This is a genomic window from Cryptosporangium sp. NPDC051539 (assembly GCF_044454545.1).
Classification (GTDB): Bacteria; Actinomycetota; Actinomycetes; order Mycobacteriales; family Cryptosporangiaceae; genus Cryptosporangium.
The window spans coordinates 592,937-704,492 of record NZ_JBITDV010000003.1 but is presented as its reverse complement, the minus strand read 5'-3'; the positions used below and the strand labels follow the sequence as shown (position 1 = coordinate 704,492).

General features: G+C 71.9%; 107 protein-coding genes and 1 pseudogene (2 of these 108 cut by a window edge). 55 read left to right on the top strand and 53 right to left on the bottom strand.

Annotation, left to right across the window (positions count from 1 at the left end):
* The 5 genes in view from ACIBZJ_RS13520 to ACIBZJ_RS13500 are tightly spaced (each overlapping or abutting the next) and all read left to right on the top strand, a layout consistent with a single transcriptional unit that may run on beyond the window.
* Positions 1-237, top strand: the 3' portion of a protein-coding gene (locus ACIBZJ_RS13520; protein WP_395929022.1) for a non-heme iron oxygenase ferredoxin subunit. The gene continues 93 nt to the left of window position 1, outside the view; the window shows 237 of its 330 coding nt (coding positions 94-330); the start codon falls outside the window, past its left edge; it ends in the stop codon at positions 235-237.
* Positions 234-1,001, top strand: a complete 768-nt coding sequence (sufC, locus tag ACIBZJ_RS13515) for a Fe-S cluster assembly ATPase SufC (protein WP_395929020.1) — start codon at positions 234-236, stop codon at positions 999-1,001. Before ACIBZJ_RS13520 ends, sufC begins: the two co-directional genes overlap by 4 nt.
* Positions 998-2,272, top strand: a complete 1,275-nt coding sequence (locus ACIBZJ_RS13510; RefSeq protein WP_395929018.1) for a cysteine desulfurase — start codon at positions 998-1,000, stop codon at positions 2,270-2,272. The genes sufC and ACIBZJ_RS13510 overlap by 4 nt, the downstream gene beginning before the upstream one ends.
* On the top strand, positions 2,269-2,733 hold the full coding sequence (sufU, locus tag ACIBZJ_RS13505) for a Fe-S cluster assembly sulfur transfer protein SufU (protein WP_395929016.1): 465 nt from the start codon (positions 2,269-2,271) through the stop codon (positions 2,731-2,733). Before ACIBZJ_RS13510 ends, sufU begins: the two co-directional genes overlap by 4 nt.
* On the top strand, positions 2,730-3,083 hold the full coding sequence (locus ACIBZJ_RS13500; protein ID WP_395929014.1) for a metal-sulfur cluster assembly factor: 354 nt from the start codon (positions 2,730-2,732) through the stop codon (positions 3,081-3,083). Before sufU ends, ACIBZJ_RS13500 begins: the two co-directional genes overlap by 4 nt.
* Here the strand turns inward: ACIBZJ_RS13500 and ACIBZJ_RS13495 are convergent.
* Complete coding sequence (locus ACIBZJ_RS13495; RefSeq protein WP_395929012.1) at positions 3,057-4,262, bottom strand: MFS transporter; 1,206 nt, start codon at positions 4,260-4,262, stop codon at positions 3,057-3,059. The genes ACIBZJ_RS13500 and ACIBZJ_RS13495 overlap by 27 nt on opposite strands.
* A gap of 15 nt (positions 4,263-4,277) precedes the next feature.
* Positions 4,278-4,586 carry a hypothetical protein gene (locus ACIBZJ_RS13490; RefSeq protein WP_395929010.1) on the bottom strand — a complete coding sequence of 103 codons (309 nt, stop codon included), beginning with the start codon at positions 4,584-4,586 and terminating at the stop codon, positions 4,278-4,280.
* Between the two features lie 144 nt (positions 4,587-4,730).
* Between ACIBZJ_RS13490 and ACIBZJ_RS13485 the strand changes: the two genes are divergently transcribed.
* The 3 genes from ACIBZJ_RS13485 (at position 4,731) to ACIBZJ_RS13475 (ending at position 8,023) form a co-directional block, all read left to right on the top strand.
* Entirely contained in the window at positions 4,731-6,644 is a 1,914-nt protein-coding gene (locus tag ACIBZJ_RS13485; protein WP_395929008.1) for a histidine kinase, read from the top strand.
* Positions 6,625-7,263 (top strand): response regulator, encoded by a 639-nt coding sequence (locus ACIBZJ_RS13480; protein WP_395929006.1) that lies wholly within the window; start codon positions 6,625-6,627, stop codon positions 7,261-7,263. Before ACIBZJ_RS13485 ends, ACIBZJ_RS13480 begins: the two co-directional genes overlap by 20 nt.
* A gap of 79 nt (positions 7,264-7,342) precedes the next feature.
* Positions 7,343-8,023, top strand: coding sequence for an acVLRF1 family peptidyl-tRNA hydrolase (locus ACIBZJ_RS13475; protein WP_395929004.1), 681 nt, complete (start codon positions 7,343-7,345; stop codon positions 8,021-8,023).
* Here the strand turns inward: ACIBZJ_RS13475 and ACIBZJ_RS13470 are convergent.
* A complete protein-coding gene (locus ACIBZJ_RS13470) occupies positions 8,010-8,894 on the bottom strand; it encodes a neutral zinc metallopeptidase (RefSeq protein WP_395929002.1) in 885 nt (294 codons plus the stop codon). The two genes, ACIBZJ_RS13475 and ACIBZJ_RS13470, sit on opposite strands and share 14 nt — an antisense overlap.
* Positions 8,895-9,070: 176 nt before the next feature.
* On the opposite strand from ACIBZJ_RS13470, the gene ACIBZJ_RS13465 reads away from it, so the two are divergent.
* The gene (locus ACIBZJ_RS13465) at positions 9,071-10,672 is read left to right on the top strand and encodes an ABC-F family ATP-binding cassette domain-containing protein (protein WP_395929000.1); all 1,602 of its coding nucleotides are present in this window, start codon (positions 9,071-9,073) and stop codon (positions 10,670-10,672) included.
* A gap of 57 nt (positions 10,673-10,729) precedes the next feature.
* Here ACIBZJ_RS13465 and ACIBZJ_RS13460 read toward each other — a convergent pair whose 3' ends face one another.
* Positions 10,730-11,338 carry a hypothetical protein gene (locus tag ACIBZJ_RS13460; protein WP_395928998.1) on the bottom strand — a complete coding sequence of 203 codons (609 nt, stop codon included), beginning with the start codon at positions 11,336-11,338 and terminating at the stop codon, positions 10,730-10,732.
* A gap of 1,558 nt (positions 11,339-12,896) precedes the next feature.
* Positions 12,897-15,410: a hypothetical protein gene (locus tag ACIBZJ_RS13455; protein ID WP_395928996.1), complete on the bottom strand. Its 2,514-nt coding sequence runs from the start codon at positions 15,408-15,410 to the stop codon at positions 12,897-12,899.
* 176 nt (positions 15,411-15,586) lie between these two features.
* Between ACIBZJ_RS13455 and ACIBZJ_RS13450 the strand changes: the two genes are divergently transcribed.
* A complete protein-coding gene (locus ACIBZJ_RS13450) occupies positions 15,587-16,168 on the top strand; it encodes an enoyl-CoA hydratase/isomerase family protein (RefSeq protein WP_395928994.1) in 582 nt (193 codons plus the stop codon).
* Between the two features lie 118 nt (positions 16,169-16,286).
* On the opposite strand, the gene ACIBZJ_RS13445 is transcribed toward ACIBZJ_RS13450, so the two are convergent.
* Positions 16,287-17,060: an exodeoxyribonuclease III gene (locus tag ACIBZJ_RS13445; protein WP_395928991.1), complete on the bottom strand. Its 774-nt coding sequence runs from the start codon at positions 17,058-17,060 to the stop codon at positions 16,287-16,289.
* 72 nt (positions 17,061-17,132) lie between these two features.
* Here ACIBZJ_RS13445 and ACIBZJ_RS13440 point away from each other — a divergent pair, with 72 nt between their 5' ends.
* On the top strand, positions 17,133-18,995 hold the full coding sequence (locus tag ACIBZJ_RS13440) for an ABC transporter ATP-binding protein (protein ID WP_395928988.1): 1,863 nt from the start codon (positions 17,133-17,135) through the stop codon (positions 18,993-18,995).
* Positions 18,996-19,059: 64 nt separating this feature from the next.
* Here ACIBZJ_RS13440 and ACIBZJ_RS13435 read toward each other — a convergent pair whose 3' ends face one another.
* The 3 genes from ACIBZJ_RS13435 to ACIBZJ_RS13425 form a co-directional block, all read right to left on the bottom strand.
* Positions 19,060-21,396: a bifunctional polysaccharide deacetylase/glycosyltransferase family 2 protein gene (locus tag ACIBZJ_RS13435; RefSeq protein ID WP_395928986.1), complete on the bottom strand. Its 2,337-nt coding sequence runs from the start codon at positions 21,394-21,396 to the stop codon at positions 19,060-19,062.
* Between the two features lie 99 nt (positions 21,397-21,495).
* Entirely contained in the window at positions 21,496-21,732 is a 237-nt protein-coding gene (locus ACIBZJ_RS13430) for a hypothetical protein (RefSeq protein WP_395928983.1), read from the bottom strand.
* 216 nt (positions 21,733-21,948) lie between these two features.
* Complete coding sequence (locus tag ACIBZJ_RS13425; protein WP_395928981.1) at positions 21,949-23,259, bottom strand: peptidoglycan-binding protein; 1,311 nt, start codon at positions 23,257-23,259, stop codon at positions 21,949-21,951.
* Positions 23,260-23,476: 217 nt separating this feature from the next.
* Between ACIBZJ_RS13425 and ACIBZJ_RS13420 the strand changes: the two genes are divergently transcribed.
* On the top strand, positions 23,477-24,196 hold the full coding sequence (locus ACIBZJ_RS13420; protein ID WP_395928979.1) for a methyltransferase: 720 nt from the start codon (positions 23,477-23,479) through the stop codon (positions 24,194-24,196).
* On the opposite strand, the gene ACIBZJ_RS13415 is transcribed toward ACIBZJ_RS13420, so the two are convergent.
* From ACIBZJ_RS13415 to ACIBZJ_RS13395, 5 genes are all read right to left on the bottom strand, one after another.
* A complete protein-coding gene (locus ACIBZJ_RS13415; RefSeq protein WP_395928977.1) occupies positions 24,193-24,765 on the bottom strand; it encodes a helix-turn-helix domain-containing protein in 573 nt (190 codons plus the stop codon). The genes ACIBZJ_RS13420 and ACIBZJ_RS13415 overlap by 4 nt on opposite strands.
* A gap of 99 nt (positions 24,766-24,864) precedes the next feature.
* A complete protein-coding gene (locus ACIBZJ_RS13410) occupies positions 24,865-27,669 on the bottom strand; it encodes an aconitate hydratase (RefSeq protein WP_395929118.1) in 2,805 nt (934 codons plus the stop codon).
* A 197-nt stretch (positions 27,670-27,866) separates the two neighbouring features.
* A complete protein-coding gene (locus tag ACIBZJ_RS13405) occupies positions 27,867-28,553 on the bottom strand; it encodes a toll/interleukin-1 receptor domain-containing protein (protein ID WP_395928975.1) in 687 nt (228 codons plus the stop codon).
* A gap of 214 nt (positions 28,554-28,767) precedes the next feature.
* A complete protein-coding gene (locus ACIBZJ_RS13400) occupies positions 28,768-29,157 on the bottom strand; it encodes a hypothetical protein (protein ID WP_395928973.1) in 390 nt (129 codons plus the stop codon).
* An 81-nt stretch (positions 29,158-29,238) separates the two neighbouring features.
* Entirely contained in the window at positions 29,239-30,705 is a 1,467-nt protein-coding gene (locus ACIBZJ_RS13395; protein ID WP_395928971.1) for an aminopeptidase P family protein, read from the bottom strand.
* A 91-nt stretch (positions 30,706-30,796) separates the two neighbouring features.
* Between ACIBZJ_RS13395 and asnB the strand changes: the two genes are divergently transcribed.
* The gene (gene asnB, locus ACIBZJ_RS13390; protein ID WP_395928969.1) at positions 30,797-32,728 is read left to right on the top strand and encodes an asparagine synthase (glutamine-hydrolyzing); all 1,932 of its coding nucleotides are present in this window, start codon (positions 30,797-30,799) and stop codon (positions 32,726-32,728) included.
* A 53-nt stretch (positions 32,729-32,781) separates the two neighbouring features.
* Here the strand turns inward: asnB and ACIBZJ_RS13385 are convergent, their stop codons facing one another.
* Together ACIBZJ_RS13385 and ACIBZJ_RS13380 are read right to left on the bottom strand one after the other, a co-directional pair.
* Positions 32,782-33,588 carry an MBL fold metallo-hydrolase gene (locus ACIBZJ_RS13385; RefSeq protein WP_395928967.1) on the bottom strand — a complete coding sequence of 269 codons (807 nt, stop codon included), beginning with the start codon at positions 33,586-33,588 and terminating at the stop codon, positions 32,782-32,784.
* Positions 33,585-33,971 (bottom strand): thioesterase family protein, encoded by a 387-nt coding sequence (locus tag ACIBZJ_RS13380; protein ID WP_395928965.1) that lies wholly within the window; start codon positions 33,969-33,971, stop codon positions 33,585-33,587. Before ACIBZJ_RS13380 ends, ACIBZJ_RS13385 begins: the two co-directional genes overlap by 4 nt.
* Before the next feature lie 166 nt (positions 33,972-34,137).
* Between ACIBZJ_RS13380 and ACIBZJ_RS13375 the strand changes: the two genes are divergently transcribed.
* Positions 34,138-34,914, top strand: a complete 777-nt coding sequence (locus ACIBZJ_RS13375) for an SIR2 family NAD-dependent protein deacylase (RefSeq protein WP_395928963.1) — start codon at positions 34,138-34,140, stop codon at positions 34,912-34,914.
* Between the two features lie 24 nt (positions 34,915-34,938).
* On the top strand, positions 34,939-36,033 hold the full coding sequence (locus ACIBZJ_RS13370) for a phosphatase PAP2 family protein (protein WP_395928961.1): 1,095 nt from the start codon (positions 34,939-34,941) through the stop codon (positions 36,031-36,033).
* On the opposite strand, the gene ACIBZJ_RS13365 is transcribed toward ACIBZJ_RS13370, so the two are convergent.
* From ACIBZJ_RS13365 to ACIBZJ_RS13355, 3 genes are read right to left on the bottom strand one after another with little or no spacing between them, the layout of a single operon-like run.
* Entirely contained in the window at positions 35,961-37,469 is a 1,509-nt protein-coding gene (locus tag ACIBZJ_RS13365; RefSeq protein ID WP_395928959.1) for a PH domain-containing protein, read from the bottom strand. The genes ACIBZJ_RS13370 and ACIBZJ_RS13365 overlap by 73 nt on opposite strands.
* Positions 37,466-37,960: a PH domain-containing protein gene (locus ACIBZJ_RS13360; protein WP_395928957.1), complete on the bottom strand. Its 495-nt coding sequence runs from the start codon at positions 37,958-37,960 to the stop codon at positions 37,466-37,468. The genes ACIBZJ_RS13365 and ACIBZJ_RS13360 overlap by 4 nt, the downstream gene beginning before the upstream one ends.
* A 40-nt stretch (positions 37,961-38,000) precedes the next feature.
* Positions 38,001-38,198: a hypothetical protein gene (locus tag ACIBZJ_RS13355; protein ID WP_395928955.1), complete on the bottom strand. Its 198-nt coding sequence runs from the start codon at positions 38,196-38,198 to the stop codon at positions 38,001-38,003.
* Between the two features lie 231 nt (positions 38,199-38,429).
* Between ACIBZJ_RS13355 and ACIBZJ_RS13350 the strand changes: the two genes are divergently transcribed.
* The 6 genes from ACIBZJ_RS13350 (at position 38,430) to ACIBZJ_RS13325 (ending at position 44,272) form a co-directional block, all read left to right on the top strand.
* Positions 38,430-39,620 carry an AAA family ATPase gene (locus ACIBZJ_RS13350; protein ID WP_395928953.1) on the top strand — a complete coding sequence of 397 codons (1,191 nt, stop codon included), beginning with the start codon at positions 38,430-38,432 and terminating at the stop codon, positions 39,618-39,620.
* Positions 39,617-40,627 carry a DUF58 domain-containing protein gene (locus tag ACIBZJ_RS13345; protein WP_395928951.1) on the top strand — a complete coding sequence of 337 codons (1,011 nt, stop codon included), beginning with the start codon at positions 39,617-39,619 and terminating at the stop codon, positions 40,625-40,627. The genes ACIBZJ_RS13350 and ACIBZJ_RS13345 overlap by 4 nt, the downstream gene beginning before the upstream one ends.
* On the top strand, positions 40,624-41,574 hold the full coding sequence (locus ACIBZJ_RS13340; RefSeq protein WP_395928949.1) for a VWA domain-containing protein: 951 nt from the start codon (positions 40,624-40,626) through the stop codon (positions 41,572-41,574). Before ACIBZJ_RS13345 ends, ACIBZJ_RS13340 begins: the two co-directional genes overlap by 4 nt.
* 48 nt (positions 41,575-41,622) lie before the next feature.
* Positions 41,623-42,327 (top strand): 3-oxoacyl-ACP reductase FabG, encoded by a 705-nt coding sequence (fabG, locus tag ACIBZJ_RS13335; RefSeq protein WP_395928947.1) that lies wholly within the window; start codon positions 41,623-41,625, stop codon positions 42,325-42,327.
* 24 nt (positions 42,328-42,351) lie between these two features.
* Entirely contained in the window at positions 42,352-43,122 is a 771-nt protein-coding gene (gene fabI, locus ACIBZJ_RS13330) for an enoyl-ACP reductase FabI (RefSeq protein ID WP_395928945.1), read from the top strand.
* Positions 43,123-43,294: 172 nt separating this feature from the next.
* On the top strand, positions 43,295-44,272 hold the full coding sequence (locus ACIBZJ_RS13325) for a ferrochelatase (protein ID WP_395929116.1): 978 nt from the start codon (positions 43,295-43,297) through the stop codon (positions 44,270-44,272).
* On the opposite strand, the gene ACIBZJ_RS13320 is transcribed toward ACIBZJ_RS13325, so the two are convergent.
* Entirely contained in the window at positions 44,253-45,059 is an 807-nt protein-coding gene (locus ACIBZJ_RS13320) for a hypothetical protein (RefSeq protein ID WP_395928943.1), read from the bottom strand. The two genes, ACIBZJ_RS13325 and ACIBZJ_RS13320, sit on opposite strands and share 20 nt — an antisense overlap.
* Positions 45,060-45,176: 117 nt before the next feature.
* Here ACIBZJ_RS13320 and ACIBZJ_RS13315 point away from each other — a divergent pair, with 117 nt between their 5' ends.
* The 4 genes from ACIBZJ_RS13315 to ACIBZJ_RS13300 all read left to right on the top strand — a co-directional run bounded on the left by ACIBZJ_RS13315 (position 45,177) and on the right by ACIBZJ_RS13300 (position 47,872).
* Entirely contained in the window at positions 45,177-45,323 is a 147-nt protein-coding gene (locus ACIBZJ_RS13315; protein WP_170324076.1) for a GPGG-motif small membrane protein, read from the top strand.
* Between the two features lie 180 nt (positions 45,324-45,503).
* Positions 45,504-46,334 carry a DUF3097 domain-containing protein gene (locus ACIBZJ_RS13310; protein ID WP_395928941.1) on the top strand — a complete coding sequence of 277 codons (831 nt, stop codon included), beginning with the start codon at positions 45,504-45,506 and terminating at the stop codon, positions 46,332-46,334.
* 111 nt (positions 46,335-46,445) lie between these two features.
* A complete protein-coding gene (locus tag ACIBZJ_RS13305; RefSeq protein WP_395929113.1) occupies positions 46,446-46,826 on the top strand; it encodes an NfeD family protein in 381 nt (126 codons plus the stop codon).
* Complete coding sequence (locus ACIBZJ_RS13300; RefSeq protein WP_395928939.1) at positions 46,826-47,872, top strand: SPFH domain-containing protein; 1,047 nt, start codon at positions 46,826-46,828, stop codon at positions 47,870-47,872. The genes ACIBZJ_RS13305 and ACIBZJ_RS13300 overlap by 1 nt, the downstream gene beginning before the upstream one ends.
* 93 nt (positions 47,873-47,965) lie before the next feature.
* Here ACIBZJ_RS13300 and ACIBZJ_RS13295 read toward each other — a convergent pair whose 3' ends face one another.
* From ACIBZJ_RS13295 to ACIBZJ_RS13285, 3 genes are read right to left on the bottom strand one after another with little or no spacing between them, the layout of a single operon-like run.
* Positions 47,966-48,622, bottom strand: a complete 657-nt coding sequence (locus ACIBZJ_RS13295; RefSeq protein WP_395928937.1) for a response regulator — start codon at positions 48,620-48,622, stop codon at positions 47,966-47,968.
* Positions 48,619-49,788, bottom strand: coding sequence for a sensor histidine kinase (locus ACIBZJ_RS13290; RefSeq protein ID WP_395928935.1), 1,170 nt, complete (start codon positions 49,786-49,788; stop codon positions 48,619-48,621). Before ACIBZJ_RS13290 ends, ACIBZJ_RS13295 begins: the two co-directional genes overlap by 4 nt.
* A gap of 14 nt (positions 49,789-49,802) precedes the next feature.
* Positions 49,803-50,417 (bottom strand): hypothetical protein, encoded by a 615-nt coding sequence (locus ACIBZJ_RS13285; protein ID WP_395928933.1) that lies wholly within the window; start codon positions 50,415-50,417, stop codon positions 49,803-49,805.
* Between ACIBZJ_RS13285 and ACIBZJ_RS13280 the strand changes: the two genes are divergently transcribed.
* Positions 50,407-51,204, top strand: coding sequence for a TrmH family RNA methyltransferase (locus tag ACIBZJ_RS13280; RefSeq protein ID WP_395928931.1), 798 nt, complete (start codon positions 50,407-50,409; stop codon positions 51,202-51,204). The two genes, ACIBZJ_RS13285 and ACIBZJ_RS13280, sit on opposite strands and share 11 nt — an antisense overlap.
* Before the next feature lie 15 nt (positions 51,205-51,219).
* Here the strand turns inward: ACIBZJ_RS13280 and ACIBZJ_RS13275 are convergent, their stop codons facing one another.
* The 3 genes from ACIBZJ_RS13275 to ACIBZJ_RS13265 form a co-directional block, all read right to left on the bottom strand.
* The gene (locus tag ACIBZJ_RS13275) at positions 51,220-53,145 is read right to left on the bottom strand and encodes an acyl-CoA dehydrogenase family protein (protein WP_395928929.1); all 1,926 of its coding nucleotides are present in this window, start codon (positions 53,143-53,145) and stop codon (positions 51,220-51,222) included.
* A 115-nt stretch (positions 53,146-53,260) separates the two neighbouring features.
* On the bottom strand, positions 53,261-54,148 hold the full coding sequence (locus tag ACIBZJ_RS13270; RefSeq protein ID WP_395928927.1) for an RNA polymerase sigma factor SigF: 888 nt from the start codon (positions 54,146-54,148) through the stop codon (positions 53,261-53,263).
* A gap of 43 nt (positions 54,149-54,191) precedes the next feature.
* Positions 54,192-54,662 (bottom strand): ATP-binding protein, encoded by a 471-nt coding sequence (locus ACIBZJ_RS13265; protein WP_395928925.1) that lies wholly within the window; start codon positions 54,660-54,662, stop codon positions 54,192-54,194.
* Positions 54,663-54,959: 297 nt separating this feature from the next.
* Here ACIBZJ_RS13265 and ACIBZJ_RS13260 point away from each other — a divergent pair, with 297 nt between their 5' ends.
* On the top strand, positions 54,960-55,391 hold the full coding sequence (locus tag ACIBZJ_RS13260) for a phage holin family protein (RefSeq protein WP_395928923.1): 432 nt from the start codon (positions 54,960-54,962) through the stop codon (positions 55,389-55,391).
* Positions 55,367-55,660: a DUF3618 domain-containing protein gene (locus tag ACIBZJ_RS13255; RefSeq protein ID WP_395928922.1), complete on the top strand. Its 294-nt coding sequence runs from the start codon at positions 55,367-55,369 to the stop codon at positions 55,658-55,660. Before ACIBZJ_RS13260 ends, ACIBZJ_RS13255 begins: the two co-directional genes overlap by 25 nt.
* A 47-nt stretch (positions 55,661-55,707) precedes the next feature.
* Here ACIBZJ_RS13255 and ACIBZJ_RS13250 read toward each other — a convergent pair whose 3' ends face one another.
* The 3 genes from ACIBZJ_RS13250 to ACIBZJ_RS13240 all read right to left on the bottom strand — a co-directional run bounded on the left by ACIBZJ_RS13250 (position 55,708) and on the right by ACIBZJ_RS13240 (position 57,702).
* Complete coding sequence (locus ACIBZJ_RS13250) at positions 55,708-56,112, bottom strand: ChaB family protein (RefSeq protein ID WP_395928920.1); 405 nt, start codon at positions 56,110-56,112, stop codon at positions 55,708-55,710.
* Positions 56,113-56,186: 74 nt separating this feature from the next.
* Positions 56,187-56,609 carry an STAS domain-containing protein gene (locus ACIBZJ_RS13245; RefSeq protein ID WP_395928918.1) on the bottom strand — a complete coding sequence of 141 codons (423 nt, stop codon included), beginning with the start codon at positions 56,607-56,609 and terminating at the stop codon, positions 56,187-56,189.
* 94 nt (positions 56,610-56,703) lie between these two features.
* Positions 56,704-57,702 carry a Ku protein gene (locus tag ACIBZJ_RS13240; RefSeq protein WP_395928916.1) on the bottom strand — a complete coding sequence of 333 codons (999 nt, stop codon included), beginning with the start codon at positions 57,700-57,702 and terminating at the stop codon, positions 56,704-56,706.
* 80 nt (positions 57,703-57,782) lie between these two features.
* Between ACIBZJ_RS13240 and ligD the strand changes: the two genes are divergently transcribed.
* Together ligD and ACIBZJ_RS13230 are read left to right on the top strand one after the other, a co-directional pair.
* Entirely contained in the window at positions 57,783-58,727 is a 945-nt protein-coding gene (gene ligD / locus ACIBZJ_RS13235) for a non-homologous end-joining DNA ligase (RefSeq protein ID WP_395928914.1), read from the top strand.
* 246 nt (positions 58,728-58,973) lie between these two features.
* On the top strand, positions 58,974-60,218 hold the full coding sequence (locus ACIBZJ_RS13230; RefSeq protein WP_395928912.1) for a SpoIIE family protein phosphatase: 1,245 nt from the start codon (positions 58,974-58,976) through the stop codon (positions 60,216-60,218).
* A 66-nt stretch (positions 60,219-60,284) separates the two neighbouring features.
* Here the strand turns inward: ACIBZJ_RS13230 and ACIBZJ_RS13225 are convergent, their stop codons facing one another.
* From ACIBZJ_RS13225 to ACIBZJ_RS13215, 3 genes are all read right to left on the bottom strand, one after another.
* The gene (locus ACIBZJ_RS13225; protein WP_395928910.1) at positions 60,285-60,704 is read right to left on the bottom strand and encodes an STAS domain-containing protein; all 420 of its coding nucleotides are present in this window, start codon (positions 60,702-60,704) and stop codon (positions 60,285-60,287) included.
* Between the two features lie 169 nt (positions 60,705-60,873).
* The gene (locus tag ACIBZJ_RS13220; RefSeq protein WP_395928908.1) at positions 60,874-61,674 is read right to left on the bottom strand and encodes a site-2 protease family protein; all 801 of its coding nucleotides are present in this window, start codon (positions 61,672-61,674) and stop codon (positions 60,874-60,876) included.
* A gap of 89 nt (positions 61,675-61,763) precedes the next feature.
* A complete protein-coding gene (locus ACIBZJ_RS13215; RefSeq protein WP_395928906.1) occupies positions 61,764-63,290 on the bottom strand; it encodes an MFS transporter in 1,527 nt (508 codons plus the stop codon).
* Positions 63,291-63,413: 123 nt separating this feature from the next.
* On the opposite strand from ACIBZJ_RS13215, the gene ACIBZJ_RS13210 reads away from it, so the two are divergent.
* A complete protein-coding gene (locus ACIBZJ_RS13210) occupies positions 63,414-64,967 on the top strand; it encodes an ATP-dependent DNA ligase (RefSeq protein WP_395928904.1) in 1,554 nt (517 codons plus the stop codon).
* A 133-nt stretch (positions 64,968-65,100) separates the two neighbouring features.
* On the opposite strand, the gene ACIBZJ_RS13205 is transcribed toward ACIBZJ_RS13210, so the two are convergent.
* Both ACIBZJ_RS13205 and ACIBZJ_RS13200 read right to left on the bottom strand, forming a co-directional pair.
* Positions 65,101-66,525 carry a hypothetical protein gene (locus ACIBZJ_RS13205; protein ID WP_395928902.1) on the bottom strand — a complete coding sequence of 475 codons (1,425 nt, stop codon included), beginning with the start codon at positions 66,523-66,525 and terminating at the stop codon, positions 65,101-65,103.
* An 8-nt stretch (positions 66,526-66,533) separates the two neighbouring features.
* Positions 66,534-66,719, bottom strand: a complete 186-nt coding sequence (locus ACIBZJ_RS13200) for a hypothetical protein (protein ID WP_395928900.1) — start codon at positions 66,717-66,719, stop codon at positions 66,534-66,536.
* A gap of 85 nt (positions 66,720-66,804) precedes the next feature.
* Between ACIBZJ_RS13200 and ACIBZJ_RS13195 the strand changes: the two genes are divergently transcribed.
* Positions 66,805-67,491, top strand: a complete 687-nt coding sequence (locus ACIBZJ_RS13195; protein WP_395928898.1) for a hypothetical protein — start codon at positions 66,805-66,807, stop codon at positions 67,489-67,491.
* On the opposite strand, the gene ACIBZJ_RS13190 is transcribed toward ACIBZJ_RS13195, so the two are convergent.
* Positions 67,488-67,700, bottom strand: a complete 213-nt coding sequence (locus ACIBZJ_RS13190) for a hypothetical protein (RefSeq protein ID WP_395928896.1) — start codon at positions 67,698-67,700, stop codon at positions 67,488-67,490. The genes ACIBZJ_RS13195 and ACIBZJ_RS13190 overlap by 4 nt on opposite strands.
* 557 nt (positions 67,701-68,257) lie before the next feature.
* On the opposite strand from ACIBZJ_RS13190, the gene ACIBZJ_RS13185 reads away from it, so the two are divergent.
* Positions 68,258-69,352, top strand: a complete 1,095-nt coding sequence (locus tag ACIBZJ_RS13185) for an LLM class flavin-dependent oxidoreductase (protein WP_395928894.1) — start codon at positions 68,258-68,260, stop codon at positions 69,350-69,352.
* Positions 69,349-69,957, top strand: coding sequence for an FMN reductase (locus ACIBZJ_RS13180; RefSeq protein WP_395928892.1), 609 nt, complete (start codon positions 69,349-69,351; stop codon positions 69,955-69,957). Before ACIBZJ_RS13185 ends, ACIBZJ_RS13180 begins: the two co-directional genes overlap by 4 nt.
* Here ACIBZJ_RS13180 and ACIBZJ_RS13175 read toward each other — a convergent pair.
* From ACIBZJ_RS13175 to ACIBZJ_RS13165, 3 genes are all read right to left on the bottom strand, one after another.
* Entirely contained in the window at positions 69,945-71,987 is a 2,043-nt protein-coding gene (locus ACIBZJ_RS13175) for an ATP-binding protein (protein ID WP_395928890.1), read from the bottom strand. The genes ACIBZJ_RS13180 and ACIBZJ_RS13175 overlap by 13 nt on opposite strands.
* A 69-nt stretch (positions 71,988-72,056) precedes the next feature.
* Positions 72,057-73,319 carry a cation:proton antiporter gene (locus ACIBZJ_RS13170; protein WP_395928888.1) on the bottom strand — a complete coding sequence of 421 codons (1,263 nt, stop codon included), beginning with the start codon at positions 73,317-73,319 and terminating at the stop codon, positions 72,057-72,059.
* Positions 73,320-73,435: 116 nt separating this feature from the next.
* Positions 73,436-73,927 carry a cation:proton antiporter regulatory subunit gene (locus tag ACIBZJ_RS13165; protein ID WP_395928886.1) on the bottom strand — a complete coding sequence of 164 codons (492 nt, stop codon included), beginning with the start codon at positions 73,925-73,927 and terminating at the stop codon, positions 73,436-73,438.
* A 131-nt stretch (positions 73,928-74,058) separates the two neighbouring features.
* On the opposite strand from ACIBZJ_RS13165, the gene ACIBZJ_RS13160 reads away from it, so the two are divergent.
* Both ACIBZJ_RS13160 and ACIBZJ_RS13155 read left to right on the top strand, forming a co-directional pair.
* A complete protein-coding gene (locus ACIBZJ_RS13160) occupies positions 74,059-74,616 on the top strand; it encodes a methylated-DNA--[protein]-cysteine S-methyltransferase (protein ID WP_395928884.1) in 558 nt (185 codons plus the stop codon).
* A gap of 33 nt (positions 74,617-74,649) precedes the next feature.
* The gene (locus ACIBZJ_RS13155) at positions 74,650-76,458 is read left to right on the top strand and encodes an ATP-binding protein (RefSeq protein ID WP_395928882.1); all 1,809 of its coding nucleotides are present in this window, start codon (positions 74,650-74,652) and stop codon (positions 76,456-76,458) included.
* Here the strand turns inward: ACIBZJ_RS13155 and ACIBZJ_RS13150 are convergent.
* The gene (locus ACIBZJ_RS13150) at positions 76,455-77,267 is read right to left on the bottom strand and encodes a serine hydrolase (protein WP_395928880.1); all 813 of its coding nucleotides are present in this window, start codon (positions 77,265-77,267) and stop codon (positions 76,455-76,457) included. The genes ACIBZJ_RS13155 and ACIBZJ_RS13150 overlap by 4 nt on opposite strands.
* Before the next feature lie 126 nt (positions 77,268-77,393).
* Between ACIBZJ_RS13150 and ACIBZJ_RS13145 the strand changes: the two are divergent.
* Positions 77,394-78,766 (top strand): annotated as a pseudogene (locus tag ACIBZJ_RS13145) (NADP-dependent succinic semialdehyde dehydrogenase).
* Here ACIBZJ_RS13145 and ACIBZJ_RS13140 read toward each other — a convergent pair.
* On the bottom strand, positions 78,763-79,947 hold the full coding sequence (locus tag ACIBZJ_RS13140; RefSeq protein WP_395928878.1) for a hypothetical protein: 1,185 nt from the start codon (positions 79,945-79,947) through the stop codon (positions 78,763-78,765). The pseudogene ACIBZJ_RS13145 and the gene ACIBZJ_RS13140 overlap by 4 nt on opposite strands.
* A gap of 100 nt (positions 79,948-80,047) precedes the next feature.
* Between ACIBZJ_RS13140 and ACIBZJ_RS13135 the strand changes: the two genes are divergently transcribed.
* From ACIBZJ_RS13135 to nagA, 8 genes are all read left to right on the top strand, one after another.
* Complete coding sequence (locus tag ACIBZJ_RS13135; RefSeq protein ID WP_395928876.1) at positions 80,048-80,830, top strand: GntR family transcriptional regulator; 783 nt, start codon at positions 80,048-80,050, stop codon at positions 80,828-80,830.
* Positions 80,827-82,305: a glycoside hydrolase family 3 protein gene (locus ACIBZJ_RS13130; protein ID WP_395928874.1), complete on the top strand. Its 1,479-nt coding sequence runs from the start codon at positions 80,827-80,829 to the stop codon at positions 82,303-82,305. The genes ACIBZJ_RS13135 and ACIBZJ_RS13130 overlap by 4 nt, the downstream gene beginning before the upstream one ends.
* Positions 82,306-82,416: 111 nt before the next feature.
* Positions 82,417-83,715, top strand: coding sequence for an extracellular solute-binding protein (locus ACIBZJ_RS13125; RefSeq protein WP_395928872.1), 1,299 nt, complete (start codon positions 82,417-82,419; stop codon positions 83,713-83,715).
* Between the two features lie 90 nt (positions 83,716-83,805).
* The gene (locus tag ACIBZJ_RS13120) at positions 83,806-84,759 is read left to right on the top strand and encodes a carbohydrate ABC transporter permease (RefSeq protein ID WP_395928870.1); all 954 of its coding nucleotides are present in this window, start codon (positions 83,806-83,808) and stop codon (positions 84,757-84,759) included.
* Positions 84,756-85,580, top strand: coding sequence for a carbohydrate ABC transporter permease (locus tag ACIBZJ_RS13115; RefSeq protein WP_395928868.1), 825 nt, complete (start codon positions 84,756-84,758; stop codon positions 85,578-85,580). Before ACIBZJ_RS13120 ends, ACIBZJ_RS13115 begins: the two co-directional genes overlap by 4 nt.
* Positions 85,577-86,590 carry an SIS domain-containing protein gene (locus ACIBZJ_RS13110; protein ID WP_395928866.1) on the top strand — a complete coding sequence of 338 codons (1,014 nt, stop codon included), beginning with the start codon at positions 85,577-85,579 and terminating at the stop codon, positions 86,588-86,590. The genes ACIBZJ_RS13115 and ACIBZJ_RS13110 overlap by 4 nt, the downstream gene beginning before the upstream one ends.
* Positions 86,587-87,450, top strand: a complete 864-nt coding sequence (locus ACIBZJ_RS13105) for an N-acetylmuramic acid 6-phosphate etherase (RefSeq protein WP_395928864.1) — start codon at positions 86,587-86,589, stop codon at positions 87,448-87,450. Before ACIBZJ_RS13110 ends, ACIBZJ_RS13105 begins: the two co-directional genes overlap by 4 nt.
* A complete protein-coding gene (nagA, locus tag ACIBZJ_RS13100) occupies positions 87,450-88,565 on the top strand; it encodes an N-acetylglucosamine-6-phosphate deacetylase (RefSeq protein WP_395928862.1) in 1,116 nt (371 codons plus the stop codon). The genes ACIBZJ_RS13105 and nagA overlap by 1 nt, the downstream gene beginning before the upstream one ends.
* Positions 88,566-88,583: 18 nt before the next feature.
* Here the strand turns inward: nagA and ACIBZJ_RS13095 are convergent, their stop codons facing one another.
* The 8 genes from ACIBZJ_RS13095 to ACIBZJ_RS13060 all read right to left on the bottom strand — a co-directional run bounded on the left by ACIBZJ_RS13095 (position 88,584) and on the right by ACIBZJ_RS13060 (position 97,946).
* The gene (locus ACIBZJ_RS13095; protein WP_395928860.1) at positions 88,584-90,077 is read right to left on the bottom strand and encodes an ATP-binding protein; all 1,494 of its coding nucleotides are present in this window, start codon (positions 90,075-90,077) and stop codon (positions 88,584-88,586) included.
* A gap of 39 nt (positions 90,078-90,116) precedes the next feature.
* The gene (locus ACIBZJ_RS13090) at positions 90,117-91,784 is read right to left on the bottom strand and encodes an FAD-dependent oxidoreductase (protein WP_395928858.1); all 1,668 of its coding nucleotides are present in this window, start codon (positions 91,782-91,784) and stop codon (positions 90,117-90,119) included.
* Positions 91,785-91,859: 75 nt separating this feature from the next.
* Entirely contained in the window at positions 91,860-92,357 is a 498-nt protein-coding gene (locus ACIBZJ_RS13085) for an NUDIX domain-containing protein (protein ID WP_395928856.1), read from the bottom strand.
* Between the two features lie 18 nt (positions 92,358-92,375).
* The gene (locus tag ACIBZJ_RS13080) at positions 92,376-92,675 is read right to left on the bottom strand and encodes a hypothetical protein (RefSeq protein WP_395928854.1); all 300 of its coding nucleotides are present in this window, start codon (positions 92,673-92,675) and stop codon (positions 92,376-92,378) included.
* Positions 92,676-93,343: 668 nt separating this feature from the next.
* Positions 93,344-96,106 carry an ATP-binding protein gene (locus ACIBZJ_RS13075; RefSeq protein WP_395928852.1) on the bottom strand — a complete coding sequence of 921 codons (2,763 nt, stop codon included), beginning with the start codon at positions 96,104-96,106 and terminating at the stop codon, positions 93,344-93,346.
* Between the two features lie 52 nt (positions 96,107-96,158).
* Positions 96,159-96,581, bottom strand: coding sequence for a hypothetical protein (locus tag ACIBZJ_RS13070; RefSeq protein ID WP_395928850.1), 423 nt, complete (start codon positions 96,579-96,581; stop codon positions 96,159-96,161).
* The gene (locus ACIBZJ_RS13065; protein ID WP_395928848.1) at positions 96,574-96,930 is read right to left on the bottom strand and encodes a hypothetical protein; all 357 of its coding nucleotides are present in this window, start codon (positions 96,928-96,930) and stop codon (positions 96,574-96,576) included. The genes ACIBZJ_RS13070 and ACIBZJ_RS13065 overlap by 8 nt, the downstream gene beginning before the upstream one ends.
* A 71-nt stretch (positions 96,931-97,001) precedes the next feature.
* The gene (locus ACIBZJ_RS13060) at positions 97,002-97,946 is read right to left on the bottom strand and encodes a hypothetical protein (RefSeq protein WP_395928846.1); all 945 of its coding nucleotides are present in this window, start codon (positions 97,944-97,946) and stop codon (positions 97,002-97,004) included.
* 217 nt (positions 97,947-98,163) lie between these two features.
* On the opposite strand from ACIBZJ_RS13060, the gene ACIBZJ_RS13055 reads away from it, so the two are divergent.
* From ACIBZJ_RS13055 to ACIBZJ_RS13025, 7 genes are all read left to right on the top strand, one after another.
* Positions 98,164-99,015 (top strand): LLM class flavin-dependent oxidoreductase, encoded by an 852-nt coding sequence (locus ACIBZJ_RS13055; RefSeq protein WP_395928844.1) that lies wholly within the window; start codon positions 98,164-98,166, stop codon positions 99,013-99,015.
* Positions 99,016-99,063: 48 nt separating this feature from the next.
* Complete coding sequence (locus tag ACIBZJ_RS13050; protein WP_395928842.1) at positions 99,064-99,198, top strand: hypothetical protein; 135 nt, start codon at positions 99,064-99,066, stop codon at positions 99,196-99,198.
* A 176-nt stretch (positions 99,199-99,374) separates the two neighbouring features.
* Positions 99,375-100,334, top strand: coding sequence for an aldo/keto reductase (locus tag ACIBZJ_RS13045; RefSeq protein WP_395928840.1), 960 nt, complete (start codon positions 99,375-99,377; stop codon positions 100,332-100,334).
* 175 nt (positions 100,335-100,509) lie between these two features.
* Entirely contained in the window at positions 100,510-100,788 is a 279-nt protein-coding gene (locus ACIBZJ_RS13040) for a hypothetical protein (RefSeq protein ID WP_395928838.1), read from the top strand.
* Between the two features lie 49 nt (positions 100,789-100,837).
* Positions 100,838-101,092, top strand: coding sequence for a hypothetical protein (locus ACIBZJ_RS13035; protein ID WP_395928836.1), 255 nt, complete (start codon positions 100,838-100,840; stop codon positions 101,090-101,092).
* 152 nt (positions 101,093-101,244) lie between these two features.
* Positions 101,245-102,066 carry a hypothetical protein gene (locus tag ACIBZJ_RS13030; RefSeq protein WP_395928834.1) on the top strand — a complete coding sequence of 274 codons (822 nt, stop codon included), beginning with the start codon at positions 101,245-101,247 and terminating at the stop codon, positions 102,064-102,066.
* Between the two features lie 80 nt (positions 102,067-102,146).
* Complete coding sequence (locus tag ACIBZJ_RS13025; RefSeq protein WP_395928832.1) at positions 102,147-103,637, top strand: serine hydrolase; 1,491 nt, start codon at positions 102,147-102,149, stop codon at positions 103,635-103,637.
* Here the strand turns inward: ACIBZJ_RS13025 and ACIBZJ_RS13020 are convergent.
* From ACIBZJ_RS13020 to ACIBZJ_RS13005, 4 genes are read right to left on the bottom strand one after another with little or no spacing between them, the layout of a single operon-like run.
* Positions 103,585-105,522, bottom strand: coding sequence for a glycoside hydrolase family 127 protein (locus tag ACIBZJ_RS13020; protein WP_395928830.1), 1,938 nt, complete (start codon positions 105,520-105,522; stop codon positions 103,585-103,587). The genes ACIBZJ_RS13025 and ACIBZJ_RS13020 overlap by 53 nt on opposite strands.
* A gap of 11 nt (positions 105,523-105,533) precedes the next feature.
* On the bottom strand, positions 105,534-106,340 hold the full coding sequence (locus ACIBZJ_RS13015) for a carbohydrate ABC transporter permease (RefSeq protein ID WP_395928828.1): 807 nt from the start codon (positions 106,338-106,340) through the stop codon (positions 105,534-105,536).
* Positions 106,337-107,257 (bottom strand): carbohydrate ABC transporter permease, encoded by a 921-nt coding sequence (locus ACIBZJ_RS13010; protein WP_395928826.1) that lies wholly within the window; start codon positions 107,255-107,257, stop codon positions 106,337-106,339. The genes ACIBZJ_RS13015 and ACIBZJ_RS13010 overlap by 4 nt, the downstream gene beginning before the upstream one ends.
* Before the next feature lie 2 nt (positions 107,258-107,259).
* Positions 107,260-108,558, bottom strand: coding sequence for an ABC transporter substrate-binding protein (locus ACIBZJ_RS13005; RefSeq protein ID WP_395928823.1), 1,299 nt, complete (start codon positions 108,556-108,558; stop codon positions 107,260-107,262).
* 166 nt (positions 108,559-108,724) lie between these two features.
* Between ACIBZJ_RS13005 and ACIBZJ_RS13000 the strand changes: the two genes are divergently transcribed.
* Complete coding sequence (locus ACIBZJ_RS13000; protein ID WP_395929111.1) at positions 108,725-109,747, top strand: LacI family DNA-binding transcriptional regulator; 1,023 nt, start codon at positions 108,725-108,727, stop codon at positions 109,745-109,747.
* A 10-nt stretch (positions 109,748-109,757) separates the two neighbouring features.
* On the opposite strand, the gene ACIBZJ_RS12995 is transcribed toward ACIBZJ_RS13000, so the two are convergent.
* A complete protein-coding gene (locus tag ACIBZJ_RS12995; RefSeq protein ID WP_395928821.1) occupies positions 109,758-110,504 on the bottom strand; it encodes a site-specific integrase in 747 nt (248 codons plus the stop codon).
* Between the two features lie 187 nt (positions 110,505-110,691).
* On the opposite strand from ACIBZJ_RS12995, the gene ACIBZJ_RS12990 reads away from it, so the two are divergent.
* Together ACIBZJ_RS12990 and ACIBZJ_RS12985 are read left to right on the top strand one after the other, a co-directional pair.
* The gene (locus ACIBZJ_RS12990) at positions 110,692-111,009 is read left to right on the top strand and encodes an STAS domain-containing protein (protein ID WP_395928819.1); all 318 of its coding nucleotides are present in this window, start codon (positions 110,692-110,694) and stop codon (positions 111,007-111,009) included.
* Positions 111,010-111,087: 78 nt separating this feature from the next.
* Positions 111,088-111,556 carry the start of a magnesium and cobalt transport protein CorA gene (locus ACIBZJ_RS12985; RefSeq protein ID WP_395928817.1) on the top strand. Its footprint extends 629 nt past the window's final position, so only the first 469 of its 1,098 coding nucleotides appear in the window; the start codon lies at positions 111,088-111,090; the stop codon falls past the right edge of the window.

Genomic DNA, 111,556 nt, shown 5'->3' with positions numbered 1-111,556 from the left:
ACCGACGGTGAGTACTTCGCGATCAAAGACGTCTGCTCGCACGCCGACGTCCCGCTCTCCGAGGGCGACGTGGAGGACTGCGCGATCGAGTGCTGGCTGCACGGCTCGCGGTTCGACCTGCGGTCGGGCAAGCCGACCGGCCTGCCGGCGACCAGACCGGTGCCCGTCTACCCGGTGCGGGTCGACGGCGACGACGTACTCGTATCTCTGACCACGAACCAGGAGTACCCCCAGTGAGCACGCTCGAGATCCGCGACCTCCACGTCAGTGTCCAGACGGGCGATGAGAGCAAAGAGATCCTGCGCGGGGTCGACCTCACCGTGAAGTCGGGGGAGACGCACGCGATCATGGGGCCGAACGGCTCCGGCAAGTCGACCCTCGCGTACTCGATCGCCGGTCACCCGAAGTACACCGTGACCAGCGGCAGCGTCCTGCTCGACGGCGAGGACGTCCTGGCGATGGCCGTCGACGAGCGGGCCCGCGCTGGACTGTTCCTCGCGATGCAGTACCCGGTCGAGGTGCCCGGCGTCTCGGTGTCGAACTTCCTGCGTACCGCGGCGACCGCGGTCCGCGGCGAGGCGCCGAAGCTGCGGCTTTGGGTCAAGGAAGTCAAGAGCGCGATGGAGACGCTGGGCGTCGACCAGTCGTTCGCCGAGCGCAACGTCAACGAGGGCTTCTCCGGCGGTGAGAAGAAGCGGCACGAGATCCTCCAGCTCGAGCTGCTCAAGCCGAAGATCGCGATCCTCGACGAGACCGACTCCGGCCTCGACATCGACGCGCTCAAGTCGGTCTCCGAGGGCGTCAACCGTGCCCGGGCCGCCGGTGACATCGGCACGCTGCTGATCACGCACTACACCCGGATCCTGCGCTACATCCGGCCGGACTTCGTGCACGTGTTCGTCGGCGGCCGGATCGTCGAAGAGGGCGGCCCGGAGCTGGCCGACGAGCTGGAGGAGTCGGGCTACGAGCGCTTCATCGCGGCCGGGGCGGCCACCTCATGAGCTATGACGTCGAGCTGATCCGCAAGGACTTCCCGATTCTGACCCGCCGCCTGCACGACGAGGACGGCGCCGAGGGTGTCCCGGTCATCTACCTCGACTCCGCGAACACGTCGCAGAAGCCGCAGATCGTCATCGACACGATGTCCGAGCACTTCGCGCGGCACAACGCGAACGTGGCCCGGGCCGTGCACACGCTCGGCTCCGAGTCGACGCTCGCCTACGAGGCGGCCCGCGACGCGGTGGCCGGCCTGATCCACGCGCCGAGCCGCAACGAGGTCATCTTCACGAAGAACTCGTCCGAGGCTCTGAACCTGGTGGCGTACTCGCTGGGGAACTCGGCCGGGCGCCCTTCCGACTCGGAGTTCCCGCTGGTGGGGCCGGGTGACGAGATCGTCATCTCGGAGATGGAGCACCACTCGAACATCGTCCCGTGGCAGCTGCTCTGCCAGCGCACGGGTGCGACCCTGCGGTGGTTCCGCATCACCGACGACGGCCGGCTGGACCTCTCCGAACTCGGCACGCTGATCAACGAGCGGACGCGGTTCGTCTCGTTCGTCCACCAGTCGAACATCCTGGGCACGCAGAATCCGGTCGAGCCGATCGTGTCGCGGGCGCGTCAGGTCGGCGCGCTGGTGATGCTGGACGCGTCCCAGTCGGTGCCGCACATGCCGGTGAACGTGGCCGACCTGGGCGTCGACTTCATCGCGTTCACCGGGCACAAGATGGTCGGCCCGACCGGCATCGGGGTGCTCTGGGGCCGGTCGGACCTGCTGAACTCGATGCCGCCGTTCCTCGGCGGCGGCGAAATGATCGAGACCGTCTCGATGGACGGCTCGACCTACGCCGAGGTGCCGCACCGGTTCGAGGCCGGCACGCCCCCGATCGCCGAGGCCATCGGGCTCGGCGCGGCGGCCCGCTACCTGCTCGACCTGGGGCTGGAGAACATCCAGGCGCACGAGCACCGGCTGGTCGAGTACGCGCTGCCCCGGCTGCACACCGTGCCGGGGCTCACGATCGTCGGACCCGACACCACCGAGATGCGGGGCGGCACGATCTCGTTCTCGCTCGGGGCGATCCACCCGCACGACATCGGGCAGTACCTGGACGAGCTGGGCATCGCGGTCCGGGTCGGGCACCACTGCGCGCGCCCGACCTGTGTGCGGTTCGGGGTTCCGGCGACGACCCGCGCGTCTTTTTACCTCTATACGACCGAAGCGGAAATCGACGCGCTCGTCGACGGGTTGCATCAGGTTGTGAGGTTCTTCGGATGAGTGGACTGTTCGGCGACGCCATGTACCAGGAGATCATCCTGGATCACTACAAACACCCGCACGGCAAGGGTCTTCGTGACCCGTTCGAGGCGCAGGTGCACCACGTCAACCCGACCTGCGGCGACGAGGTGACGCTGCGCGTGCACCTGGCCGGTGACAACGTGGCAGACGTCTCGTACGACGGGGCCGGCTGCTCGATCAGCCAGGCGTCGGCGTCGGTGCTGCACGAGCTGCTCGTCGGGCAGTCGGTGGCCGACTCGTTCAAGACCGTCGACACGTTCGTCGAGCTGTTGCAGTCGCGCGGCCAGGTCGAGCCGGACGAGGACGTGCTGGAGGACGCGATCGCGTTCGCCGGCGTCGCGAAGTACCCGGCCCGGGTGAAGTGCGCCCTGCTGGCGTGGATGGCATTCAAGGACGCGACGGCTCAGGCCGTCGCTGACTCGGAGAGGACAACGGCATGACGGAACCGGTAGCGCCGGGCGGTGCCGCCCTGGACATCGCCAAGATCGACGACGTCGAAGAGGCCATGCGTGACGTGGTCGACCCCGAGCTCGGCATCAACGTGGTCGACCTCGGCCTGGTCTACGGCATTCACGTCGACGACACGAACATCGCGACGATCGACATGACGCTGACCTCGGCGGCCTGTCCGTTGACCGACGTCATCGAAGACCAGACCCGGGCCGCGCTGGTGAGCGGTGGCCTGGTCGAGGACTTCCGGGTGAACTGGGTCTGGATGCCGCCGTGGGGCCCCGACAAGATCACCGACGACGGCCGTGAGCAGCTACGCGCTCTGGGGTTCAACGTCTGATCCGAGTCGCCGCCGGGCCAGGACCAGCAGCCCGGCGGCGGGCGCCAGCGCGAGAGACCCCGCGACGAGCGCGGCCCGCAGCGACCACCACGTCCCGATCGCGCCGAGCGCCGGGCCGCCCGCCACCTGACCGGTCGCGTCGAACATGTCGCGGGCCGAGAGCACGGTGGCCCGCACGCCCGGGTCCGTACGCTCCACCAGCCACGCGCTCAGCACCGGCGCGAACGCCGTCCGCGCCGCCGCCAGCGCCAGCGCGGCCCCGATCGCGATCCACACGTTCGTGACGAGCCCGAACACGATCGTCGTGACGAACAGGACGCCGACGACCCCGAGCAGCAGCGTCATCGTGTCGCCGGTGCGGGTCGAGACGATCTGCGTCACGACCAGGCCGAGCAGCGTCGCGGCCACCCCGAGCACGCTGAACCAGGTCGCGGCTTCCGGGCCCGGAAGCCGGAAGTTCGCCAGCAGGTGCGCACCCCAGAGCCGGTCGACCGCCTCACTCCACCCCCCGACCAGCGCGACCACCCCGAACACGACCAGGAACGCCGGCCGGACCCGGATCAGCCCCCAGGCGGCCCGCACGGTCTCGCCGGCGCCGGCCTCCGCGCCGGTCGCCGGGCGCCCGCGCTCGGACATCACGAACGGCAGCGCGGCTGCCGCCGCGATCAGCACGCCACCCCCGAGCAGCAGCGGCAGGTTCAGCCGGACGCCCGCGACCAGCCCGCTCACCGCGGTGCCCACGAGCGTCCCGACCAGGCCGGCCTGCGAACCGCGCAGGTACACCCGGGTGAGGTCCGCCGTTCCCACCTCGCCGGCGATCCAGGCTTCCAGCGCCCCGCTGACCAGCGCGTATCCCAGCGCGCCGACGACCTGCGCGGCCAGGATGCCGTAGAACACCGGCAGCAGCCCCTCGACCACACACCCGGCTCCGAGCACGGCGACCCCGGCCACCACGCACGCCCGAGCGCTCCCGATGTCGGCGAGCACCCCGGTCGGCAGCTGGAACCCGAAGTACGCAGCCTCGAGCGCGGTGCCGACCAGCACCAGCTGCAGTGGGTTCAGTCCGGCGGCGTCCACCCGGTAGACGACGACCGTCGTGTACACGAGCCCGGACACCGCCGCCATCGCGAACTGGATCCCCAGGAACACCCGATACGACGGCACAGCGTCAGAAGACACCCGCCGCCAAACGATTTACCGGGCGGCGAGGTCCACCGGGGCGGTCCGCCGGCTCTCGCGCCGCTGCCGCAGCCACGCGCCCAGCGCCACCAGCCCGAACCCGGCTCCGTAGATCACCGCGTTCACCACCAGGTAGGGCCACGGCGTGGCGCCGCTCCGGTCGAACGCCGCGTCCGACCCGCGCACCCACTGCAGCGTCAGCGACGTCGACTGGAACGTGAAGACGAACGAGTGCACCGCCAGGTAGGCGACGAACGCGGCCGTCCGCGAGGAGAGAAAGAACCCGAGCGGCAACGGCAGCAGGACGAGCAGGATCAGTTCCATGAGTCGTTCCTTCCGATGAGGTGACACCAGCGTCGGCCCGGGGCCGACGCGGGACATCCCGGCCGGCACGGCTCGTGCCTGCGGATCCGACCTGCGTGCTGGCACTGATGCGCCGACCCGGCCCGACCAGGCACGATGACCGGCATGGTGGCTCGAATCCCGGTGCCCCGGGCCGCGCTGCCGCCGGTGCTGGTGTTCGCGGCCGGTGCCGCGCTGCAACTGGTCTACGTTCGCACCGGGCTCGGCGACGCGGTTGCGGTGACGTCCGTGGCGCTTCTCGTCCTGGCCGTCCCGGTCGTGTTCGGTGTGCTGCTCGGCGCCCGGGTGCCGGGCAACCCGGTCGGGCCCGCGCTGGCCTGGGTCGGCGCCGCACCGTGCGCCACGTTCGCGGTCGAGGACTGGGGCGCGTCCCCGTGGCCCGGTTCCGGCGTCGTCGGCGTCCTCTCGCCCGGCGTCTGGGTCTGGAACCTGGCCGGGTTCGTGGCGCTCTGCCTGGTGTTCCCGAACGGGCTGCTGCCCGGATGGCGCCGGGTCGCCGGGCTGGCGGGCGTGGCCGGGCTCGTCGTCAACGCGACCGGCGCCGTCGCCGCCGGCACCACCTCGGTTCCGGTCCTCGCCGCCGCGGTGCCGGTCGGCTTCGGTAGCTGCCTCGCCGCGCTCGGCGCCGCCGTGGTGTCGCTGGTCGTGCGGTACCGGCGGGGCGACGAGGTCACCCGGTGGCAGCTCCGTTGGCTCGTCCTCGGCGCCGGCACGGTTCCGGTGCTGCTCGCGGCCGGCTGGGTGGCGCAGTCGTTCGGGGCGTCTCCGGCGCTCGCCTACACCGGGTTCCTGCTCGCGATGCTGCTGGCGGTCCCGGCCGCGGTGCTCGTCGCGGTGCTCGCCCACGACCTGTTCGACGTCGACCGGCTGCTCGGCCAATCGCTGTCCTGGCTGGTCACGACCGTGCTCTCGGCCGCGATCTTCGCCGGGGCCGTGGCGCTGGCCGGTGTGCTCGGCGCCGACAGCAGGCTGGGCGTCACCGGGGCGGCGTTCGTGACCGCGCTGGCACTCCAGCCGCTGCACCGGCGGCTGGCCGAGTCGATCGGCCGGATCGTCGACCGCGACCGTTACGTGCTCACCGCCCGGCTCCGCGCGTTCGTCGGCGAGGTGCGCGACGGCACCACGTCACCGGACCGGACCGAGGACGTGCTCCGCGGGGTTCTCGGCGATCCCGGCCTGCGTCTGCTGCTCCGACGCCCCGGTGAGGGCCAGGCGTACGTCGACATCGCCGGGAGTCCGGCCGACCCGCCGGAGGAGCACACGATCCCGCTGCGCTCCGGCGGTGCCGACGTCGGGCTCTTGGCGCTCGGCACGGCGTCGGCCCGGCGGTTGCGCCGCGCCCGCGAGGCCGCGGTCGAGGCGCGTCTCCCGATCGAGGTGGTCCGCCTCCAACTGCATCTGGCGGACGCGTTGCGCGAGGTCAGCGCGAGCAGGCAGCGGCTGCTGACCGCCACCGCCCAGGAGCGCCGCAAGCTCGAGCGGGACCTGCACGACGGGGCCCAGCAGCGCATCGTCGCGGTCGGGATGCGGTTGCGGTCGCTGCAGCGGACCGTCGGGCCGGAGGCGGTCCGTGAACTCGACACCGCGGTCGAATCGCTGGAGGCCACGATCGCCGAGCTCCGGCGGCTGGCCCAGGGTGTGCGGCCGAGCCTGCTCGACGACGGGCTGCCGGTGGCGTTGCAGGCGCTGGTCGGCGACAGCCCGATCCCGGTCGAACTCGCGGTGGACGACGTGCGGGTGTCCGACCCGGTCGCGACCTCGGTCTACTACCTGGTCGCCGAGGCCTACGCGAACGCGCTCAAGCACGCCGGCGCCGGCCGGATCCTGATCGCGGTCACCTCGGCCGGGGAGATCCTGCGCGTGGAAGTGTCCGACGACGGGGTCGGCGGGGCCGGCACCGAACTACCGTCCGTCCGTGACCGGATCGCCGCGGTCGGCGGTTCGCTGGCGGTGCACAGCCCACCCGGCGGTGGCACGACCGTAACCGTGGAGATCGCTCATGCGTGTGCTGGTCGCTGACGACTCGGTGCTGTTCCGGGAGGGCCTGGTCCGGTTGCTCACCGAGGCCGGCCACGACGTCGTCGCCCAGGTCGGGGACGCCGACGCGCTCGTCCGCGAGGTCGACGCGCAGACGCCCGACCTCGCGGTGATCGACGTCCGGATGCCGCCGACGATGACCGACGACGGGGCGCGCGCCGCCCGCCGGTTGCGGGAGGATCATCCGAGCCTCCCGATGATGCTGCTGTCCCAGCACGTCGAGACCCGGCATTCGGTAGCGCTGGTCGCCGGGGGCGGGTTCGGCTACCTCCTCAAGGACCGCGTACTCCGGGTCGACGACTTCCTGGACGCCGTGCGCCGGGTCGCGTCGGGGGGATCGGCGCTCGATCCGGAGGTCGTGGGGGCGCTGCTCGCGCCGCCGGGCCGGTGGCGCGCGCTGACCGCCCGGGAGAACGAGGTGCTCGCGCTCGTGGCCGAGGGTCAGTCGAACGCGGCGATCGCCGGGCGGCTGCGACTGGCCGAGCGGACCGTCGAGTCGCACATGCGCAGCATCTTCGGCAAGCTCGCGATCGCCGACACCGGCGAGCACCACCGCCGGGTGCTGGCCGTGCTCGCCTATCTCGCGGCGCGCCGCCGATAGCCCCGGTCGGGCCCGCGCGGCCCCGCCGCCGGGCGCGCGCTGCGCTCGTTCGCCGGCCGGCTGACTAGGCTGCTCGGCCATGGGGAGACAGCCGGCGGCCGGCGGAGGTCGCTGGGTCGAGATCCCGCCGGAGCGCCTCGAACGCTGGTTCGCCGGTTTCGCCGACCGGCACGGCGGGATCGGCGGCGTCGAGCGCGACCCGGACCTGCGGTTTCTCTCCGTCCTCGGCGTCGACGGGGCGCTCGCTGAGTGCCACCCCGCGTTCCCACCCCTGGCCGGCGACGGTGACCCGCTCCCGGCGCTCGTCGCGCACGCGGCCCGCGCTCGTCGCGTCGGCGTGTTGCTCGTGCGGCTTGGCGGGTACGCGGCCGGCATCTTCGACGGCGCGACGCTCGTCGCGTCCAAAGTCGATTCCCGGCTGGTGCACGGCCGCAACAAGGCCGGTGGACAGTCCGCGCAGCGGTTCGCCCGCCGTCGCGAGGGCCAGGCCCGGCAGCTGACCGACGCCGCCGCGGCGGTGGCCGAACGGATCCTGCTCCCGGAGGTGAAGACCCTCGACGCGGTCGTCCTCGGCGGCGACCGCGCGGCGGTGGAGGCCGCGCTGGCCGCCCCGCCGCTGGCGCCGCTGCGGGCCCTCGCCGTGGATCGGTTCCTCACGGTGCCCGATCCACGGCTCGCGGTGCTGCAGGCCGCCCCGGACGCTTTCCGCGCCACCCGCATCCGCGTGGTGGACGCGGGTGACCGGCTTACGCGCGGTTGAGCGTGTCGCAGCTCTTCGGGTCGCCGCTCGACTGACCGGTGTTGAACCACTGCTCCCGCTGCGCCGCCGAACCGTGGGTCCACGTCTCCGGGTTCACCCCGCCACCCGACTGCTGCTGGATCCGGTCGTCACCCACGGCGCCGGCCGCCTGGATCGCGGACTTGACGTCCTCGGCCGAGACGCTCTTCACCAGGCTCTCCGCGCCACCGCTGGCGTTCTTCGTCCAGACGCCCGCGTAGCAGTCGGCCTGCAGTTCCAGCGCGATCGAGTACTGGTTCTCCTTCGACGGGTTCTGCTGCTGCAGCTTCCGGATCTCGCCCTCGAACCCGGACAGGTACTGGATGTGGTGCCCGAACTCGTGCGCGAGCACGTACGCCTGCGCGAACTCGCCCGGCGCGCCGAACCGCTGCGCGAGCTCGTCGTAGAACCCCAGATCGATGTAGATCCGCTGGTCACCGGGGCAGTAGAACGGCCCGACGGCCGAGGAGGCCTGCCCGCAGGCGGTGTTCACGGCCTGGGTGAAGAACCGTAGCTTGGGGTCGGTGTACTTGGCGCCGATCGCCTCGGTGCCCTGGGTGCTCCAGTAGTCGCGGAGGTCGTCGAACACCGCGACCTGGCGGCACTCGACGTTGTCGAACCGCTGCGCGTTGCTCGTGGCGCAGGTCTGCGCCAGGCCCGCCGTGCTGCTCGGTGCCGGTGAGGCCGAGTCGTTGCCGAGCGTGTTGTATCCCAGCAGCGCTAACACCACGGTGACGATGACTCCTAGCGCGCCGCCACCGATGACCATCGGGCCGCCGCCGAAGCCGCCCCCACCGCCCCGCGCATCCTCGACCTGGGAAAGATCCAGGTTGGCGTCGTCATCGAAGTCCATCGCTCGCACTCCCGTTCCGGGCCAGGGGTCGCCGGTCCGATACCCCGCGGGCGACGGCGTCAACCTAGCGGGCCCAAAACCTCCTCGGAACCGGCGGGTAGACTGGCGGGGTGAACTCGTAGACCGACCCTCGCCCTGAAGACCTGTTCGGCCCGTCCGTCTGCGAGGAAATTCCCTTGATCACCGTTTCCGGGCTTGAGCTGCGCGCAGGTGCGCGCATCCTGCTCTCCGACACCACGCTGCGCGTTCAGCCCGGCGACCGTATCGGCCTGGTCGGCCGCAACGGCGCCGGGAAGACGACCACGCTGAAGGTGCTGGCCGGTGAAGGTCTGCCGTACGCCGGGCACGTCGAGCGCCGCGGCGAGGTCGGCTACCTCCCGCAAGACCCCCGCACCGGCGACCTCGACGTCACCGCCCGCGACCGGGTGCTCTCCGCCCGCGGGCTCGACATCCTGCTGCACGACATGGACAAGGCGCAGGTCGCGATGGCCGAGGCCGTCACCGATGCCGACCGCGACAAGCTCGTCCGCCGCTACGGCCGCCTGGAAGACCAGTTCGCGGCGCTCGGTGGCTACGCCGCCGAGAGCGACGCGGCGCGCATTTGCGCGAACCTCGGCCTTCCCGACCGCGTCCTCGGCCAGCCGCTGCGCACGCTGTCCGGCGGTCAGCGCCGCCGTGTCGAGCTGGCCCGCATTCTTTTTTCGGACGCCGAGACGCTGCTGCTCGACGAGCCCACCAACCACCTGGACGCCGACTCGATCACCTGGCTGCGTGACTACCTCAAGGGGCACAAGAGCGGGCTGATCGTGATCTCGCACGACGGCGATCTGCTCGAGGCCGTCGTCAACAAGGTCTGGTACCTGGACGCGAACCGGGCCGAGGTCGACCAGTACAACCTGGGGTGGAAGGCGTACCACGCGCAGCGCGAGGCCGACGAGCGCCGCCGCAAGCGCGAGCGGGCAAACGCCGAGAAGAAGGCCGGCGCGCTGATGTCGCAGGCCGACAAGATGCGGGCCAAGGCCACCAAGGCGACGGCCGCACAGAACATGGCCAAACGAGCCGAGAAGCTGCTGGCCGGGCTGGCTGACGAGCGGGTGTCGGACAAGGTCGCCAAGGTGCGGTTCCCGACTCCCGCGCCCTGCGGGCGCACCCCGCTGACCGCGTCGGGCTTGTCGAAGAGCTACGGCTCGCTGGAGATCTTCACCGACGTCGACCTGGCGGTCGACCGGGGCACCCGGGTCGTGGTGCTGGGCCTCAACGGTGCCGGCAAGACGACGCTGCTGCGCCTGCTCTCGGGCATGGAGCAGCCGGACACCGGTGCCGTGGAACCGGGGCACGGGCTGAAGATGGGCTACTACGCGCAGGAGCACGAGACGCTCGACACCGAGCGCTCGGTGCTGGAGAACATGCGGTCGGCGTCGCCCGACAGCTCCGACGGGGAGATCCGGCGGCTGCTCGGCGCGTTCTTGTTCTCCGGTGACGACGTCGACAAGCCGGCCGGCGTGCTCTCCGGCGGCGAGAAGACGCGGCTGGCGCTGGCCGGGCTGGTGAGCTCGGCGGCGAACGTCCTGCTGCTCGACGAGCCGACGAACAACCTCGACCCGGCGAGCCGCATCCAGGTGCTGGACGCGCTGACCACGTACACCGGCGCGGTCGTCCTGGTGACGCACGACCCGGGCGCGGTCGAGGCGCTCAAGCCGGAGAAGGTCATCCTGTTGCCGGACGGGGTCGAAGACAACTGGTCGGACGACCTGATGGAGCTCGTGTCCCTGGCCTGAGCCGGACGCGACCGAGGGCCTGGGCCGGGGGCGGTGAGCCTGGCGGGCTGCCTGGGACTACCGGGCGGTTGCGGCTGTGGTGGTGGTGTCGTTGCCCCCGCCGCCCGCCGCATCGGTGGGGCTGGAGGCCGTGGTGGGCGCGTCCGTGGTCGGTGCGTCCGAGGTCGGAGCCGCGGTGGTGGGAGCGGTGGTGGTCGGGGCGTCCGTGGTGGGTGCGGCGGTGGTCGGTGCGGCGGCGACCGGTGCCGTCGCGGCTGCGCTCGGCTTGGCGCTTGCGGTCGGCTTGGCGGTCGCACCCGCCTTGATGGCGGCGGTCGCGGACGGTGACGCCGCGGTGGTGCGGCCGCCGGCCTCGTTCCCGCCCGTTCCGCCTGCGGCGTTCGAGGTGGACGCCTTCGGGCTGGGCGCGGTGGACGTCTGCGTCTCGGCGACGGCCTTCCCGTCGGGGAACAGCGTGTCCAGACCGACCGAGCCGCCGGTGAAGAGGCTGAACGCTAATAATCCGATGTAGAGCAGGCAGCCCGCGGACACGATGCCGGCGATGCCCCGGATGTACCGCCGGCGGCGTCCGGTCGTGTCGACGAAGACTGGAACCGGTGAGGGCGAGAGGGTGTCGCCGATCGGTTCGAGACTCTGCGTGATATCGGAGGGTGCGACGCTGTTCACGCTTTGACAGTAGTGACTCTTTCGTCCCGTGCTTATCTCACGCTGAGTTACCTCTATAGCGGGGCCAATGCGGACAGAGCACTGCGTCATTTAGGTGCGAGTCCGGACAAACCCGAGATGGAACAACGGTTCCGACTATCAGGTAACTCACAGTAATCAGGTGTCGGGTTTGCGACATTGGCTACTGAGGGTGACTGTGCAAATGCGAATGGTGAGTTTTTGGGGTTTGGGCAGGTCGGGGGATCGGGAGTGTCCAGTGGGGACTCCGTTGTGCGGGCCTGAGCGATCTGTGATGGTCTCGTCGCTTTCGGTGAAGCAGGAGCGTTCTGGACGCGGGCGTGGGGAGGCCCGGGTGGTCGGTCGCGTCGCTCGGCGAGGTTCTGTCCACGCGACGGGCCGACGCGAGGTCGGCGGGTCGGCGGGTCCGCAGGTCGCCGGGTCGGGCGGGTCGCCCGGCCCCGACTCGGTTTCTCGGATCGCAGGTGCCGACAGGGTCGGTGGGGTCGGCGGGGTAGCTGGGGTCGCAGGTCAGGGTCGCCGTGCTCTCTCGGGTCGCCGGGTCGCCCGGCTCGACGGCTCTCTCAGGTCGCAGGTGCCGACAGGATCGTCGAAGGTTGCGGGGATCGCCGGATCAGCGGAATCGCCGCGTCAGTGAGATCGCGAGGTGGCGAGGTGGCTGGGATCGCACGGGTCGCCGGGGGTTGCCGGGGGTTGCCGGGGGTTGCCGGGGGTTGCCGGGGGTTGCCGGGGGTTGCCGGGGGTTGCCGGGGGTTGCCGGGGGTTGCCGGGGGCGAGGTCGCCGACGCGGCGAGGTTCTGCGGGATTGCCGGGTCGCCGGGTTGCCTAGGTGGGCAGGGTCAGCGGGTCGGCTGGGATCTCTCGGGTTGTCGGGGTCGCGGGGTTACCGGGGCCGGGTCCTCGGGGTGGTCAGGATCCGCGAGGGCGCTGGATTCGGCGGGGTCGCCAGGGCGGAGTGGCCCGGCTAGTGCGGCTCGCGGGCCGCTGGCTCGCGGGGTTGCGGGGTGGGGCTGCCCCGCTCGGCGAGGTCGCCAGGTCGGGGGTTGGGGCGGGATCGGCGGGTCGGCCGGGGTCTCTTGGGTTACCGGGTCGCGGGGTTGCCGGGGGGCTGGGTCGCCAGGCTCGGTGGGGTCGCGGAGCCCGGCGGGGGTGAAGTCGGCCGAGCTGCCGAGCTGCCGAGCTGCCCGGGTGACCAGGTCGGCGGGGGCGGCGAGGCGGGGTGCCCGGTGTGGACCGGGGCGGTGGCCGCGGGTGGGGGCGACGGGCGTCGCTCGCGTCCTGGGAGACACGGTCGGGCTCTGGCTGCTGTGCGGGCTCAGGGGCCGGAGGGGGGTCAGGCGAGGCGGTCGGGTGTTACGGGCCGGATGAGCGCCTGTGCGCGCCACCGGGGGCGTCCGGGAAGGCCCGGGAAGGGTCGGGCTCCGGTGGGGCGAGCGGCCTGGGGACGTGGGCCCGCCGGGTTGAGAGTGGTGAGGCTTTCGCGACAGCTGAGGTCCGGGTTCCGAGGAGCCCGCCCCGGGGGCGACGTGGCCGCCCCCGGTCACCCCTGGCGGCGTCCGCCGCCCTGGTTGTTGCCGCCCGGGTCGGGACTCGCGTCCGGGCTCGCCGAGCCGGGATCCTGGTCGTCGGTCGGGTCCGGGGAGTCGCTGGCCCTGGTCCGGGTCGGCCGCGTGTCGGGCTCGTCCTGGGTCGGATCGACCACCGGCGGCGCCGGCTTGGTCTGCGGGGCAGTCGGAGTGGTCGAGCGGCGGCTGGTCGTCGGCTTCGAGGCCTGGGTGGCCGCGGCCGACGGGCTCTTGCTCGGGACCGTCGACTTGGTCGCCGCCGGGGTCGGGCTCGTCGTCGGGTCGTCCTTGTCGCCGACGATCGCGCCGCGCATGACTTCCGGACCGGCGGTGAGGCTGACGATGATCCCGATCAGGAACAGCAGCGCGATGATGCCGACGATCCGGAACGCGATCTTGAGCAGCTTGCTCCGGCGGCCGCTGCTGTCGACGAACACCGGGCGGCCCATGTCGTCCGGACGCTCGAACATCTGGGTCGCCTGGTCGTCGCCACCCTGAGGGAGGCCCGGGATCCGGGGCAGGTCTTCCGGCCGTCGGATGATCTGGGTCGACGCCTCGTCGAGCGGCGGGCCGCCGACGCGGGTCGCGCTGTTGTCGGGGACACCGGACGCCGGGCGCGCGATGAACATCTCGGTGCGCTCGTTGTCGGGGTCGCGGAGGGCCCGATCCAGCGGTGACCGGTCCAGCGGCGCGCGGTCGGTCTGTTTGGGCAGGACCATAGTCGATTCGGAGTCCAGCGGGGGCGGGGGGACCGGCCCGCGCCTCGGGACGTCGCCGGGGAGCGCGTTCGGCACCGTGCGGGCGGCGGGGTCCACCGGCGGTTCGCCGGGGCGGCCCAGGGGCGGCAGGCCGAGTTCCTCCGGACGGACCCGTCGGGTCTCCATGCCCTCTTCGTCCGCGTACCCGTCGGAGTACCCGCCCCGAGGGTAAGCGCGGTCGTCGCGCCCGGGCCCGCGCTCGTCGCGAGGTGCGCGGTCGTCTCGGGGTGCGCGGTCGTCCCGAGGCGCGCGGTCGTCGCGCCCGGGTGCGCGGTCGTCTCGGGGTGCGCGGTCGTCGCGTGAGGGGCGGCCGCCGCGGTCGTCGTAGGCGGCCCGCTGGTCGTACTCACCGCGGCGCCGCTCGTCCCGCCCGCCGGAGTCACGTCCCCGGTCGTCACGTCCCCGGTCGTCCCGCCCGGCGGGATCCCGGCGAGCGGAAGTGCGGCCGCGGTCGTCACGCCCGATGGGCTCCCGCCCGGACGCGTCGCGCCCGGACGAGTCGCGCCCGAGGGGGTCTCGGCCGGAGGCGTCCCGCCCTGCGGCGTCCGGGCCGCGGTCGTCCCATGCTCGGCCGTCTCGGCCGTGGTGGTCGGGTCCGCCGGGGTTGCGGCGGTCATCGCGGGCGCCCGGGTCGCGGCGGTCGTCGTACCCGCGGGGGTCGTCGGGCCCCGGACCGCTCGCGGCGCCGCGTCGGTCGTCGTACCCGCCGTCGTCCGCGCGCCCGCCGGCGCCCCGCCCGTCGTCGTACCCACGAAGGTCGTCCGGGGCGCGTCCGCCTCCACGCAGATCGTCTGCGGCGCGTCCGGCTCCGCGAAGGTCGTCGGCGACGCGTCCGGCTCCGCGGAGGTCGTCGGTGGCGCGTCCGGCTCCTCGGGGGTCGTCCGCGGCGCGGCGCAGGTCGTCCGGGGCCCTTCCGGCTCCACGCGGGTCGTCCGGTGTGCGGCCGGCTAACCGCGGGTCGTCCGGTGTGCGGCCGGTGGCGCGCCGGTCGTCGTAGCCGGCGGCGGCCGGGTCGCGGCGGTCGTCGTATCCCCGCGGGTCGTTCGTGGGGCGCCCGCCGGCGCGGCGGTCGTCGTAGCCGTCGTCGTCCGGTCCGCGGCCGTAGCCGCCGCGGTAGTCGTCGATGCGCTCGGTGCGGTCGTCGCCCCGGTCGTAGTCGCCGTAGGCCGCCCGCTGGTCGTAATCGCTGCGATCGGGCCGCCGCCCCCGCTCGTCGAGCCCTCCGCGCTCTGCCACGCCTCCGCGGTCCGCGAGCCCTCCGCGGTCCGCGACGCCTCCGCGGTCCGCGAGCCCTCCGCGGTCCGCGAGCCCTCCGCGGTCCGCGGGCCCGCGCTCTGCGACGCCTCCTCGGTCCGCAGCGCCGCCGCGGGCCGCGAGGACGGTCGGTTCGCCGTGGCCCGCGTAGTCGTCGCGGGGCCGGTCGTCGTAGGCGCGGTCGTCGTAGGCCCGGCCGTCCGGCGGGGTGCTGGCGACGTGCGGGTACGCGTCCTCCCGGCGGCCGGCGCCGTAGGCGTCGTCGTAGCCTCCGGACGCGCCCCGCGGCTCCGGGGACGAGCGCGGCGCGGGCGGACGAGCAGGCTCCGGAGCGGCACGCCGACCGCGGTCGCGATAGCCGTCAGCCTCGGGCAACGCGGCCCGGCGGTAGCCGCCCGCCTCAGAGTCCGCACCGCGTGGAGGGTCGTACGTCCCTCCGCGCGGGCGGGCATCGTCATACGGGTAGCCGGGAGCCATGGCTTTCAGAGTAAGGCGTCCCACGAACCGTTCACGATCTGGAGCCGGGACTCCCACCCGTTCGGCCCTATTACTACCGACATTTGTTAGGCCCTGACGGTGCGTAATCTCGACGAGAACGGGAGTAAACGGAAGGGGATGGTGTGTCCGAGGTGCTCACGGTAACGATCGGCTCGATGCGATCGTTCGACACGCTCGCGCAACTCGGCCGCGAGCTCACCGGCGACGTCAGGGTACTGGTGGTCGAGGTTTCGAACTGGACGACCGACCTCAGAACGCTCACCGACGAGACGCTCGTCGACTACCAGAAGTCGGTCGCCCGTCTCCAGCGGGCCGATCTGATCGTCGTGACCACCGCCCGGGGCACCCTCACCGGGCTGGCCGCCGAACTGGCGCTGATCGGCGACCTCCGGCTCTTCGCCGCCGACACCGAACTCGCGCTCACTGCCGTCCACGACGGGCTCGTCCCGGTGCTCGGCACCACCCAGCGACTGACCGATCTGGTCGGCCCCGCGAGGGCGACCGAACTCCTGCTCACCGGCCGTCCGATCGGGGCCCCGGAAGCCGAACGCCTCGGCCTGGCCACCACCGTGGTCGGGCTCGGCGAGCTCGATCCCGCGCCGCTGGCCGAGGCGCTGCGCCACACCGACCGGGACGCGCTGACCGAGATCAAGGCGCTCATGAGCGCCGTCCGGCACCACGACCCGCTCACCGCCGAACGTGAGGCCTTCCTCCGCCTCACCGCCGGCGACACCTGATCGCCCGCCGCCGGCGACACCTGATCGCCCGCCGCCGGCGACACCTGATCGCCCGCCGCCGGCGACACCTGACCCCTCGCCACGCCCTCGCCGCCGGCGACACCTGACCCCTCGACGCCTAGTCGGCGGTATCCACGACCACCGGCGCGTGGTCCGACGGTCCCTTGCCCTTCCGCGCGTTCCGGTCCACGTAGGCGTCGCTCACGGTGGCGGCCAGGGCGGCGTCCGCATAAAAGAGATCGATGCGCATGCCCTTGTTGTTGGGGAACGCACCGGCGCGGTAGTCCCAGTACGTGAACGGATAGTCGTACTTCAGCGGTCGCGGGAACACGTCCACCAGACCGATCGCGCGGAGCGAGGCCAGCGCCTCCCGCTCGGCCGGCGTGACGTGGGTGGCGCCGACGAAGGCGGCGGGGTCGAAGACGTCGTCGTCGGTCGGCGCGACGTTGAAGTCGCCGGTCACGACGAACGGACCCGATCCGAGCTCGGCCTGCACCGTCGTGCGCAGGGCGGCCAGCCACTCGAGTTTGTACGCGTAGTGCGGGTTGTCGGGCTCCCGGCCGTTCGGCACGTACACCGACCAGATCCGCACCCCGCCGCAGGTCGCCCCGACCGCGCGCGGTTCCGGTCCGGGGAAACCGGGCTGGTCGACCAGCCCCCGGGTGACGTTCTCCAGCCCCACCCGCGACAGCAGCGCGACGCCGTTCCACCGCCCGTCGCCGTGCGCGGCGGTCTCGTACCCGAGTGCGGCGACCGCGTCCGCCGGGAACGCCGCCGTGGTGGTCTTGATCTCCTGCAGCGCGACGACGTCCGGCTTGGTGTTCTCCAGCCAGTCGAGCAGCCGGGGGAGCCGCGCGGTCACACTGTTCACGTTCCAGGTCGCCAGGCGCACGGATCCCATCCTGCCAGCGCCGGGAATCCGCGGGCAGGATTACAGCGTTGCAGCGCCACGGAGGTGCCCACTATGACCCAGCCCATGGCCGCGATGCAGATGATGCGGTCGCTGCGCCGCGAACCCGGCGACCAGCGGAAGCTGCCGCCGGGGACGTGGAAGCGGATCTTCGCGTTCGCGAAGCCCTACCGGCGCGACATCGTGGTGTTCCTGACCGCGACCGTCGTGTCGTCGGTCATCGCGGTCGTCACGCCGCTGCTGGCCGGCCGGGTCGTCGACGCGATCACCCGTGGTGGCCCCCGGAGTGCGGTGGTCACGGTGGCGCTGGTGATCGCCGGGCTGGCCGTGGTCGACACCGTCCTCTCGATGGTCGGCCGCTGGTTCTCGTCCCGGATCGGCGAGGGCATCATCCTGTCGCTGCGCAGCCGGGTGTTCGGGCACGTCCAGCGGATGCCGGTCGCGTTCTTCAGCCGCACCCAGACCGGCGCACTGATCAGCCGCCTCAACAACGACGTGATCGGCGCCCAGCGCGCGTTCACGTCCACGCTGTCGGGGGTCGTGTCCAACGTCATCGCGCTGATCCTGACGCTCGCGGTCATGCTCACGCTGTCGTGGCAGATCACGGTCGCCGCGCTGGTGCTGCTGCCGATCTTCGTGCTCCCGGCCCGCCGGGTCGGCCGCCGCCTCGCGTCGATCACCCGCGAGGCCGCCGAGCTCAACGCGTCGATGAACACGACGATGACCGAGCGCTTCAACGTCGCCGGGGCGATGCTCGTGAAGCTGTTCGGCCGGCCCGAGGAGGAGGAAGCGGCGTTCACGAAACGGGCGGCCCGGGTCCGGGACGTCGGCGTGCTGAGCGCCGTCTACTCGCGAGCGTTCTTCGCCGCGCTGACGCTGGTCGCGGCGCTGGCGACGGCGCTGGTCTACGGCGTCGGCGGGTGGCTCGCGCTGACCGGCGGCCTGTCCGCCGGTACGGTCGTGAGCCTGGCGCTGCTGCTCACCCGCCTCTACGGGCCGCTGACCGCGTTGTCCAACGTCCAGCTCGACGTCGCGAGCGCGCTGGTGAGCTTCGACCGGGTCTTCGAAGTCCTGGACCTCCAGCCGATGATCACGCCCGGCGAACAGACCATCCCCGCGACCGCGAAGTCGGTCGAGTTCCGGAACGTCTCGTTCAGCTACCCGGCCGCCGACGAGGTCTCGCTCGCCTCGCTGGAGGAGGTCGCGGTTCTCGACACCGCGCCCCGCACCGAGGTGCTCCACGGCATCGACTTCGAGGCCCGCCCGGGTCAGCTGGTCGCGCTGGTCGGCCCCTCCGGGGCCGGGAAGACCACGATCTCCCAGCTCGTTCCCCGCCTCTACGACGTGGACGCCGGGGCCGTGCTCGTCGGCGGTGTCGACGTGCGGCAGGCCACGTTCGCGTCGCTGCGGGACGCGGTCGGGGTCGTCACGCAGGAGGCGCACCTGTTCCACGACACGATCCGGGCCAACCTGCTGTTCGTGCGGCCGGACGCGACCGAGGAGCAGATGTGGTCGTCGCTGGCCCGTGCGCGGATCGAGCCGCTGGTCCGGTCGCTGCCGGACGGGCTCGACACGGTGGTGGGGGAGCGGGGGCACCGGCTCTCCGGCGGCGAGAAGCAGCGGCTCGCGATCGCGCGGCTGCTGCTCAAGGCGCCGGGCGTCGTCATCCTGGACGAGGCGACCGCGCACCTGGACTCCGACTCCGAGCTAGCCGTCCAGCGTGCGCTGGACGAGGCCCTCGACGGCCGGACCGCGCTGGTGATCGCCCACCGCCTGTCCACGGTCCGCAACGCCGACGTCATCCTGGTCGTCGAGGAGGGCCGCATCGTCGAGCGGGGCACGCACGAGTCGCTGCTGGCCGCCGACGGCCTCTACGCGAACCTCTACCGCACCCAGTTCGCACCGGCCGCGGTCTGACACCCGCCGCGGTCTGACACCCGCCGCGGTCTGACACCCGTCGCGGTCTGGCACCGGCCGGGGTCTAACGCGGCGCGGTGCTGACCTCGCCGGTCCGGCGCAGCTTCTGCCAGCGGAGGCGGGCGCCGGTCAGCGCGGTCGCCACCGACTGGATGAGCACCACGTACATCAGCTGGCGGTACACGATCTGCTGGAGCGGGAACGCCCAGAGCGGCCGCAGCGGTTCGCGATCGAGCCGGAACGCGATCGCCGCGATGATCAGCTGGGCGGCGAGCATCCCGACCCACCCCGCGACGGTCAGGGCCGCGTCGTAGTAGAGCAGCCCGTAGATCAGGAACACGTCGATCAGCGGCGCCAGCAGCGGCAGCACGACCCCGAACAGCGCCAGGAACGGCAGCCCGACGCGTCCGAACCGGCCCGACGCCCCGCGGTCGAAGAACGCGCCGCGGTGCTTCCACATCGCCTGCATCGTCCCGTACGTCCACCGGTACCGCTGGGTCGCGAGCTGGCCGATCGTCGCCGGGGTCTCGGTCCAGGCCCGTGCGGTGTCCTGGTACACGACCCGCCAGTCGGCCCGGCTGAGCGCCATCGTCAGGTCGGTGTCCTCGGCGAGTGTGTCGTCGCTGACGCCGCCGACCTCGTCGAGCGCCTCGCGCCGGAACGCGCCGATCGCGCCGGGCACGGTCGGCATGCACCGCATGATCTCGTAGGCCCGCCGGTCGACCGCGAACCCGGTCACGTACTCGATGTGCTGCCAGCGGCCGAGCAGGCTCCCGCGGTTGCCGACCTTCACGTTGCCGGCCACCGCGCCCACGGTCGGATCGGCGAACGGCTGGACCAGCGCGGCGACGGAGCCCGGCTCGAACAGCGTGTCGCCGTCGACCATGATCACCAGCGGCCGGTCGCCGGCCGCGGTCCCGATGTTGAGCGCACGGGCCTTTCCACCGTTCGCCACCCGGATCACCCGGACGTGGTCGAGCCCGAGTGAGGCCACCAGGTCCGACGTCCCGTCGGTCGATCCGTCGTCGACCACCACGACCTCCACCGGGACCGGGCTGCCGTCCGAGGCCCGGCCGACGTAGTCGCTCGCGACCAGCGACCGGACCGCGGCCACGATGCCCGCGCTCTCGTTGTAGGCCGGGACGACGACCGTCACCGGCAGCGTCACCGGCGGACGGGTGTTCCGCTTGCGCTCCCGCCGCCGCTTCGCCAGGTGCCGTCCGGTGAGCACGAGCATCAGCAGCAGCCGGGCGATCGTCAGGCCGCCGACGACGATCAGCAGGTAGGCGCACCAGAGCACGAACTGGTGGGCCAGCCAGATGCCGTACAGGACCGCGCGTCCCCGCCAGAGCTCGCTGCCGGTCGCGGCCCGGTGGACGGTCGCGGTGCTCCCGTCCCCGAAGTCGATCCCCCGGCTGAGTGTCGTGAAGGTGTAGCCGAGCTTCTTCATCGCGGGGATGTAGATGTCGAGCGCGGCGACCGTCTGCGCCCGGTTCCCGCCGGCGTCGTGCATGAGGACGACGGCCCCGGCGCCGTTCTTCGGCGTCGCGTTCTTCACGATCTGCCGGACGCCCGGCCGCGCCCAGTCCTCGCCGTCGGTGTCGGCGACGACCGTGACGTAGTTGAGCGCTCCGCCCTCCTTGATGATCGGCCAGTACGTGTCGTCGATCGCGTCGGCCGTGGAGGAGTACGGGAAGCGGAGCAGCGACGTGGTGTCGCCGGTCGCGCCGACCACCGTCATCTGGGTGGCCGAGTACTGCAGGCGCCGCTCCCAGGCCGGAACCGTCGACATGTCGGAGTGCGTGAACGTGTGGATGCCGATCTCGTTGCCCTCGGCGTGCACCCGGCGGGCCATCTCCGGCGACTCGGTGATCCGGGCGCCGACCATGAAGAACGTGCCGTGGATGTCGTGCTTCTTCAGCACGTCGAGGATCTTCGGCGTCCAGGTCGGATCGGGGCCGTCGTCGAACGTCAGCGCGATCGTCTTGGCCCGCATCCGGAACGACGAGGTGGTGCGGCCCTGGGTCGTGTCGATCACCGGCCCGCCGTCGATGATCTGGTCCGGGACTTCGTCGGCGGGTCCGGCCTCGTGGACGGTGCTCGACGCACCGACGGAGGCGGTCGCGACCGCGTTGAGGAACAGCACCGCGCAGAGGAACACCAGCAGGACGACGACCACCGGAACGCGTCCGCGGGCCTTCCGTTCGCCACGCTGCCGCTGGTGCGGGCTCGGCGTCCACCGCCGGCCGAGCAGCCGCGAGGCCGCGGGAGGCGGCTTCGGACTGCCGCCGGGCCCGTTCGGCTCGCTGAACTGCGTGCGGTCGGCCGCGGCCGCGCCGTCAGCCCGCGCGGCGGGGGCGTGTTCGTCGGGCTGCTGCGGGCGGGGCGCGGACCGGGGCATCGCAGTCCTTCGGTCGGGCCGGCCGGAGCCGGCGGGCGAGCGACGCGCACCGCCGGGCCCGCTGCTTCTCGGGGCTCGCTGCCTCCCCGGGCCGGTTGCCTACCCGGCCGAGGCCGAGACGCTCGCCGACGCGCTGACGCTCGGCATCGCGGTCGACAGGTCCACGGACGAGCCGAACAGGCCGGTGGCCATCGCGCCCAGGTACAGGACGAACGCCAGACAGGCGAGAACGGTCAGGACCCGCAGCCACCGGGCGCGGCGTCCGGTCGAGTCGACGAAGACGGGCCTGGAGGCGCCGGCCTGGTCGGTGACGGTGCGTAATTCGGTGAGGCTCATGAGGGCAAGACTAAAAGTGCCACGAACCTCGCTAATCGGGCTCACAGTCGTAACAAAGTGCCCAATTCACTCACGCCCTGACCAGTAAATACGGACATTACCGGATCATCCTATCGCTGCAGAGCGTCAAACTACGCATAGCGGACGACCGGGCATTCCCCGGTCGTCCGCGTGATGCCTAGGAACCTCTTGGGTTGGGTGACGGTGGGTGATCGATCAGGCGCCGAGCGCGATCCAGGTTGCCCGGTCGACGACACCGGTGACCGTCAGGTGGTGCGAGCGCTGGAACGTCGTGACCGCGGCCTGGGTCTTGCTCGCGAACAGGCCGGTCACCTGCGGGAGCGCGAGCCGCTTCTGCAGGGCGGTGACCGCGGCGCCCTTCGAGCCGTACTTCAGCGTGGTAGCCCGGTACTGCGCCAGCGGGCTGACCGGCTTCGCGGCCGGCTTCGTGATCGGCTTCGCGACCGGCTTGGTCACGGTCGTGGTGGTCGGCTTGGACGTCGTGGCGGGCTTGGACGCGCTGGTGGCCGGGCTGCCGGGCTGGTAGGCGACCAGGAGCGCGCGCCAGGTGGTGGCGTCCACCACGGCGGTGGCCGGAAGGCCGTGGGCGGCCTTGAACGCGACGATCGCGGACGCGGTGTCCGTCCCGAACGTACCGTTGGTCCCGAGCCCCAGCCCTCGCTGCAGCGCGGTCACCGCGTTGCCGTTCGCGCCGGACTGCAGCTGCGCGCCGGAGAACTTCACCAGGCTGCTGTAGGCCGCGCTCGAGCCGGTCGGAGCCGTGACGACCGGGAACGACGCACACCTGGTCTTGTTGACGCCCCGGTAGGGCGCCGCGTAGTTCAGGTCGGCGACCCGGCACGGCCCGTAGTCCACGGCCGCCACCGATCCGGTCCAGAACGACGTCCGCTTCATCGCGCCGGCCCAGCTCAGGCTGAAGTGCACGTGGTCGCGGTGGCAGGTGGTGTCCATGCCGGCCTCGGGGTGCGACGCGCAGGTCGAGTACGGCTTCCAGGCCTGGTTGTAGCTGCCCCAGATCTTCCCGTTCCAGATGATGTACATGACGCCGAGCCGGCGCGCGTTGGCGTACTTGTTGCCGGCGGCGTCGGTCGCGAACAGCCAGTTGAGCACCGCGGTGGCCTGGGCGGCCTGAGCCGGCTTGCGGATCGAGTTCATCCAGTCGACGGCCCGGCCGTCGTAGTGCTCGCTGGTCATCGTGCCGGTGCAGCCTCTGGTGACGCCGTACGAGGTGCCGGGGTAGGTGGCCTTGAGCAGCGCGCCGAACGCGATCGAGCCAGGCTTGTCCACCCACTCGCAGGAGGTCTGCGGGATGTAGGGCGACAGCGGTTCGATGCCGCTCGGGAGGTTCGAGGGCGCAGCCGGCGTGTTCACCGGCGCGGGTGCGGGCACCGTCACCGGGTCGGCGGCCGCGGCGGCCACCGGCGCGAGGCCGACGCCGCCGAGTACGGACAGAGCGAGGGCGGCACCGAAGGTACGGAGGCGGCGGGGCTTCGAGAACGTCGTCACGGAGGCTTTGTCGGCGCGTGCCGGTTGCATCCTGACCGGAAGGGTGCCCGCGCACCCGTCCCGCTCCAAGGGGGATCCCCGCTCGCTCCCGGTTACTCAGGGTGAATTGCGGGGTGGCGAGCCCTATCTCTGTCTCAAATAATGGCCCGGGGTCTGCCGGTGCGCCGCATGCTGCGCTTAAGGTCCGCACAGACTGGTTGTGACGGGGAGGACAGCAGTGGACGGATACGCGGCTGCGGCGCAGTACTACGACTTACTGCACGCCGAACGCACCGCGGCCAGGGCACGCGCCCTGCTCGCGGCCGCCGGGGGCGAGATCCGGCACGGCATTCTCGACCTGGGCGCCGGCACCGGATCGGTGATCGCGGCGCTGGCGGCCGAAGTGCCCGAAGTGCCTGTCGTGGCGGTGGAACCGTCGGTGGGGATGCGGACCGCCCTGTACGCGCGGTTATCGGCCGACCCGGAGCTTCGGCGCCGGACGACCGTGCTGCCGGAGGCGGCGGAGCGGTTCGAGGTGTCGGAGTTCGCGGATCTGGCGGTGTGTCTCGACACCAGCCCCGCGTTCCCGCCGCCGTACCGGTCGGACATCTGGCAGCGGGTGCGGGCCGCGCTGGTGCCGGGAGGGGTGTTCCTGCTGGACGAGCCGCACCTCACCGAGCCGGTGGTGCAGGAACCGCGAGAGCTCGGCCGGGTCGCGGTCGGGACGCACACGGTCGTCGGGTCGGTACGGGGCGAGCCCGCCGGCCAGCGGCAGTGGTGGGAGTACCGCTACACGGTGCTCGACGCCGAGGGCGAGGTGCTCTCCGAGGAAGAGACCGAGTTCTACACCTGGCCGGTCACCCCGGACGACGTCCGCGCCGAACTGACCGACGCCGGCTTCGTGGTCAAGGACGACATCGAACTCGACGGAATCACCGTGCTGCAGGCCAGGCGCTAACGGCGCCGGACGGCTTCCTCGACCAGGTCGAGGACGGTGCCGAGTTTGTCGGCGGGGCGGCCCATGGCCAGGTGGAGCACCAGGCCGTCGAGGGCCAGTTCGAGGAAGCGCTGGAGCGTGTCGAGGTCGACGTCCTCGCGCAGGACGCCCGCCTCGCGCTGGCGGGTCAGCCGGTCGTGCGTGGCCTGCGAGATCGCCTCGGAGCGGGCGGCCCAGCGGGCGGCGAAGTCCCTGTCGGTGCGCAGGCGGCGTGACACCTCGAGTTGTGTACCGAGCCACCCGGCCTGCTCCGGGCTGAACTCGTCGTCCAGGAGGTTGCGCATCACCTGTACGAGCCCCTGCTCGGCCACGACGGCGGCCATCTCGGCGGCGTCGTCCTCGGCGACGGCGAGGAACAGCGACTCCTTGTCGCGGAAGTGGTGGAAGATCGCTCCGCGGGAGAGCCCGGTCTCTTCCTCCAGCCGGCGTACGGTCGCGCCTTCGTAGCCGTGGCGGGCGAAGCACGCCCGCGCACCGGCGAGGATTTCCTGCCGTCGGGCGTCGAGGTGCAGCTGGCTGACCTTGGGCATGTCACCGATCGTGTCAGCCGCGGTGCAATCGTGCAATCCGTACGTCTGGTTTCCAATGCCAACGGTCCCCGCGGCGTGCGCCGCGGGGACCGCCCTTACTCAGTTCAGCAGGCTGCGGAGCACGTACTGCATGATCCCGCCGTGCCGGTAATAGTCGGCCTCGCCGGGCGTGTCGATCCGCACCACCGCGTCGAACGACACCCCGGTGTCGGTGGTCACCTTCACCGTGCGCGGGGTCTTCCCGTCGTTGAGCTCGGTCACGCCGGCGACCGAGAACGTCTCCTCGCCGGTCAGGCCCAGCGACTCCGCCGTCTCGCCGGCCGGGAACTGCAGCGGCAGCACGCCCATGCCGATCAGGTTCGACCGGTGGATTCGCTCGTACGACTCGGCGATCACGGTCCGGACGCCGAGCAGCGCGGTGCCCTTCGCCGCCCAGTCGCGGGACGACCCCGAGCCGTACTCCTTGCCGGCCAGCACGACCAGCGGAGTCGACGCCGCGGCGTAGTTCTGGGCCGCGTCGTACACGGTCGTGACCGGTCCGTCCGGGACGGTGAAGTCGCGGGTGAACCCGCCCTCGGTGCCCGGCGCGATCTGGTTGCGCAGCCGGATGTTCGCGAACGTGCCCCGGATCATCACCTCGTGGTTGCCCCGGCGGGAGCCGTACGAGTTGAAGTCCCGCCGCTCGACCCCGTGCTCGACCAGATACTTCCCGGCCGGTGAGTCGGCCTTGATCGCGCCCGCGGGCGAGATGTGGTCGGTCGTCACCGAGTCGCCGAGCTTCAGCAGCACCCGCGCGCCGTCGATGTCGACCACCGGGGTCGGCGACGGCGGCATGCCCTCGAAGTACGGGGGCTTCCGCACGTAGGTGGACGAGGCGTCCCACTCGAACGTGTCCCCGGTCGGCGTCGGCAGGTTCTGCCAGCGCTCGTCGCCGGCGAACACGTCCGCGTAGTCGCGGGAGAACATCTCGCTGTGGATCGCGGAGGCGATGACCTCCTCGACCTCCTGCGGCGACGGCCAGAGGTCGCTCAGGTAGACCGGCTCGCCGTCCGATCCGGTGCCGAGCGGCTCGGTGGTGATGTCGATGTCCATCGACCCGGCCAGCGCGTACGCCACGACCAGCGGCGGCGAGGCCAGGTAGTTCATCTTCACGTCCGGGTTGATCCGGCCCTCGAAGTTCCGGTTGCCGGAGAGCACGGCGGCCACCGCGAGGTCGGCGTCGTTGATCGCGGCCGAGATCTCGTCGTGCAGGGGGCCTGAGTTGCCGATGCAGGTCGTGCACCCGTAGCCGACCAGGTTGAAGCCGATCTTGTCGAGGTACGGCGTCAGCCCGGCGCGGTCGTAGTAGTCGCTGACGACCTTCGAGCCGGGGGCCAGCGTCGTCTTGACCCACGGCTTGCGGGTCAGGCCACGCTCGACCGCGTTCTTGGCCAGCAGCGCCGCGCCGATCATCACCGACGGGTTCGAGGTGTTCGTGCAGGACGTGATCGCGGCGATCGTGACCGCACCGTGGTCCAGCTCGAACGAAGTGCCGTCGGACAGCGTCACCGGCGTCTTCTTCGACGGCCGGCCGTCGCGGCCCGGAGCAGTGTGGTGCGGCCGGTCGGCCGCGGAGGTCCGCCCGTTGGCGGGGGAGTCCGACGCCGGGAACGACTCGGCCGACGCCTCGTCCGCTGGGCCTTCCGCGACGTCCTCGGGCGCGGAGTACTGGTCGTCGTCCTCCACGTAGTTGCGGATGTCGCCCCGCCACTGCGCCTTCGACTCGGCCAGCACGATCCGGTCCTGCGGACGCTTCGGCCCGGCGATCGACGGCACGACCGTCGACAGGTCGAGCTCGAGGTACTCGGAGAACACCGGCTCGACCGACGGGTCGTGCCACATGCCCTGTTCCTTCGCGTACGCCTCGACCAGCGCGAGCTGCTGCTCGGGCCGGCCGGTCAGCCGCAGGTAGTTCACGGTCTCGGCGTCGATCGGGAAGATCGCGGCGGTGGAGCCGAACTCGGGGCTCATGTTGCCGATCGTGGCCCGGTTGGCCAGCGGCACGGCGGTGACGCCCGCGCCGTAGAACTCGACGAACTTGCCGACGACGCCGTGCTTGCGCAGCATTTCGGTGATCGTCAGCACCAGGTCGGTGGCGGTCGTGCCCTCGGGCAGCGAACCGTTGAGCTTGAAGCCGACGACCCGCGGGATCAGCATGCTCACCGGCTGGCCGAGCATCGCGGCCTCGGCCTCGATGCCCCCGACGCCCCAGCCCAGGACGCCCAGCCCGTTGACCATCGTGGTGTGCGAGTCGGTGCCGACGCAGGTGTCGGGATACGCGACGCCGTTGCGGACCATCACCGTGCGAGCCAGGTGCTCGATGTTGACCTGGTGCACGATGCCGGTGCCCGGCGGGACGACCTTGAACTCGTTGAACGCGCCCTGGCCCCAGCGGAGGAACTGGTAGCGCTCGAGGTTGCGCTGGTACTCCAGCTCGACGTTGCGCGCGAACGCGTCCGGCGCGCCGAAGACGTCGGCGATCACCGAGTGGTCGATGACCAGCTCGGCCGGTGCCAGCGGGTTGATCTTGGCCGGGTCACCGCCCAGCTCGGCGACCGCCTCGCGCATCGTGGCCAGGTCGACCACGCACGGGACGCCGGTGAAGTCCTGCATCACGACCCGGGCGGGCGTGAACTGGATCTCGGTGTCGGGCTCGGCCTGCGGATCCCAGTTCGCGAGCGCGCGGATGTGGTCGGCGGTGACGTTCGCGCCGTCCTCGGTCCGCAGCAGGTTCTCCAGCAGGACCTTCAGCGAATACGGCAGACGGGCGATCCGGTCCTGGAGACCCTCCACGGCCGTCAGCCGGAAGATCTCGTACTGCTCGTCGCCGACCGTGAGCGAGCCGGCCGACCCGAAACTGTCGATGCGCGGGGGGGAGCCCTCTGACACGTCGCAACTCCTTCGTCGGTTCTTCTTGCCAGTCTTGCCTACGGGTCGTCCTGACCTGCAGCCACCTGGCGCGTCCCATAAAACCGTACGTCCGTCTTGTATCCTACCGGACGTGGTCCACGCTCTGTGATGGGCATACCCAACTTCCGGTGAGAGATCTACGCCGTCGCGTACTACGGCGTCACGATCGCGACGACAAGCCGCTCGAGGTCGCCCCGGAACGTGGTGTGGCTCAACCCGATCGCGTTCCGCCGGGCCAGGGGCGCCAGCGCCGCGGGTAACTCCTCCGCCCGGGGCATCCCGGCGCCGCCCACCAGCACCGGAATGACCTGCTTACCGAGCCGCAGCGCGGTCTCGACCTCGAGGCGGACGCTGTCGTGCGGATCGTCGAGGCGCCGCCGCCCGTCGGAGTCGGTGCTGCTGAGCCACGAGCGGCCGATCACGGCGATGACGACGTCCACGGACTCGACCGCCTCGAGCATTGCGTCCACGAAATCCCGGCCGGGGCGCACCGAGTCCACGTCGATGAAGACGTTCTGGGGGCCGAAGCGGGGCCACAACGCCTCGAACAGCCGCCCGGCGACGTCTTGGGAGTCGGCCCGGCGGTAGGACAGGAAGATCCGCTTCGAGATCGGTGGGTACGGCACCGCACCCGGCGGGAAACCGGGGCCGGGCGGCCCCATCGGGTACGCACCGGCTCGGCGCCGGGCCCGGCGGGCGGCCCACATCGGGCCGAGGCCGGAGAGCGTCCCCAATGCGATGGCCGCGGCGTACCAGACGGGCATCGGGACGCCGGCGAAGGTCGTGCCGATGGCCTGCGCGGCCGCTCGATGCACCATGACGATCGTGCTGATCTCCACGTCGCACTCGTCCCTGCCGCCGGTGTCGGTCCGCCGGGGCCAGCCCAGCACGCCGAGTGCCCGACCCGCTACCGGGTCAGCACGGAAAGGCCCCTACTCGTGACCGAACGAGCCCTCGGAACAGCGTGTGAACGTCGACTGGTCCGCCGAAGAGCAGCGGCACGCAGAGTGCTGGTGAGCGTGCGGAGATTTCCGAACGGTGGGCGCGACCGCGTCACTCCGAGGTTTCGTCCGGGTTGTCGGCCGTTCCGGTGGCCGTCACCTTTCCGGTGGCCTCGACCTCGTCCTCGCCGACCTCGAACGGCGTCGCGCCGTCCAGACCGTAGATCTTGATCTCGTAGGTCTCGTCGGCGCTCTCCACCGGTTCGGTCACGCACTTGCCGGGCTGCGCGGTCGGCGACTTCGTCTTGGTCTCGGTCAGCTCGACGTACGCCGCGTAGTTCCCGGTCGCGCACACCGTGAACACCGGCTTGCCCTCGGTCGGCGCGGCGGCCGCGGCGACGTGCGGCTTCGCGTGTGTCACCTCGGCCCAGGCCACCGCCCCGGCGATCACGACGAGTGACAGGACGGACAACACGGTCAACGGCCAGGACTTCATTTCCACGCACCCATGGTCCCTACGAAGCGTGTCGCACAGGTGAACCCGACGCCACGCTTACCCGATCCCTACCTACTACCCCGGCGACTAGCCCGGGATACGTACCCCTGCGGCCCGCTCGGCCGCCATCCACGCCTCGACCGCGTCGGCGGTGCGCGGAAGCGACGCCGAGAGTACTTCCGCACCGTCCGTGGTCACCAGCACGTCGTCCTCGATCCGGACGCCGATCCCGCGGAACTCCGCCGGTACGGTCAGATCGTCGGGCTGGAAGTACAGGCCCGGCTCGACCGTGAGCACCTGGCCGGCCTCCAGCACCCCGTCCAGATAGGTCTCCGACCGGGCCTTCGCGCAGTCGTGCACGTCGAGCCCGAGCATGTGCCCGGAGGCGTGCAGCGTCCAGCGGCGGTGCAGGCCCACCTCGTCGTCCAGGGACTCGGCCGCAGGCACCGGCAGCAGGCCCCACTCGGCCAGCGCACCGGCGATCACCGTCATGCACGCCCGGTGGATGTCGCGCCAGACGACGCCCGGCCGGATCACCGCGATCCCGGCCTCCTGCGCGGCCAGCACGGTTTCGTAGACCCGGCGCTGCACGGGAGAGAAGCGCCCGCTCACCGGCAGCGTGCGGGTGATGTCGGCGGTGTAGAGGTGGGTGTTCTCCACGCCGGCGTCGAGCAGAAGCAGTTCGCCGGGGCGGCAGACGCCGTCGTTGCGCCACCAGTGCAGCGTGCAGGCGTGCGCACCGGCGGCGGCGATCGTGCCGTAGCCGACCGTGTTGCCGTCGTGCCGGGCACGCAGCCCGAACACGCCGTCGGCCAGCCGTTCGGACGACTCGCGATCGGCCGGCAGCGCGCGCACGACGTCGCCGAAACCGCGGATGGTCGCGTCCACGGCTTCGCGCAGCTGCGTGATCTCCCAGGCGTCCTTGACCAGCCGCAACTCGCCCAGGGCGGCGGCCAGCTGACCGTCTCGCAGGCCGTCGTCGGGCGCCTTCACCGCGGCGTCCACGTGCGTGTCGTAAGAACGCAGGACACGGGTGGCCGAGGGATCGAGCTCAGCCAGCGCCTTCGGGAGCTCGTCGAGGGAGACGCACGGGAGGCCGAGCGCGGCCGACCACTCCGCGGCGGAGCGCCGCGGACCGACCCAGAGCTCACCGCCGCGGCTGCGGAAGAACTCGTCGGACTCGCGGGAGGCGCGGACCCGGACGTAGAGGGCCGCGCCGGCCGGACCGGCGACGAGGACCGCGTCCTGCTCGTAACAGGTGGTGAGCCAGGCCACGTCGGAGCCGGGCCGGAACTCGTACGAGGAGTCGTTGCTGCGGACCTTCGCGGTGCCGCTCGGGATCACCAGGGTCTCGCCCGGGAACCGCCCGGCCAGGCGCGCACGGCGCACGGCGGTGTAGTCGGCCGACGGCTCCCGCCGGACGACCTCGGCCGGTGGCGGCGCCCAGTCCGTGCGCATGAACTCGGCCAGCCGCTCCGGCACCGGGAGGTCGTGGCTGGCCGTCGTGATCGTCGGATCGGTCTCGGCCAGTTCAGCCATCTCGCCCTCGGTCATGGAACCGGACGCTACTCCGCTCACCAGCGCGGATTCAGCTAGTCCCACCGTCACCGTCTCGGCCTGGCCGGGCGATGGAATGATGGTCGCCATGTGTGGTCTGCTCACCTACGTCAGCGCCTGCGGCGATGCCTCCCACCAGCGCGACGGCCTGGCCCGCGCACTGGAGAGCATCCACCACCGCGGCCCCGACGAGACCGGGGTCCGGGTCTCCGGCAACGACGTGGTGCTGGGCTTCAAACGGCTCGCGTTCATCGACGTCGAGAACTCCCACCAGCCGCTGGAGTACGCCGACGGCCGGTACGTGATCACGTTCAACGGCGAGATCTACAACTACCTCGACCTGCGCAAACAGCTCGCCGAGGTCGGCGCGTCGTTCGCCACCGAGGGTGACACCGAGGCGATCGTCGCGGCCTACCACTACTGGGGCCCGGAGTTCGTCAGCCGGCTGCGCGGGATGTTCGCGTTCATCATCTGGGACCGGTTCGAGCGCACCGCGTTCGCCGCCCGCGACCAGTTCGGCATCAAGCCGCTGCACTACACGGTCACCTCGACCGGCATCTTCGTCGCCAGCGAGAAGAAGGCGCTGCTGCCGTTCTCGGCCGCCGCCCGCTCCGGTGACGCCGGCCTCGACCCGGCCGCGCTCTCGCACTACCTGACGCTGCAGTACGTGCCCGAGCCCGGCACCTTGCACGTCGACATCGACCGGCTGGGCAGCGGGGAGTCGCTGACCTGGAAGCCCGGCCAGGAGGTCGTGCGCCATCGGTACTTCAAGCCCGACTTCCGCCCGACGCCGACCGACTCGCCCGAGCGGTTGTTCGGCGAGATCCGGGACGTGCTGCGCGAGTCGGTGGCACTGCACCTGCAGAGCGAGGTGCCGCTCGGCGCGTTCCTGTCCAGTGGCATCGACTCGACCGCGATCGTGGCGCTGGCCCGCGAGTACAAGCCCGACATCAAGACGTTCACCGCCGGGTACGAGGTGGACGGGTACTCCGAGATCACGGTCGCGGAGCAGTCGGCCAAATGGCTCGGCGTGCAGAACTTCCCGGCGCTGATCACCGCGAACGACATGATGGAGTCGCTGCCGCGGATCGTCTGGCACCTCGACGACCCGGTGGCCGACCCCGCGCTGGTGCCGCTGTACTTCGTCGCCAAGAAGGCGGCCGAACAGGTCACCGCAGTGCTCTCGGGCGAGGGTGCGGACGAGTTCTTCGGCGGGTACGGCATCTACCGCGAGCCCCTGTCGCTGAAGCCGATCACGTCGCTGCCCGACCCGCTGCAGAAGGGCCTGCGGGCAGTCAGCAAGGTGATCCCGGAGGGTGTGAAGGGCAAGAGCTTCCTCGAGCGCGGCACGACGCCGCTGCAGGAGCGCTACTACGGCAACGCGCGGATCTTCACCGAGCCCGAGAAGTCGAAGCTCATGCGCGAGTACGATCCCTCCGTCCAGTACACGGACGTGACCGAGCAGCACTACCGGGATGCCGCTTACCTCGACGACATCACCCAGATGCAGTACATCGACCTCTACACCTGGCTGCGCGGCGACATCCTGGTGAAGGCCGACCGGATGACGATGGCGCACTCGCTCGAGGGCCGGGTGCCGTTCCTCGACGTCGGCGTGTTCGACGTGGCGCGCAAGATCCCGCCGGAGCTGAAGGTCACCAGCAAGGGTGTCCGGAAGTACGCGCTGCGCCAAGCGCTCGAGCAGGTCGTGCCGCCGCAGATCGTCAACCGGCCGAAGCTCGGGTTCCCGGTGCCGACCCGGGTCTGGCTCAAGGGGCTGATGTACGACTGGGCGCGCGGGATCCTGGCCGACTCGAAGGCCGACGGCCTGCTCGACCTGCAGTACGTCGACCGGCTGCTGCAGGCGCACCGGGCCGGTGACGCCGACAACTCGCGCAAGGTGTGGACCGTGCTGGTGTTCTGCGTCTGGCACGCGATCTTCGTCGAGGGCCGGATCGACCCGCGTCCCGCGCCGGCGGAGTCCGCGCTGCTGACGAAGCGGGCCGTGCGGCAGCGCTGACGGGCGTCCCGTCGCCGTAGTCCGGGGCTACGGCGACGAGCCGTAGCCCCGGATCAGAGCCGGCCGTCGAGGAACTCGTAGGCGCGGCGGACGGCGATCCGTCCGGTCTCACCGAACGGGGTCGTGACCTCGTCGACGGGAGCCTGGCCGTGCCAGCCCTGCCGCGCGGCCCACTCCAGGGCCGCGAGCTCGGCGTGCTGGGCCTTGGCCTGCTCGGGGGTCATGGCCGCGCCGTGTCCCGGGACGACGACGGCCGGCTGCAGCTCGAGCAGAGCGGCCACCGTGCCGGCCCACTCCAGTGGCCACGAGTCGTCGAACGACGGCGCCGCGCCGTTCTCGACCAGGTCGCCGGCGAGCACCGCGGCGGCGTCCGGGATCACGACGACGAGGTCGTTGTCGGTGTGCCCGCGGCCCAGGTGCCGAAGTTCGACGACCCGGCCGCCCAGGTCGAGCGTGGCCTCGCCCAGGACCTCCCGGTCCGGGGCGCGGAGCGTCACCGTGTCCAGGCCGTCGATCGCGTACTCGGCGGCGATGTCGGCGATGCGGGCGGCGGCGGCCTGGTCGGACGAGGTCCAGCGCTCGAACCGGGCGACGCACTCGCTGTGGGCCCAGATCTCCGCGCCCGCGCCCAGCACCGCGTTGCCGAAGCAGTGATCGAAGTGGTGGTGGGTGTTCACGACCCGCCAGCCGAGCGGCGTGACGCGGCGGACCGCGTCGGCCAGTTCCTGCGCCTGACCCGGGGTCGAGAGCGTGTCGACCACCAGCGCGCCGTCGTCGCCGAGCACCAGCACCGCGTTGACGTCCAGAATCGGCTGCCGCCAGAGCAGCACCCGATCTGCGACCTCCACCCAGTCGGTCACCGCTCCTCCTTCAGACGGGCCAGGAACCGCTCCCGGTCGACCGCGGCGCGCTCGACGATGCCGTCCGCCACGAGCTGCTCGCCGTCCCGGACCGTCACCGAGAACCGCAGCGCCCGACCGTCCACCTTCTCCAGGACCGCGGTGGCGGTCGCGACCGCGCCGACCGGCGTCGGCAACCGGTGCGCCAGTTCGACGCGGACGCCGACCGTCGTCAGCTCCGGCGGCAGCGCCTCACGGATCGCGTCGACGGTCGCGGCCTCGGCGAGCGCGAGCACGCGCGGCGTCGCGAGCACCGGGACGTCACCCGATCCGAGCGCCGTCGCGGTGTCGGCGTCGGTCACCCTCAGTACGGAGGAACCGGTCAAGCCGAGCGGCAAGTACATGCCGCTGAGCCTAGGGGGAGCCGGGTCGCGCGCGGGTTCCTGGGGTCGTTCACCGTCCGGGAGTACTCTCCCGGCAGCGACCCGAGAGAAAATTCGGGGACTGACGTCCACCGGACACGCACGTACGGCTGGTACTCGACGGCTGGTACGCATAGCGTTTGTGCGCATGAGGGACGGGCAGGCGGTCGCGCGATGGATCGCGGACGCAAAACGGATAACCGCATTGACGGGCGCTGGTATCAGTACCGATAGCGGCATTCCCGATTTCCGTGGCCCTAATGGGGTGTGGACACGTAACCCGGGCGCTCAGCGCCTCTTCACGTTGCGGGATTACGTCTCCGATCCCGACATCCGGCGAGAGGCATGGCAGATTCGCCGCGCCCACGCCGCCTGGACGGCGAGACCGAACGCCGCGCACTACGCACTGGTCGATCTGGAAGCGACCGGCCGTCTACGCGCGGTGATCACCCAGAACATCGACGGGCTGCACCAGCTCGCGGGCACCAACGAAGACCTGGTGATCGAGGTGCACGGCTCGCTGTACGAGGTCGAGTGCCTCTCCTGCGGCTCGCGGTTCGCGATGTCCGACACGCTCGAGCGGGTCGCGGCCGGCGACGAAGATCCGGCCTGCCTGCGCTGCGGCGGCATCCTCAAGGCGGGGACGATCTCGTTCGGACAGCCGCTGGTGCCCGAGGTCTTCGCGAAGGCCAGGGCCGCGGCCGCGGACTGTGACCTGTTCCTCGCGATCGGTACGTCGCTGTCGGTCCAGCCGGTGGCCGGTCTGGTCGACGTCGCGAGGAAACAGGGCGCGAAGGTCGTCATCCTGAACGCCGAGCCCACGCCGTACGACGAGGTCGCCGACGCGACGATCTCCGAGCCGATCGGCAACGTGCTGCCCGGCCTGGTGGGCGGTGGTTCGCCCCGCGCGGCGTCGGCCGGGTAGGGCGACGGGGGTACCCTCGTCCGGGTGATCGTGGAGGACACCGTTACCCAACCCGCCCCGGAACCGCCGAATCGTCTTCGGGCGCTGCTGGCTCGCCGCCGGGTGACGGTTCCGTTGTTCGCGGTCGCGTTCGCGGTCTGGTGGTACTTCGTCGGGCTGCCGACCGACCCGATGCTGGCCGCGCTCTGGCTCTGGTTCGGGACGATGGCGTTCCGGCCCGACCAGCCGTGGCGCCACCACCTCGGCTTCGCACGCGACTGGGTACCGATCGTCCTCTTGCTGGTCGCCTACGACTTCAGCCGGGGCCTGGCCGACAACGACGTCGCGCCGCACGTCACCGAGATGATCCACGCCGACGAGTGGCTGTTCGGCGGCACGCTGCCGACGACGTGGGTGCAAGACCACCTGTACGACGCGGCCCACGTCCACTGGTACGACGTGCTCGCGTCGTTCGTGTACTTCTCGCACTTCGTGGTGAGCCTGACGATCGCGGCCGTGCTCTGGTTCCGGAGCCGGCCGCTGTGGGCGGCGTTCATGCGCCGCTGGTTCACGCTGACCGCGCTCGGCCTGGCGACGTACTTCCTGTATCCGGCGGCGCCGCCGTGGTGGGCGTCCGAGCACGGGTACATCGCCGAGCACGTGATGCGGATGTCCGGGCGCGGGTGGGAGGCGATCGGCCTGCACGGCGGATCGAAGCTGCTCGCGGTGGGTCAGTCGATGGCCAACCCGGTGGCCGCGATGCCGTCGCTGCACTCGGCGTTCGCGATGAGCGCGGTGGCGTTCTTCCTGTTCAAGGTGCGGAAGCGGTGGATCCCGCTGCTGCTCGCCTATCCGCTGCTGATGTCGGCGACGCTCGTCTACACCGGCGAGCACTACGTGATCGACGCGATCGTCGGCTACGCCTACGTCGGGGCCGTCTACCTGTTCGTCTGGCTGGGGGAGCGCTGGTGGGCCCGGCGCACCGGCCGCCAGGTCGGCGAAGCCGCCGAGTCCTTCCTGCGCGAGACCGCGCCCGCCGAGGCGGAGGCGGGGGAGCCCGCGGTGGCTCAGGCTCCGCGCACGCCTTCCGACGCCTCGGACTCCTCGGACGCCTCCCGGCGAACCCCCGCCGTCGACTGAGCCCCGTCCGGGACGGCCTCGCGGGCCGGAGCGGGCGCGGGTTCTTCGGCCGGGGTTTCGGTGACGCCTAGCTGGGCGCGGTGGGCGCGGGCCCGGTCGACCAGGTCGGCGGCGATCAGCGCGGCCGTGGCGGTCTCCTGGTGCTGGACGGTCGGGGTCGTGTGCCCGCCCGCCGGGTCGAGGTGCACCGACGCCAGCCCGAGCGACCGCTGCCAGGGCCCCTGGGAGATCCGGACGCTCTGCGCGCGGGCGTACAGCGCCACGTCGTGCCGGGCGGTGAGCCAGCCGCCGCGCGTCACCAGCGCGGTCTCGGTGACCGCGTACGCGAGCCGGCGGAACTGGAACGGTGCGCGCCGCCGGGCCCGCGGCGGCGCCGGGAGCAGCCCGATCGCGTCCGGACCGGCCTCGGGCACCGCGGGCAGCACCGCGTGCAGTACCCGGAACGCCTCGGCGGCGGGCGCGACCGGGACGAGCGCGCTCCGGCCGTTCTCCTGCTGGCCCCCGGCGCCGTACCCGGCGACGTCGATCTCGATCCGCACCCACCCGAACGGACGCCAGAGCAGCGGCTGCCGGATCCGGACCGCCTGGATCCGCGAGATCGGGATCGTCTGGTTCCGCACGTCGAGCATCCCGCGGTGGACGCGCAGCCCGTCGGCGTCGCGCCCCACGGTGAAGCCCCATTCGCCGAGCAGCCGCCGGACCGGCACCTGGATCAGCCCGACGATGCCGGAGACGAACGTGAAGACGGTCGCGGTCGAGGGGTCTTCGCCGGTGAACTCCATGATCGGGAAGACCAGCAGGAACGGCGCCGCGAGCGTGTTGATCGTGAGCAGCTGCGAGAAGATGAGCAGCTTCGGATCGACCCGGAACAGCCCCCCGACCGCGGCGGTGACCGGTGCCGGTGCGTCCTCGGCGACGTCGGCATCGGCCGGTGCCGACGAGGGCGGGACCGCCGCGCCGGCATCGGCGGCGAGGCTCAGCAGGTGGACGCGGAGCCGCTCGGCCTCGGCGACCGTGAGGTACGCGAGCGGCGCCTCGGCGTCCTTGCCGCCGCCGACGACCTCCATCCGTACCTCGGCCAGCCCGAACAGGCGGGCGAGCGCGGGCCGCACGACGTCCACGGCCTGGACGCGTTCCAGCGGGATCGTGCGCTGACGCCGGGCCAGGACGCCGTCCCGGATGTGCAGTTCGCGGTCGGCGACGCGGAAGCCGGTGAAACGCCAGGAGATCCAGGCCATGACGAACCAGCCGAGCACGATGACCGCGGCGACGATCGCGACCGCGCGCCAGCCGGCCGAGCCCCAGGCCTGGTACGAGACCAGCGAGATGACGACGCCGATGCCCCGGGCCCCGCGGATCAGCGGGCTGGCCGGATGCAACCGCCGGAACGGCTGGTCGGTGATGCCGACCGCCGGCTCGGCGGGATGCTCGCTCACAGGCCGGCCGCCCTGGCCTCGCCCAGCGTCGCGAGCCGGTCGCGCAGCCGGGCCGCCTCGACGGTCGGCAGCCCCGGGATCGCCGCGTCCGACGCCGCCGCGGCGGTGTGCAGTTGCACGGTCGCGATGCCGAGCGCCCGCTCCAGCGGACCGGCCTTGACGTCGACGTACTGCATCCGCCCGTACGGCACCACCGACAGCCGCCGCACCAGGATCCCGTGCCGCACCAGCAGGTCGTCGGCCCGTTCGGCGTAGCCCCAGGAGCGCACGCTGCGCGTCACCACGGCCAGGCCCCACCCGACGAAAACCAGGCCGGGTATCGCGATCGCCCACGGCAACCAGGACACGTCCGTCCAGATCCCGGTCACCGCGGCGGCGATCGCCACCGGAATCAGGATCAGCAGCAGCCCGCCGCGCCGCACCCAGGCCAGACGGGGCGAGACCGGCTGCCACGGCGCTTCTTCCGGCCAGAGCGCCGCGTTATCAGCCATAACAAATAGACTAGTAGGCCGCGCATCCGGCGTACCGGCGCTACGCCTCGACCGGCTCCACCGCCAGCAGGAACCCCCGCAGGTCCAGGAAGTTCGCCAAGTGCTCGCGGTGCTCGGCACACGCGGCCCAGGTCTTGCGCCGATCGCCGGTGTGCAGCCTGGGGTTGCGCCACTGGACCAGGAACTCGGCCGGCTGCCGGCAACCCTTGGCCGAGCAGATCGCGTACGGCTCGGTCACGTTCGTCTCCCAGACAGAAAACGACGCCAGGCGACCACGGGGGAAGCCGCCTGACGTCGTCCGAATCTTACACCGGGATGTGCAGCCACTGTCCAGATCCGAAATTCATTCACGATCGGCCGCCGGCACTGGTGATACGCACAGGATCCGCGCCGAGCGGTTAGTCGCTTTCGCCTGGCAGAGTGGTAGCCGTCATGGCTCGGAGTCGAATTCATCTCGCGGAGGAGATCGGTGGCTGAGCAGCACACGCCTGCGGAGGACGCGTCCCAGCTCGAGCGCACGCTGTTCGAGGTCAAGCGGGTGATCGTCGGGCAGGACCGGATGGTCGAGCGGATGCTCGTCTGTCTGCTCGCCCGCGGTCACTGCCTGCTCGAAGGCGTCCCGGGTGTGGCCAAGACCCTCGCGGTGGAGACGCTCGCCCGGGTCGTCGGAGGCACGTTCGCCCGCATCCAGTTCACGCCCGACCTGGTACCGGCCGACATCCTCGGCACCCGGATCTACAAGCCCAGCATCGAGGGCTTCGACGTCGAGCTCGGCCCGGTCTTCGCGAACTTCCTGCTCGCCGACGAGATCAACCGGGCGCCGGCCAAGGCCCAGTCCGCGCTGCTCGAGGTGATGGCCGAGCGCCAGGTGTCGATCGGCGGGCAGACCTACAAGCTGCCGACCCCGTTCCTCACCTTGGCCACGCAGAACCCGATCGAGCAGGAGGGTGTGTACCCGCTGCCCGAGGCCCAGCGCGACCGGTTCCTGATGAAGGTCGTCGTCGGTTACCCCACCGACTTGGAGGAGCGCGAGATCGTCTACCGGATGGGCGTCAACCCGCCGGAGGCCGAGACCGTGCTCAGCCCGGAGGAACTGCTCCGGCTGCAGACCACCGCCGACAACGTGTTCGTGCACAACGCGCTGGTCGACTACGCGGTGCGGCTGGTGCTCGCGACCCGTACGCCGGCCGAGCACGGGCTGTCGGACGTCGCCGGGTGGATCTCGTACGGCGCGTCGCCGCGGGCGTCGCTCGGCCTGGTCGCCGCGACCCGGGCGCTCGCGCTGATGCGCGGCCGCGACTACGCGCTCCCGCAGGACGTCGTCGATCTGGCGCCCGACATCCTCCGGCACCGGCTGGTGCTCTCCTACGACGCGATCGCCGACGGCGTTCCGCCGGAGCACATCGTGCAGCGCGTCCTGGAGACGATCCCGCTGCCCACGGTCTCGCCCCGCCAGCACGCGGACGCCCGGCCGGTGTCGTCCGTCCCCGGCTCCGGCGGCCCCGCCTACCCCGCGTCCCAGACCGCTTTCGCGGCTCCGCCGGGAGCCGGCCATCCGGGTCTGGGCCAGCCGGGCCATCCGGGTTCGGGTCAGCCGGGTCCGGGCCAGACCGGCGGCTGGCCGGTGCCGGGTAATGCCGGTGGGGAGCGGCCGGCGTGATTCGGCTCGCCCGGCGGTCGGCTCCGGCGGAGGGCGCTGCGACACCGGTCGCCGACCTCGCCGCCGAGACCGCCGCGGCCGAGGCCGTGCTCAAGCGCCTCCAGCTGACGATCACCCGCAAGCTGGACGGCCTGCTCCAAGGCGACTACCTCGGCCTGCTGCCCGGTCCCGGCTCCGAGGCGGGCGAGAGCCGCGAGTACCGCCCCGGCGACGACGTCCGCCGGATGGACTGGCCGGTCACCGCCCGCACCACGGTTCCGCACGTCCGGCAGACGATCGCCGACCGCGAGCTCGAGACCTGGCTCTGCGTCGACCTCTCGGCCAGCCTCGACTTCGGCACCGCCCGGTGCGAGAAGCGTGACCTGGCGATCGCCGCCGCGTCCGCGGTCGGGCACCTCACGGTCCGCGGCGGCAACCGGGTCGGCGCGGTCGTGACGAACGGCGAGACGCTGACCCGGCTGGCCGCGCGCCCCGGCCGCAACAACGCGCTCGGCCTGCTGCGCCGGGTCATGCTGACGCCCCGGGCCCCGGCCGGCGGCACGGACGCGCACGCGGGCTACCTGGCCGAGGCGATCGACGCGCTCAACCGGCCGCCGCGCCGCCGCGGCCAGGCCGTCGTCATCTCCGACTTCCTCACCGACGACATCGTCCGGGCCGAGGGCGGCGACGCCGAACCGGCCTGGGAACGTCCGTTGCGCAAGCTCGCGGTGCGCCACGACGTACTGGCGATCGAGATCGTCGACCCGCGTGAGCTCGAACTTCCCGCCGTCGGCGTGCTCACGGTCGTCGACCCGGAGAGCGGTGCCGTGCACGAGGTGTCGACCGACGCCAAGGTGCGCAACGCCTACGCCCGGGCCGCCGCCTCCCAGCGAGCGGCGATCGGCGGCGCGCTGCGCCGGGCCGGTGCCGGGCACCTGCGGCTCTCCACCGACTCCGACTGGCTACTCGACATCGTTCGGTTCGTGGCCGCGCAGCGGCGCGGGCGAAGCAGAGGGACCACCCGATGATCCGTTTCCTGAGCCCCTGGTGGCTGCTCCTGCTGGTCGCGGTCGCGCTGCTGGCCGCGGCGTACGTCTGGGTCCAGCTGCACCGCCGCACCTACGCGGTCCGCTTCACGAACGTCGCGCTGCTCAAGTCGGTGGCGCCGAAGGCACCGGGCTGGCGGCGGCACCTGGCCGCCACCGCGTTCCTGCTCTGCCTGGCGATCCTGACTCTGGGGATGGCCAAGCCGTCGACCGACGTCAAGCAGCCGCTCGAGCGCGCGACGATCGTCCTCGCGCTCGACGTCTCGCTCTCGATGCAGGCGACCGACGTCGACCCCGACCGGATCACGGCGGCGAAAGCCGCGGCCAAGCAGTTCGTCGAGGAACTCCCGGAGAGCTACAACCTCTCGCTGGTCTCGTTCGCCAAGAGCGCCACCGTCGTGGTCTCACCGACCAAGGACCACAGTCAGGTCACCTCGGCGATCGACGGGCTCGAACTGCAGGAGTCGACCGCGATCGGCGAGGCGATCTTCGCGTCGCTGCAGGCCATCCAGTCCGTGCCGGCCGACGGCGCGAGCGGAGCGCCACCGGCCCGGATCGTGCTGCTCTCCGACGGCTACAACACCTACGGCCGTCCGAACGAGGAGGCCGCGAAGGCCGCCTCGACCGCGAAGGTCCCGGTCTCGACGATCGCGTTCGGCACCCAGGAGGGCATCGTCGACCTCAACGGCACCCGGACCCCGGTGCCGGTCGACCGCGACGCGCTGCAGGCGATAGCGCAGCAGACCGACGGGCGCTTCTACTCCGCGGTGACCGCCCAGCAGCTCAAGGACGTCTACCGCGACCTCGGCAGCTCGATCGGCTACCGCACCACCCCCCGCGAGATCACGCAGTGGTTCGTCGGCTTCGCGCTGCTCTTCGGGTTCGCCGGCGCGGCGATGAGCCTGGCCTGGACGTCCCGCCTGCCCTGACATGCCGTAGCCTCCTCGGCGAAACACAAGGTCACAGTGGGAGGCACGGTGTCGCGCAGCGTTCTGGTCACGGGTGGTAACCGAGGGATCGGGCTCGCCATCGCGAGAGCGTTCGCGGCGCAGGGCGATCAGGTCGCGATCACCCACCGTGGCTCCGGCGCGCCCGACGATCTGTTCGGCGTCCACTGTGACATCACCGACGGCGAGCAGGTCGAGGCCGCGTTCGCCGCGGTCGAAGAGGCGCACGGCCCGGTCGAGGTGCTGGTCGCCAACGCCGGTATCACCGACGACACGCTGCTGCTGCGGATGTCGGAGGACCAGTTCACCCGGGTCGTCGACACGAACCTGACCGGCGCCTACCGGGTCGCGAAGCGGGCGTCGTCGAAGATGCTGCGCAAGCGTTTCGGCCGGATCGTGTTCATCTCGTCGGTCGTCGGGCTGACCGGGTCGGCCGGTCAGGTGAACTACGCGGCGTCCAAGGCCGGGCTCGTCGGCATGGCCCGGTCGATCGCCCGGGAGCTGGGCTCGCGCAACATCACCGCGAACGTCGTCGCTCCGGGTTTCGTCGAGACCGACATGACCGCCCAGCTGTCCGAGGCGCGGCAGAAGGAGATCCTCGCCCAGGTCCCGTTGCAGCGCTACGCGCAGCCGGTCGAGGTGGCGGGCGTGGTCACCTGGCTCGCGTCCGACGCGGGCGCGTACGTGACCGGTGCGGTGATCCCGGTCGACGGCGGCCTGGGCATGGGTCACTGAGTTCTCTCACCGAAAGGGGGCCGGGTGTCCGGTCTGTTGGAAGGTAAGCGCATCCTCGTGACGGGGGTGATCACCGACGCGTCGATCGCGTTCTCGGTGGCCCGCATCGCTCAGGAGCAGGGCGCGACCGTCGTACTCACCGGATTCGGACGGATGTCGCTGGTCGAGCGGATCTCGAAGCGGCTGCCCGAGCCGGTGCCGGTGATCCCGCTGGACGTGACCAGCACCGAAGACCTGGCCGCGCTGGAAGGCCGGGTCCGCGAGCACGTCGACGGGCTCGACGCCGTCCTGCACTCGATCGGGTTCGCGCCGGCCAGCTGCCTCGGTGCCCCGTTCATGGACGCGCCCTGGGAGGACGTCTCGGTCGCGCTGCACGCGTCGACGTACTCGTACAAGGCGCTGGCCGAGGCGACGCTGCCGCTGTTCCCGGAGTCCGGTGGCGCGATCGTCGGGCTGACGTTCGATGCCACTCAGGCCTGGCCGGCCTACAACTGGATGGGCGTCGCCAAGGCCGGTCTGGAGTCCGCGAACCGGTACCTGGCCCGTGAACTCGGCCCGCGGAAGATCCGCGTCAACCTGGTGGCGGCCGGCCCGCTGCGGACGATGGCGGCCAAGAGCATCCCGGGCTTCAGCCAGTTCGAGGAGACCTGGGGCCCGCGCGCACCGCTCGGCTGGGACCTCAACGACCAGGAGGCCGCGGCCCGCGGCTGCGCCGCCCTGATGTCGGACTGGTTCCCGGCCACCACCGGGGAGATGGTCCACGTCGACGGCGGTTTCCACGCGGTGGGTGCCTGACGCCCGACCGGTTCCCGTGAGGGACGGTCCACGTCGGCGGTCGCCTCCACGCGGTGCGGCGCGGGCTCGACGCGCTCCGGGCCGCCGGAGATGGCAGGATCGAACCGTGATCGGTTCCTACGACGCGGTGCTCCTGCTGTCTTTCGGTGGCCCGGAAGGGCCCGACGACGTGATGCCGTTCCTGGAGAACGTCGTGCGCGGGCGGGGCGTACCAGCGGCCCGGCTGGCCGAAGTCGCCGAGCACTACCAGCACTTCGGCGGGGTCTCGCCGATCAACCAGCAGAATCGTGAGCTGCTGGCCGCGCTGCGGACCGAGTTCGACGCGCACGGAGTCGGCCTGCCGCTGTACTGGGGCAACCGCAACTGGCACCCGATGCTCGCCGACACGCTGCGCCGGATGCGCGCCGACGGGGTGCGCCGGGTGCTGGGGTTCGCGACGTCGGCGTACTCGTCGTACTCGTCCTGCCGCCAGTACCGGGACGACGTCGTGGCCGCGCGCGACGAGGTCGGTGCGGACGCGCCGGTCGTCGAGAAGCTCCGGCACTTCTACGACCACCCCGGGTTCGTGCAGCCGCACGCCGACGCGGTGGCGGCAGCGCTCGGGTCCGAGCGCCGGGCGACCACCCGGATCGTGTTCACCGCGCACAGCATCCCGGCGTCGATGGACGCGACGAGCGGGCCGGACGGCGGGCTCTACAGCGCCCAGTTGCGGACGGTGGCCGGGCTGGTCTCGGCCGCAGCCGCGCCGGATCTGGGGTGGGACCTGGTCTGGCAGTCGCGGAGCGGGCCGCCGCAGGTGCCGTGGCTCGAGCCGGACGTGAACGACCACCTGCGTGCACTCGCCAAGGACGGCGTGACCGACGTGGTGGTCAGCCCGATCGGGTTCGTGAGCGACCATCTCGAGGTCGTGTGGGACCTCGACAACGAGGCCCGGCAGACCGCGGCCGAGGTGGGCCTCGGGTTCGCCAGGGCCGCGACGCCCGGCACCGATCCGCGTTTCGTGAGCATGATCCGGGAGCTGGTGGAGGAGCGTCTCCACGCCTCCTCGAGCGGGCGCCGGCTGGCTCCGTGGGACGCGAGCGGCCCCTCGTGCCTCGCCGGTTGCTGCCCCGCCCCGAAGCGGCGCCCGACTACTCCAGCGGGGAGTTGATCGCCGCCGCGCGGGCCCGGCGAGCGGCGGCGGCCAGCGGCCGCAGCGCGGCGTCCCGCGCACCGGTCTCGTAGGCGTTCACGGCGGCGCCGGAACTGTCCGCGGACGCCAGGGCCAGCACGCCGGCGATCGTGGTCGCACGGGCCGACAGCCGCCGGGCCCGCGGGCCGTAGCCGACCGGCAGCTCCGGCCCGGTGCCGTCCTCGCCGCGCAGCGCCGTCAGCCCGCGCGCCAGCTCCGGCGGCAACCGGGCCACGTCCAGCCGGCGCAGCGCCCCGATCGACTCGGTCATCGCGATCGTGAGGTCGTGGTCGGCCTCGGCGAGCGTCAGCGGCTCCGGCGGCACCGGCGCCTCGGGCAGCGGATGGGCGTGCCACCGCGTCCCGGCCCAGCGGTCGGCCGCGTCGAGCGGCACCCCGGGCCCGGGCGCGGCCTCCTCCTCGGGCACCAGCCCGAACGCGCCGCCGAGGACGACGCCCTCGCCCACCACCAGCGCCGCCGCGCTGAACGGCCCCGGCCCGGGCAACCCGCGCGGGTCGCCCGCGGCCGGCAGGACGACCCGGATGACGTCCGGGGCCAGCCGCGACGCCGCGGTCAACGCCGACGCCAGCGACTCCTCGGTGCCGTCGGGGTGGAGCACCAGGTGGTCTTCGCCGCCGGTCGTCTCGTCGAGCACCTCGTCGAACGAGACCAGTCCCGCGCGCCACGCCCGGGTCCAAGCGGCGAGCGCCGCGCTGCGGTGCCCGGGAAGGGCCGGAATCTGCTGGCCGGATGGGTGGGATCGCACGTTTCCGAGACTATCGGGCAGCCGGTTGGCCGATCGGTGTAGATGCCCCCGATCAGCGTCTTGTAAGCGTGACGTGGGTCCGGTTTAGAGGCCGCGGGTACCGGCTACCAACCCGTCATGATCGGCATCCTGCTTACCATCGTCGCGGCGATTCTCGTTATTTTAGGAATCTTCCGCATTGTCCGGGGCGACCTCCTGTGGGGCATCGTCCTGATCATCGTCGGCCTGCTCGTCGGCCCCGGTGGTTACAGCATCTTCGGATAAAGCGTGTCCTGACGGTCCGGCGTAGCCGCCCGTCAGGACACGGGCCCCCGTCAACCCCCTTCACGACGATCCCCGCGCGGTTCTTCCCGCGCGGGGATCACCCATGTCCGGAGTGGATCGTCCGTACGTTCCCGGCGTGCCTCCGTCGCGTGGCGGGCGCGCTCGGCTACGGTGCGGGCCGTGCGCAGCAAGGACTACCGACAAGACGTTCTCGCCGGCGACTGGCGCAAGCGCCGCACGATCCCGACCGTCGAGGCCGAGCCCGACCTGGTCGTGGAAGAGGCCGGCTCGGGCTTCTGCGGTGCGGTGATCACGTGCGCGAAGGATGCCGTCACTCTGGAAGACCGGTTCGGCAACCGGCGGATGTTCCCGCTGGCCCCGGCCGCCTTCCTGATCGACGGTGAGGTCGTGACGCTCACCCGCCCGACGTCGAGCGCGCCGCCGATCGCCCAGCGGACCGCGTCCGGGTCGGTCGCCGTCAGCGGCGTCAAGGCCAGGGTCGCGAAGGCCAGCCGCATCTACGTCGAGGGTGTGCACGACGCCGCACTCGTCGAGCGGGTCTGGGGTGAGGACCTGCGGATCGAGGGAGTCGTCGTCGAGCCGCTGCACGGGGTCGACGACCTGCCCGCGCTGATCCGCGAGTTCGGTCCCGGTCCCCGCCGCAGACTCGGCGTCCTCGTCGACCACCTGGTGCCCGGCAGCAAAGAGAGCCGGATCGTCGCCGAGGTCGGTTCGCCGCACGTGCTCGTCACCGGCCACCCGTTCGTCGACATCTGGCAGGCGGTGAAGCCGGAGTCGGTGGGCATCGCCGCGTGGCCGAGCGTCCCCAAGGGTGTGGACTGGAAGCAGGGGGTGTGCGACGCGCTCGGCGTCGCCGACCCGCGGGAGATGTGGCGGCGGGTGCAGCGCGGCGTGAACAGCTACGCGGACCTGGAGACCGAGCTCCTGGGGGCCGTGGAACGGCTCATCGATCACGTCACGGCCGACGTTTATGGGTCGGACGGCCCGTAACCGAGGCGTGTCCTGTGCGCACGGGCGGTACGTGCGTTCGCGTGGGAAGCTTTGTAGGTGAGCTCCTGGGTGATTTGGCTGATCGTCGCTGTCGGTCTGCTCGTCGCCGAGATGTTCTCTCTCGACCTCGTGCTGATCATGTTCGCCAGCGGTGCGCTGGCGGGCGCCATCGCGGCGGGTGCCGGTGCCCCGCTGCTGATACAGGCGCTGGTGTTCGCGCTGGTGTCGGTCGGTTCGCTGGCCGCGGTCCGGCCGCTGGCCAAACGTCGGCTGGAGATCGCGAGGGATCCGGTCAAGCACGGTATCGACGCGGTGCGCGGTTCGGACGCGCTGGTCCTGCAGCAGGTCGACGAGCATCACGGCCTGGTGAAGATCGGTGGCGAGCAGTGGACCGCGCGTGCGTATGACAGCACCCAAGTGATCGAGCCTGGCCAGACCGTCCAGGTTGTGGAAGTCAAGGGCGCGACCGCGCTCGTCTGGAGGGTGCCCTGATGGACGCCGCAGTCCTGATAGTCGTTGCAGTCATCATCCTGGTGGTCCTGTTCGTGCTGGTCCGCTCGGTGCGGATCATTCCGCAGGCCCGGGCGGCCGTCGTCGAACGACTCGGCCGCTACAGCCGGACGCTCACGCCCGGTTTGACCGTCGTCGTGCCGTTCATCGACAAGGTGCGGCCGCTGATCGACCTTCGCGAGCAGGTCGTCTCGTTCCCGCCGCAGCCGGTGATCACCGAAGACAACCTCGTGGTGAGCATCGACACGGTCATCTACTTCCAGGTCACCGACCCGCGGGCGGCCACCTACGAGATCGCGAACTACATCCAGGCGATCGAGCAGCTCACGGTCACCACGCTGCGGAACGTCATCGGTGGCCTGAACCTGGAAGAGACGCTGACCAGCCGCGACCAGATCAACGGTCAGCTGCGTGGGGTGCTCGACGAAGCAACCGGCAAATGGGGCATCCGGGTCAACCGGGTCGAGCTCAAGGCGATCGACCCGCCGCACTCGATCCAGGATTCGATGGAGAAGCAGATGCGCGCCGAGCGTGACCGGCGGGCCGCGATCCTCACCGCGGAAGGCACCAAGCAGTCGCAGATCCTGACCGCCGAGGGTGAGAAGCAGTCCGCGATCCTGCGGGCGCAGGGCGACCGGGAGGCGCGGGTCCTGCAGGCCGAGGGCCAGGCGCGGGCGATCGAGACCGTGTTCGCGGCGATCCACGCCGGTAACCCGGACGAGAAACTGCTCTCCTACCAGTACCTGCAGATGCTGCCGCAGATCGCCCAGGGCAGCGCCAACAAGGTCTGGATCGTGCCGGCCGAGCTGAACAAGGCGCTCGAGGGCTTCGGGAAGGCGTTCGTGCCGGGCGCGACGACCGCCGCCGCTCCCGCTCCCTCCGGGAACGGGTCGAAGCCGGCGCCGCCGATCGCGACCCCGGAGCAGACCGCCGCGGCCGAGGCCGCTGCAGAGGCCGCGGCCCGTGAGGCCCAGCGCGCGGTGGAGGACGCCGCGAGCAGCACTCCCGGCGGCGAACGCCCGCTCTGATCGGTCAACGCCGAGGCCGGCTCCGGTGCCTGTACGTCGAGGCGCCGGAGCCGGCGCACGCTCGGGGCAGGGCGCTCGAGCCGCCGCGGACGTTCAGGTGCTGACCAGCCCGTTCCGATACGCGTAGACGACGGCCTGGACGCGGTCGCGCAGGTCGAGTTTCGTCAGGATGCGCGAGACGTACGTCTTCACGGTCTCCTGGCTGAGGAACAGGGCCGCGGCGATCTCGGCGTTCGACATGCCCTGTGCGATCAGCGCCAGCACCTCGGCCTCGCGCGGCGCCAGCACATCGACCCGGGTGGGCTGCTGGTCGGTGGGGCGCAGCCGCTCGCCGAAGTGGCCGATCAACCGGCGGGTGACCGCCGGAGCGACCAGCGCCTCTCCGGCCGCGATCGTGCGCACCGCGCCGACCAGTTCGGCCGGCGGGGCGTCCTTGAGCAGGAAGCCGGCGGCACCGGCCCGGAGCGCCTCGTACACGTACTCGTCGAGGTTGAACGTCGTGACGACCAGCACCTTCGTCGGGTCGTCGACATCGGGGCCGGCGAGTTGCCTGGTGGCCTCGATCCCGTCGAGCACCGGCATCCGGATGTCCATCACGACGACGTCCGGCCGGAGTTCGCGGGTGAGGCGGACCGCGTCGGCGCCGTTTCCGGCCTCGCCGACGACTTCGAGGTCGTCCTGGGAATCGAAGATCGTGACGTACCCGGTGCGGATCAGCGCCTGGTCGTCGGCGACCAGCACGCGGGTCATCCCCGCACCCCGACCGGGATCGAGGCACGCACCCGGAAGCCGCCGTCCCGGGTCGGGCCGGCGTCGAACTCGCCGCCGAACACATTCACCCGCTCCCGCAATCCGGTCAGCCCGCGCCCGTTGCGCACCGCTCCGCCCTTCATCGTCATCGAACCCTCGGTGGACACCTCGACCGCGATCCGGTCGTCGCCGTGGTCGACGCGGACGGCGGTGGGGCGTCCGTTGGCGTACTTGACCGCGTTGGTCAGCGCCTCCTGCACGACCCGGTAGACGGCCAGGTCGACGCCGCCGCCGGTCGGCCGGGGCACACCCTGCTCCGACCAGTCGACCGGCTGGCCCATCGCCCGGATGCGCTCGACCAGGTCCTCCAGCTTGCCGACGGCCGGTCGGCGCTCGGCGTCGTCGGTCGGGTCGAGCACCTGGAGCAGATGGCGCAGCTCGGTCAGCGCCGCCCGGCCGGTGCCGCTGACGGTCTCCAAACCTGCTTTGGCTTTCGCCGGAGCGGCGTCGATCAGGAAACCCGCCGCGTCGGCCTGCACCACCATCGCGGTGACGTGATGGGTGACGACGTCGTGCAGCTCGCGGGCGATCACCGACCGCTCGGTCGCGAGCGCGGCCTCGACGCTGGCCTTGCGCAGCGCCTCGGCCGTCTCGCGCTGGCGGCGCATCCAGTCGCCGGCCACCCAGAACGCGACCAGGATCACGTAGAACGTGACGTACTCGTACGGGAGCTGGGTCGCGCCCAGCCGGTCGAGCGCCACCGCGACCGCGCCGTACTGGGCGGTGAAGCCGATCGCCACGGCCCGCCGGTGGCGCAGCTGGTAGGCGCCCAGGCCGTAGAGCGCGATGATGACCGACACGCTGGCGGCGGTGCGCGGGTACGCCAGGCTCTGGTGCACCGCGATCGCGGTGAAGACCAGGAACGCGCACAGGATCGGCGAGACGCGCCGGATCGTGAGCGGTGCGAGCTGGGCGACGACCAGCGCGACCCCGAGCGCGTCGAGTGGCTTCGGGTCGGCGAACTCGGCGAGGTCCATGCCCAGGCCGGGACTGCTCGGAGTGAACGCGACGAGCAGCAACGTGAGAGCGAGAAACCCGTCGCGGGCGACGAGAGGAAGCTTGCGCCAGCGATCGACGAGCGGCTTCAGGCGGCTCGGGGCGATCATGCCCGGCAGCATAGTCACCCCAGAACCGGGAGACCCTTCAGGTCTGCCGGTATCCGGCCGGCCCCGGCCAACGCGTACGTCTCGTCGTCCCAGTCGTCCGGCCGCTCCGCGCTACCGCGCAGGCCGTCCACCGTGCTCGCCACCAGCGCGAGCGCCTCCGCAGGCGGCCCCGGCCGATCCGGCAGGCCGACGAGGACGTCGAGGTGGTGCACGGCGATCTCGACGACCCAGGTGACGACGAAGTCGCTGATTTCCAGTGTGTGCCCCTGGAATTCGATCCGGCCGTCCCCGGCCCTGGCGACGAACCGCCGGGCGGCGTCCACGGTCGGGCGGACGTGGGCGATGAACCCGGCGGGGGTCGCGTAGGCCGAGGAGAGCAGCCGGACGAACCGGGCGTGGGCGACGTCCCTGCCGGGATCGCCGGGGGCGGGGTCGGGCTCGGTACGGGGCTGCCAGTACGAGACGAAGTCGGTGTCGGCCGGGGCGTCGGTCGGGTACGCGAAGCCGGTGATCATCTCGGCCAGGCCCAGATGCACGTGAGCGATGACGTCGCACACCGACGGACGCCGGGCAGCCCGCCGCAACCCCGGGCGGCCGGGATCGGGAGAATCGCTAGACGTGCCGCCCATCGAGATCACCGACCCCGACGATCCGCGGATCGCGGACTACCGCGCGCTCACCGACGTCGCGCTCCGGACCGCGTTCGAACCGCCGCACGGGCTGTTCATCGCCGAAGGCGAACTCGTCCTGCGCCGTGCGGTCCGGGCCGGCTACGCGCTGCGCTCGGTCTTGGTGGACGCCAAGCGCGTCGACCAGGTCGACACGATCGCCCCGGACGCGCCGCTCTACGCGGCGGCCCCGGCCGTGCTCGAGGCGATCACCGGCTTCCACGTCCACCGGGGTGTGCTCGGATCGGTGCACCGGCCGGCGCCGAGCACCTCCGCCGAAGTGCTGGCCGCCGCGACCAGGATCCTCATCCTCGAGGACGTCAACACGCACACCAACATCGGCGCGATCTTCCGGTCCGCCGCCGGCCTCGGCATGGACGCGATCCTGCTCAGCCCGTCGTGCGCCGACCCGCTCTACCGGCGCAGCGTCCGGGTGAGCATGGGTGAGGTGTTCGCGGTGCCCTACGCGCGTCTGGACCCCTGGCCGGACGCGCTCGACCAGGTCCGCGCCGCCGGCTTCACGCTGCTCGCGCTCACTCCCGACCCCGGCGCGGTCAGCCTCCGCGATCTCGGCGCCGACCGGCGGAACCGCCCCGCGCTCCTGCTCGGCGCCGAAGGACCGGGCCTCTCCGGCAAGGCCCTCACGGCCGCCGACGCCCGGGTGCGCATTCCGATGCACCGGGGCGTCGACAGCCTCAACGTGGCCACCGCCGCCGCCGTGGCCTGCTACGAACTGGCGGCGCACTGACGGCGGCCGCGCCCCTCAGCGAGCGGTTCGGGGCTGAACCACCCTGCGCTGGTTCTCCTTGGTGGAGGGCCCCGGATCGGCGGCCATGATCCACGGCCCGTCGTCGGACGGGTCGAGGATGCCCTCCTCCAGCCACTCGTAGCGTCCGTCCAGTACGCGCTCCGCCAGCATCCGGTCGGTGTCGTCGCTGTTCGTCCAGAGCGCCTCGAACAGGGCGTCGGCCCGTACGGTGGCCTGCCGGCAGAACGCGTCGGCCAGTTCGAAGGCGGTCGCGCCGCGTTGCGGTGGCCCGGACGCCTTGAGCGACGCCGCCCGCACGCACGCCGCGCTCATCGCGAACAGCTCGGCTCCGATGTCGACGATCCGGGCCAGGAACCGCTGCCGGTGCTCGAGCCGCCCCTGCCAGCGCGACATCCCGTAGAACGTCTGCCGGGCCAGTTTGCGGCTCGACCGCTCGACGTAGCGCAGGTGCCGGGCCAGCGGGCCGAACTCCGCGAACGACGTCGGGAGCTGCCCGGCTCCGACCGTCAGCGTCGGCAGCCACTTCGAATAGAACTTCCCGGCTTCGGCGGCGGCCTTGCCCTTCGTCCCCAGCGACGCGTCCGGATCGATGATGTCGCCCGCCACCGACAGGTGGGCGTCGACCGCCTCGCGGGCGATCAACAGATGCATGATCTCGCTCGAACCCTCGAAGATGCGGTTGATCCTCTGGTCGCGGAGGGCCTGCTCGACCGGAACGGCGCGCTCGCCGCGCGCGGCGAGCGACTCGGCCGTCTCGTAGGCGCGCCCACCGCGGATCTGGACGAGTTCGTCGGCGACCAGCCACCCCATCTCGGACGCGTAGAGCTTCGCGAGCGCGGCCTCGATGCGGATGTCGTTGCGCTTCTCGTCGGCGAGCTGGCTGGTCAGATCGAGCACCGCTTCCAGTGCGAACGCGGTCGCGGCGATGAACGCGATCTTGCCGGCGACCGCGTCGTGCTGACCGACCTTGCGGCCCCACTGCTCGCGGGCGTTGCTCCACTCGCGGGCGATCTTCAGCGACCACTTCGCGGTGCCCGCACAGATCGCCGGCAGCGAGAGCCGCCCGGTGTTCAGCGTGGTGAGGGCGATCTTCAGGCCTTCGCCCTCACGTCCGATGCGGTTCTCGGCCGGCACCCGCACGCCGCTGAACCGGGTGACGCCGTTCTCCAAGCCGCGCAGGCCGAGGAACGCGTTGCGGTTCTCCACGGTGATACCGGGGGAGTCGGCCTCGACGACGAACGCGGTGATGCCGCCCCGCCCACCCTCGTGCTTCGGGACGCGCGCCATCACGACGAGCAGGTTCGCGACGACGCCGTTCGTGGTCCAGAGCTTGACGCCGTCGAGCACGTACTCGTCGGCGTCCGGCACCGCGGAGCAGGCCAGCCGGGCCGGGTCGCTGCCGACGTCGGGCTCGGTGAGCAGGAACGCGCTGATGTCGGTCGTGGCGCAGCGGGGGAGGTACTTGCGCTTCTGCTCCTCGGTGCCGAACTGCGCGACCGGCTGCGGCACGCCGATCGACTGGTGGGCCGAGAGCATCGCGCCGATCGCCGGGTTGATCGACCCGGCCAGCATCAGCGCCTTGTTGTAGTAGACCTGGGTGAGCCCGAGGCCGCCGTATTCGACCGGGATCTTCATGCCGAACGCGCCGAGCTCCATCAGCCCGGTGAGCACGTCGTCGGGGATGCGTGCGTCGCGCTCGATCGCGGCCGCGTCGACGGTCGCGAGGAACGGGGTCAGGCGAGCGAGGAAGGCCTCACCGGTGGCACGGGCCTCGTCGCTCGGGTGTGGCTCGGGGTGGATCAGATCGAGCGGGAACCGCCCGAGGAACAGCTCCTTGGCGAAGCTCGGCTTCGTCCACTCGGTTTGCCGCGCAGCCTCGGCGACCTGCCGCGATTCGCGCTCGGTCGGTGCGGTCGTCATGGGCATCTCCTTCGACCGGCGGAGTTACCTAGCGGTAACTACTCTGCCCCGATCGGGTGACGCGCGCCACACCTTCTGGCGAATGCCCGCCGCGGCCTGCGGCGGGCATTCCGGCCTACTCGTCGACCAGCAGGCGCTCCCGCAGCTTCACCAGCGTCTGCGAGAGCAGGCGCGAGACGTGCATCTGGGAGATGCCCATCCGGTCGGCGATCTGCGACTGCGTCATGTTGCCGAAGAACCGCAGGATCAGGATCTTCCGCTCGCGCGGCGGCACCTGGGCCAGCAGCGGCTGCAGCGACTCCCGGAACTCGACGTGCTCGAGCGCCGCGTCCTCGTCGCCGAGGGTCTCGGCCAGCGTCGGCATCTCACCGTCACCACGCACCGGGTCGTCCAGCGAGGAGCTGCGGTAGGCGTTGGCCGCCTCCAGCCCCTCCAGGACCTCCTCGCGCGAGAGTTTGAGGTGCTCGGCCAGCTCGGAGGCGTTCGGTGCACGTCCGTTGCGCTGGGACAGCTCCGCGGTGGCCGCGGTCAGCGACAGGTGCAGCTCTTTGAGCCGGCGCGGCACCCGCACCGCCCACCCGTGGTCGCGGAAGTGGCGCTTGATCTCCCCGACGACGGTCGGCACCGCGTAGGAGAGGAAGTCGGCACCGCGCTCGGAGTCGAACCGGTCGACGGAGTTGATCAGACCGACGGTCGCCACCTGTACGAGGTCTTCCAGCGGCTCGCCCCGGTTGTTGAACCGCCGGGCCAGGTGCCGGACGAGCGGCAGGTGCATCGTCACGAGCTGGTCGCGGATCAGCTGGCGCCGGGCCGAGCCCACCGGCAGCGAGGCCATCTCTTCGAACAGCGCGGCCGCCTCGCGGCGCGACTCCGACCGGGCGTCCGCCACCTCGCTGGCCGTCGTGTCGGCCTGGGACGCGGGCGCCTCTTCGGGCGTCTCTTCGACGGGCTCGGCTTCGTCGTCGACCGGTTTGGCCGACTGCTCGCTCTGCGGTGCCGTCATCGCCCGGCCTCCCCGGCCGGGCGCCACAGCGGGGCGCGGTCGCTCACGCGAACGCCTCGAGCCGGCGCTTGACCAGCCGGATGGAGACCACGTTGCCCGCGTCCGCCCAGGTCTCCACCTCGTCGACGAGCGCGGTGAGCACCCGCCAGCCGAACGTGTTCTGACCCGGCGTCGTCCCGTCCTTCGTCGTCGCCGAGACCGTCACCCGCAGTGCGTCGTCGTCGGCGCGGAACACGCAGCGCAGCCGGCCGGGGCCGGCCGCTTTGGCGACCAGTTCGGCGCACGCCTCGTCGACGGCCATCCGCAGGTCGGACACCTCGTCGAGGTCGTAGTCGAGCCGCACGGCGAGGTCGGCCGCGAGCGCGCGGGCCACCGGGACGTGAACCGGGTCGGCAGGCAGACTCAATTCGATGTCGCTGCCCGCGGCATCCGGGGCCAGCGAGTCGTGCGCCGCCCCGGTCGAGACGGTTGGGGCCTCAGTGGGCTCCGAGCTGGTCCGTTCGGGCACCGCCATCAAGCTCGCTCCTCGTTACCGTCGTCCGACCCCGGCGGGGTCCCGGGTACCGGCTGCCCGCAGGGGACGGGCGCCTCGGCTCACGCGGGCTTACCCCGCTGACGCTGGCCCGAACCTACCCTTCGAAAGCCACCGGCGGACGCTCGGGCCGCGGCCCAGGATCTCTGGCACCCTAGTCGTGGGTACGTCAAGGTTGACGGTGCTGGCCAGCGGGTACAGCGTCCGCGCTCCGGCGCGTGCGCAACAGGGCCGCGGGCTCTGACATGGGGTGCGAGACCGGGCGGCGGGAGGAAACGGGTGGCAACCGTAGGAGCAGGTACGACCAACGAACGGCCGGCGGTCGAGCGGGCGCGGGAGCCCTCGATCGGCCAGTTGGTGAGCGACGTCGCCGCCGGTGTCTCCAGCCTGGTGAAGGCCGAGATCGAGCTGGCCAAGGCCGAGCTGAAGCAGGAAGCGTCGAAAGCGGCGGCGGGAGCGGCCGGTCTGGCCGTCGCCGCGGCGGCCGGGCTGATGATCGTTCCGCTGCTTTCGCTGGCCGCGGTGTACGCGCTGTCCGAGGTCATGGCAGGCTACTGGGCCGCACTGATCGTCGCCGGAGTCTGGGCGCTGATCGCGGCACTCGCCGGCCTGTTCGGCGCGTTGAGACTGCGTCGGGTGAAGCCGGTTCCGACCCAGGCGATAGAAGCGGTGAAGGAGGATGTGCGGTGGGTCCGCGACCTGAGGAGTTAGAACGCAACATCGCGTTCGCTCGTGAGCAACTGCGGCGGGACGTGGACGAGCTCGTGGCGCGGGTGACGCCGCGGGCCGTTGCTCAGCGTTCGGCCCAACGGGTGACGCAGCGCGCGCAGGAGGCCTCCGCGCAGGCGGCGGCGAAGGTCGCACCGATGCTGCGCAACGGGCGCGACCAGTTGCTCAGCCGTCCGGCCCTGGTCGGGCTGGGTGCGGGCCTCACGGTTCTGACCCTCGCCGTGCTCTGGCGGGTCCGCTCGCGGCACTGAAAACCACGGCCCCCGGAACGATCCCGGGGGCCGTGGTTTTTCCGTGCTCAGGAGCGGGCGGCGGCCGTCTGCTTCCGGTTCGCCTTCTTGATCGCGTCGACGAGCTCGCTCTTCGTCATCGTCGAGCGGCCCTTGACGTCCAACCGGCGGGCGACCTCCCGCAGGTGCGTCTTGGACGCGTTGGCGTCGACGCCCTCCTCGGTCTTGCCGGGACGCCGGGCGGCCGCGCCCTTCTTTTCCGACTGCTTGTCGGAGGGGCCTTTCTCGGCCTTCGGCTCCCAGTGGTCGCCGATCTTCTCGAACGAGTGCTTCACCGCGCCGAACGCGGTCCGGTGCGCGCGCTCACCCTCGCCGTACTCCTCGACGGCCGAGTCGTGCGTCTTGATCCACGTCTCCTGGGCCTTCTCGGAGGAACGCTTGAGCGTGGACGGCAACTCCTGACGGCCGGGCATGACGAGTACCTCCCTCGGACGGCTTCACCGACGGGATTCCCTCGCCACTCCCGGCGAAACCGACCGGAGAGAGCTCAGCTGCCGGCGGCGGGCAGGTCGGAAGCGGACTCGTAGAAGTCGAGCACCTGGTCGAGACCGGTCAGCGTCAGCGGACGGCTCACCGTGCGATTCGCGCAGACCAGGCGGAACTTGGTGCCCACGGCTTCGGCCTGCTGCGACAGTTCCACGAGGACGCCCAGGCCGTTGGAGCCCAGGAACGTCACCGCGTCGAGGTCGAGCACGACGTCGGCACCGGGGACCGCGACGACCGGCGTCAGGGCGTCGCGGAGCCGGGGCGCGGTCAGCATGTCGATCTCGCCGCCGACGCGAACCACCTGCCGTCCGTCGTCCGACGGCGGCACCTGCTCCACCGAGAGGACCGCGTCCGTCGCGTCACCGAGCGCACCGGCCGCGGCGCCGTTCCGTCCTGGGGCCGCCGAACGAGCGGGGTCGACCATTAGTACTCCCTCCATGGCTGCGGCTGAAGCCTAGCCCCGTCGCGCCGCTGGTGCGGAGGAGGCCTGAGGCCACCCGGTAGCAACGTGCTGACGCTCAGGCGGTCTTGCGCTGGCTTGCGGTCTTTGACGCCGTTTTCTTGGCGGTCGACTTGGCCGTCGACTTCGCGGCGGTTTTGGCCGGTGCCTTCTTCGCCGCGGTCTTCTTGGCCGGGCCCGACGCGTCGGCGGTGGCCTTCTTGGCCGGTGCCTTCCGCGGGGCCGCCTTCTTGGCCGGTGCCTTCTTCGCGGCCGGCTTGCTCTCTTCGACCGGCTCGCCGCGCGAGCGCTTCGCCTCGGCAACCGACGCCTCCAGCGCCGCCATCAGGTCGAGCACCGCGCCTCCGCCCTCGGACGGTGCCTCCGGCTGCTCCACCTCGTGGCCCTGGATCTTCGCGTCCACCACCTCGCGGAGGGCCGTCGCGTAGTTGTCGGTGAACTCCTCCATGTCGAGGTCGCCGGTGAGCGTCTGGATGTACGACTCGGCCATCTGCATCTCCTGCGGACGCACGGCGATGTCCGAATCCGGCGCGAGCTCGGCCGGGTTACGGATCTCGTCCGGCCAGAGCATCGTCTGCAGCAGCAGCACGTCGCCGTAGGGACGGAGCAGCGCGAGCGCCTCACGCTGCCGCAGCGCCACCTTCACCAGCGCGACCGTGCCCGCCTTCTCCAGCGCCTCGCGCAGCAGCACGTACGGCTTCGCGCCGGGCCCGTCGGCCTGCAGGAAGTAGCCCTTCGACAGGTACAGCCCGTCGACCTGCTCCGACGGGACGAACTTCTGCACGTCGATGTTGCGCCCGGACGCGATCGGCAGGTTCTCGAAGTCTTCGTCGTTGAGCACGACGACCTGCCCGTCCGGCAGCTCGTAGCCCTTCGCGATTTCGCTGTAGGGCACCTCGACGCCCTCGGCCTCGCACACCCGGCGGTACCGGATCCGCCCGCCGTCGGCGGCGTGCACCTGCCGGAGCTGGACGTCGTGCTGCTCGGTGGCGGAAAAGAGCTTGATCGGGATCGTCACGAGCCCGAACGAGACGACGCCTTTCCAGATCGCACGCATCGCTGGTGCCCCCTGTGGGTAACGGTGTCAGGACTACTCTGCGTTTACCGCCGGGGGGAAGTCCAGCGTGGAGGTGCGGCGTGGCGAAGGCTTCCGGAACGAACACGACGGTTTCCGTGGCCGATCGTCAGCTCGCGCTGTCGAACCTCTCCAAGATTCTCTACCCGGAGACGGGCACGACGAAAGGTGAGGTGATCGACTATTACTCGCGAATCGCGCCCGTTCTGATACCTCATCTGGCGGGTCGTCCGCTCTCGCTGAAGCGGTATCCCAACGGGGTGGCCGGGGCGGGCTTCTTCGCCAAGAACGTTCCGAACGGCGCGCCGCCGTGGGTGCGCACCGAACGCCTCCCCGCGCCGGGCAGCACGATGAACCGGGACGAAATCGATTATCTGGTGCTCCCGGAGAACGACGGCGACGCGCTGGCCACCGTGGTCTGGCTCGCCAATCTCGCTGCGCTCGAGCTCCACGTCCCGCAGTGGCAGGTCGGCCCGCGCGGTGGCGTCCGGGGGACGGATCTGCTGGTTTTCGACCTCGATCCGGGCGCTCCGGCCACCGTCGTCGAGTGCGCCGCCGTCGCGGTCCAGCTCCGCGAGGTGCTGGACGCCGACGGGCTGACCGCCGTGGCCAAGACGTCCGGTTCCAAGGGCATGCAGGTCTACGCGGCGATCAAGCCGGTCGATCCCGGCCGCACCTCCGACTACGCGAAAGCGGTCGCGCAGCGGCTGGAGAGGGCCGATCCCGATCGGGTGACCTCGGTCATGCGCAAGACGCTGCGGCCGGGCAAGATCTTCATCGACTGGAGCCAGAACAACACCGCGAAGACGACGATCGCGCCGTACTCGCTGCGCGCCCGTCCGGCCCCGACGGTGTCGGCCCCGCTGCACTGGGACGAGGTCGCGGCGTGCGAGCGTCCGGAAGAACTCGTGTTCACGTTCGGCGACGTGCTGGCCCGGGTGGCAGACGACGGCGACCTGTTCGCCGAACTTCTCACCGCCGAACGGCCGGCCCTTCCCCGCGTGTAGCGGCCCTTGCACTGAGCGTGCCGACGAGGATAATCCGATCAGTCAGCCGTCGCTCGGTCACCCAGCCGTCACCGTGCGGTCATTGCGGACGCACGAGGCCCCCACCCTCAGCCTCGCCGCCCTCACGGGGAGTTCCTACAGGAGTCCCGCGCGGGGCTACTAGGCTTGGGAGGAACCGGAGGTCGGCGTGAGAACACGCTCGGTACAGGAGGAGACCCTGACCATGGCCGTTGGCGTACAGAGCCGGTGCGGAGCACGTTCGGGCCCGCACGGGGCGGCGTCGTGACGCCGGCTGCTGCGATCCCGGAGAACGGCGCGGCAGTGGGGTTTTCCGCTGAGCCGTCTGCGACCGGGGCCACCGAGCCCGGCCCGGGCGACGGCGATCTCGTCATCGAACGTCGGGTCGCCGATCCGCGGGCCTGGTGCGAGGCGCTTCCGGCCGCCGCCGGCCGGACGATCCTGGTCTCCGGCCGGGTGCTGGCTGACGACCCGGCGGCCGCGACCCGGCTGGCGCAGAACCTCCGGATGGCCGTGCGGGCGACCGCCCGGGTCGATCTGGCCCCGGCCGAGGCGCTCGGGCACCTCGACGGCCTGGTGGCCGAGTGGGAGGAGCCGTTCCGGGCCCGGCTGCTCTACGGCGTTTTCGATCCGGTCGACGGGGCGTTCTGCTTCGCGCAGGCCGGGCATCCGGGTCCGGTGATCTGCTCGGTGAAGGGTGCCGCGGTCGCGCCCCCGACCCCGGACGGCGGTCCGCTGGGCGGGTTCGTCAGCGTGAGCGTGTCGTACGGCGAGCAGACCGTGGCGATTCCGCCGGGTGGCACCATCGTCGTGGCGATGCCGGGTGAGCTGGCCGACGACGCGAGGTTCCTGGCCGGCCCGCACCCGGTCGACCCGTCTCGGGTCGACCCGTCTGCGGTGGACGCCGGGGCGGCGCCGTCGGTCGAGGCCGTGGCTCCGGCCGTCGCGGCGGCTCTCCTCGACGGCCTGCGCGATCCGGCCGCGGTCGCCGACGCGGTGAGCGGCGGGTCCGCGACCGTGCTCGCGGCCGGCTGGCCGACCGGGCTGTCGGTCGGGCCGGTCCGGGTCATCGAGCTGGAACTGGGCGAGGGCGAAGACCCGACGCGCCGGGCGCGGGCGTTCTGCTACGGCGTGCTCAGCACCTGGCAGCTACCTCCGCTGGTGCGCGACGACATCGTGCTCGCGGTGTCCGAGCTGGTCGCGAACGCGCTGCTCTACGGCGGTGCGGCCGAGCAACTGCGGCTGCGCCGGTCGGCCAACCGCATCGTGGTCGAGGTGTTCGACCGGGAGCCCGCGATGCCGCGGCCCCGCATCGCCGACGCCGACGCCGAGAGCGGCCGCGGCCTGTTCCTGGTGCGGCGGGTGGCCCGGCGCTGGGGCGCCCGGGCGGTGCCCGGCGGCAAGGCCGTCTGGTGCGAGTTCGACCTCACCGCCCCTCGCACTTCCGACGAGCCCGCCGAAGCCTCCGCTTAGTTCTGCACGGCGGGCTCCACGTCAGTGCCATAAGCCGCGCCTACGCGCTATGACCGTGGTGGGAGGCTACGGCGCGGTGGTGAGGGCGGTTTCGGCTTCTTCTACGGTGTGGACCAGGGGGACTACCCGGTCTACGCCGGTGAGGCGGAACACGCGGGCCACGATGCCGGGTGTGGTGACGACGACGTGCAGCGAACCGTCACGGTCGCGCAGTCTCTTGTGGTCGCTGACCAGGATGCCCAGACCGGTGGAGTCGAGAAAGGTCACCTCGCGCAGATCGACCACGTGCCGATGCTTGCGCTGCTCGACCAGCTCGTGGAGCGGCTCGCGCAACTGCGAACCGGTGGTGACGTCCACCTCGCCGGCAACCGTGACCAACGCATAGCCCTCGCGGTCGTCGACGGTGACCCGCAGCCGGCCGAAACTCTCCGGCTTGGACCGGGCGGCGCTCCGCGCCCCGACGGCCCGACCCTGACGCTCACGCATGGAACCCGACCTTCCTCGTACGGTTCCTAGGGTTGTCTGCCTGCCGAACCCGAACGGTCACGCGGGCAGTCTAGTCGCGTAACGGACGGTCATAGCGCCTCCCTCATCTAACTCTTCCGACACCCGAATCTCGATCCCAGGTTGGAGGTCATTTCACTCCTACCCCGCCTCACCCCAGCCAGAACCGGAACAACTGCTGTCCGTACCCGGTCAGCCCCTCCGGAACGCCCAGCAGGTCGAGGAACCACAGCACGATCGAGAAGAACGCCTGGTTGATCGGCGGAATCCACAGCAGCACGAACAGCAGCAGCACCGCGTACGGCGCGATCGGCGCCACCTGACGCAGGATCTTGTTCGACAGATACGGCTGGATCACGCCGAACCCGTCCAGCCCCGGCACCGGCAACGAGTTCAGCACCGCGGCGGTGACCTGGAGGAACGTCAGGAACGCCACCGCGGCCCAGAACTCGACGTGCTCGCCGTCGGAAACGCCGTACGCGCTCAGCGCCACGGCCAGGACCGCGGCGAAGACGACGTTGGTCAGCGGGCCGGCCAGCGACACCAGGCTGTTGGAGAGCCGGCTGCGCAGGAACCGCCGGTCGATGAACACCGCGCCACCGGGCAGGCCGATGCCTCCGAGCAGCACGAACAGCAGCGGCAGCACGATGCTGTAGACGAAGTGCGTGTACTTCAGCGGGTCGAGCGTCAGGTAGCCCTTCTCGACGACCGAGTGGTCGCCGCCCCGGTAGGCCACCAGCGCGTGCGCGAACTCGTGCAGGCAGAGCGAGACCACCCACGCGCAGGCGACGAACACGAACGCGAACAGCCCCGCGTTGCCGTAGCCCGTCCAGAGAGCCCAGCCGGAGACCACCGACGCGAGGACCAGTCCGACGAACAGCGGGCTCGGCGCCCGGCTCGCCCGGCGCTGGCGTACCGGTTCTCCGGTCGCACCCGTCACGGTTCTCCCCATCTCTGGTCCTGGCTGAGGTGTCCCATACTGCCTTGCAACGACCAAGGGCGGCCGGGGAGTGCCCCCGGCCGCCCTCGTGTCGAGCCTGGTTACGTCCCGTCCGCGGCCCGCGGCGAGGGCGAACCGTCGTGGCCGGCCCCGTCCGCCACCCGGGTCTTCACGATGCCCAGCGGCTTCGCGATCGACTCCAGCGACTTCCGCTCGGCGTCCACACCCAGGAAGTACGCCACCAGACCACCGGTGATCATCAGGCCCGCACCGAGCAGGTACCCCCCGAACAGCGGGCCCCGGCTCTCACCGTCGCCGATCAGCTGACCGAACAGCCAGGGGGCGATCACCCCGCCGAAGAACTGGGAGATCGCGAAGAAGAACGCGATCGCCTGGCTCCGGAGCTCCAGCGGGAAGATCTCACTCACCGTCAGGTAGCCGGACGACGCGGCCGCCGACGCGATGAAGAAGATCACGCACCAGAAGATCGTCTGGGTCACCGCGGTCAGGGCGCCCGCGTAGAACAGATAGCCGCTGATCGCGAGCAGGATCCCGGACGACACGTACGTGCCGCCGATCATCTTTCGTCGCCCGACCGTGTCGAACAGGTGCCCGAGCACCAGCGGCCCGATCAGGTTGCCGATCGCGAACGGGAAGAAGAAGTACGGGATCGTGCCGCTGTCGACGTCGTAGAACGTCCCCAGGACCAGCGCGTAGGTGAAGAAGATCGCGTTGTAGAGGAACGACTGGGTGGTCATCAGCGTGAACCCGAGAATCGTGCGGCTCGGATACTGCTTGATCATCACCTGCGCGATCTGCCGGTAGGTGACCGGGGGATGCGGTTTGACCTCGGCGGCCTCCGACTCCGGAACCGGCTTCACCTCCTTGCCGCTCGCGCGGACCCGGGCCTCGATGTCGTCGACGGTGCGTTCGGCCTCTTCGGCCTGACCGTGCGTCATCTGCCAGCGGGGGCTCTCCGGGATGTGCCGCCGCAGCGGCCAGATCGCGAGACCGATCAGCGGGCCGAGGAAGAAGCCCAGCCGCCAGCCGATGTTCTCGGAGAAGATGTCGGGGTTGAGGAAGACGATCTGCGCGGCGCTCGCGAGGGCGGCGCCACCCCAATAGGTACCGCTGATCGCCAGGTCGACCCGGCCGCGGTAGTGCGCCGGGATGAGCTCGTCGATCGCGGAGTGGATCGCGGCGTATTCGCCACCGATGCCCATACCGGCCAGGAAGCGCAGTGCCAGGAACTCGTAGAACGTGAACGAGAATCCGGTCAGGCCGCTGGCCACCAGGTAGAGCGTCAGCGTGATCAGGAACAGCTTCCGCCGTCCCAGCCGGTCGGCCATCCGGCCGAACCACAACGCACCGACGACCTCACCGAACAGGTACACCGACGCGGAGAGCGTCACCTGCTGGGCGGAGAGCCCGAGTGTCCCGGCCTCGGTGAGCCGGTCGGCCACCGTGGACGCGATCTGGATCTCGAGCCCGTCGAGGATCCAGGTGACGCCGAGCGCGATGACGACGAGCCAGTGGAAGCGCGACCACGGCAGGCGGTCCATCCGGGCCGGCACCAGGCTTCGGAACGATTTTTGCGACTGTGATGCGTCTGCTTCAGTCGACGCCATTGTCCACCTCCCCAGGTAGTGGGAGTTGCCCTACCCAACGAAGTTGCCGATAAATCACGCAGTAACGAATTGACCAGCCTCCGGGTTCCGCGAACTGTCGGTCGGTCGGGTCAGAATCGGGGCATGCTTCTCGCCGATATCGCCGCCACCGGTCGCGACGTGGCCGCGGTCAGCGGCCGGAAGGCCAAGGTCGAGCGCCTGGCCACCTGTCTGCGGCAGTTGTCGTTCGACGAGGTGGTGCCCGCCGTCGCCTGGCTCTGCGGCGAGTTGCGCCAGCGTCAGATCGGCGTCGGTTGGGCGTCGTTGCGCGATCTGCCGCCGGACGCGGCTGCGGAGCCGACGCTGAGCGTGCTCGAGACCGACGCGATCTTCGCGTCGATCGGCGGGTTGGCCGGCCCCGGGTCGGTCGCCGCCCGGCGCGACGCGCTGGCGGGGTTGTTCGGCCGGGCGACCTCCGAAGAACAGGTGTTCCTCCGTGCCCTGCTGGTGGGGGAGCTGCGGCAGGGGGCGCTCGCCGGCGTGATGGCCGACGCGGTCGCGACCGCGACCGGGCTGCCGCTGACCGCGCTGCGGCGCGCGGTGCTGCTGCGGGGCGACCTGCGGGTGGTGGCCGAGACCGCGCTGCGCGACGGGGAGGCCGGGCTGGCCGCTTTCCGGCTGGAGGTCGGTCGCCCGCTGGCGCCGATGCTGGCCCAGCCGGCCGAAGACCTGGCCGACGCACTGGGGCGCTCGGGTGCGGCGGCGGTGGAGGAGAAGCTCGACGGGGCGCGGGTCCAGGTGCACCGCGACGGATCCGACGTGCTGGTCGTCACCCGCAGCCTGGACGACATCACGGCCCGGGTCCCGGAGGTGGTCGAGGCCGCGCTCGCGCTGCCGGCGCGGACCGCGGTGCTCGACGGCGAGGCGATCGCGCTGCGTCCGGACGGGCGGCCGCAGCCGTTCCAGGTCACCGCGTCCCGGATCGGGAGCCGGGCCGACGTGCAGAAGGCCCGCGGCGAGCTCCCGCTGTCGGCGGTGCTCTTCGATGCCCTGCACCTCGACGGGGCCGACCTGCTCGACCGTCCCGCGTCCGAGCGCTTCGCCGCCCTGTCGGAGGTGGCTCCGGCCGGGAGCGTCGTCCGTCGCGTCGTGGTCGACGACCCGGTGGGGGACGCCGGGGAAGCGGCCGAGTTCCTGGCCGGCACCCTGGGCCGGGGGCACGAAGGGGTCGTCGTGAAGTCGCTGGCCAGTCCGTATGCGGCCGGGCGCCGGGGTGGGGGCTGGTGGAAGGTGAAGCCGCGGCACACGCTCGATCTGGTCGTGCTGGCGGCGGAGTGGGGGCACGGGCGGCGGCGCGGGTGGCTCTCGAATTTGCACCTCGGGGCCCGGGACGCGTCCGGGGTCGTGGGGGAGGCGGGTGGGTTCGTGATGCTCGGGAAGACGTTCAAGGGCATGACCGACGCGATGCTGACCTGGCAGACCGAGCGCCTGCTCGAGCTGGCTGTGACCCGGGACGCGTACACGGTGTACGTGCGGCCCGAACTCGTGGTCGAGATCGCGTTCGACGGCGTCCAGCGCAGCACGCGGTACCCCGGCGGCGTGACGCTGCGCTTCGCGCGGGTCAAGGGCTACCGCACCGACAAGCGTCCCGACGAGGCCGACACGCTCGAAGCCGTACAGGCGCTGCACGCCGAGTAGCGCGTCGCGCCCGCGGGCGCGACGGTTTGGCCGGTCGGCCGGGGCCGCGTGTCGGCTGGGGCCGCGTGTCGGCTGGGGCCGCGTGTCGGCTGGGGCCGCGTGTCGGCTGGGGCCGCGTGTCGGCTTCGTGAGGCTAGCGGCGGGCGGCGAGGGCGGCGTCGCGCTCGGCGCGGTATTCGGCGAGGCGCTCGGCGTAGGAGGCCCGCAGATCGGCCAGCCGCTGCTCGGCGTGTTCGGCGGCCGCCGCGACCTGTGCCCGCGCGGCATCCCGCTCGGCGGTCACCGAAGCCAGCTCCGCCCGGGCCGCCGCCACCGACGTCTCCGCCGCCGCGCGGTGTTCCTCCGCGGTGTCCCGGGCCTCCTCGGCGGCGATCCGCCGCTGCTCGGCGGCAGCGGCTGCCTCGTCCGCGGTCGCGCGGCCGCGCTCGGCGGTGGCTTGGGCCTCCTCGGCGGCGTCCCGCCGCTGCTCGGCGGTGGTGGCCGCCACTTCCGCCGCCGCGCGGTGTTCCTCCGCGGTGGCCCGGGCCTCCTCGGCGGCGATCCGCCGCTGCTCGGCGGCAGCGGCTGCCTCGTCCGCGGTCGCGCGGCCGCGCTCGGCGGTGGCTTGGGCGGCTTCGGCGGTGGCCCGGGCGTGCTCGGCGGTGGCCTGGGCGGCCTCGGCGCGGTCGGCTCGACGGTCGGACCGGCGCTGGGCCGTGGCGGCGGCCTCGGCCCGGGTGGCCGCTAGCTCGGCGCGGGACGTCGCGGCGTCCAGATCGGTGCGGAGGCGGTCGTACTGGTCCCGGAGCAGGGCAAGCGCCTGCTCGGCGTGGCCGGTGCGTTCCTCGGCCAGCGTCACCCGGCGCTCGGCGTCCGCGGCGGCGGCGCGCTGAGTAGCGGCCTCGCGTTCCGCGGCCTCGGCCCGGGCCCGGTGAGTACCTTCCGAAGCCACCGCGCCGGCGGCCCGCTCGTCGGCGGCGTCCCGTTCGCGGGCGGCCTCGTCGCGGGCCCGGCTCACCGACGAGAGCTCGGCCTCGGCGGAGTCCGCCCGCGCCACCGCGGCCTCGCGGGCCGACTCGGCACGCCGGTAGGCCTCCCGGGCCTCGCTCGCGGTGTGTTCGATCTGGAGCGCCCGGGCCTCGGCGGCCGACACGGCCGCGTCTGCCGCTGCGCGCACCGCGGTCACCTCGGTGGCGACCGCCGCCGGATCCCGCCCTACGGCCAGATCGGACAGCACCCGCTCGCCGAGTTCCCGGAGCTCCGCGGCCGCGGCCGAGAACCGCTCGACCGCCCGCTCCATCCGGGCCCCCGCCGCCGTGACCGGCATCGAACCGGCCCCTACGCCGCCGGCCCCCGTCGTCGCGCCCGGCCGGGGCATCCCACCCGGATCCACCGCGCTCGAGCCGTCGTCGGCGACGGCCAGGGCCCGGCGGCGGCGTTCGGCGAACGCGGCGGCCCGGTTGTGGCCGGGCTCGGTGCAGTACTCCGGCGCACGCCCCGGGCCGGACGCCGGTGCCGCCGGGTGCTCACACCCCGGATACCGGCACACTCGTCCCTCGGCCCCGATCACCGCCGCCACCGAACCGCCTAGGCGCGATCGGACGACGACTCGGGCGCGCCTTCCGCCACCGCTTCGTCGATGCGTTCGTGCAGACGGGACCGGATCTCATCCGGCGTGTACGCCCGCCGCCGGCGCTCGGCCCGAGCGACCACCGCACCGGTCGCCGCGACCCCGGCCAGCCCGGCCAGCCCGACAACCTTCCACCACCGCATCCCTAGGCCCCGTCCTCCGACACACCGGCCACCGCCAGGCACACTCGCTGCACCCGTGGGCCGGGCGCTTGCCTAGGCTAGCGGCATGGTCGGCACCCGGATGACATTGACCGAAGCGGTCGAACTCACGCGCACCGGAGATCTCTGGCTCTTCCGCGGCCGCACCGCTGCCGACCGGGCGATCCAGACGCTGACCAACAGCCCGGTCAACCACGTCGGCATGGCGGTCACGATCGACGACATGCCGCCGCTGATGTGGCACGCCGAACTCGGCCGTTCCCTCACCGACGTCTGGGCCGGCGCCCACGTGCGTGGCGTCCAGCTGCACGTGCTGGCCGACGCGGTCAGCGTCTGGGGCAACCGGTACGGCCAGCGCGCCTGGCTGCGCCAGCTCGACGCGGACGTCACGCGCGACGTGGAGGACGCGGTGCTCCGCACCGTGGCGCGCCTCGACGGCACGCCGTTCCCGTCGACGGCCGGCCTGGCCGGACGCTGGGCTCGTGGGCGCAGCAAGCAGCGCATCAACCGCCTGCGCGCAGTGGGACGCGATGCGATCGGCCTCCCGGAACCGGACAAGGCCGCGCGTCCCGACAACCCGCTCGAATCCGCGTACTGCGCCGAGGTCGTTGCACTGACCTATCAGGCCATGGGGCTGCTCCCGGCGTCACGAGCGTCCGACTCGTACGACCCGGGCAGTTTCTGGAGTGGCGACAAGCTCGACCTGCAAGGCGGCGCCACCCTCAGCGACGAGATCGAGGTAGTGCTGCCTTAGGAGCCGCTTCCCGAGGAACCACGACGGCGCGAGACGTGCAGCACGGTGCCGTCGGCGCCGGTCACCACGGTCAGCCCGTCACCGGAGAATCGCGTCCGGTCGGGATTGTCCTGTTCGGGGGAGACCCGGGCCGGCGACGCGAGAACGTTCGCCACGTCGGCGTCGGAAATACCGAAGTCGGTGGCGGCGCGGCGTGCACCGCGGGTCATTCTGACCGAACCGGGTGAGGTGGTCGCCTGGTTCGCTCCGGAGCGTCCGCCGGAAGCGGGACCGGAACCACGACGGCGCTGATCGTTGTCGCGGCCGTTCGGCCGGCCGGGCGCGGGGCTGCGCCGGCGCTGAGCGGGCGGGGCTTCCGAGTAGGCGTCGTCCTCGGCGGACGGATCGCCCGGCGGGGCGAGGAACAACATCGCAGGAGCTGCAGGAGCAGACGAGGATGAGGGCATAACGTCCCTTCTGATCGACGCATCGGTGCGCTGGGCGGGCCGCGGAGCGGCTCGCGAGCCAAGGGAGCCTTCCGGCTTCTCGAGGACGGCCAGCGCGCCGTCTCACAGGGGCGAGGCTCTCCAAGAGCCTCGGGCGGCGGGTTGCCGACGGTGGCACCCGGCTTGGATGACACCCGGTCGGGATGAACGGCCACCCACCACTCACTGTACCCGCAACTGCTCCGTTGCGCTGAGTGGTCCCGGCGGGTGAGGCCGGTCACCGCGGAATATCGCCGTCCCCGATATAGTTGATGTGTCATCTACTCGAGAAGGAGAGTCCGATGCAGTTCGGCATCTTCACCGTCGGTGACGTCACCGAGGACCCGACCACCGGCCGGACCCCGACCGAGCACGAGCGCATCAAGGCGATGGTGACGATCGCCAAGAAGGCCGAGGAGGTCGGGCTCGACGTCTTCGCGACCGGCGAGCACCACAACCCGCCGTTCGTGCCCTCGTCGCCCACCACCATGCTCGGCTACCTCGCCGCGCAGACCGACCGGATCATCCTGTCGACGTCCACGACGCTGATCACCACGAACGACCCGGTGAAGATCGCCGAGGACTTCGCGATGCTCCAGCACCTGGCCGACGGCCGCGTCGACCTGATGATGGGCCGTGGCAACACCGGGCCGGTCTACCCGTGGTTCGGCCAGGACATCCGCCAGGGCATCCCGCTGGCGATCGAGAACTACCACCTGCTGCGCCGGCTCTGGCGCGAGGAGGTCGTCGACTGGCAGGGCAAGTTCCGTACGCCCCTGCAGGGCTTCACCTCGACGCCGCGTCCGCTCGACGACGTGCCGCCGTTCGTCTGGCACGGCTCGATCCGCAGCCCGGAGATCGCCGAGCAGGCCGCGTACTACGGCGACGGTTTTTTCGCCAACCACATCTTCTGGCCCACCGAGCACTTCCAGCAGCTGATCAGCTTCTACCGCGAGCGGTTCGCGCACTACGGCCACGGCACGCCCGAGCAGGCGATCGTCGGCCTCGGCGGGCAGGTGTTCATCCGGAAGAACTCGCAGGACGCGGTGAAGGAGTTCCGTCCGTACTTCGACAACGCGCCGGTCTACGGACACGGACCGTCGCTGGAGGAGTTCACGTCGGAGACCCCGCTCACCGTGGGTAGCCCGCAGGAGATCATCGATCGGACGCTCACGTTCCGCGAGCACTTCGGCGACTACCAGCGCCAGCTGTTCCTGGCCGACCACGCCGGCCTGCCGCTGAAGACCGTGCTCGAGCAGCTCGACCTGCTCGGCGAGGAGGTCGTCCCGGTGCTGCGCAAGGAGCTCGACGCGAAGCGTCCGGCCGACGTCCCGGACGCCCCCACGCACGAGTCGCTCAAGGCCGCGAAGGCGGCGAAGGAGGCCGCGCTCGTATGACCAGGATCGCCGTCGTCAGCGCCGGATTGAGTCAGCCGAGTTCCACCCGGCTGCTCGCCGACCAGCTCGCGGCCGCCGTGGAGAGGGCTCTGCCCGGGGTCGAGATCGACGTCGTCGAGCTGCGCGACCTCGCGCACGACGTCACGAACAACCTGCTGACCGGGTTCCCGAGCGCGGCCCTGCGGGCCGTGCTCGACCGGGTCGCCGCGGCCGACGCGCTGATCGCGGTCACCCCGGTCTACCGGGCGTCGTACAACGGTCTGTTCAAGTCGTTCTTCGACGTCCTCGACGAGGACGCGCTGCGCAACAAGCCGGTGCTCCTCGGGGCGACCGGCGGCACGGCCAGGCATTCGCTGGCGATCGAGCACGCGATCCGGCCGCTGTTCGGCTATCTGCACGCGCTGACGGTCCCGACGGCGGTGTTCGCCGCGTCGTCCGACTGGGGTTCCGGCGGGGGCACGGAGGGCGGTTCGGACGCGCTGAGCAGCCGGATCCGGCAGGCCGGCGAGGAACTCGCCGATCTGCTGGCCCACCGCTCCGCACCGGCGCCCGCCGACCCGTTCGCGAACCCGATCCCGTTCGAGGACCTGCTCTACGACCGCTGAGCGCCGACCAGCTCCGGTTCGGTCGTTTCGGAGGCCGGTGAGCCCGCGGGCAGCGTGAACCAGACGACGGTGCCGCCACCGGGGTTGTCGGCGGCACCGATCGAGCCGCCGTGCCGCTCGACGACGCGGCGGCAGATCGCCAGTCCCATCCCGGCGGTCGGCCGCGTCGCGCCGGGCGGCCAGGAGAACAGGGCGGCGTGGTGGCCGGGCGGGAACCCGATCCCGTGATCGGCGATCTCGACCCGGATCCAGCCGGGCCCGCCTTCGACCGGATGGGCCCGGACCGCGATCCGGGCCGGTTCGTCGGGCGGCGTGTACGTGAGCGCGTTGCTCAACAGGTTGCCGACCAGGCGGCGGATCAGCCGCCCGTCGGCCCGCACGGCCGGGAGCGGCCGGATCACGACGTTCGGCGTCGGGCGGTGGGCGTCCTGCGTACGCACGAGCAGGCCCAGGACGTCGGTGACGACCGTGGTCAGGTCCACGTCACCGACCCGGAGCGCGGTGTTGCGGGTGGCGGTGTACGTCAGCAGGTCGTCGACCAGCTGCCGCGTCCGCTCGGCGCCGGTCCGTGCCCGCCCGAGGTGGCCGGCCGCGGACGCGACCGCCCGGGGCTGCCGCCCCAGGACCCGGACCTCTCCCAGGGAGTCCTCGGCGTGGGCGAGGTGGGCCGAGACGTCCGCCAGCGGCGTTTTCACGTGCTCCGCCGTCACGTGGGCGAACGCGGCCAGGTCCGCCTCGCACGCCCGCAGCGCGGTCACGTCCCGCGAGATCGCCAGCGCGCCCGGCCTGCCGGTCCCCAGCTCGATCGGCTGAGCCGTCACTTTCAGGCGGACGCCGCCCGGGCGGGCGGCGCTGCGGACCACGATCTCGTCGGTGCACGCGGTCCCGTCGAGCGCACGCCGGAGCGGGAGCGTGCCGGGCGGGTACGGCGTCACGCCGTCGGCCCGGTAGATCCCGTGGTCGGGGGCGCCGTCCGGATCGGGGGTCGCGAGCGTGGCCTGCGCGGGTGGGTTGAGCAGCGCCAGCGTGCCGTCCTGGTCGGCGACCGCGACACCGTCCTCCAGGCCGGCCAGCACCGCGTGCAGGAGCGCGGCCTGCTGCCGGGACGCGGTCTCGACGGCGCGCAACTCGGCCTCGGCGGCCTCGGCGCCGGCGCGGGCCCTGGCCCGCGCTCCGGCCAGCACGAACACGAGTACCGCGAGCAGAATGCCCGCTCCGGCGCCGGTGGCGGCCACGATCTCGTCCAGATGCACATCGACGCCGAGCAGCCCGGCCGCCGCGGTGCTCGTCGTCGTGCGGAGCTCCCACGTCTGGTCCCCGACCGCGAGCAGCGTCGTCCGGTCGACGGTGGTGGTCTCGGTGGCACCGACGGTGCCGATCGGCGTCCGCGGGCCGGTCGCGGTGAGCGTCGTCGCCGAACCGCTCGGGACGTCGTCGCGGAGCGCGGCGGCCAGGAACAGCGGGCCGACGAAGCCGAGGCGGACCACCGCTCCCGGGCGGCCGGGAACGGGCGCGAGGACCGCGATCGCGACCGGGCCGCCGCCGATCGGGGTGTACGGGGCCGACACGGTCAGGCTGCCGGTGGTGCGGGCGGTGGCGAGCGCCTCGGTGATCGCGGGCGGCCAGGTCGTCGCCCCGTCGGCGGCGGTACCGGCCGGGGTGGGGAGCGAGCCGTCCAGCGGGCGGGTCAGCAGCTGCCGGTAACCGTCGCCGGCCGGGAGGATCACGCTGACGCCGGTGACGCCGGCCAGGTGGTCGGCGGCGAGCGGCGTGGTCACCGATCGGAACCCGGCGGTGTCGAGCGTGCCCAGAGCGCCCAGCGCGGCGGCGACCTGGCGGGCGGCGTCGCCGTAGCGGCGGATCTCGTTCGTGACCGCCGCGGTCGCGGCGGCGGTCCTGGCGTCGACGGCGCGATCGAGACCGTGCCGCTCGACGGCCCGGAGGCCGGCCCCGGCGAGCAGCGACAGTCCGATTCCCAGCACGGCGACGACCGAGGCCGGCACCGACCCCGGCGGTGCGGTCCACTTCATGCCGCCGATTCTTGCCGGTAGGAGCCGTTTAGTCGGGTTCATTCCCCGCGACGCGCGCCCGGGCCGGGTTCAGAGGGCCTCGGTGGCGGCCGTCGACGCGGCCGCGGTTCCGGGGCCCGCCGCGCCCGGCGCGGCCGACGCGGCGTCGCCGCGCTTGGCGAAGATTCCGGTGGTGGGGCGCTTGGGCCGCTTCGAGCGGTCGAGGTCGGACAGCCGGGCGAGCAGTGGCCCGGTGACGACCGTGATCAGCACGTAGGCGGTGGCGAGCGCACCGAGCTGCGCGTCGACCCCGGCGGCGACGGCCAGCCCCGCGATGACGATCGAGAACTCCCCGCGCGGCATCAGCGCCAGCCCGGCCCGGAACCGGCCCTTGGCCCCGATTCCGGCCCGGCGGGCCGCGTACATCCCGGTGAGGACTTTCGTCCCCATCGTGACGACCGCGAGCGCGAGCGCTGGCAGCAGTACCGGTGGGATCGTCTCCGGAGCGGTCGACAGACCGAAGAACACGAAGAACACCGCGGCGAACAGGTCGCGCAGCGGGCTGAGCAGCGCGGTCGCCGAGTGGGCGACCTCACCGGAGAGCGCGATGCCGACCAGGAACGCTCCGACCGCGGCGGAGACCTGCAGCTCGGACGCGATGCCCGCGACCAGCAGGGTCAGCCCCAGGACGCCGAGCAGCAGCGCCTCGGCGTCGTCGGCCGAGACGAGCTTGGTGATCCAGTTGCCGAACCGCAGCGCGATCACGAGCACGATCGCGACCGTGCCCAGCGCGATGCCGAGCACCACCGAGCCCTTCGCGAACCCCAGCCCGGCCAGCAGCGCGGTGAGGATCGGCAGGTAGAGCGCCATCGCGAGGTCCTCGATGACGAGGACGCTCAGCACGGTCGGCGTCTCGCGGTTACCGAGCCGGCCCAGGTCGGCGAGCGTTTTGGCGATGACGCCGGACGACGACACCCAGGTCACCCCGGCGAGGGCGACCGCACCGACCGGCCCCCAGCCGAGCACCAGTGCCAGGATCGCACCCGGCACCGCGTTGAGCAGCGCGTCCACGACGCCGGCGGGCGCTGCCGCCCGGACGTTCGTCACGAGCTCGTCCGCGGAGTACTCCAGGCCCAGCGTGACCAGCAGCAGGATCACGCCGATCTCGGCGCCGATCTCGATGAACCCCTCGCTGGCCGACAGCGGTACCAGGCCACCGTGGCCGAACGCCAGCCCGGCGAGCAGGTAGAGCGGGATCGGGCTGAGCCCGATCCGGCGGCCGGCCCGGCCCAGCAGGGCCAGGGCCAGCAGGATTCCGCCGACCTCGATCAACAGCGTCGCGGAGGAATGCACCGGCCTCCCTCTCGTGCACTATTCGTCACCGGGGCCGCGCTGCCCGGCCAGGACTCATCCGCCGGTGGCGGACGACCGCCCCGGAACAACGGGCCCGGAGATGGCTCCGGGCCTGCTCAGACGTCGCCGCGCAGAATGGCGGCGACCCCGTCGACGCCCTCGCGGGTGCCGACCACGACCATCATGTCGCCAGGAGCGAACACGAACGACGGGCCGGGCGAGGCGACGACCTCACCCTGCCGCAGTACCGCGACGATCGACGCACCGGTCCGGGTTCGGGCCTGCGTGTCGCCCAGCGCCCGCCCGGCGAACCTCGACCCCTCCAGGATCGGTAGCTGTTCGGTGAGGACGCCGACGACCTGTTGCTGCAACTCGGCGAGGTGCCGGACCAGCTGCGGAGCCCCCAGGAGCTCCGCCAGCGCATTCGCTTCGTCGCCGCTCAGGGGGATCGTGTCACTCGCGGCGTCCGGATCGTCGACGTCGTAGATGACCAGTTCGCGGTGGCCGTCGCGGTGGGTGAGTACGCCGATCCGGCGGCCCTTGCGCGTCACCACGTCCTGGCAGACGCCGATCCCGGGGAGGGCTCGCTGCTCTACCCGCGCACTCATTCTGGTCCTCCGGCTCATCGTCTACGGGCCCCCCGATCCGTGTCCGAACACAGTAGCTCGCCCGGCCGGTGGCCAGCGCGATCGTCGGGAGAGACCGGGTTCTGTCGGTGGTCGTGGTTACAGTGCGGAGCGTGACGGACAAACCTCGACCCGACGTCGAGACCTGCGCGAGCGTGGAGGTACCGACGCCGATCGGGCCGCTCGGTGTCGTGGTCACCGCCCGGGGTGTGCTAGCGGTCGGGCTCGGCGGGCTCGAGGGCGCCGAGCACGCCGCCCGCACGATGCGCGGGCTGGTGCCCGGTGCGCTGCCCGGGCCGGTCGAGCGGGTGCGGGCCGAGCTCGGCGAGTACTTCGACGAGGCCCGGCAGCGCTTCACCGTGCCGATCGACTGGCGGCTGAGCAGCGGGTACGCCCGGGAGGTGCGGGCGGCGCTGGCCGCGAACGTCGGTTACGGCGAGACGATCAGCTACGGCGGCCTCGCGCGCCTGGTGAGCGACGCGGACGTCGAGGGGCCCGACGGGGCGGCGCGCGCCGTGGGCCGGGCGATGGCGACGAATCCCGTCCCGCTGCTGGTGCCGTGCCACCGGGTGCTGGCGGCCGACGGCTCGCTCCACGGTTTCGGCGGAGGCCTGGAGATGAAGCGCCGCCTGCTGGCACTGGAAGGAGCCGTCCCCGCCACGCTGTTCTGAGGAACCGCACCTGACCGCGGCTATTCTTCGTTTATGTCCGTTTATCCGGCCGTCGTGGGGAAACACGCCCGGCTGCCGCACTGGGCCTCGCTGCCGGTCATCGTCGCGGTGCTCGGGGTCAGTACGACGCTGCTCGTCACCGGGATGCTCCATCAGTCCGAGCAGCGACGCGCGGAGGCCCTGCTCGACCGGCAGGCCCTCGCGGTCGAGGCGGCGGTGAGCGCCGAGGCAAATCGGTACGTGGACACGATGACCGACCTCTCCGCGGCGATCGGCGCGCAGGCGGCGCTCTCGCCGAGCGACTTCGCCGCGATCGTGTCCGGTCTGTCGGCGAAGCGCCTCTACGGGGCGTCCGCGGTGTCGCTGGTCATGCCGGCCGGAACCGCCGAGCTTCCCGACCTCGGCCAGATCTGGTCGGCCCCGCAGGCGAACACGGGTCACGCCGATCCGCTGGCCCCGGGCGCCGCACCGAGTGTGCTGTCGCTGCCGCACCGGTACGTCGTGCTCAACCGGACGCTCGACGGGGCGCCGGCCCGCGTCGGGCGGGACGCCGGAGCGATTCCGGCCGCCCGGCAGGCGATGGATCTGGCGCTGCAGCGGGGCAGACCCACCGCGAGCGCGACCTTCGTGCTCCGCAGGGACGTCGAGAACGTGCCGGCGAACCGGCGCCAGCTCTCGTTCGTGGTCGCCGCGCCGGTCCGGCTGCTCGGCAACGCCGGCACCGGCGAACTCCGCGGCTGGTTGCTGCTGGGCATGCGCGGTCAGGACTTCCTGCAGCGGACGTTGCAGCGCGCGGCGGCGGGCCAGGTCCAGGTGGAACTGCGCGATGCCGGTGACGGCACGCCGCGGCGGGTCGCGAGCTGGCCCCGGAACGTCCGCGCGAACTTCGCCGAGTCGGCACCGCCGCTCGAGGTGCAGAACCGCCGGGTCGACGTGGCCGGCCGCACCTGGCTGCTCACGGTCTCGCCGGTCGACGGGTTCGTCCATCCGGACGGCACGCTCGACACCGTCGTCCTCGTCGCCGGCACGCTGATCGCCCTTCTGCTGGCCGGCCTGGTCGGGACGCTCAGCTACTCGCGGGCCCGGGCCTTCGCCGACGTCGACCGGGCCACCGCCGCTCTGCGCGCCGACGTCGCCCGGCGCGAAGACGTCGAACGAGCGCTGCGCAGGCGCGAGAAAGAGCTGGCCGGCTTCGCGGGGGTGGCGGCGCACGACCTGCGGACGCCGCTGACCGCGGCGTCCGCCTACCTGGAGGTGCTGGCGGAAGACACCGACGTGCGGTTCGACCCGCAGAGCGCGGAGTTCCTCGACCGCGCGCGGTCGGCGGTGGCCCGCACCGACCGGATGCTGACCGACCTGCTCGGGTACGCGACCGCGGACCAGGTGGAGCTCCGGCGGGCCGAGGTCGACCTCGGCCGGCTGGTGGCGGACGTGGTCGCGGAGCGGACCGACCGGCTGGAGGCCGATCCGCGGCGGGTCGTGGTGGGGGAGCTACCCGTGGTCTCCGGCGATCCGAACATGATCCGGCAGGTGCTCGACAACCTGATCGGCAACGCGCTGAAGTACACCGCGCCGGGCCAGCCGCCGCGGGTGTCGGTGACCGGGCGGTGGATCGAGTCCGGGTGGTCGATCGAAGTCGCCGACCGGGGCATCGGTATACCGCCGGACGAGCGCGCCGGGGTGTTCGACGCCTTCCATCGCGGCCAAGGCAGCGGCGGCTACTCCGGCAGCGGGCTGGGCCTGGCGATCTGCCGCCGGGCGATCGAACGCCACGGCGGGATGATCGGCGTCGACGAGCATCCCGGCGGTGGAAGCCTCTTCTGGTTCACGCTGCCGGGTTAGGCGAACAGGATCCGGGCCACTTGCGAGGTGGTCTCGACGCCGGACGCGTAGGTGCCCCCCGAGCGCTGGTCGGCCATGACGGCCAGCAGATAGCGCTGGTGGGCACCGACGAAGCCGGCCGAGTTGAGCACCCACCCGGCCCGGTACCGGTACCAGCCGTTCTTGTTCCCGCGTACCCATCCGGACCCGGCCGCCCACACGCCCCACTGCTGGTTGCCCGCCACCCCGCGCATCCGCGCCAGCAGGTAGCGGCGCACCTCGCTCGGCGTCTCCCGCACCACGTACCGGACCAGCCGTCGCAGATCGGCCGCGGTCGTCTTCATCGAGCCCCAGTGCCGCTCGAGGCTGGGCACGAACCCGGTCTCGGTCATGCCGTAGTCCTTCCAGTGCGCCACCATCGACGCGCCGCCGTACCGGGCCCAGAGCTGGTTCGCGGCCCCGTTGTCGCTGCTCACCAGCGCCGCGTACAACCAGCGCCAGTCGTCGGTGGACAGACTCACCTCACCGCGGTGCCTGCGCATCAGGATGTCGAGCGCGATCGCCAGCTTGGCGGTGGACGCCGCGAAGATCGGACGGTCGGCGTCGTCGTTGCGCCAGACCCGGTCACGCCACCCGTCCGAGACCGCCACCCCGGTGTAACCGGGCCGGCCGTCCAGGTACTTCTGTACGCGGGCCAGCCGGACGGCGAAGTCGCAGTCGAAGCCGGTGGCCTCGTCGACACAGCCGTCGGCGCGCGCCGACACCGGGGTCAGCAGAAATCCGCCGGCCAGCACGGAAACCAGGAGACAAATCGCGAGACGTAGACGCACGGCACTCTCCGAGTCACTTTTGTACCTAAAAGTGACGTTAGTACCGATTTAGAACAAACCCGAGGACCGTTCACGGCGGGTCGGGCTGGGTACGTCGAAGGCAGCTCACCCAGAAGGAGGCGCATCGTGGCGATCGCGACGATCGACCCGACCGACGGCCGGGTACTGAAGACCTTCGAACCGCTGACCGGCGCGGACATCGAGAGCAGCCTGGCGCGAGCCGCCGAGGCCTTCACCCGGATGCGCTCCACGACGTTCGCCCAGCGCGCGGCCTGGCTACGGGCCGCCGCCGACATCCTGGACGCCGAGCGCGACGACATCGCCCGCACGATGACCGTCGAGATGGGCAAGACGCTGGTCGCCGCGAAGGCCGAGGTCGCGAAATGTGCGACCGCGTGCCGCTTCTACGCCAAGCACGCCGAGCACTTCCTCGCCGACGAGCCGGTCGACCCCGCGCTGGTCAAGGCCCGCCAGGCCTACGTGCGTTACCAGCCGCTGGGCCCGGTGCTCGCGGTCATGCCCTGGAACTTCCCGCTCTGGCAGGCGATGCGGTTCGCCGCACCGGCGCTGATGGCCGGCAACGTGGGGCTGCTCAAGCACGCGTCGAACGTGCCGCAGACCGCGCTGTTCATGGAGGACCTGTTCCGCCGGGCCGGGTTCGGTGACGGGGCGTTCCAGACCCTGCTGATCGGATCGGCCCAGGTCGAGGCCGTGCTGTCGGACGAGCGGGTGGTCGCGGCCACGCTCACCGGCAGCGAGGGCGCCGGCAAGGCGATCGCCGCGATCGCCGGCCGGGAGCTGAAGAAGACCGTGCTGGAGCTCGGTGGCAGCGACCCGTTCGTCGTCATGCCCTCGGCCGACATCGCGCGCGCGGCGGAGGTCGCGGTGACGGCCCGGTGCCAGAACAACGGCCAGTCGTGCATCGCCGCCAAGCGGTTCATCGTCCACACCGACGTCTACGACGCGTTCGCGTCCGCGTTCGTCGAGCGGATGGCCGCGCTCACCGTCGGCGACCCGATGGACGAGAAGACCGACGTCGGCCCGCTCGCGACCGAGCAGGGGCGCACGGACGTGGAAGAACTGGTCGAGGACGCGGTCGCGCACGGCGCGACCGTGCTCTGTGGCGGCCGGGCTCCGGCCCGGCCCGGCTGGTGGTATCCGCCACCGTCGTCAGTGATCTCACCGCAGACATGCGGATGTACTCCGAGGAGGTGTTCGGGCCGGTCGCGGGGCTGTACCGGGTGGCGTCCTACGAGGAGGCGATCGAGGTCGCGAACGGCACCGACTTCGGCCTCGGCTCCAACGCCTGGACGACCGACCCGTCCGAGCAGGAGCGGTTCGTCACCGACCTCGAGGCCGGTGCGGTATTCGTCAACGGGATGGTCACCTCGTACCCGGAGCTGCCGTTCGGCGGCATCAAGACGTCCGGGTACGGGCGCGAGCTGTCGTCCCAGGGCATCCGCGAATTCTGCAACGTCAAGACGGTCTGGATCGGCTAACCCGCGTCGGACGGGGCGGCGACCCAGGCGGAGAACACCGGGACGCCGCTCCACGGGCCGCCGGACTGCTCCGCGACCGCCACGACCGCGTACGGGCGGCCGAACCGCAGCGTCGCGATGCGGCGCACGCCGTCGCGCGGTTCGATCAGCGCGGTGGCCCGCAGACCCAGCGCGGTGACCGCCGCCGCCGCGAACCCGGTCCTCGAGTATTTCGCGAGCGCGCTCTGCACCGCCTCGGCCTCGGAGCCCGCCGGCTCCGGCGGCAGCAGCGGGACGAGTGCCTCGGCCGCGTCCCGGAAACCGGTGCGGGGGTCGGCCATCAGGTCGTGCCTGCTGGTCGCCTCCCAGGCCGGGAGGATCGCTTCGCAGCGCTCCTCGCGCCCGCCCCGGGACGTCGTGCGGACCGGTTCCTCGGTCAGCGTCCAGGCGTGGCCGTCGCCGAGCGGCAGGTCGTAGAGCGAGCGGGCGGCGGGCCGGCCCCTGACCTCCTCGATCGCCGCCCGGTGGGCCGCGCCGAGCACGGTCGCCGGCGCCACGTCCGGTGCTCCGATGACCGAGACGACCGTGAGCGTGTCCTCGTCACCGCTCCGGGCGACGTGCACCGCGAGGTCTCCGGCCTCGGCGTCGGTGCTGAGGCGGGCCCGGTGGGTCCGCCCCGACCGCAGCACGGTTTCCAGCGGCCACCGGGTGGGGCCCAGCTCCGCGGCCGGGACCGCCGCGAACGGCTCGGCCCAGTTCACGTCCGTGGCCAGTGCCGACGCCAGCACGAGCAGCGTCCGTGGGTGGACGGCCAGCGGGAACTTCTCGATCAGCCCGTGCGTCCGGTCGGCGGCCCAGGCGTCCGCGTCCTCCTGGGACGGGACCGGGCCGCGTTCGACGGCCGCGCTCAGACCGTCCTCCCACGCCTGCAACGCGGGGGTCCGCCGATCGGCGCGGGTCCAGACCGCCGCGGCGGCGCCGACCGCCCGGTGGGGCCGCTCCAGCAAGGCGGACGCGTGCCCGCGCGCGTCGGCGGCCGAGCACCCCAGGGCCTCCTCGACGCCCGCCCCCGGGCGCGCGCTCGCGGCCAGGGCCAGCACCAGCCAGGCACCGAGCGGAGAGGCGACGTGGTGGGCGTCGCCGAGCGTGGCGTGCAGCCGCTCGGCGTAGCGGGCGATCAAGCCGGGGAGCTCTGAGGGCATCACGCCAGTGTCTCAGCCCGATGCTTGACGAGCGCTCACCGAAGTGGTCTAGTCCGGGCTGGACCACGACCCCCCCACACCGGAGACCATGCTGAGCGCCGTGAACACACCCGCAGATCTGCCTTCCGGGCTCGACGGAGGCAGCGTGATCGATGCGCGCAGCCCGGTGCCGAAGTACTACCAGCTGCGCGAGATCCTGCTCGACCTGATCGAGCGGGAGCTCACCGTCGACGCCCCGGTGCCCTCGGAGCGCGAGCTGGCCGCGCGCTACGGGCTCTCCCGGATGACCGCCCGGCAGGCGATCGAACACCTGGTGAGCGAGGGCAAGCTGTACCGCGTCCAGGGGCGCGGCACGTTCGTGGCCCGGCCGAAGATCGACATGCCGCTGCAGCTGACGTCGTTCAGCGAGGACATGAAGGCCCGCGGGATGATCCCCGGTGGCCGTGACCTGGGACGACGTTCGATCGACGCGCCGGCGGCGGTCGCCCGCGAGCTGGGGGTCGAGGCCGGTGCGCCGCTGTACGTCGTCGAGAGACTGCGGACGGCGGACGGGGTGCCGATGGCGTTGGAGCGCTCGCACCTGCCGGCCCGGCTGGTGCCGGGGCTGCTGGACCAGTCGCTCGCCGACCGCTCGCTGTACCAGTTGCTCGCGCAGGAGTACGGCCTCGTGCTCGACCGCGGCGACCAGGTGATCGAGGCCGGCATCGCCGACCGCGGCGACGCCGACCTGCTCGCGCTGGCGCCCGGCAGCGCGGTGCTGCGCCTGCAGCGCCGGTCGTGGGCCGGCGCGGTGCCGGTCGAGTACGTCGTGTCGACGTACCGGGCCGACCGCTATCAGCTGCGGGCCTCGCTGGACATCGCTCCACCGGGAGGGACGCCGTGAGTCTGGAATCTCTGGCCGACAAGGTGCTGCTGCCCGGGTTCGAGGAGCCGGACCCGCCGGACTGGCTGCGCCGGGCCGCGCCCGGGCTCGGGGGAGTGGTCCTCTACGGCCAGAACCTGCTCGCCGACACCGATGCGGCCCGCCTGGCGACGCTCCTGCACGCCGAGTCCGACGTCGTGCTGGCGGTGGACGAGGAAGGCGGCGACGTCACCCGTCTGCACTACCGCAACGGCAGCCCGACGCCGGGGAACTACGTGCTCGGCGCGGTCGACGATCCGGCGCTGACCGCGGCCGTGGCGGCCCGGATCGGCGCCGGGTTGCGGGAGGCGGGCGTCGGCTGGAACCTCGCGCCGGACGTCGACGTGAACTCGGCCCCGGAGAACCCGGTGATCGGGGTGCGGTCGTTCGGGGCTTCCACCGGGGTGGTCAGCCGGAACGGTGCGGCCTGGATCCGGGCACTACAGGCGACGGGGGTCGCGGCCTGCGCCAAACACTTCCCCGGGCACGGCGACACGGTCGCCGACTCGCATCACGGGTTGCCGGTGGTGGCGCTGAGCGAGCGCGAGTGGCGGGACGTCCACCTGCCCCCGTTCGTGGCCGCGATCGAGGCCGGAGTCGACTCGATCATGACCGCGCACGTCGTGGTGAACGCACTCGACCCCGCGCCGGCGACGATGAGCAGGCGTCTGCTCACCGACGTCCTCCGGGGTGAGCTGGGTTACGACGGGGTCGTGGTCACCGACGCGCTCGACATGGGCGCGATCAGGGACAGCGTCGGCGAACCCGCCGGTGCGGTCGCCGCGCTCGCTGCGGGCGCGGACGCGCTCTGCCTCGGCGCGGTCGGCGGGGAAGGGCTGTACCGGCGCGTCCGGGCCGCGATCGTGGCCGCGGTCGACGACGGCTCGCTGGCGCGGGCCAGGCTGGAACAGGCCGCCGACCGGGTCGAGGCCCTACGGCAACGAATCCGTGCGGGTGGAGGGGTGCCGGCGGACCCGGTGCCGTGGCACTCGCCGCACTCCGACACCGGCCCGTCGCTCGAGGCCGCCCGCCGCGCGGTGCGGTCCGAGGGGCTTCGTGGCCCGTTGAGCGCGCCGCCGGTCGTGGTGGAGCTGCGCGGATCGCCGAACCTCGCGGTGGGCGAGGCCTACTGGGACCTGGCCGGGCCGCTGGAGGCGCGCGGCTCCGCGCCCCGGGCCGTGCACCGGCTGAGCGATGCCGACCCGCACGCGATCGACGCCGTGCTCGCCGCCGCGCGTGGCGTCCCGCTGGTCGTCGTCGGCCGGGACGTGGCCCGCGACACCTGGCAGCGCGCCGCGTGGGAAACGCTGCGCGGCGCGCGTCCGGACAGCGTCCTCGTCGAGCTCGGGCTACCCCGGCCGGACGTGCTGACCGAAGGACAGCGCGTGTTCGTCGGCGGAGCCGGACGACCGAACCTGCAGGTCGCAGCCGAGCAGCTGACCGCAGCCGGTCACTGACCGCAGCGTTACCGAATTGACTCCTTGACGGTCCCCAGGGGCTGTGCCAATCTCCCGGGCTATACCGGTATGGACCACTCGCCGTACCGAACAACGAAGTGAGGAGGCGACGTGGGCGTTCGCCGAACGTTGACCGTGGGGATCGCGGCGCTGGTCACCGCGTCCCTGGCGTTAGCGGGCTGCAGCAGCAGCGACGACAGTGGCAGCGGTGACGGCGGGTCGAAGAAGCTCACCGTCTGGCTGATGACCGGATCCGCGCCGGACGCGCTGGTCGACGAGATCAACAAGGACTTCACCAAGGACCACTCGGGCTGGACCGTCGACTACCAGGTCCAGCAGTGGGACGGTATCCAGGACAAGCTCAAGACCTCGCTGGCCGGCAACAACCCGCCGGACATCGTGGAGCTCGGCAACACCCAGGCCCCGCTGTTCGTCGAGTCGAACGCGCTCGCGGACCTCTCCGGCGCCAAGAACGACCTGAACGGCGGCAACTGGCTCGACGGCCTCGCCGCGACCGGTGAGAAGGACGGCAAGACGTTCGCGACGCCGTTCTACGCGGCGAACCGCATCGTGGTCTACCGCAAGAGCATGTTCACCAAGGCCGGCATCACGGCCCCGCCGAAGACCATCGACGAGTTCATCGCCGCCGGGAAGAAGCTGCAGGCCGCGAACGCCGCCGACAAGCAGTTCCAGGCGCTCTACCTGCCCGGCCAGTCCTGGTACACGTTGCTGAGCTGGGTGTGGGCCAACGGCGGCGACGTCGCCAAGGACGAAGGCGGCAAGTGGACCGGCACGCTGGACTCCCCGGAGGCCCAGAAGGGCTTCGAGGACTACTCGCGGATCTACAAGGCGATGTCGAAGGCCCCGGTCGACCAGGACGAGGCCAACCCGCAGCAGTCCACGGTCTTCGCCAAGGGCCACGTCGCGATGTTCATCGGCCTGCCCTGGGAGATCGGCACCGCGACCGCCCCTGACGGCGGCGACCCGAAGCTCAAGGACGACATCGGCACGTTCGAGATCCCCGGCCCGACCGGCCCGGCGCCGGTGTTCCTCGGTGGCTCGAACCTGGCCGTGGCGGCGGGCAGCAAGAACGTCGACGCGGCCACCGACTGGCTGAAGCTGATGCTCAGCGACAAGTACCAGAAGGAGCTGGCCGCGAACGGCGTCGTGCCGGCGCTCACGAACCTCGGCGACACGATCTACGGCGACAACGAGGCGGCCAAGGTCATGGCCGCGGCGGCGACCAACGGCGGCAAGGTCACGCCGGTCACCCCGGCCTGGGCCGCGGTGGAGGCCGGGACCAACCCGATCAAGAACGCGATGACCAAGGTGCTGCGCGGCACCGACGTGGCCACCGCGTCCAAGGAAGCCAGCACGTCGATCACCGAAACCATGGGCAAGGCGAAGTGACCTTCGTCCGCTGACCGGGTGTTCCGCCGGACCCACGGGGGTGTCCGGCGGAACACCCCGGTGTCCTTCGCGAGGAAAGGAGTCGCGCCGATGACGGTGCCTACGCCGACCGTGACGCGGCCGGCCCCGGATGCCCCGGACGATCCACCCCCGGCGCGCGTGCCCGCGGCCCGGGGGCGGCGCGAGCCGCTGCCCTACGTCCTGCTGATCCCGAGCCTGGCCGCGCTGGCCGCGCTGTTCGCGTACCCGGTGTTCCTGCTGTTCCGGATGTCGTTCCAGCAGCTCGGCTTCGGTGAACTGGTCCGCAGGGCGACGGTCTACATCGGGTTCGACAACTACCGGGAGCTGCTCACCGACCCCGACTTCTGGCACGTCGTCGGCCGGACGGTCGCGTTCACCGCGGTCTGCGTCGGGCTCACGATGGTGCTCGGCACCGGCATCGGCCTGCTGCTGGTCAAGCTGGGCACGAAGATGAAGATCGCGGTCTCGATCTCGCTGGTGCTGGCCTGGGCGATCCCGATCGTCACCGCGACGACGCTGTGGCAGTGGATGTTCGACTCGACCTACGGCGTCGTGAACTTCTTGCTCGGCACGCCCGGCCACGACTGGTTCGCCACCGGCCTGTCGACGTTCGCGGTGATCGTCATCATCATCGTCTGGCAGGCGGTTCCGTTCGTCGCGTTCACCGTGCAGGCCGGGGTGCTGACGATCCCGGAGGAGTACTACGAGGCCGCGCGGATGGACGGCGCGAGCGGATTCCGCGCGTTCCGCGCGGTGACCGTGCCGATACTCCGGCCGATCCTGACCGTGCTGGCCTTCCTCTCGACGATCTGGGACTTCAAGGTCTTCACGCAGGTCTTCGCGGTTCGCCAGGGTGGCCCGGACGGCGCGACCGTGACGCTGCCGGTCTACCTCTACAACCAGGGCATCGCGTCGAGCCAGTACGGCCTCGCGGCGGCCGGTGCGGTCCTGATGGTCGTGCTGCTCGCGATCGCGATGGTGCTCTACCTGCGACACATGCTGCGGACGGAGTTGGACGAATGAGATTGGTCCGCCGGGCTTGGCCCAATGCGCTCGCGGTGGTCGTGATCCTGTTCTTCGCGTTCCCCGCGTACTGGATGCTGCGCACCGCGTTGATGCCGACGGTCGACATCCAGAGCGACCCGCCGCAGTTCCTCCCGACGAGCCCGACGCTCGACCACTTCGGCACCGCGGTCTCGCGTCCGTTCTTCTGGACCTACGTCCGCAACAGCCTGCTGGTGACGCTGAGCGCGGTGGCGCTCTCGGCCGTCGTCGCGCTGCTGGCGTCGGTCGCGGTCGCCCGGTTCCGGTTCCGGGGCCGCAAGGCCTACCTGGTGCTGATCCTGGCCGTGCAGCTGGCGCCGTTCGAGGCGCTGTTCATCCCGTACTTCCTGGTGTTCCGGCAGTTCGACCTGCTCAACCGGCTGCCCGCGCTGGTGATGGTGTACTTCGTCTCGATCCTGCCGTTCACGATCTGGACGCTGCGGGGGTTCGTCGCCGCGGTCCCGGTCGAGCTCGAAGAGGCCGCGCTGGTCGACGGTTGTACCCGCTGGCAGGCGTTCCTCCGGGTGGTGCTGCCGCTGCTCGGCCCGGGCCTGGTCGCCACGTCGATCTTCGGGTTCATCACCGCGTGGAACGAGTACCTCTACGCGTTCGTGTTCATGAGGGATCCGCAGCACTACACGCTGCCGGTCTGGCTGGCGACGTTCCGCACCGCGTTCGGCGACGACTGGGGCGGCGCGATGGCCGGGTCGGTGCTGTTCACACTGCCGGTTCTGATCTTCTTCCTGATCGTCCAGCGCCGGATGGTCGGCGGGCTCACCGCAGGCGCGGTGAAAGGATGACGTTCGTGATGAATGCCGCGCCGGGTGCGCTGATGTCCGCCGAGATCGACGAACAGCCGTCGATCCTCGCCGCGCTGTTGACCGGGGCCGACGCGATCGTGTCCGTGGGGGAGGCGGTGCGGTCCCGGGCCCCTCGATTCGTGATGCTCGCTGCCCGCGGCACCAGCGATCACGCCGCGCTGTACGCGAAGTACCTGATCGAGACCCGGCTCGGATTGCCGGCCGGGCTGGCGTCGCCGTCGTCGATGACGCTCTACGGCAGCCGTCCGGACCTCCGCGACGTGCTGTTCCTGGGCGTGAGCCAGTCCGGTGCGTCACCGGACCTGGTCGACTCGATGACGGTCGCGGGGGAGTGCGGGGCCACGACGGTCGCGGTCACCAACAATCCGGGATCGGCGCTGGCCGGTGCGGCCGAGTTCCACGTCGACGTCCGGGCCGGCGCCGAGAAGGCCGTCGCCGCCACCAAGACGTACACCGCTGAGCTGCTGGCGTTGTATCTGCTGCTCGGAGGGTCCGCGGCGGAGGCCGAGGCGCTGCCGTCGGCGGCTTCGGCGACGCTGAGTTCCGACGCCGTGCCCCGGGCCGCCGCCCGGTACCGGTTCGCGGAGCGGCTGGTCGTCACCGGCCGCGGGTTCGGCTACCCGACCGCCCGCGAGGCCGCGCTCAAGCTGATGGAGACGAGTTACCTCTCGGCCCAGGCGTTCTCGACCGCGGACCTGCTGCACGGGCCGCTGGCGATGATCGACTCCGGGGTCCCGGTGATCGCGGTCGTGACGCCGGACTCCGGCGGGGAGGCCGTGCGCCCGGTCGTGGCGCAGTTGCGGTCGTCCGGTGCCGACGTGCTCGTGGTGGGTGACGACCTGCCGGTCGTCCGCGACGGCGTTGCGCCCGTGCTCTCGCCGGTGCTCGACATCCTGCCGTTGCAACGCCTCGCCTGGCAGGTCGCGCTCGACCGCGGCGAGAACCCGGACCGCCCTCGCGGCCTGTCGAAAGTGACCCAGACCCGATGACCAGCGAACCTCCGCTGGACCAGCTCTCCGCGCACGGAGTGGTCCAGCGTCTGCTCGACGCCGAGACGCGGGTGGTCCCCGCCGTCCGAACCGCTTCCCGATCCATCGCGGACGCCGCGGAGCTGATCGCCGCCCGGATGGCCGGCGGAGGCCGGCTGGTGCTGATCGGCGCCGGGACGTCGGGGCGGCTGGCCGTGCTGCAGGCGGCCGAGCTGCCCGGCACGTTCGGGCTGGACCGCGACCGGATCGTGGCCCGGACGGCCGGCGGTGGCGCGGGCGGCCTGACCGGCTCCGACGGCGACGAGGACGACGAGGACGCCGGGCGCGCCGACCTGCGCGAGACCGGGTTCGCCGCGGCCGACACCCTGGTCGCGGTGGCCGCCAGCGGCCGGACGCCGTACACGCTGGCGGCGGCCTCGCTGGCCCGCTCGTCCGGCGGGGCGGTCGTGTCGGTGACCACGCAGGGCGAGTCCCCGCTCGGCGACCTGGCCGACGTCGCGGTCGAGCTGCGGATCGGCACCGAGGCGCTGCGGGGCTCCACCCGCCTGACCGCGGGCACCGCCACGAAGCTCGCGCTGGACGCGATGACGACGACCGCGATGGTGCGGCTCGGCCGGGTGCACGGGGACCTGATGATCGACGTCGTACCGGCGAACACGAAACTGCGGGCGCGCAGCGCCGGGCTGGTCGCGGAGATCGTCGGCTGCCCGGATTCGCGCGCGCTGGAAGCACTGGACGCCTGCGACGGCAACGCCCGCGCCGCCGTGCTGGTGCTGACGTCCGGCCTGGAACCGTCGCACGCGGCGTCGGTGGCCGCCGAACATCGGACGCTGCGCGCGGCCCTGGCGGTGCTCCGCTGATGCTGTTCACGAACGCCCGCGTGGTCACACCGCACGGGGTGCTGGAGTCCGGCTGGATCCGCCTCGAAGGCCCGACGATCGTCGAGGTGGGGGACGGCCCGGTACCGGAGCCCGCGACCGACGCCGGTGGCCGCTGGGTCGTGCCCGGGTTCGTCGACCTGCACGTGCACGGCGGTGGGGGGCACGACTTCACCGCGTCGGCGGACGACCTGGCCGCCGGTGTCGCGTTCCATGCCTCCCGCGGCACCACCCGGACGCTGATCTCCCTGGTCACGGCTCCGCTGGACGCTCTGGCCGAGCAGCTCTCCTGGGTGGCGGACGCGGTCAAGACCCTTCCCGGCGTGGCCGGTGCTCACCTCGAGGGGCCGTTCCTGGCCTCGGCCCGCTGTGGCGCCCAGAACCCCGCCCACCTGATCGATCCGACGCCGGCGGCCATGGACCGGCTGCTGGAGGCCGGCCGCGGCTGCGTCCGGGTGGTCACGGTCGCGCCCGAGCGTCCCGGTGGCCCGGCGCTGATCGATCAGCTCGTCGCGGCCGGGGTGATCGCCGCGGTCGGGCACACCGACGCCGACTACGCGACCACGCTGGCCGCGTTCGAGCGGGGCGCGTCGCTGGTCACGCATGCGTTCAACGGCATGCGCGGGACGCACCACCGTGAACCCGGCCCGGTGCCCGCCGCGCTCGACGCCGGGGTTCCGCGCGAGCTGATCAACGACGGCGTGCACGTGCACCCGGCGGCCGCGCGGTTGCTGCTGCGCGGGTCGGGCCAGGTCGTCCTGGTGACCGACGCGATCGACGCGACCGGCGTCGGCGACGGCCGGTACGTGCTGGGCGGCCAGGAGGTCGTGGTCAGCGACGGACAGGCGCGGCTGGCATCGAACGGATCGCTGGCCGGCAGCACGCTGACGATGGACGCGGCGCTCCGGAGAGCGGTCACCGACGTCGGGATGTCGATCGTCGACGCGTCGATCGCCGCGTCCGGAACCCCGGCGCGGCTGCTCGGTCTGGCCGACCGGTGCGGCGCGATCGCCCCCGGACTGGACGCGGACCTCGTGGTGCTGGACGACGACCTCGGGCTCGTCCGGGTGATGCGCCAGGGTTCCTGGCTGGGCTGAACGACTCGCCGCCGGGTGCTAGTCGTGGTGCTCCGCGCCGGGCTCGGCCGGGACGCCGCGTTCGGCGGCGATGTTGCGGTTCGGCTCGATCCGGGGCAGGCACACGATGAACTTGGTGTCGCCGGGAACGCTCTGGACGGTCAGGTCGCCGCCGTGCCGGTTCACGACGATCCGCCAGGAGATGTCGAGCCCCAGGCCGGTGCCCTCGCCGACCGGCTTCGTCGTGAAGAACGGCTCGAAGATCCGCTCCTGGATCTCCTTCGGCACACCCGGCCCGGTGTCGCACACCTCGACCTGGACCGGGCTGTCCGGGTCTTCCGGCCGCCGCAAGCTCGTCCGGATCGTCAGCGTGCCCTTGCCGTTCATCGCCCCGATCGCGTTGACGATCAGGTTCGTCCAGACCTGGTTCAGCTCGCCCGGGTACGCGGGGATCTGCGGAAGGCTCCGGTCGTACTCCTTGTCGACCGTGATGTCCTTCTTGTTGATCTTCCCGGACAGCATCACGAGCGTGCTGTCGATGCCGTCGTGGACATCGATCCACTGGTGCGGTGCCCGGTCGAGCTGCGAGTACTGCTTCGCGGCCGTGACCAGCTCGGAGATCCGCCCCGACGCCTGGGAGATCTCCATCATCAGCTGCTCGGTCTCGAGCGTGTAGCCGATCCAGTGCAGCGCCGAGTCGAGGTGCTGACCGCCGAGGCGCGAGTCGGCGTCTTCGACCCAGTCGATGTCGAGGCCGGCCGCGACCAGCGTCGGCGCGAGGTCCCAGGCCATCGGGACGTCTCGCGACTCGAGCCAGTCGCCCAGCTCGTCCTCGCGGTCGTTGGTCTCGACGGGCGAGAGCTCCTTGGCCTTCGCGCACCGCTCGATCGCGTCTTCCTGCAGGTCGACGAGGACGGCGAGCAGCTGGCGGGGAATGTCGCCCCGGGCCAGCGCGGCCAGCTTGTGCCGGGACTTCGCCACCCGTTCGCGCAGCAGCGACGCGGCCCGGGCGGTGGCCGCGGCCGGGTTGTTCAGCTCGTGGGTGAGGCCGGCGGTCAGCGATCCGAGCGCCTGCAGCCGCTCGCGCTGGCCCACCGTGGCCTGGCTGGCCTGGTTGCCGAAGTACAGACCCTCCAGCAGGTGGACGGTCATCGGGAACCAGGTGGTGACCACGGTCGCGAAGTCTGCGGCCGGCAGCACGTAGAACCGGGACGCGGTCAGCGCGGTCAGTGTCTGGAGGTAGCGCTGCGGCACCCGCTCGCCCAGGTAGGCCATGTACGAGCCGCCGTACGAGCCGGGGTGGGTGGTGCGCGAGATCTCCACCCGCGCACCACCGACGTTCCGGCTCATCTTGATCGTCCCGGACAGCAGGACGAAGAAACACGTCGCCGGTTCGCCCTCGCCGTAGACGGTCGAGCCCGCTTCGCGCTCCTCGACCGCGCCGTGCTCGGACAGCCAGGCCAGTTGCTCGGGGTCCAGCGCCTCGAACAGGAACAGACTCTTGAGCTCGTCAGGGCTCACCCGGTCGGCCATCGTGTTCCTCCCTCGACCACTACCTACCAGTGTGCTCCTCTAGGAGCCCAAATAGCGGTGGACGAGCGTCACCGCCATCGCACCTTCGCCGACGGCGGACGCCACCCGTTTCACCGACTGCGAGCGGACGTCACCGGCGACGAAGACCCCGGGAACGCTGGTCTCCAGCGGGAACGGATCGCGGTCGGCGGTCCATCCCTCCGGGCGGGCGCCGTCCTCGCCGAGCAGATCCGTCCCGGCCAGCACGAACCCGGACCCGTCCCGCGCGACGACGCCGTCCATCCAGTCGGTGAGCGGGGCTGCGCCGATGAACACGAAGCAGAACCCGGCGTCCACCGCCTCGATCTCGCCGGTGTCGGCGTTCTTCAGATCGATCCGCTGCAGCCGGCCGTCACCCAGGCACGCGCAGACCTCGGTGCGGGTCTGCACCTGGACGTTCTCGATGTCGGCGAGCTGTTTGATCAGGTACGCGGACATCGACGCCTCGAGCGACGCCCCGCGCACGACCAGCCGCACCTTCGACGCGTGCCGGGAGAAGAACACCGCGGCCTGGCCGGCCGAGTTCGCCCCGCCGACGATCACGACCTCCTGCCCGGCGCACGCCGGGGCCTCGACCGCCGCCGAGCCGTAGTACACGCCCCGGCCGGTCAGCTCGTCGATGCCGTCGGCACTCAGCCTCCGGTACGAGACCCCGGTGGCGAGCACGACCGCGTGCGCGGCGATCTCCGACCCGTCCTCGAACTTCACCCCGCGGCCCGAGCCCTTGACCGTGAGCTCGCAGACCCGCCGCGTCGTGAGGATCTCGGCGCCGAACTTGATCGCCTGACGCCGGGCTCGCTCGGTCAGCTGCGAACCGCTGACCCCGTCCGGGAACCCGAGGTAGTTCTCGATCCGCGAGCTCTGCCCGGCCTGCCCGCCGGTCGCCTGCTGTTCGACCAGCACCGTCCTTAACCCCTCGGACGCCGCGTAGACCGCCGCGCCGAGCCCGGCCGGGCCGCCGCCGACGATGATCACGTCGTAGAACTTCTCCGCCGGGTTCGTCGCCAGCCCGACGCGGGACGCCAGTTCGGCCGGCGCCGGGTTGCGGAGCACCTCGCCCTCCGGCGTCACGACCAGCGGGATGACGTCGGGCTTCTCCGGGTCGGCGTCGGCGGATTCCAGCAGCCGGCGGCCCTCGGCGGAGTCGGCCAGGTACCAGCGGTACGGCACCAGGTTGCGGGCCAGGAAGTCACGTAGTTCGAACGACTCCGGCGAGAACCGGTGCCCGACGACCTTGATCTCGTCGACCGGCGAGTCGCCCGTCGCCTGCCAGGTCGCGATCAGCGCGTCGACGACCGGGTAGAGCTTCTCCTCCGGCGGGTCCCACGGCTTGAGCAGGTAGTGGTCGACGTCCACCACGTTGATCGCCTGGATCGCGGCGTCCGTATCGGCGTAGGCGGTCAGCAACGCACGGCGGGCGCGCGGGAACAGGTCCATCGCGGCCTCGAGGAACTCGATGCCGTTCATCTGCGGCATCCGGTAGTCGGCGAGGATCGCCGCCACCCGGTCGCCGCGCAGCTTGATTTCTTTGAGAGCATCCAGCGCCTGCGGGCCGGAATCGGCCCGCATCACCCGGTAGTCCTCGCCGTACCGGCGCCGCAGGTCGCGTGCGACCGCACGCGACACCGACGGATCGTCGTCGACGGTGAGCAGGACCGGCTTACCCATCAGCCCTCCCGGACACGCAGGGCGCCGACGCGCCCCGACCGCTCCATAGTCTGCCCTGCTCTCGGGCGAGTGGCATCAGCCCGGCCAGCCGGTCTGCGACAGCACCAGATCGTGGAGCCGGCCGAACAGCGCGTTCGCCTGGCCGCGGGCGTCCGCGATGATCGCGTCCGGCTCGCTGAGGTCGGCTTCGGTCCGCCAGACGAACGGATGGTCGGTTTCATCCGGTACGCCGGAGTGGGCGAGCGCCACGTACTGGTGATCGACGTGCACGTGCTGCTCGCCGGTGTGCCCGTCCGGGCCGACCGGGATCTCGACCGTCCACCAGGGCGGCGACACCGCGCGGTACGGGTAGCCGTCCGGCAGCGGCGTGCGCGGCGGCGGCAGCAGCGTGGCGGTCAGCCCGGTCTCTTCGGTGACCTCGCGCAGCGCGCCCTCGGCCGGGGTCTCGTCGGGCTCGACGTGACCACCGGGCGGTATCCAGACGCCGAGCCGGGGGTGGAACACCAGTCCGAGGCGGTAGTGCCCGTCGATCAGTCCGAACACGAAGACGGTCGCGGTCGGCTCCTTGATCACGGCGCGAACGCTACCCGCTCAGAGCGGGTGCCCGGCACGCAGCCGGCCGACGTGGTCCGCGACCGCGCCGGGCGGGTCGAACGCCGGGCGGTAGGCGGTGTCGGCGTGCAGGCGGGTCACGTCCAGGAACGGGTCGCCGGGCACCGCGCGGGCGCTGCGCCCCGGCCGCAGCGGGACGTCCACGCCCAGCGCGGCGGCGAACTCCCGGTTGGTGACCGCGGCCCCGCCGCCCACGTTGTCGATCGGGTGGGCCAGGTGCCCGGCGGTGTGCACCGCGGCGATCGCGCGTCCGCAGTCCGGCGCGTAGATCAGGTCCACCGCGTCGTCCGCGTACGCGACCGGCGGCTCGCCACCGCGGACGGCCGCGGAAGGTCACGGCGGGCTTCACGCCCGAGGAGCGGGCCGCGACCGAGTCGCCCCTGGTGAAGATCATCCGGGCGCTGGAGGTGGGCCCCGAACGGTAGGCGCCTAATCGCGTTGGCGCCTACCGAACAGGCCGGCCCCCCCGGTCCGGAACACCACACCGTCCCCCACAGCACGGATCCGCGGCCCCTGCGGATGTCCACCCGTGCCCGTCCGGTGGTGCGGTTCGACCGTACGGTGGCGCGGGCCGGGCCGGAACCATGCGAATCCCGGGACTTTCACCGGTGTCACCCTTGGGGGCGCGCACTAAGGAGTGTCCGATGCAGACCCTCCCGTTTTCGCAGGCGTTCCCCCTGCGCGCAGGTGCTGTTCCAGCACTCCGACCAGCTCCACGATTCCCTCGAACCGAGCCTCGGTGGGAGCGTCCGGACGTGCGACGCTGCCCTCGAGCCGACCCTGCGAGCTCTGGCTCAGCTCAATAATGAGACGCATTCCGCCCCCGTCAGTTGCCACTGCCGAGTCAGCGTAGAAATGTCCGCCTCGGTTGTCTTCCGGGATCACCCCTGGGAATCCGGTACCGCACCCCTGGGTCCGGTCGCCACCGGGACGGCTCGGGCAAGGGGTCAGCCGGACTGGCGCGCCGCGAGGTGCCGCAACTCGATCCGGTCACCGACTCCGAGCTTGCGGTAAATGCTCGTGAGGTGGCCCTCGACGGTTTTGACGCTCAGCGAGAGCTCGGTCGCGATCTCCTTGTTCGTCCGGTTCGCGCCGATGAGCTTGGCGATGCTCAGCTCGGTCGTCGTGAGTCCGGCGAAGACCGCTTCCGGAGTCTCGATCGACAGGCCGAGGCTGCGGGCGGCGTCCAGGGCCTGGTCTTCGTAGGCCTTCGCTCCGAGAGCGCGCGCCTGGAGCAGCGCGGTCCGCAACGCGGCGGCCGCGGGCGCGCGGCGCTCCAGCGTCGCCAGGATCTGGCCGATCAGCAGGTTGGCTCGGGCACCCTCGAGCGGGAGCCCGATCTCGGTGGCCAGCGCGAGCGCGTCGTTGGCGTGGCGCAGCGCGTCGCGGAGCCGGTTCTCGGCCAGCGCGATCTGAGCCTCGACCCGGGCGATGCTCAGCTGGGACGACCGGCGGTCGGGGCGGGCGAGCCGGTCGCGGTAGGCCTTGAGCGCCTCCCGGGCCTCGGCCGGACGCCCGAGCTGGGCCAGCGCGTCGGCGCGCAGCGGCCCGAACAGGTGCGTGCCGGGCTCCTGGGAGTCGTAGTGCTCCTCGATGTCGGTCGCGGCCGCGAGCAGCGCGGAGAGGTCGCCCTTGGCCTGCGCGATCGCGGCCAGACCGCCGGCCGCGTAGGCGAGGCCCGAACCGGCCCCGATCAGACCCGCCCAGTGCGCCGCTGCCCGCACGTGCCCGTCGGCCGCCGCCCACTCACCGCGAGCCGCCCGGGGGTAGCAGGCCAGCGCGTGCAGGATCGCGTACTCCCAGACCCGCAGGTTTTCTTCGGCGTCGCCCAGCGACAGCTCGGCGTGCAGCACCGAGTCGGCGAGTTCGCCGCGCCGGTACTCGACCTCGGACAGGAAACCGAGCGCCTGACCGATGCGCAGTGCCTCGCCTGCCGTCGCGCGGGCGACCGCCTGCCGCAGGTCGCGGTCGGCGTCGGCGAGCCGGTCGGTCCAGAGCGCGATCATCCCGCGGGCGCACAGCGCGTCGAGGGCACCGGCCGCACCGGGGGTGTCGGCGTCGGTGAGCGTGGACGTGGCCTCCTCGGCCTGGCCCGAGAGCGCGAGCCCGATGGCCCGGGCGAACCGTGTGTAGGCGGCCACCCAGGGCTCGGTCCACGGCGCCTCGATCGCCTCGACGCCGTACTCGATCATCTCGGCGTAATTCACCGTGAGGATCCCGATGATCGCCAGCTGCGCGGCGACCCGCGGGCGGAGGTCGGCGGGGTGCGCCGGCGAAGCGCCGGAGCGCAGCGCGGTGAGCGACCGCCGCAGGAGCTCCTTCGCCTCCGGGATCCGGCCGCCGAGCAGCAGCTGGTACCCCTCGACGTAGTCGGTCCACGGCCCCTCGCCGGTCGCGGCGACGTCGCTCTCGTAGTCTTTCGCGCCGGCCGCGTCTCCGGCGACCAGCAGCGCCTCGACGGTGGTCAGGACGCGGGCGGCGCGCGCCGGGCCCCGCGGGGTGAGCTCGAGGGCGTGCCGGTACATCGCGGCCGCCGCGCTCAGAGCACCGGTGCGCCAGCGGTCGCGGGCGGCGCGTTCGGCCTCGTCGGCGAGCGCGGCGTCGATGCCTCCGGCGGCCGCGGTGAGCCGGTGCGACAGCGCGTCCGGGCCGCCCAGGAGAGCGGCCCGGCGGTGCAGCTCCTGACGCTGGGACAGCGCCCGGTCGTGGTACAGCGACGACCGGGTCAGCCGGTCGGCGAACTCGAACTCCCGGCCGCCTGCGCCCGGCACCTCGACGATCAGCCCGGCCGCCAGTGCTTCCGCGGTCGCGCCGGTCAGCGCCTGCCCTTCGAGCGACGCCACGGTGGCGGCGTCCGAGAGCCGGAACCGTTCTCCGAGCACGGCGGCTGCGGTGACCAGCTCCCGGGTCGCCGCACGGCAGGTGGCCAGGTGGGACGCGATCGTGCCGGCGATCGAGTACGGCGCGGGCAGCGGGCTCGAGTCCGCGGCCAGCGTCCGCATCGAGAGTTGCGGGAGGAGGTGACGGACGTGCAGCGGGTTGCCGTCGGTGAGCTCCCACAGGCGGGCCGCTGCGGCGGGGGAGAGCCCGGGCCGGCCGTGGACCGAGGCGAGCTGCATGAGCTCGTCGGGGACCAGCCCCTCGATCTCGAGGGAGACCCCGCGGTCGGAGTCGATCATCCGGCGCCAGCCGTCGGGCAGGCCGGGATTGGGCCGTCCGTCCGGGATCCGGCGCACCGCACCGGGCGGGTGGTGGATCACCACGACCAGGACCGGCGCCGAGTGCAGACGCCGGGCCGCGTAGCGGATCGCCTCGATCGACGCCCGGTCGGCCCAGTGCGCGTCGTCGACGACGAGGACCAGCGGAGCGGCCCGGGAGAGGTCGGTGGAGAGCGCGTCGCCGACGAACACCGGGTTGGCGTGCGGATCGACGGTGCGGATCGTCTCGGCGGTCGCGGACCCCGGTAACCGGCCGACGGTCAGCCGCAGGATCTCCCAGTTGAGGTCGACCTCGTTCTCGTCGGCGGCCAGCCAGAGCGTGGTGACGCCGGACAGACCGTTCAGGAACTCCTCGACCAGCCGGGTCTTGCCGGTACCGGGCGCACCGGTGACGCCGACGATGCGGGGGTCGCCGCCGACCGTCGCCGCCCACGCGTACGAGAGCTGCGCCAGCTCCGGACCTCGTCCGACGAAGGAGCGGCTCAAGTCCATCGTGCTCCCCGGGACGCTACGGCACGCCCTCGTGCCGGTGCGGACAGTGCAGTCAGGATAGGGGACGTTCGGCGGCCGGGCGGGTGCGCCGCAGCCAGATCAGGCCGAGTACGGGAAGAACGAGGGGGACGAAGCCGTAGCCGCTGCCGAATTCCGACCAGACCGCCTGGTCCGGGAAATCGTCCGGAACGAGCAGGCTCGCCGTACCGACCGCGAGCACGCCGGCCAGCTCGATCGAGCAGCAGACGACCGCGATCCGCCACCAGCGGAGCCCTTCGCGGGCCAGTGCGACCGTGGCGGCGACGTAGACCAGCCCGGCGAACGCGGAGAGCAGATAGGCCAGCGGCGCCTCGGAGAACTTGGTCGCGATCTGCACCCCGGCCCGGGCGGTGGCGGCGAGGGCGAACAACCCGTACACCCCGATCAGGACGCGACCGGGGCCGTGCGCGGTGCCCGGGTTCGTACGCTCAGGCATGCCACACCTGGTTCATCCGCAGAACCAGCACCGGGATGACCAGGCAGGCGACGCCGACCACCGCGGTCGCCGACCGGTTCTTCTCCGACCAGGCCCAGAAGTACCCGATCGGCAGGATGACGAGCGAGGCCGCGAGGTAGCCGACGAACGTCGCCAGTTCGTCCGGCGTCCGATCGGTCGTCAGTTTCACGACCGCGACGATCACCTGGACGATCAGCAGCGCCTCCAGCCCGGCGACGCCGGCCAGCAGCGGACGGCGGGGCGCCCGGCCGCGGAGCACCTCGACGCCCGCCCACAGCGCCAGTACCAGCGCGACGACCGTCACCGCGGTCGCCAGCCCGCTCACCACTCGTGCCCTCCTCAGCCCGGGTCCGGGCTGAACCTACTACGGTGCGTCGACGGTCTTCCGGCCGGTACTCGTCAGGCCGGTACGGGCACCGGCGTGCCGGCGAGGACCGACAGCACGGTCCGGGCCGAGATGTCGACGCCGGGCAGCGCGCCGGACGCGAACCGCCGGGGGTGGGCGTGGCCGTGCCGGTCGAGCAGCGCGCCGTCGCCGCTCCATCCGGCCAGCTCACCGCGCTCGGCCAGGGTGCGGAGGAGGGGATCGGCGCTGGCCCGGAGCGGGCCGTGGCCGGTGTCGGGTTCGATCAGCGTCCGCGATGCGATCGGGCCGAGGACGAACGCGGCTCGGGTGGCGTCCGCGTGGAGGGCGTCGGCGCCGGGGTGGACGACGGCGACGCCCGCGCGGACCAGCGCGGCCCGACGCTCACTCCAGACCGCGGCCGCCTCGGGGCGGGCCGGGCCGGTCCACTCCGGACGTACCGGCGGCAGCAGGTGGACGCGGGGCTCGCCGCCGCTCGGGCGGTAGTCGCCGTACGCGTAGTAGCCGCCGCGCCCGAGCGTGAGCGGGGCGATCAGGTCGTCGGTGAGCGGCCCGGCGTCCCGGACCAGGATGTCGACGCCGGCCGGGACGTCGGCGAGGTCCACCGGGTCGCCCTCGCGCGGACGCCGGTACCGCAGGCCGTGCCAGTCGGCGAAGTCGGCGCAGGCCCACTGCCCGGGCGTCGGGCGCGTGCCGGGGCGGCCCTGGGCGAGCAGGACGACGTCGGTCTCGAGGGGGCAGGCACCGGATTCCAGGGCCACCGACTGCGGGCCGTCCGGGTCGCCCGCGAGGTCGACCGCCGTGGCGCGATGGATGCGGATCGTGACGCCGGGGGCGTCCGCGGCCTGGGGTAACGGACGTGGGTCGACGACGTCGACGAGTAGCGGCCGTCCATCCAGGAACTCCGGAGCGGACGCCACCAGCCGTGCGAGTACGCCGGTGCCGCGGGAGCCCGCGCCGACGAGAACCACCCGGTGCATGTGCCTTCTCCTCCGCCGTTTCGGTAAGGGTGGCACCACTGTACGTTATTCCTATTGAACCGATAGGAATAATCGGGCTATCCTGGGCATGTGAGTTCTCCCAGGTTCCGGCCCAGGTTTCCCCGGGCCCGATGTCGGCGGTCGGCGCTGACCGCTCCTCGTCCCCTTTAGAGACGCCGCAGACCCTCCGTAGGTTGCGGCGGAGAAGGAACTTCTCATGTTCGCACCGCCGGCGCTCGGCGTCCGGATCCCGGTCGGCCGCACGGGCCGCTCCCACCTCGCTCCTTCCGTCCACCGCGACGCGGCCGTCGCCCAGGCCCGCCGCCTCACCGCGCTCGCCGACATCCTGGGTTTCGACTACGTCTTCAGCGGAGGCGACGCCGGTCTGTCGAGCGAGACGACGCTCGCGTTGCTCGGTGCGGCCCGCCGGTTGACGGTCGTCGCGCCGATCTCGGTCACGGCCTGGCATCCCGCGCTGCTGGCCCGGTTCGGGGCGGTCGCCGCACGGCTGTCCGGCGGCCGGTTCGCGGTCGATCTGCGCAGTGGCCCACACCCCGACGACCGCAGGGTGCAGGAGTTCGCGCGGATCGTGCGGGAACTCTGGGCCGGGCGGGCCGTGGACGCCGACGGCCCGCACTACCGGGCCCGCGGGCTGCGGCCCCACCTCCGGCCGGAGGTGCCGCCGGAGATCGTGGTCTCCGGAGGCTGGCGGGCCGCGCAGCCGCTCGCCGCCCGCGCCGGCGACTGGTTCCTCGCGCCCGAGGTCGGTCCCGACGATGTTCCGGCGCAGGTCACGGCGCTCGCGTCGGCGAGCGCGCCGGCGTCCACGGGCCGGGTCGTACGGCTCGCGACCGAGGTCGCGGTGGCACGGCTGGATCCCGACGCGCTCGCTGGCACCCTGGTGGCGTACGCCCGGTCCGGTGTCGGCCTGGTCGTGCTCGACCTGCCCGACCTGGAGGCCGACCTGCCCGTCGTCGCCCGTGAGGTGATGCCCCGGCTCGTGCTGTCTGATGTAGACGGTGCCGGCGACACGCCAGGGATAGGTATTAATTCGCGAGCCGCGGGGTAACGCTCCGGACGAAGCGGTGAATACGCCGCGTGGACCTCGGGAGGCGTCGTGTTCATCGTCCTGTTAATCCTGGCGCTCGCGATCGTCGCCGGGGCCATGCTCACCGCGTTGCCCCGGATGGAGGTCCGGCTGGCCGACGACCTCGCGCCGAGGCCGGCCGAGGCGCCCACCGGAAACTCCTGACTTCCCCTCCGACGTTGTGTGGCCCCGCGCGTTCGCGCGGGGCCTCGCCGGTTGGGCAGAGGTTACCGAGCGTAGTCACAGGCCTGGACCCACTACGCTGGAGAAACATCAGCGCTGCACGAAAGCGGGGACCACCACGCGGCGTACGCGAAACGCCGACCGGGAGGACGAACACCATGAACATGCCGTTGAGGGCGCTGGGTGCATCCGGGCTCACCGTGAGCAGGCTGGCGCTGGGCTCGTGGCGGACGTTCGAGCGAATCAGCCGGGAGCAGGGCGCCGCCGTGATGCACGCGGCCCGCGAGGTCGGGATCACGTTCCTCGACGACGCCCGCTACGACGACGAGACCGGCGCCGCGCCGATCCCGACCGGGTACTCCGAGGTCGTGTTCGGCGAGCTGTTCCGCGCGGCCGGATGGCAGCGCGACGAGGTCGTGGTCGCCAACAAGCTCTGGTGGGAGTTCTGGCCCGGGCAGTCGGCCGCCGCCGAACTGGACGCGTCGTTGCAGCGCATGCAACTGGACCACGTCGATCTGATCTACGCCGAGGCGCCGCCGGAAGGGCTGGAGATCGCCGACGCGATCGGCCAGATCGCCGAGCTGATCGCGGCCGGCAAGGCGCGGGCCTGGGGTGTCCTCAACTGGACCGCCGAGCAGGTGCTGGAGGCGGCCCAGATCGCGGACATGGGCACGCTACCCGGCCCGGCCGCGATCCAGCTGCCGTACAGCCTCGTCCGCCGGGACGTCGTCGAGGACGACCACCTGGTCCGGTCGCTGGCGGCCGCCAACACGGCCGTGGTCGCGTCGTACGCGCTGGCCGGTGGCCTGCTGACCGGCAAGTACGAGGACGGCGACGGCGACGGCCGTCACTCCGGCGACGTCTCCGATCCCCGGTTCGCGGACGCCAGGGCCGTGGGCCGTGCGCTGGCGGCGCTCGCTGCCGACCTGAACACCGGCGCGGCCACGCTGGCGCTCGCGTACCCGCTGCTGAACCCGGCGGTGGCCAGCCTGCTGTTCGGCGCGACCCGGCCGGAGCAGGTGCGGGCGAACGTCGCCGCGCTGGATCTGGCCGAGACGCTGGACGAGGCGAGCGTCGAGCGCCTCCGCGCGATCGCCACGCCGGCCGCGGCCGCCTGAACGCGGACCGCCTGCCCGGCGGTCGCAGGATTCGCGGGGCCGTCTACGTCACATCCTGGAGCCGAAAATTCCCCGGACGACTCCTTATCCGGCCCTCCGGACTGCCGAAACCTCTGTTGCAACGCTCGGACCGCAGGCACGGATGCCGCGGCCGGATTGCCCCGAGGAGGTACAGATGTCCGTAAGCGCCGCAGGCACGGTTGGTACCGCGTTATCCGGGATGTTGTTCGCCCCGGCCCGGTCGACGGGCAGCAGTACCCGGGTCGACGAGGCAACCCGGCAGGTCAAGTCGGACCAGCACAAGGTGGACGAGCGGAAGACCGACACCGATCGCAAGGCCGTAGCCGCACAGCAGGCCAACTCGGAGCTGAAGGCGGCGAGGGCCGAGGTCGCTCACGACCAGGCAGAGCTCAACACGGCGAAGGCCAAGGCGAAGCTGGACGTCTACACCTGAGGCTCCCCTCAGGTCCCTTCCCTCACACCCCACCACTGCAGGAGCTGACATGTCCCTCTTAGCCACTTCCGGATCGTCCGACTATCGCCCGGCCTCCTATGCGCTGGTCCGGGAGGCGAACGAGAGCCGCGCCGCGGCGAACGCCGCCGTGCGGCAGCAGAGGGCCGACGAGCAGGATCGGGTGAGCGAGCTCACCGCGCAGGCCCGGACCGACCGGACGCGAGACCGGCAGGCGGACGCCGCCCGTCAGCAGGCCTCGCTCGTCCAGGCGGCCACCGGTTCGATTCTGAACGTGTACGCCTGAGGGAACCGCCGATCGGGGCGGGGGTGACGTGCAGCCACGCCGTCACCCCCGCCCGTCAGCCCGGCCACCGCGCCGTCGGGCCCGGCAGTTGACGATCACGCTGTCATCGAATTGGTACACAGCGTGTAGCGCACGTGACTTACGCTCCCCGCGTGACCGACGAGGCCGGTGAGCCTGACGCGACCGGGCCGATACCGCGCTCGCTGGGGCAGGGCCTGCGGGTGGCTCTCACCCGTCCCTCGGTCTGGCTGATCTCGATCACCGGCTACCTGGCCTGCTACGGGCTCTTCGCGCTGGTCGCACCGCACTGGTTCTGGTCCCTCTTCGGCGCGGTGGCCGTCGCCGGGGTGATCACGCCGCTCGTCGTCCGGCGGATGCGCGTCCTCGACCGGCGTGAGCTGGCTGAGGGGCGGATCGCGCTGCCGGAACCGCGTCTGCTGCCGAGCGCGGCGCTGGATCCACGCCGGGCGGAGTTGCAGCGGACGGTCGACGCGGCGCTGCGCCGGCTGGCCCGCGTGGTGCGGTTCGGGCAGGTGTTCTTCCTGGGGTTCGCGGCCGTCTCGGTCTGGCTGCTGACGATCGAGAGTCCGGACACCGGCACGCCCACCTGGGCCAGGACGTTGCTGCTGGCCGGCGGGTGTGTGCTGTTCTCCTGGCTGGGGGGCTGGAAGGCGCCCCGGTCCCTCCGGCGGGCTCGCGCGGCCCGGACGGCGTTCGCGCGCGGTTCGCTGGCGAAACACGTCGGGCGGGTGGTCGGGGTGGGGCTCGCGCCGATCGTCGCGATCTCGGGCCGGGACGAGCGGTTCGAGGTGCGATGCGAGTGGATGTACCTCTCCGGGGTCCGGCCGGACGACGAGGTGCTGATCGTGGGGGACTGGCGGGCCGGAGCCGCCGTGCTGCTCACCGTGACCGGCCGGAAGGGGCCCCGGAGCGTCTGGGGCGAGCTCAGCCCGGCGTCGGCCGCGAAGGCCTGAGACTCGGCTGGTCGCATCTGCGTGGACTATCCGCGTGTTTTCCGGCCTAACTTCGTTCGCGCTGGTTCAATGCGCCCTCTATGCGTCTCCCCGTTGTGATCACCTCGTCGCTCGCCGTAGCCACCCTGCTCGGCGGGACGATCACCGGGTGCCAGGCCGACGCCGACCGGCGACCGGAGCCCGGCACCGCCGCGAGCGCGCCGGTGGTCCCGGAGACTCCCGGCCCGGCCGGGACGAGCCCGCCCGGGACGAGCCCGCCCGGGACGAGCCCGCCCGGGACGAGCCCGGCCGAGCCCGGCCCAGCCGAGACCGGCCCGGACCCGGAACGGTCGGCCTGGCTGGGCCGCCGCCTCCGCGCGATCGTCGACCGGCAGCGGTTCGCCGACGTCGTCGACGCGAAGACCGGCGCCCCGCCGCCCGCGGTGCCCAACGTCGACACCGCGGTGATCGAGCTCGACGACGCCGGGCGTCCGGTCGCGGCCGCGAACACGCTGCTCTCCCAGGACTACCCGCACGGCGTCGCGGTGCCGGTGTCGCAGAACCTGTCGGCGCCCGGCGTGAACTGGACGCACTGGAGCAACGAGGTCTGGGCCGCGCACGGCGAGACCGGACCGCTGATCGCGGGCCGGTCCCGGGCACCGTTGCGGTTCATGACGCCGTACCCGGCGTCGGTGTTCAAGCTGATGGTCGCGTTCGGGGTCGGCCGGCTGGCCGACCGGGGCGAGGTCCGGTTCGACGAGACCTACGACTACCGGCCGCGGAAGGCGACCTGTCCGGGCGGGCGGCAGCCCGGCACCCACCCGGTGTCGTGGTGGCTGGACGCGATGCTGACGTACTCCGACAACGGGGCCACCTGTGCGCTGCTGATGCTGCTGCACCAGCGCGGCGGGATCGGGCCGATGAACGCCACCCTGCGCTCACTCGGCCTGACCACGCTGGGGGTCCGCGACACCGATGCCGAGGACGGCGGCGGCTGGTCGTTCGAGGGCCTGACGATGACCGCGCTCGACACCGCGCGGCTCCTGCTGCTGTTCACCGGCGCACCCGGGACGCTCTGGCACGCGCCGGACGGGGCGCGGGTCACGACCGCGACGCTGAGCCGGTCGTCCCGGGTGCGGATCCGCGGTCGCCTGGCCGAGCAGGGGCTCAACCAGGCGCTCTCGACCGCGAACTGGTGCGGCCAGACGTATCCGGCGCCGGGCCTCCCGCAGCGGGTGCCGAGCCGGTGGATCGACACGTCCACCGGCGTCGTCTCGGTCGGCGGCCGGCTCTGGGCCGGCGACGTGCGGGCCTGCGCCGGCGACGCCCAGGTGGAGTTCGACCACAAGACCGGGCTGGTCGAGAGCGCGGGCGCCGATGCCGGCATCGTCACCGCGCTCCCGGGCCACCTACCCCGGCACTACGTCGTCGCGGTCTTCTCCAACCTGGGCTGCCGGTACGCGGACTACCTCGGCGCCCACGGTGGCGTCTGCCGCTACACCGAGAAACTCGCCACGCTCGGCGCCGCGATCGACCGGCTCATGATCGAGGCCCGTTCGCGAGAGGCCCGTTCGCGAGGGGCCCGTTCGTGAGGGGGATCCAGACCCGCATCGCGCCCGGTTCCCGGTTGGCCCAGAGGAAGTACGGGATCGCGGTCAGCGTGACCGGGACCGATCCGCCGGCCGCCGGCCCCCCGGAAAGCGGCCCCCCGGAGAGCGGGGCGCTGTAGAGCGGGGCGTCGCCGGGTGCGGTGTGGACGCCCCGGGCTCGCAGGACGACCGGGATCGGCCCCTCCCCGGTCCCGGATTCGACCGGCTGCCCGGCGTCCAGAGCGAGGTCTTCGAGGCGGGCGTCCTGATCGGCCTGCTCGATGCAGTAGACCAGCGGGCCGCGGAGCAGTGCGGCGCAGCCGCGGACCGCGTCGACGCGCGGGTGCGCGGTGACGACCCGCGGGTGGACCGCGAGGTCGAGCACCACCCGGTCGCCTGCCTCCCAGACCCGGGTGAGGTCGGCGTACGGGCCCTCGGCGGGTGAGCCGTCGACGGTGGCCGAGCCGCACCACCCGGGGATCCGCAGCCCGAGCGTCCACTCCGACTCCGGCGACGCGGGGGTGACGGTCAGCGTCACCCGGCCGTCCCAGGGGTACTCGGTCTCGACCTCGATCACCCCGTGCGTCGTTTCGATCCGCCCGGCCGCGTACAGCTGCACCTGTACCCCCGCGTCCGTCGTCGTCGCGACGTAGCACTGCAGGGACGCGACCAGCCGGGCCAGGTTCGGCGGGCAGCACGCGCACGAGTACCAGGACAGGCGCTCGGAGGGTGCGTCCTCGTGCGAGCCCTCGTGCCCGGTGCGCAGTTGCAGCGGGTTGGAGTAGAAGAAGTGCGTGCCGTCCCGCGCGGTCGAGCCCGCGATGCCGTTGTAGAGGACGCGTTCCAGCTCGTCGGCGTAGCGGTGGTCGCCGGTCGCGAGCAGCATCCGCCAGCTCCAGGCGAAGCTGGCGATCGCCGCGCAGGTCTCCGCGTAGGCACGATCGGGCGGCAGCTCGTACGGGTCGCCGAACGCCTCGTCCCGGTGCCGGGACCCGTGGGCGCCGGTCAGGTACGTCTTGGTGCCGAACGCCGACTCCCACAGCCGGGCGGCGGCGTCCAGCAGCCCGGTGTCGCCGGTCTCCACCGCGACGTCGACGACCCCGGCCAGCAGATAGAGCTGCCGGACCGCGTGACCGGTCACCTCGGTCGAGTCCCGCACCGGCTCGTGGTCCTGGTAGTAGTGCCGGCCGAACCGCGGCTCGTCGCCGAGCAGTCCCCGGCCGCGCAGCTCGACGAAACGGGCGGCCAGGTCGAGGTAGGGCCGGTGGCGGGTCGTCCGGTAGAGCTCGACCAGCGCGGTCTCGATCTCCGGATGGCCGCAGACACCGTCCTCGGCGCGGAAGCGCGTCACCAGCAGATCGGCGAACCTCCTGGCCACCCCGAGCAGCCGGTCACCGGCCCCGGCCCGGGACGCGGCGACCGCGGCCTGGATCAGGTGCCCGGCGCAGTACATCTCGTGGCTCCAGACCAGCGCGGTCCACTGCTCGTCGCGGTGGTCGGTCTGGAAATACGAGTTCAGGTACCCGTCGTCGTCCTGGGCCGCTTCCAGCAGCGCGGTGAGCTCGTCGAGCGCCTCGCGGGAGCCGCCGCTGCGCCCCAGCTCCCAGGCCACCGCCTCGAGCGTCTTGTAGACGTCGGAGTCGGCGAACCACATGCCCCGGAAGCTGCCGGGAGCCGCGGCCCCGGCCACCCGGCGGAGGTTGCCGATGTTGCCCGCGACCTCGAGTTGCTCCAGGCAGTGCGGCAGCGTCGCCTCGGCGCTGCGCTGCTGCCAGGCGCCCAGCAGGCCGTCCGGGTCGAGTGTCACCGCGCTCAGGCCGAGCGGTTGCAGGGCCCCGGAGGTCGGGGCGGCCGGCCCCGCGCCCGTGCGGACGGTTGTCTCTGACATGGAGTACCCCTTCAGCCTTTCAAAGCGCCGGCGCTGAAGCCGCTGACGTAGTAGCGCTGGAGCAGCAGGAACACCGCGACGCACGGCACCGCGGCGGTGACCACCCCGGCCTGCAGCGCGCCGTAGTCGATCGAGCCGAGGTTCCCGGACTGCAGGTTGTAGAGCGCGATCGGCAGCGTGAACTTCGTGCCGTCGGTGAGGAAGATCAGCGGCGCGACGAATGCGTTCCAGGACGCCAGGAACGAGAACAGCGCGACCGTCACCATGCCCGGCGCCACCCCGCGCAGCAGGACGCGGCGCAGCGCACCGCCCGGGGTGCAGCCGTCGATCAAAGCGGCCTCCTCCAGCTCGACCGGCAGCGCCTCGAACGAGTTGCGCATCATGAACAGGCCGAACGGCATCTGGAACATCGAGAGCACGAGCCCGAGACCGATCAGCGAGTTCTGCAGCCCGAGCCAGCCCAGCACGATGTAGAGCGGGATCAGGATCGTCGTGTACGGCACCATCAGGATCGCCAGCGTGACCAGGAACAGCAGGTTCTTGCCCGGGAACGAGAGCCGCGCCATCGCGTACCCGCCGAGCGTGGTCGCGAAGACCGTGACCAGCACGGTCACCAGCGAGGCGATGGCCGTGTTCAGCACGTAGGCCGAGATGCCCTCGCCGTACGTCGCCATCCGCTCGAAGTTGTCGAAGCCCCACCCGCCGGCGCCGTTCGTCGCCCGGGGGCCGTGCGTCGACGAGTAGAGCGTCCACACCATCGGCAGCAGGAACAGCACGGCCAGCACGGACGACGTGCTGTAGTAACCGATTCGTCTCATCGGTCCTCCGGTCGCCGGATGAGCCGCATCTGCACGGTGTTGAGCACGATCAGTACCGCGAGGACCGCGACCGAGATCGCACAGGCCCGGCCGAGGTCCTGGTTGAGGAACGCCTCGCGGTAGATGTCGATCGCGACGGTCGTGGTGTCGTGCCGTCCGCCGGTCATGATGAAGAACTGGTCGAACGCCAGCAGCGAACCGGTCACCGAGAGCACCATCATCAGCGCGAGCGTCGGACGCAGCAGCGGCAGCGTCACGTACCGCATCGTCTGCCAGCGGCCGGCGCCGTCGGTGCGTGCGGCCTCGTACAGCACCGGCTCGATGCTCTGCAGACCGGTCAGCAGGATGAGCATGTAGAACCCGGCGAACCGCCAGGTGATCGTGCCGATCGTCGACCACAGCGCGCTGGCGTTCGTGCCCAGCCAGTCGACCGGGCCGATCCCCAGATCGGCGAGAGCGGAGTTCAGCGGCGAGTCGCCGGTGTTGTAGAGCCCGTAGAACAGCAGGCTCGCCGAGCCGAGCCCGACCGCGGCGGGCAGGAAGTAGATCGTGCGGAAGACCCCGACGCCGCGCCGGGCCTCCTGCATCAGCAGCGCCAGCCCGAACGCGATCAGGCTCAGGACGATCGTCGTGACGACCGTGTAGACGAGCGTGAAGCGGATCGCCCGGAGGAACAGCGGGTCGGAGAGCGCCGAGTAGTTCTCGACGCCGTTCGGGGACGACGCGCCGAGCAGCGGCCAGTGGTTGAACGACATCCAGAACATCAGGACGAGCGGAAGCACGAACAGCAGCAGGACGATGACCGTCATCGGCGCCGAGTAGGCCAGCCCGAGCCGGCGGCGGGCGCGCCCCACCGGCCCGGCCCGGCGGGAGATCTGCCGGGCCGGGCCGGTAGGGCGGGACAGCGTTGCGACCATGCTCAGCCGCCGGAGGACAACGACTGGGTGATGCTCGGGTTGTGTTCGGCGAGCGCGTCGGCCGAGCTGCCGGTGCCGAAGACCGCGTCGATGATCGTGGCCGTCCACGGGCCGCTCGGGTCGTTGAACGTCTTGCCGAAGTTCACCGAGATCGGCGTCTGGCCCTCGCCCGCGAGCTGGTTGAACACCCCGAGACGCGGGTCCTGCTGAGCGTAGGTGTTCTTCGCCAGGTCGCTGCGGACCGTGATGTTCTTGTTCTTGGCCACGACGTTCACCTGGGCCTGCTCCGACAGCGTCCAGGAGATGAAGTCCCACGCCTGCGCGGCCTTCTTGCTGTTCGCGCCGATGCCGATCACGTCGCCGCCGACGAACGAGCTCTGGCCGCCGGTGAGGCCCGGGATCGGGGCGACGCCGATCTGGAGATCGGGGCCCTCTTTGAACGTCTGGAGCGCGGTGGCGCCGAGCGGCTGGAGGCCGATCTTGCCCTCGCCGAACGCTTGCACCCAGGTCGGGCCGCCCTCGTTCTTGACCGCCGTCGGGACCAGCTTCTCCCGGTACATCTTCTTGTAGAGCTCGTAGATCTTCGCGGCCGCCGGATTGTCGACCGTGGACTCGGTGCCCTTGTCGTTCAGCACGGTCTCGCCGGACGCCCAGATCATCGGCCAGGTCGTGAACAGCGTGCAGCCCGGGCACGCGCCGCCGAAGAAGTACCCGTCGACCTTGCCCCCGAGCGCGTCGATCTTCTTCGCGTCGGCGTAGACCTCCTCCATCGTGGTCGGAGGCTTCTCCGGGTCGAGGCCGGCTCTCTTGAACAGCACCTTGTTGTAGAAGAGCGCGGAGAGGTCGATGTCGTGCGGAACGCCGAAGATCTTGCCGTCGTAGGTGGCGGTCTTGAGGTGCGCGGGCGCCAGCGTGTCCTTGAACGGGAGCGTGTCGACCTTGGCCGTGAGGTCCTGGAACAGGCCCTTCGACGCGTAGTTCGGCGCGTAGACGACGTCGGACGCGAGCAGGTCCGGGAGCTTCTTCGCGCCGCTCGCCGTGCCGACCTTCTGCTGGTACGTGTCGGACGGGATGACGGTCAGCTTCACCTTGTTCCGGTGGCTCGTGTTGTACGAGTCGATCAGCGTCTGGGTGAACGTGGCGGTGGCGGACCGGGTCCACATCGTGATCGTGGAGCCGTCGTCCTTGGCATCGGTACCACCGGATGCCGTCGTGTCACCCGCGCTCTGGCAGGCGGTGGACAGCAACAGCGCGGTGGCGGCCACCACGGCGAGAAGTAAACGGGGTCGGAGCTGGCCCATCGGTGCCTCCTTGGACGTCGGGGCCTCGCGTGTGAACGTTCACAATCCATGGCTCGGAAAATCTCGGAAATCGTTTGCCGCCGAAGATAGGACCGGCCCTCGCAACGTGTCAACGGCGGGAAGGTAACGTTCGCCGGGAGCCCGGGAGGAAACAGACGTGCGGAAAATCGATCGGCTGGTGACGATCCGCGATGTCGCCGCGCTGGCCGGTGTCTCGGTGGGCACCGTGTCCAAGGCACTCAACGGCCGGGGGACGCTGCGTGCAGAAACCCGCGAGCGGGTGCGGGAAGCCGCCGACCGGCTCGGATTCGAGGCGAACGCGGCCGCGCGCACGCTGAAGGTCGGGCGCACCTACACGGTCGGGATGATCACCACCGACAGCATCGGCCGGTTCAGCATCCCGCTGATGCTCGGCGCCGAGGACGCGCTGGGAGCCGGCCAGATGTCGGTGCTGCTCTGCGACGCCCGCGACGACCCGATCCGCGAGCAGTACTACCTGCGGACGCTGCTCACCCGGCGGGTCGACGGAATCATCGTGACCGGGCGGCGGGCCCAGGCCAGGGCCCCGCTCGGAGACGACCTGCCGGTGCCGGTCGTGTACGCGTTCATCAGCTCGACCGACCCCGGCGACTGCTCGGTGGTGCCGGACGAGGCCGGCGGGGCCGCGAAGGCGGTCGAGCACCTGCTCGCGATCGGACGCCGCCGGATCGCGCACGTCACCGGGCCGGAACACCACGAGTCGGCGCTCGCCCGGGCCCGGGCGGTGGTGCCGTCGCTGGTGCGGCCCCCGCTCTACGGCGAGTGGAGCGAGGCCTGGGGACGCCAGGCCGCCGGGCTGCTGCTGGCCGAAGACATCGACGCGATCTTCGCCGGCAGTGACCAGATCGCCCGGGGTGTCGTCGACACGTTGCGGGGGGCCGGGCGGCGAGTGCCCGAGGACGTCGCGGTCATCGGGTTCGACAACTGGGACGTCATGGTCTCGGCCAGCCAGCCGCCGCTGAGCAGCGTCGACATGGACCTCGACGGCCTCGGACGCACGGCGGCGAACTTGCTGCTCGCGGCGATCAACGGCGACCCGGCGCCGGGGCAGCACGTGCGCCCCTGCCGGTTGGTGCTCCGCGAGTCGACCGCGGCCACTCTCTCTTTCGGGAAGCCCGGTGAGAACGGCCCGGTCAGTACGCCCCGGTGAGGACGCCCGGTCAGAACGCCCGGTGCGCGAGGGCGGAGCGGCGGAGCTGGTGCAGGTCCCAGCCCGGCTCGCCGTCGGGCGTCCGGGTGTACAGGTCGAGCAGGATGCGGGCGCGGTCGTAGCCCAGCCGGGCCCGGCCGGTGTAGGGGCAGAGGTCGGACCGCGCCGGACGCCGCGCCGGTGGCGGACGCCGCTCGGAGAGGAACAGCGGGCCGCGGGAGCGGCCCTCGACCAACCGGGGGAGCAGGTGGGCGGTCCCGGCGTCCCACCGCAGCCCGCCCGCCCGGCGTCCGCGCAGGTCGAGCCCCTCGATGTTGAGCGCGAGGACGTCGTTCGCCCGGGCCGCGGTCTCGTACAGCAGACGCCAGAGCGCACGCTCGCGCAGCGGGACGTCCGGCCGGACGAGCAGCGCCTCGATCGCCTCGCGGGGGAGCGTGGTGATCGGCTCGCGCTCACCGCTGCGGCGCTCCACCGACAGCTCGGGGGTCTGGTGGCCGCGGGCGCGGCACCAGGCCAGCCAGCCCGCGACCGCGGCCCGGTTGCGGTTCCAGGTCGCCGCGGCGGCGCTGCCCCAGAGCCCGGTGATCGCGGTGAGCAGCTCTTCCTCGCCGACCTCGGTCAGCGGGCGATGGCCGCCCAGCCAGCCGGACAGCCGGTCGAGCACGCTGCTGTAGGCCCGGTGGGTGTTCTCGTTCGCGCAGTGTTCGGAGGCCAGGTAGGCCTCGACCGCGGCCTCCACGGTGTGCGCATCACTCATCGCCGGTCACCGGACCGCGCCGAGGGTCGATGTACCGGATAACGTTTGGGTGTGAACCCAGCGGGTTCGAGGCCACAGGGGTACCCTACGCCAAGATGTACCGGATAACGATGAGCGTGAGCGGAGGCGGGCAGTGGGTTCAGCCGCGTGGTCAGACGCCGAAGACGACGTCGTTCCAGGTAATCTGGTGTCCGCCGAGCGTCCCGGGGGCATCTCGGTGGAACGCGACTCCGGGTCGGTGCGGATCGTGCTGACCGGCGCGGTCGATGCGGCTCTCGCGCCGCAGCTCGACGGCGCGGTCGCGGACGTGATCGCCGCGCAGCCGGCCGGCGTCCGGATCGACCTCGGTGAGGTCGACTTCCTCGGCTCGCACGGGATGGCCTTCCTGGTGCGGGTTCAGCACGCGGCCCGGGCGGCCGGCCGCGGCGCGGTCGTCGACGCCGCTTCGCGGCCCGCGCTGGTCGCGTTGCGGGTCGCGGGCCTCGAGCACTACGTACAGACCTGAGCCTGTCTCCGGCGTCACCGGTTCGAGCCCGGGACGGGGTGCCGACGGCCGCGTGTCGCCGGTGAATATCCTGGCGCGATGCGTGCCTCTGCGTTCCGTCGGATCGCGCGTTTCCTGGACGGCTCGGCCGAGGCCGTCGCTCCGGCGCCCGCGGAGCCCCCGCTGGTCCGGTCGGCCGAACACGCGGTCGTCGACTGTGCCCGGTACGTCGACGGCCAACGGACGCCGGGCCGTCTCCCGCTCGCCGAGGCGCCCCGCGCGATGCGGCGGCGGGAGGGTTTCGTCTGGGTCGGGCTCCGGGAGCCGACCGCCGAGCAGTTCGCCGAGGTCGCCGAGCGTTTCGCGCTCCCGCCGCTGGCGGTGGGCGACGCGGTCACCGCACACCAGCGTCCGAAGCTGGAGCGGTACGGCGAGGTGCTGTTCGCGGTTCTCAAGCCGGTGCGCTACGTGGACGCCGACGAGGTCGTCGACGTCGCCGAGCTGGCCGTTTTCATCGGCCCCCGGTTCGTGGTGATCGTCCGGCACGGCGAGACCGACGTCCCGGCCC

What these genes read in the sequence shown, in the direction of transcription:
- ACIBZJ_RS13510 (WP_395929018.1), top strand. Translation starts at nt 998, where the DNA reads ATGAGCTATGACGTCGAGCTGATCCGCAAGGACTTCCCGATTCTGACC.
- sufU (WP_395929016.1), top strand. Translation starts at nt 2,269, where the DNA reads ATGAGTGGACTGTTCGGCGACGCCATGTACCAGGAGATCATCCTGGAT.
- ACIBZJ_RS13500 (WP_395929014.1), top strand. Translation starts at nt 2,730, where the DNA reads ATGACGGAACCGGTAGCGCCGGGCGGTGCCGCCCTGGACATCGCCAAG.
- ACIBZJ_RS13490 (WP_395929010.1), bottom strand. Translation starts at nt 4,586, where the DNA reads ATGGAACTGATCCTGCTCGTCCTGCTGCCGTTGCCGCTCGGGTTCTTT.
- ACIBZJ_RS13485 (WP_395929008.1), top strand. Translation starts at nt 4,731, where the DNA reads ATGGTGGCTCGAATCCCGGTGCCCCGGGCCGCGCTGCCGCCGGTGCTG.
- ACIBZJ_RS13480 (WP_395929006.1), top strand. Translation starts at nt 6,625, where the DNA reads ATGCGTGTGCTGGTCGCTGACGACTCGGTGCTGTTCCGGGAGGGCCTG.
- ACIBZJ_RS13475 (WP_395929004.1), top strand. Translation starts at nt 7,343, where the DNA reads ATGGGGAGACAGCCGGCGGCCGGCGGAGGTCGCTGGGTCGAGATCCCG.
- ACIBZJ_RS13470 (WP_395929002.1), bottom strand. Translation starts at nt 8,894, where the DNA reads ATGGACTTCGATGACGACGCCAACCTGGATCTTTCCCAGGTCGAGGAT.
- ACIBZJ_RS13455 (WP_395928996.1), bottom strand. Translation starts at nt 15,410, where the DNA reads ATGGCTCCCGGCTACCCGTATGACGATGCCCGCCCGCGCGGAGGGACG.
- ACIBZJ_RS13450 (WP_395928994.1), top strand. Translation starts at nt 15,587, where the DNA reads ATGCGATCGTTCGACACGCTCGCGCAACTCGGCCGCGAGCTCACCGGC.
- ACIBZJ_RS13440 (WP_395928988.1), top strand. Translation starts at nt 17,133, where the DNA reads ATGACCCAGCCCATGGCCGCGATGCAGATGATGCGGTCGCTGCGCCGC.
- ACIBZJ_RS13435 (WP_395928986.1), bottom strand. Translation starts at nt 21,396, where the DNA reads ATGCCCCGGTCCGCGCCCCGCCCGCAGCAGCCCGACGAACACGCCCCC.
- ACIBZJ_RS13430 (WP_395928983.1), bottom strand. Translation starts at nt 21,732, where the DNA reads ATGAGCCTCACCGAATTACGCACCGTCACCGACCAGGCCGGCGCCTCC.
- ACIBZJ_RS13415 (WP_395928977.1), bottom strand. Translation starts at nt 24,765, where the DNA reads ATGCCCAAGGTCAGCCAGCTGCACCTCGACGCCCGACGGCAGGAAATC.
- ACIBZJ_RS13395 (WP_395928971.1), bottom strand. Translation starts at nt 30,705, where the DNA reads ATGACCGAGGGCGAGATGGCTGAACTGGCCGAGACCGATCCGACGATC.
- asnB (WP_395928969.1), top strand. Translation starts at nt 30,797, where the DNA reads ATGTGTGGTCTGCTCACCTACGTCAGCGCCTGCGGCGATGCCTCCCAC.
- ACIBZJ_RS13380 (WP_395928965.1), bottom strand. Translation starts at nt 33,971, where the DNA reads ATGTACTTGCCGCTCGGCTTGACCGGTTCCTCCGTACTGAGGGTGACC.
- ACIBZJ_RS13375 (WP_395928963.1), top strand. Translation starts at nt 34,138, where the DNA reads ATGAGGGACGGGCAGGCGGTCGCGCGATGGATCGCGGACGCAAAACGG.
- ACIBZJ_RS13360 (WP_395928957.1), bottom strand. Translation starts at nt 37,960, where the DNA reads ATGGCTGATAACGCGGCGCTCTGGCCGGAAGAAGCGCCGTGGCAGCCG.
- ACIBZJ_RS13340 (WP_395928949.1), top strand. Translation starts at nt 40,624, where the DNA reads ATGATCCGTTTCCTGAGCCCCTGGTGGCTGCTCCTGCTGGTCGCGGTC.
- ACIBZJ_RS13325 (WP_395929116.1), top strand. Translation starts at nt 43,295, where the DNA reads ATGCCGTTCCTGGAGAACGTCGTGCGCGGGCGGGGCGTACCAGCGGCC.
- ACIBZJ_RS13315 (WP_170324076.1), top strand. Translation starts at nt 45,177, where the DNA reads ATGATCGGCATCCTGCTTACCATCGTCGCGGCGATTCTCGTTATTTTA.
- ACIBZJ_RS13305 (WP_395929113.1), top strand. Translation starts at nt 46,446, where the DNA reads ATGTTCTCTCTCGACCTCGTGCTGATCATGTTCGCCAGCGGTGCGCTG.
- ACIBZJ_RS13300 (WP_395928939.1), top strand. Translation starts at nt 46,826, where the DNA reads ATGGACGCCGCAGTCCTGATAGTCGTTGCAGTCATCATCCTGGTGGTC.
- ACIBZJ_RS13295 (WP_395928937.1), bottom strand. Translation starts at nt 48,622, where the DNA reads ATGACCCGCGTGCTGGTCGCCGACGACCAGGCGCTGATCCGCACCGGG.
- ACIBZJ_RS13290 (WP_395928935.1), bottom strand. Translation starts at nt 49,788, where the DNA reads ATGATCGCCCCGAGCCGCCTGAAGCCGCTCGTCGATCGCTGGCGCAAG.
- ACIBZJ_RS13285 (WP_395928933.1), bottom strand. Translation starts at nt 50,417, where the DNA reads ATGGGCGGCACGTCTAGCGATTCTCCCGATCCCGGCCGCCCGGGGTTG.
- ACIBZJ_RS13275 (WP_395928929.1), bottom strand. Translation starts at nt 53,145, where the DNA reads ATGACGACCGCACCGACCGAGCGCGAATCGCGGCAGGTCGCCGAGGCT.
- ACIBZJ_RS13270 (WP_395928927.1), bottom strand. Translation starts at nt 54,148, where the DNA reads ATGACGGCACCGCAGAGCGAGCAGTCGGCCAAACCGGTCGACGACGAA.
- ACIBZJ_RS13265 (WP_395928925.1), bottom strand. Translation starts at nt 54,662, where the DNA reads ATGGCGGTGCCCGAACGGACCAGCTCGGAGCCCACTGAGGCCCCAACC.
- ACIBZJ_RS13250 (WP_395928920.1), bottom strand. Translation starts at nt 56,112, where the DNA reads ATGCCCGGCCGTCAGGAGTTGCCGTCCACGCTCAAGCGTTCCTCCGAG.
- ACIBZJ_RS13245 (WP_395928918.1), bottom strand. Translation starts at nt 56,609, where the DNA reads ATGGTCGACCCCGCTCGTTCGGCGGCCCCAGGACGGAACGGCGCCGCG.
- ACIBZJ_RS13240 (WP_395928916.1), bottom strand. Translation starts at nt 57,702, where the DNA reads ATGCGTGCGATCTGGAAAGGCGTCGTCTCGTTCGGGCTCGTGACGATC.
- ACIBZJ_RS13225 (WP_395928910.1), bottom strand. Translation starts at nt 60,704, where the DNA reads ATGCGTGAGCGTCAGGGTCGGGCCGTCGGGGCGCGGAGCGCCGCCCGG.
- ACIBZJ_RS13220 (WP_395928908.1), bottom strand. Translation starts at nt 61,674, where the DNA reads ATGGGGAGAACCGTGACGGGTGCGACCGGAGAACCGGTACGCCAGCGC.
- ACIBZJ_RS13215 (WP_395928906.1), bottom strand. Translation starts at nt 63,290, where the DNA reads ATGGCGTCGACTGAAGCAGACGCATCACAGTCGCAAAAATCGTTCCGA.
- ACIBZJ_RS13210 (WP_395928904.1), top strand. Translation starts at nt 63,414, where the DNA reads ATGCTTCTCGCCGATATCGCCGCCACCGGTCGCGACGTGGCCGCGGTC.
- ACIBZJ_RS13200 (WP_395928900.1), bottom strand. Translation starts at nt 66,719, where the DNA reads ATGCGGTGGTGGAAGGTTGTCGGGCTGGCCGGGCTGGCCGGGGTCGCG.
- ACIBZJ_RS13195 (WP_395928898.1), top strand. Translation starts at nt 66,805, where the DNA reads ATGGTCGGCACCCGGATGACATTGACCGAAGCGGTCGAACTCACGCGC.
- ACIBZJ_RS13190 (WP_395928896.1), bottom strand. Translation starts at nt 67,700, where the DNA reads ATGACCCGCGGTGCACGCCGCGCCGCCACCGACTTCGGTATTTCCGAC.
- ACIBZJ_RS13185 (WP_395928894.1), top strand. Translation starts at nt 68,258, where the DNA reads ATGCAGTTCGGCATCTTCACCGTCGGTGACGTCACCGAGGACCCGACC.
- ACIBZJ_RS13180 (WP_395928892.1), top strand. Translation starts at nt 69,349, where the DNA reads ATGACCAGGATCGCCGTCGTCAGCGCCGGATTGAGTCAGCCGAGTTCC.
- ACIBZJ_RS13175 (WP_395928890.1), bottom strand. Translation starts at nt 71,987, where the DNA reads ATGAAGTGGACCGCACCGCCGGGGTCGGTGCCGGCCTCGGTCGTCGCC.
- ACIBZJ_RS13165 (WP_395928886.1), bottom strand. Translation starts at nt 73,927, where the DNA reads ATGAGTGCGCGGGTAGAGCAGCGAGCCCTCCCCGGGATCGGCGTCTGC.
- ACIBZJ_RS13155 (WP_395928882.1), top strand. Translation starts at nt 74,650, where the DNA reads ATGTCCGTTTATCCGGCCGTCGTGGGGAAACACGCCCGGCTGCCGCAC.
- ACIBZJ_RS13140 (WP_395928878.1), bottom strand. Translation starts at nt 79,947, where the DNA reads ATGCCCTCAGAGCTCCCCGGCTTGATCGCCCGCTACGCCGAGCGGCTG.
- ACIBZJ_RS13120 (WP_395928870.1), top strand. Translation starts at nt 83,806, where the DNA reads ATGACGGTGCCTACGCCGACCGTGACGCGGCCGGCCCCGGATGCCCCG.
- ACIBZJ_RS13115 (WP_395928868.1), top strand. Translation starts at nt 84,756, where the DNA reads ATGAGATTGGTCCGCCGGGCTTGGCCCAATGCGCTCGCGGTGGTCGTG.
- ACIBZJ_RS13110 (WP_395928866.1), top strand. Translation starts at nt 85,577, where the DNA reads ATGACGTTCGTGATGAATGCCGCGCCGGGTGCGCTGATGTCCGCCGAG.
- ACIBZJ_RS13105 (WP_395928864.1), top strand. Translation starts at nt 86,587, where the DNA reads ATGACCAGCGAACCTCCGCTGGACCAGCTCTCCGCGCACGGAGTGGTC.
- nagA (WP_395928862.1), top strand. Translation starts at nt 87,450, where the DNA reads ATGCTGTTCACGAACGCCCGCGTGGTCACACCGCACGGGGTGCTGGAG.
- ACIBZJ_RS13095 (WP_395928860.1), bottom strand. Translation starts at nt 90,077, where the DNA reads ATGGCCGACCGGGTGAGCCCTGACGAGCTCAAGAGTCTGTTCCTGTTC.
- ACIBZJ_RS13090 (WP_395928858.1), bottom strand. Translation starts at nt 91,784, where the DNA reads ATGGGTAAGCCGGTCCTGCTCACCGTCGACGACGATCCGTCGGTGTCG.
- ACIBZJ_RS13075 (WP_395928852.1), bottom strand. Translation starts at nt 96,106, where the DNA reads ATGGACTTGAGCCGCTCCTTCGTCGGACGAGGTCCGGAGCTGGCGCAG.
- ACIBZJ_RS13070 (WP_395928850.1), bottom strand. Translation starts at nt 96,581, where the DNA reads ATGCCTGAGCGTACGAACCCGGGCACCGCGCACGGCCCCGGTCGCGTC.
- ACIBZJ_RS13060 (WP_395928846.1), bottom strand. Translation starts at nt 97,946, where the DNA reads ATGCACCGGGTGGTTCTCGTCGGCGCGGGCTCCCGCGGCACCGGCGTA.
- ACIBZJ_RS13055 (WP_395928844.1), top strand. Translation starts at nt 98,164, where the DNA reads ATGTTCGCACCGCCGGCGCTCGGCGTCCGGATCCCGGTCGGCCGCACG.
- ACIBZJ_RS13045 (WP_395928840.1), top strand. Translation starts at nt 99,375, where the DNA reads ATGAACATGCCGTTGAGGGCGCTGGGTGCATCCGGGCTCACCGTGAGC.
- ACIBZJ_RS13040 (WP_395928838.1), top strand. Translation starts at nt 100,510, where the DNA reads ATGTCCGTAAGCGCCGCAGGCACGGTTGGTACCGCGTTATCCGGGATG.
- ACIBZJ_RS13035 (WP_395928836.1), top strand. Translation starts at nt 100,838, where the DNA reads ATGTCCCTCTTAGCCACTTCCGGATCGTCCGACTATCGCCCGGCCTCC.
- ACIBZJ_RS13025 (WP_395928832.1), top strand. Translation starts at nt 102,147, where the DNA reads ATGCGTCTCCCCGTTGTGATCACCTCGTCGCTCGCCGTAGCCACCCTG.
- ACIBZJ_RS13020 (WP_395928830.1), bottom strand. Translation starts at nt 105,522, where the DNA reads ATGTCAGAGACAACCGTCCGCACGGGCGCGGGGCCGGCCGCCCCGACC.
- ACIBZJ_RS13015 (WP_395928828.1), bottom strand. Translation starts at nt 106,340, where the DNA reads ATGAGACGAATCGGTTACTACAGCACGTCGTCCGTGCTGGCCGTGCTG.
- ACIBZJ_RS13010 (WP_395928826.1), bottom strand. Translation starts at nt 107,257, where the DNA reads ATGGTCGCAACGCTGTCCCGCCCTACCGGCCCGGCCCGGCAGATCTCC.
- ACIBZJ_RS13005 (WP_395928823.1), bottom strand. Translation starts at nt 108,558, where the DNA reads ATGGGCCAGCTCCGACCCCGTTTACTTCTCGCCGTGGTGGCCGCCACC.
- ACIBZJ_RS12995 (WP_395928821.1), bottom strand. Translation starts at nt 110,504, where the DNA reads ATGAGTGATGCGCACACCGTGGAGGCCGCGGTCGAGGCCTACCTGGCC.